Origin of the sequence: Fibrisoma limi BUZ 3, assembly GCF_000296815.2 — a bacterium.
Classification (GTDB): Bacteria; Bacteroidota; Bacteroidia; order Cytophagales; family Spirosomataceae; genus Fibrisoma; species Fibrisoma limi.
On record NZ_CAIT01000007.1, the window covers coordinates 287,401 to 402,743 of the forward strand.

Genomic DNA, 115,343 nt, shown 5'->3' on the forward strand with positions numbered 1-115,343 from the left:
CTCAGTGATGGGTTGCGACAAACGGCCGAATGGCAGGTATCGCACCAGTATGAAGAACGGGTGTTGCCCGCGTTTCAGACGCCGACCCTTAATCCGGTCATCTCGCCGATTATTGCCTGTTACAAGGACGCGCAGGCCATTCCGTTTATGTACGAACGGCTGGTCAAGACCTTCAACGAAATGAAGGTGCGGTACGAGATCATTTTTGTGAACGACAACTCACCCGACAATACGGACGAAGTGCTGGCGGAGATTTGCGCCAAAGATCCGAACGTGATTGCCGTTAAGCACTCGCGTAACTTCGGCTCGCAGTCGGCCTTCCTGAGCGGAATGGAAATCTCGACCGGCGACGCGGTGGTGCTGATGGACGGCGATTTGCAGGACCCACCCGAAGTCATTCCGCAGTTTTACGAGAAGTGGCAGCAGGGCTACGACGTAGTGTATGGGGTTCGGGTGCAGCGCGAAATGCCGACCCATGTTCACTTTTTCTATAAACAGTTCTACCGACTATTCCGTCGAACGGCGTACATCAACATACCGGTCGACGCTGGTGATTTTTCGATTATTGACCGGAAAGTAGTACGTGAACTGGTCAATCTGCCCGAAACCGAGCAGTTTCTGCGGGGGTTACGGGCCTGGGTAGGTTTCAGGCAAACGGGCGTCGACTACGTTCGGCCGGAGCGGATGTTCGGCGTCTCGACCAATAACTGGACAAAGAACATCTGGTGGGCTAAGAAAGCGATTTTCTCGTTCAGCTTCGCGCCGTTGGAGCTGATGACATACGCTGGCTTTGTTTTAACGGGCTTGTCAATGCTGGGTATTGTCTGGCAGATTGTGGCTCGGCTTTTGAACTTCGATCCGAATACGCCCTACGGCATTTCGACCGTTCTGGTTCTGATTATGTTCTTCGGCGGAATTAACCTGCTGGGTATCTCGTTCTTAGGCGAATACATCAGCAAGATATTTGAAGAAACGAAGAAACGGCCGAAGTTCATTCGAACAATGGTTCGCAAAGGACCCCAGGTGTATAAAACCGCTGCGGAGATTAACACGTTAGTAGAACAGCGTAGAAGCAAGTAATTTTGTGGGGCAGTAACGTACAGCGTCACCTTATCGAAAAGCAGCGTATGGCTCATGAATCACAGACATCGTTAAGTAAAGCTCAGCTCGATCTACTTGCTTTGTTTAATCGGGATGTAGCCGAACAGGATTGGCTTGAAATTAAAAGGCTAATCAGAAACTACTTTGCTCAAAAAGCAATGCTGGAAGCTGACCAACTCTGGGATCAACAAGGGTGGAGTGATCAAACTATGAACGATTGGTTGAATAGTCACAAGCGCACTCCATACCGTCAAAAGCCAGGGGAGTAGACATGAAAATAGTCTTGGATACTAACGTATTGCTGGTAGCTATTCCAAATCGCTCTATTTACAACCCAGTGTTCAGGGCTTTTCTTGATGAAAAGTTTACCCTTTGCATCACGACAGACATCCTTGACGAATATGCCGAAATTATAGGTGAACGTGCGAATAAAAATATTGCACAAAACACCCTGGAGGCTATTGAAAGTGCACCAAACGTAGAATTTGTTATAAGGTATTACAAGTGGAATCTAATTGAAGCAGATCACGATGATGACAAGTTTGTTGATTGTGCAATTGCCTGTAACGCTGATTACATTGTCACAAACGACGGACATTTTGATGTGCTGAAAAACGTCTCTTTTCCTAAGGTTATCACACTCACAATTCAGGAGTTTCTTGCCAAACTCCAGGCACCATGAGAATCGAAGGTCTGGTAACAATTAGTAACGGAATTGATCCACTCAACAAGCGGTCGTCACGGCCCTACAGTTATGCGCAAAGAATTTTCAGCCGGCATTGAACGCATTGCCGCTACCGACGATAAGGTCGTGTTCATCACCGGCGATCTGGGTTATAACGCCCTCGAAAACCTCGTCGAGCAGATGGGGCCGCGCTTCATCAACGCGGGCGTTGCCGAACAGAACATGGTAGGTGTTGCGGCCGGTATGGCTTACCGGGGCTACAAAGTATTCTGCTACAGCATTGCGCCTTTTGCGGTTTATCGCTGTCTGGAACAGTTCCGCAACGACGTTTGCCTGCACAACATGCCTGTCTTTCTGGTCGGCAACGGTGGCGGTTATGGTTACGGCATTATGGGCTCTACGCACCACGCCATCGAAGATCTGGCCTGCCTGAGTAGTTTACAAAACGTCAATACGTACATTCCCGCCTTTGCCGACGAAGTTGCCCCGATGCTGGACCAGATTATAGCTGAGCGTCGCCCGGCTTATCTGCGGCTTGGGGCAGGTGGCAAAACGCCCGACGACTCCCAAACCTACGGTACGTTCAAACACGTTGTTCGCAGCGCCGATTCACTCGGGACGGTAGTAGCCCTTGGTCCGGTGGTGGGCAACGTGCTCACGGCCCTGCAGGATGAGCAGCTAAGCGGTCAGTTTGATGTGTATACGGCTACAAATCTTCCGCTTGACTTACCTACGGAACTGGCTCACCGCTGGGCGCGAAAACCCCTGCTGGTGGTGGAAGAACACGTATCAATCGGCGGACTGGCGCAGCAGCTTTCGGTTAAGCTGCTGGCCGACGGAGCCGCGCCGAGTCACTTTGTAAGCCTGTCGGCGCAGGGATACCCGAATGGGCTCTACGGCGACCAGAAGTACCACCAGCAGCAGTCGGGTCTCGACCCAGCCAACATTGTTCGACAGCTTTCCAGTCTGCTCATCGCCGGATGATTCCACGCGATCCCACAAAACCATCTACTCCAACCCGTCCGGACTCCGTCCGGGCGGCTGTTCCGTCTGGTACTACCGGCTGGTCAGGACCGGTATGGGGGTGGTTGCTGGTTGCCTTACCGATTCTTTTCTTTTTCGGCCTCTGGAGTTATTACGCCGTGAACGTACCGAAGTGGGACGACCATGCACTCCGGGCGTTTCTGTATTACCTTAGTCAGGAAACAACCCTGACCGGAAAAATCTACCAGATATTCCGGCAGCACAACGAACACCGGATCGTCTATGACCGGATTGTTACCTACCTCGACTATCAACTATTCGGCAAGCTCAATTACCGGCACCTGATGATGATCGGCAACCTCAGCTTGTTGGGCCTGGCAGGTGTATTTGCGGCTGTGCTGCGAAGAAGCGGAAGAGCGGTATGGCTGTTAGCTCCGGTTGTCTTTTTCCTGTTCAACCTGTCGCAGTGGGAAAATATGTACTGGGGCATGGCCGCCCTGCAAAACTTTACGGTCGTATTCTGGGTGCTCTGGGCGATTTACCTGCTGACGTACACCGACCGCTGGCTGGTCGCCCTACCGCTGGCCATAATCGCTACCATCACGAGTGGTAATGGTCTGTTAGTCTGGCCAGTGGCCATAGTCCTGCTGCTGGTACAGCGTAAATTTCGCCCGGTGGCCATCTGGGCGATGGGGGCTTTTGTTGTAATCGGTCTGTATTTTCTGGGCTACGAAAAGCCGGCGGGTAATCCACCGGACCGCGGCTCGGTGACCGATCTGCTGAAGGGCTGGTTTGCCTTCAACGGGGCAGCGGCTGAAGTCTTTCCGCTGGGTTCAGGTTTCTTCAGCAGCCTGGTAGCGGGTGGACTGTTGACCATAGTTGCCCTGGTTGTCGTCGCAATCATCGTACGAAGGGCGTTGCCTTTGCTAACCAAATCATCAGCGTCCCAGACCACCCCGGCTACGTCATCGCCCTTGCGCTCGATCGATCTTTTTTTCCTTGGTGCCGCCGGATTCCTGATTGGCACCGGGGCTATTGTGGCCTGGTCGCGAGTTGGCTTTGGCATGGAGATGCTGATTACGAGCCGGTATAAGATGTATTCGCTAACGTTGCTGGCGTTAGTTTACACATACGGTGTTATTACGTTGGGCGGCCGGTTCAGGCAGCCATTGGGCCTTATTGGTCTGGTTGCCGGATTGGGGCTGGCCTGGCTGTCGTACGTTGCGTTTCTGGATGAGACGATCTGGTGGCGGCACTGGCTGCTTACTACGCAGCAGTTTAACGCGACCTACAGCACCAATAAACCCGTACCACAGCTTGATCCGGTTACAAAACAATACCAGGATACCGCACCCGCGTTTTACGACGATCATCTTTCAAGACTGTACAGTGAACCGGACCAGCAGAAGTTGTCTGTTACCGTGAAAGAGGAGGTCAGAGGAGTGCCCGTTTATATGGTTACGGAACCGACGCTGCCCGTATCAGACCTCCGCGACGGCCGCGCGTACGTTATGTTCCGGTCACCGCAGCGGGTGTATCTGTTTCCGGTGACGCAAAATCTGAATTCCGGACTGATGGCTCGGTTGCTACCGTCGCGCGTGTTTACAAACGGGTTTACAGCGACACTGTACCAGGGCGACCTGGCCGTCGGAACGTACCAGATACTGATTCTGACGATTGATGCTCAAGGCCAATGGGCGCTGCATCCGACCGATCAGACGGTACAATTGAAAACTAAGGCCGCCGACGGGTTCAAGAAAAACTGGTAACCGGCAGCCTGACTGAACAATGATTCGCATGTTGAAAGATACTACCCTACCCTCGACGGCCCGTCCTGTACTGAATCACCTCCAGCAACTGGATGGCATTCGGTTCCTGGCTGTGGGACTGGTGCTGCTCGATCACTGGATGGTAGGCCGCATTGAGGGCGTGGCACTTGGCGCGTTGGGCGTTACTATTTTCTTCGTACTGAGTGGGTTTCTGATTACCCGAATCCTGCTGTCGAGCAAAGACAAGCTTAGCGACCAGCCGGGCGGGGGGCTATCAAAATACCTGAAGACGTTCTACATCCGTCGGACAATCCGCATTTTCCCGGTCTATTACCTGACGTTGTTCGTACTGGCCCTTGTGAACGAGCCGCCCGTCCGCGAAAAATTTGCGTGGCTGGCCCTCTACGCGACTAATATTTACATCGCCATCAACCACACCTGGATGGGCACAGTCGATCACCTATGGTCACTGGCCGTTGAGGAGCAGGTCTATCTGTTTTTTCCCCTGCTGCTGTTTTTCGTACCGCGTCGGCACGTACCTATTACGGCCCTGCTGATGATCGTCGTTAGCGTCGGGCTACGGTATGCCCTCCACCGCGCCCGGTTGCCGTGGTTCATCGGCTATGTATCGATGCCTACCTGTCTGGATTCGTTCGGTCTTGGAGCCCTCATGGCTTTCGGCTGGCTCTACCGCCGGGAGTGGTTCATTCGAGTGTTTCAATCCACTGCCTGGGTATGGATAAGTCTGCTGGGGTTCGTGGCCGTTGTAGTTATGACCAATTACATGGCCGAGCGGTCGCCCTACGGCTACCACAACGTCTGGGCCGACGTATGGGAGCGGCTGGCAGCTTCGCTTTTCGGCTTTTTCCTAATCGGCAAAGCGGTGCTGGGTTATGGTGGACCAATGAAATGGCTGCTGGAAAACTCCGTGAGTCAGTACCTCGGCCGAATCAGTTATGGGCTGTACCTCTACCACAACTTTGTTTTTAATTTTTATCACACACAGCCCACTCATTTCACGGTACGGGCCTGGCGACGGATCACCGATGTGCTGCCGTTTCTGAACAGCGCCTACATATTCCAGTTCTCGTTTTTCCTGGCGCTTACCATTGCTCTCGCAACGGTGTCGTGGTACGTAATTGAGAAACCCATTAATAACCTGAAGGACCGATATTCGTACTAACGAAGCGACTACCGTAGACAAGTAATGAATTAGATGATGCATTCACCGCAGAAGATCAATCCCGGATGGAGCGTACCGCTAACTTTGGCTTCCCGCTAAATAATGTACAATCGCTTTACCATAATAGAGCTTAACAATTCCCTATATTTGCAGCGTTTATTAGTTAAGTACTAACAAACATAGCTGCTTTTATAACAGCTTTTCAGATCGACGATCCGGCACAATGCCCCTTCATTGGTCTGTTTCCCAACCGACAAAAACGCTGCATGAGCCTCCTGCTGTCAATTGTAATGCCGGCTTACAACGAAGAAGAAGTAATTGAACACGTTGTGAAGCAATGGACCGACCTGCTGACCCGTCAGTTTCCGACCGACAATACCCGCCTGATCGTGGTTAATGACGGCTCCCGCGACCGCACTGGCGAAATCCTGGACCAGATTAAAGAACGCTACCCTAAACTGGTGGTCGTTCACCAGCCTAACGGAGGACACGGCAATGCCGTCGTAAACGGCTATCGGCAGGCTGTTGCTCTTGATTCGGAATACGTATTTCAGACCGACAGCGACGATCAGTTTATCACCGACGACTTCCAGAAGCTCTGGGCCAAGCGGAATGAGTCGCCGTTTATTCTGGGCTATCGCGAAGAGCGGTACGATGCGCCCGCCCGCCTGGTGATTACGCGGATTCTGCGGTTAAGCATCGCGACCATTTACGGGACGTATATTAAAGACAGCAACATTCCGTTCCGGTTGATCCGGGGCAGTTTCCTGCGCCGTCTGCTGGCTCAGCTACCCGAGCCAACCCCCTTTGCACCGAATATTTTTTTGGCGGTTATGTCGAAGAAAGCCGGATATAGTACCTTCGATATACCCATTACGCACAAAGAGCGGCAGACCGGTACTGTGTCCATTCTGAAATGGAAGCTGCTGAAAGTGTGTATGCAAAGCTTCAAGGAATTAGCCCAGTTCCGCCTTGATTTGGGAAGTAAAGTAAAGGCTCTGAAAAAACCCGAGCCGGTAACCGTGTAAATAGTTTACGGTTTTCGGTCGATGGATTCCAGTCATTGCTTGTTGGCGAGACTGCAACCCGTAACCTCTAATCCGTACTCAGTAAACTCAACAATGAACTATAAGTACGTAATCATCGGCTCCGGCCCAACGGGTTTGGGGGCCGCCTATCGCCTGAAAGAGTTAGGCATCACCGATTTCATCGTTCTTGAAAAAGAGAACCGTATTGGTGGGCTTTCTAAAAGCTTCGTTGACGAAAAGGGGTTCACCTGGGACGTGGGCGGCCACGTTCAGTTTTCCCACTACAAATACTTCGACGACCTGATGGTCAAAGCGCTGGGCGAAGATGGCTGGCTCAGCCACCAGCGCGAATCGTGGGTATGGATTGAGGGGCGGTTTGTTCCCTACCCTTTCCAGAACAACATCAAGTACCTCAAGCCCGAAACGATGTGGAAATGCCTGGAAGGGATTATCCACAACTATAAATTCCCGACGAATACAAAGCCGGCGAACTTCCGCGAGTGGATTCTGGCTACGTTTGGGCCGGGCCTGGCTGAAACGTTCATGTTCCCCTACAACTACAAGGTATGGGCCTACCCCCCGGAAGATATGAACGCCGTATGGGTTGGTGAACGCGTGGCCGTAACGGACCTGCAGCGGGTTACGAAAAACATCATCTTCAACCAGGACGATTTTTCGTGGGGACCGAACAGCACGTTCAAGTTTCCCAAACACGGCGGTACGGGTGGTATCTGGGAAGCAGTCGGTAATCTGATCGGGCGCGACTACATCAAGCTGAACTGCACGGTTGAGAAGGTAGTCGGGGCGGATAAGAAAATCGTGCTGGCCAACGGCGAAACAATCCAGTACGAATACCTGATGAGTACCATGCCGCTTGACATTTTCACCCGCAAGGTGGAAGGGCTTGACCCGCAAACAGTCGAAACGGCGCAGGGACTCAAGCACTCATCGACCAACGTAGTCGGGATTGGCCTGAAAGGCAAACCGAAAGAGAGTCTGAAAACGATGTGCTGGATGTACTTCCCGGAATACAACAGCCCCTATTACCGCGTCACGGTATTCTCGAACTACAGCCCCAACAACGTACCGGATATCAACCAGTACTGGTCCCTGATGACCGAAACAAGTGAGTCGTCGGCCAAGCCAGTCGACCGCGAAACGCTGATTCAGGACACGATCCGGGCCCTGAAAGAAGACCAGCTGATCGAGTCGGAAGACGACGTAGTGTCGACCTGGCACATGGCCTTCGATTATGGCTACCCGACACCGTCGGTAGAGCGGGACGGTATTCTGAAAGCCGTTCTGCCCAAACTGGAGCCTTTCGGTATCTATTCGCGCGGTCGTTTTGGCGCCTGGAAGTACGAAGTAAGTAATCAGGATCACTCGCTGATGCAGGGCGTTGAATGGGCCAATCGTGTAGCGGCCAACGTTCCCGAACTAACACTCTTCTTCCCCGACACAGCCAACGCCATGTGGGGTAAATAAGCTTGTCCGTCTAAAAGTCGGTAAGTTAGTAAGAAGCCAACGCCTGTGTTACCTTTGCGTTAGGCTGCCGGGTGCACCAAGGCACCTGCTTACTACCTTACCGACTTATTGATTGTCTATGGATAAACGTATCTGGATTGGCGTTGGCCTTGTGGCGGTGCTCGGGTGGCTGGGCTATCGACTGGCCGACTCGTCCGGGCGTACGCTCAAGGCGCTCGTACCACCGGATGCGTTGCTGATCTTAGCCAGCGAACGCCTGCAGGATACGGTTTCCGAACAGGCTCTGCGAACGCAGGTTTCCCTACGACAGATCCCCGTGTTTGACGAAGCCTCCGTACGGCTCGAACGGTTCCTGTATGCAGCCGGCGATACGGCCTCCGTCCGTCGGTTTGTCACGGGCAAGAACATCCGGTATTCTCTCCATCCGGCTTCCAAAAACGCCCTTGATTATATTTTCTATATCCCGACGGAAGCCGACGACCAGACGTTTCTGAATCAACTGACCAATCCTAATCCCCGGCAATATCGCGTGCTGAGCCACACATTTGCCGGCGAACGGATCTATGACCTGCAATCGTTGACGAACGAATCGGTCGGCTCGTTTCTGCTGACGAAGGACTATCTGGTAGGTAGTACGTCCGGCGTACTGATTGAGAACGTAGCCAGGGGAATGCGCCAGTTGACAAAGCTCCCTTACACGGGAGAGGCCTTCGACGTGGATACTGACCAACTCGGCCGGTTATCCATTCGGCCCGACATCCTGCAATCGTTACTCGGCAAAGCGGGGTCCGTGGTGCGGGTGTTCTTACCCGAAGAACTGACGCTGCAGTTTCGGCCGGCTGCGTCGCGGTCGCATCTGATTGGCTACGCTTCCGACGAAATCGGGAATCGACGCGACGTAGCAAACCTGTTTGAGGGCCAAACTCCAATGCGCATTCAAAGCGTCGGCCTGATTCCGCAAACTACCGCGACGCTGTACCACATCGGCGTTAGTGATCCGGTCAGATTTGGCCGCAGTCTGAGTAATCTGCTGAGTTCGGCCTCCAGCGATTTTCTGCGCGATCGATTCAACCGCATCAAACCCGCCACGGAAGCGCTGTACCAATCCCTCGGTACGGATTTATTGCTTTGCCGGCTCGAATCTTCCAACAACGTATACCGGCAGCTTCTTATCCTGAAAGGGCGGGACGTGAAACAATTGTCCAACGCTTACCAGCAAGCTGCTTATCTGGCCGGTGCGTCGGCATCGCCCCCCCTTAAAACGTACTTGGGGCATAAAGTGCTGCTGCTGAACATTCCTGAACTACCTGCATCGCTGTTCAGCAGCCTGTTCACGGGTTTCCGGCAAAGCTGGATCACGCAACACGGGTCGTATCTGGTTGTAGCCAACAGTGAGGATGTCATGCAGGAATACCTGCAACAATTGACACGGGGAACCGTCTGGTCGGCGGATAAACGGCAGGTTGAACTGCTGGGACAAACACTACGTCCCGCCAACTTCACAGCTTTTGTCCGGTTGCAGCGTACGCAGACATCGCTGACCAGCACCTGGCCGGCGGCCTGGCAAAATCTTCTGGAGCCGGATGAACGCACGCCGGCCATCACAGATCTTGAAAATATTGCCTACCAGGCCAGTTACGGCAACGAAAAAATTCTTTCAACGCTGGTGCTGGGTCGCACTACCCGCCGGGCCAGCCAGGCTGTACTGAACCGGGTACTGTTGCAAAAACGCCGGGAACTGGACGCTCCGCTCACGTCGGGCCCGGTCACGATTGGTAGTTTAAGCGACGAGATGTTGCAGTACTACGCACCCATTGACGGGCAGTTGGTACAAGTTGTAGCCGATGAAACCTTTGTCAGCCCCGGCCTTGACGGTCCGATTCGCAGCAACACGCTGGCAGTCGATTTTCTGGATAACGGTCGGTTGCAATACCTGTTCATGACTGATCGGACACTGTACGTCACTGATCCGGGGCAGGCCCGGCCCGGTCTGGCCCGTAAACCCAACAAGCCGCTGGCTATTCGCTTACCGGATGGTCTGGATGTGTCTTACCTGGCCCGACCACGGGGCACTCAGCAACGTAATCTGGTGGCCCTGGCGGCTCACCAGGACGGTCACATCTACGCCCTCGACCGACGGAGCCGAACATTCGTGCGGTTGCTGACAGCCCCTCATAAAGGTCCCATTCAATTGCCCTTCCAGGTTATTACGGCCCCCACCGGTATGGAGGTGCTGGCGCTGCAAGCCGATGGAACGCTGAACCGCTGGCGGGAAAATGGTAGTCAACTTCCGCAGTATCCCGCCAGGCTGGGCAGTTCGGACGCCGAGTTTACGTTTGTTGGGCCTGCCCTGCTCCCACCTACCCGCTCCGAGATTCAGACCATCACGGAAGACGGTCAATTACTGCGACTCAACGCATCGGGACTGATTGCGGCCCGAAGCCAGTTATACCGTCCGTTACGAAGCGGATCGTTCCGGCTTTTTCCGGACGAAGCGCTGACCAACTGGCTCTTACTGCGCACGACTGACACTGAAGTGGCGGTACTGGACCAGCAGGGCAACGAACGCTTTCAGGTGCGGGCCCTGCAGTCGGGGCGCAATAACGTTCGCTACCATCGATTAGGAGCGGGCGTGGAATTGATCACCGTGAAATCCGGTAACTTTACAACCCTGTACGACCTGAATGGCCGCGCCATCGGCGATCGGCCTATTCCGTCCGATTTTCCGGTGACCCTGCAGTTCGACGAGCGTACCAATGAACTATACATATTAAGCGGAGTACAGAAAACAGTCGAATTATTCAGTATCCGGCTGCGGTGAGACAGTTTTCGATTTTTGAATACGTGCACCCGAGTCAGCATACCGGAGCGCCGGCCGCCAAAGACTGATAACCTTAGACCGAAAAGCTCAAAGCTACCCGCCCCATTTTATATGTCACGTTTTATCCGTTATACAATTATTCTGTTTGTCCTGGTGCTATGGCTGGGCGGTCTGTCATCCACGATTTCTCACTGGCTCTACGAAACCGGCGTTATCGTCGACGATTACCGATACGGCGATTTATATCGGCTTTCAAACCTTCCCCAGTTTAAGGACAAGCAGCCCGAATGCCCACCGTCAAACCGGTCCAGTGATACCGCCCGCACGCACCTGTATATCATTGGCGACAGCTTCTCGGAACCGCAGCGCGTAAACAAGCAGGATTTTCGGGTGAGTCATTTCCAGCGCGTTCAGTGGGACCACCTGCAAGCTGCCCAACTGAATCCAAACAAACGGAATGTGTTGCTGATCGAGTCCGTTGAACGGCATTTCCGGGAGCACTTTGCTCGGCCCGTTGCCGAACTGGTGGTACAGCAGGACACCACCCAGGCGGCTAAACCGAAACTATCGTGGCGTCGGCGCATTGGTGATGACATTCACCTCAGCGACATTGAGGAACGGCTCGAATCAGCTCTGTTCAGCCACGACTTGTTTTTCTGGTTCAAAGAGCTGAAAGCCTCCCTGACGTATCGATTGTTCGACCGGTCCTCGCCGGCGGTAAGCCTGTCTACTGATCATGAGCACGTCCTGCTCAACATGGATACTGACACGACCAAACGGCTTAATTCGTCATTTTCTACCTTAACGGACCTGGAGGTTGCCACCTTGGTCGACAGCGTTAATTCGGTAGCTGAGCGGTACAAGCGATTAGGCTTCGATGAAGTGTATATCTCCATTATTCCCAACAAAACGACCATTCTTGATCCAAACCGGGGGGAGTATAATCACCTGATCGAGCGGATTCAGCAACATCCCGCACTACGGGTTAGCGTAATTGATACGTACCGCGTATATAAGCAAACGCAACAACGGGTTTACCTGGTTGGCGACTCTCACTGGAACTGCACCGGCCGAGCGTTGTGGCTTAACCAGGTTCGCCAAAAGTTAGGCATTTAGCCCAGCTTTTATTGTAACCATAAATTCTATAAACAAAATATATTATACTAATAAGTTTAATTTTATTTAATAAGTTAAACTTATTCTTATTTTTATTAAATTATATTACTTTATCGTCATGAATACTTATGTTAGTTTAGGCCCACAATTCGATTGTGTTAACCCACTATATCTACGTATTCATGCATTTTTCATTTCGTCAACTGGCGTGGCTTGCGGTCGCGTCGGGTGTTCTGTATGGCTGTTCCCAGTCAGCCCTTCAGCTTTCGACTGATATTCAGCCTAAAAGCGAAGCTAACCTACGTACCGCCAGTACCGGTACCATTCTGAATGTACAGACCGGTAAAACCTACACTGATCTACAGACCGCCTTTAATGAATTGCCGGCCACTTTCACACAGAGTTATGAACTGCAACTCAGTGGTACGTTCATTACTAAATCCGTTACGCTTCGCAGCAAAAACATGGGCAGCTTTTCGCTGGCGCTACGGGGCGTTGACGGGCAGGCAGTGCTTGACGCCGGACAGTCCGAGTCTGCCGTAGTATTCAACGGTACCAGTCCGGCCAACATCCGGAATATCACCCTCGAAAATCTGGTTATCACGAATTATAGCCTGACATCCGGCAATACGGCCGGCGTCCGTTTTTTCACGATTAAGGGCCAGAATCTATTGAAAAACGTTCGGTTCACCGGGGGGTACGTAGCGATGCGCGCTACGGTCCAGTGCGAGGACATCACCCTCGAAGATGTTCAGATGGAAGGTATTCGCTATGGTGGTCCTCGCTTCGGACAGGCTCCTGATGACGTAGGGAACGTAGTACTCCGGCGGCTGAAAACATCGCTCGATCAGAGTCCGCAGAACCTCGCTGGCGTTGATAACGTCTGCCAGTTGAAAGGTTTCAAATCACTGTTGATTGAGGATTGTGAATTCGATGGGGCTACCAAAACCATTGTGGATTTGTACGAGATGTCGAACATCACGATCCGGCGCAATAAATTTATTCGTTCCGGCAGCAACAACCTCTACGGCATCGGCATCCAGTTGCTGCCAGCCAGCGGCAGTACCTGCCGGAACGTAGTGATTGAAAACAATCTGTTCGATAACCCCCTGGGAACCGCCATTTACCTGCGGGGTGCCGATGTGAAAATTAACAACAACACCTTCATCGAAGGGGGCACAACCCGGCCCCTTATCTCGCTGGAAGCCAGTTCGGGTAATATCGAACTGGTCAATAATATTTACCTGGGCAAGAGCAGCACTAATCCGATCATCAATTTGTATCAGGTCAATGCGCAGAGCTTTGTCAGCAATAATAACCTGTACTTCAAGCCCGCCGGTAACAACCGTAACTTGATTAAAGGCGCCAATAACGGCAAAGACCTGACCAGCACTACGCTGGCCCAGCTTCAAAGCAAAGGGCTCGACCGCGACGGTCTACAGGCCCAGCCGCTGTTTATCGGCAGCACCGACCCAGGCCGCCCGGCATATATGCTCACGGCCGGCTCACCCGGTCGGAATGCGGCAGACGCCACTCGTTGCCCAGCTATGGACCTGGCCAATCAGCCGATCACGGTAGCTCCCCCCGACATGGGCGCTTACGATTACGACTCATTCTAACGGAACAACGGGTTTGTCAATCAGGCAATGACCACTGCCTGATTGACAAACCCGTATATTATAGACTCGTTTACACCAACGTCTGTTCAGCACAGGGCGAACAGATCCGTTACGCCAATCATTCGCTTACTGATAAAGCCCTCGCCGTACTGAACGCCAATCATGTGGCCGTGATCTTCGGACCGGGCGCGTAAGAAATCGAAGAACACTTTGCTGGAAATGTAACTCTCCGGCTCGGTGCTTTCGGGATTATAAAACTGGCTTTTATAGGCCATAATAGCGGCCATTTTACCTTCCCAATAAGGCGTTATGTCAACCACAAAATCCGGCTGCAGGAATCGGTCCTGGATAAAATTATACACATAATTCGGGCGCCATGCATCTTGAGCCCGTCCATCCTTACCGACGGTTTTAATCTGCCGCAGCCCCGAATAAAAGCAGGCGTCGTTCACCAACTGAGCCGCCCGACCGTGGTCAGGATGGCGGTCATCGGGGGTATTCGTCAGGACAATGGTTGGCTGAAAATGCCGGATCACGGCAATGAGTGCCATCTGATGTTCCTCATCGTTGCGGAAGAAGCCGTCGCGGAACCCCATGTTTTCGCGGGCTACCAGCTTCATCAGCCGGCTTCCCTCGGCGGACTCCTGCAAACGAATCTCGGGCGTGCCCCGGGTACCAAGTTCTCCACGGGTCAGATCAACTCCGGCTACTGTTTTACCCTGAGCCACCAACGACAGTATCGTTCCGGAACAGGTCATTTCAATATCGTCGGGGTGGGCACCAATAGCCAGTACGTCAACTTTCATGCGTAAAAATAGTCTGAGTGTTTACGGGACAAACATACAACCGAAGTGATACTTGCCGTATCAAGAACCCAATCATCAACCCGTCCGTTACCGTGAAGCGTAAAAAAAATCTTAATGAAACCAAACCGGAGCTTCGTCGTCTGAACGTTTGTAGTTCGCCTTCATCTGTTGTTACATTTGGCGGCCCAATTTGACAAAGAAACCCACGTTCACTTATCAAACCCCGAATGTCTTACAAAGCCCTTGCCCTCCAGCTCACCTGTCGGTCTGTTAATCATTGTCAAACACGCGACGAAGCCGAAGCGCTGATGTTGTCCAGCCTGGATCGAATTGAGCAGCAAATTGCGGCTTCTATCAGCTACGTTGGCCGCGATACCCTCCTGGTCGTGGTTCCCGAACACTTTTTAACGGGCTTTCCGATTGATGAAAGCGTGGACGTCTGGCGCGAAAAAGCAGCCCTGGAAATGGATGGGCGCGTATACGAAGCCATCAGCGCCATGGTCCAGCGCCAGCAAATCTACTTTGCCGGAAACGCCTACGAAATCGATCCGTATTTCCCGGAGCTGTATTTCCAGACCAGTTTCATTATTGGTCCCAACGGCGATATGCTGTTGCGCTACCGTCGGCTCAATTCCATGTACAGCCCTACCCCGCATGATGTGTGGGAACTATACCTCGATGCGTACGGGTATGAGTCGCTTTTTCCCGTCGCCAGAACGAACATCGGTAATCTGGCCTGCATAGCCTCTGAAGACATTCTGTTCCCCGAACTTGCCCGCTGCCTGACCATCCGTGGAGCCGAGGTGCTGCTACATTCTACCTCAGAGACGGGTAGTCCGCTGCTGACTCAGAAAAACATAGCCAAACAGGCCCGGGCCATCGAGAATATGGCGTACGTAGTGTCGGCCAACACGGCTGGCGTTACCGGTATTACGCTCCCGGGAAACTCAGCCGATAGCGGCTCGAAGGTAATCGATCCCAAGGGCATGGTGCTGGCCGAGGCAGGTTACGGCGAGAGCCTGGTAGCCAATGCCGACATTGACCTCGCAGCTCTCCGCGAATTCCGCCAGCGTCCGGCTCCGGGTAACCTGATGGCCCGTCAACGGTTTGAGTTATACGCCGAAAGTTATACGAAGAACAGCGTTTATCCCCCCAGTACGTTGCTGAGCCAGCCCGCCGAGCGCCAGCATTTTGTCCGGACGCAGCAGGAGGTAATCAAAAAGCTGTACAGCTAACCTACGATCATGACGGCACCTGGCCTTCCGGGTGCCCATTTTCAACAATCAACCGCTTACGCCGGCGGGGCGGCAACCGGAACAGATTTCGACCGGCTTCTTCGGGAGTCTGGTCGCCAAGCAGAATACCCCACGGCTGCAGGCTTTCGACCCGGTCGAAGATGACCTTCAGGATGGCAATGGCCGGAATGGACAGAAACATGCCTGACACTCCCGCCAACGCCCCACCGATCAACACACCAACGATCGATACGAGGGCGTTGACCCGTACTTTCGAGGCAACCACCAGCGGGACCAGTACGTTGTTATCAATGAACTGCACCAGCAGGTAGATGCCCACAATCCCCACCGACATGGTCAGATCGGGCTGATTACCGAACGAAACCAGCACCGTCAGGGCCGTTGCAACCAATCCTCCTATGTACGGGATCAGGTTCAGGATTGCCCCGATCACGCCCAGCAGCACGGCGTACTGTACGCCGAGCAGTAATAGCCCTACGGAATTCAACACGGCAACCAGCACCGTTTCAATCAGCAAACCCACCATGTAGCTCTGCACTACGGCTTTGATCTCAAACAGCACTTCACGAACCCGCACCATGTGTTTGTCCGGGAAAAGCGTCACGACGAACAGCAGCAACATAGGCCGGTAATACATGAGCAGAAACACGTAGATGGGTAGCAGGGTCAGCGTTCCCAGCGGACCGGCCACTACGCCAATGGTATCCGTTGCCTGAAGATTGCCGAGGGTTTCGCTCTGTGCCTGTTTAAGGTATTTTTCCTGATCCCGGTAGCTCACGTTATACTCACTGCGGACCCACCGCCGGGCCTGATTATACACATTATTCAGGTTATCGCGGAGCTTGGGCAGGTCATCAGTGAAGTCCGAGAATTGCATCGAAAGCACCACCGTCAGGCCAGCCAGCAAAACAATGGCCAGCAGTAATGACAGACTGATAGCGATTACTTTGTGCATACCGAGCCGGGTGAGTCGCTGCTCGACCGGACGCAGCAACACCGCAATTAACCCTGCCATGGCGAGCGGCACCAGGATATCCTGACCCAGGTAAATGGCCGCTGCAATGATCGCCAGCGATAGCAGCGAGTGCGAAAACTTATGGTAGTGAGGACGAGAAATGTCGGGTAACATACGTTTATGTGAGTTGAGTGTACTGAACTGAGTATTCTCGTAAAACTACCAGAAAAGCCGTCGGGCGCTGTTCCTACTCAAAATCTATTATCTGACCATCATCGAACCGCACTTTCGAGCAATTGAATCGTTCCGGCATCAGCGTCGATCTCTGCGTCAACACCCACCGGCACGGTAAACTTGTCGGCCAGGTGCCCAATCATCGCTCCCGCATACGCCGGCACCGCCAGCGACCCAAACTGTTCAATCAGTACGTCTTCCAGGGTGAGCGAGCCGTAGCCGCCACTACCGGGTTCGCATTTGGTGCATTTCCCGAACACAAACCCAGCGATCTGATCCAGTATGCCCGCCAGCCGGAGTTGCGTCAGCATCCGATCCATGCGATACACGTCTTCGCCCACATCTTCCACAAACAGAATCTTGCCGGTCCAATCAGGCAGGTAGGAAGACCCGATCAGGTGGCTCAATACGGTCAGGTTGCCGCCGATGAGTCGTCCGCGGGCCTTTCCCGATTTCAGGGTCGTTACGCGGTCTTTCGTCTGACTCAGCGTGTCTTCTTTTTTAACGGGGTTACGGAACGTAACGGCTTCGCCCGCCATCAGCACACGTTTGAACCAGTCCACAGTATAGGCATTCCAGGTGGCTGCCCCTTCCGGACCATGCATGGTAATCAGTCCGGTTTTGGCGTTGATGCCCAGTAACAGGGCCGTGATGTCGCTGTAGCCGATCAGGATTTTTGGATTCCGGCGGATCAGGTCGTAGTTGAGCAGGGGCAGAAGCCGGGCGCAACCCCAGCCGCCGTGCATCGCCATGATCATACTGACCGACGTATCGGCGAACATGGCGTTGATGTCAGCCGCCCGGTCGGCGTCGCGTCCGGCGAGGTAGCCGTAGCGGTCGTAGAAATGCGGACTAAGCTTCGTTTTCAGGCCCAGCGCCTGCAAGGATTCGATGGTGATCTGCACCGATTCGCGGCTGTAGGCCGGTGCAGCCGGACACACCAGCCCAACGGTGTCGCCGGGCTTAAGCCGGGGTGGCTTCAGGACAACAGATTCAATACGGGTAAACGACAGGAACGGAGCCAGCGCAGCAGCTTGTAGAAACGATCGGCGGGAGGGCATATTTTTACGGTTACTTACAACGAAGTCAAGACAAGCAGGGTCAGTAGACTATACGTAATTGACCAGACAAGTTATGAAAAGGCTGTTTACCTATCCGTTCCTTCTACTTTTTCTTTTAGGCTGCCAGGGCGATCTGGATTTATTTAAGAAGCAACCTATATCGGAGTGCGTCGGCCAAAGTACGTATTACATTGCTAATCAGAGCGACTCCCCCCTGTCCGTTCGGTTCGTGACCACACGTCAACTGGGTAGCAAGACCGACTCGACGTACCGTGTTCAAAGCCGGGGAACGGTCAAGATTGCGGAAGACGCCATGTTTGGCTACATCCCCAAGCCGACCGATACGTTCTCATCGCTAACTCTGTCCGGTCAACGCAACGGTGGGCAGGCCGTGACCTACAGCCAGAATCCAGTGAGCAACACCGGCTGGATAAAGCAGAAAAAGAACGCTACCGATCCGGATTTTGGCTGCTACTCCGTTAGCTACACCCTGACGATTACGAATGAAGATCTGAAGTAGTCATGGCCGGATTTGCAGACGGCAGCACCCAGCCCGGCAAAACGGCCCCGTTTTCTTGATCGATCGGCACCAGCATGGAGCGGGGGAAAATCACGTCGGCGGCAATGCCTAACCCGGCTAGTGTCTCGCAACTAACGGTGGCGTAGGTCTGCTTAGCGATATCCGGTGTCTGGAAGCGGCTCAGACCACCCTTGAAGCGGAGGGTCATGTTGCCCAGGGGTTGGATAAAATCACCCAGCAGCACCAGTTGAAAGTCTTCTTTCAGGCCGCCGTCGCGGGAGAAGACTACGTTGTCGGCCCCGAAAAACAGTTCCCGCTCCTTGATGCTGGAATTGGGATCGGGGGAGGGAATCCGGAGCCGGACAAACACCGTCAGCAGCGCCCGGTCGTGCAGGAAGGTGGCTTTTAGGATGCCCAGTTCCAGCGAACCATTGCCATCGGCGAGTGATTTCTTCATGCCTACGGGCAAGACCGTCAGGTCTTGTACCTGCAAGCTTTCGACGTAGTTGTTGCGGCTGTCGAGAAAGCTGAACAAGCCGGCGGCCGTATCGCGTTCGGCCTGGGCGGCTGCGCTGACGGTGGCTCCGTAGGCCAGGGCTTCAGCCTGCAGGTAGGCGGTGCGGGCGGCCTGCCGGGCCTTGGTTTCGAGAATGCTGGTGAGCAGGGCCGGTGCCAGACTGGTCGGGCCGCTGCCCCAGGTGGGGCGCGCCGATGGGGTGGGCAACTCCTCACCCGCGGATGGCTTGGCCACGGCTACCGACAAGGCAACCACCCACAGCCAGAGGGTGCGGCACAGGGTAGAAAACGGGGTACAGATAGGGTTCATACAATAGTACAAGCAACAGGTAGGGTAGCCACCCAGTTTTGGGCGGTTGAATTGAGTCAGGAAATGGGCTATTAGGCGAGGTTCACAAGGAGAAATTGAGCTTTTAAGTTCTTAGATTGCTAACTCTGTTCACGAGAAGGGCGACTCACTGTTCTACCAAATTCCGGCTAGAATCGGGCCACCGATTAGTAGCCGAGGTAACAGATGTTTGACAACGGGTTAAGTACCATAAATAAGAATCATTTCACGATAAGATTAAAATAGGTGTAGCATTACTTACTCAGCGAGTGACTCAAGTATCCTGCAGAAGCAGATTAATTCTGGAAAAATTACCTTCAATCAGCCATTGCGGAATGTAAGACGACTCGAGGTTTTTTAACCGCAACCCTCGGTCATAACCAAAGGCGCAGGCAGCCGCGATAGGCAATGACAGATACCCCTGCCCCCACAAACTACGATCTTGTTCTTCCTGGTTTTCGTCAACCCAAACTTTGGTGTAGTACACCTTCCACTTCTCTAATGCCAGCCGGACGGCATCCTCAAACCCCAACTGGTTGTTTTCCCAAATCTGATAGTAGATGTTAATCACTGGTAGGGACACGTATTCGGCGTACTCTTTGCGGTCTTCGAAGATGATTCTCCACACCCACTCCTGATTGAAGCCCTCTTTGGTGACGTATCGGTTGTAGGTATCCCATTCGAACAATTCTTTGAGCGCATAAAACGCAGCCTGTGCTTCTTTAGGCGAATCGTTCCCCTTGGCAATGAGTTGGTAAAACGCCATTGTGGTCTCAACCAGTAGATCCTCCTGATTAGCCTGCTCGGTAAAGCTGACAGGAATCTGGGCATAGAAGTCTAGGCCCTCTCTATCCCGCAGGAGTAGAGCAATCTGAATGCCTTCAGTTACCTCTGAAGAACTAATGCGGTAATTATTAAACTTTCCTGTTACCTTAATCTGGCGATCAACCAACGTCAGAGTGACGGGTTTGCCATCGTTCATGGTATATCGAAACCAGGCTTGCCGGAGTTGATTCAGATAATATAAGAAGCTGTTGGTTTCTTCTTTGCCATTATATAGCCAAAACAGTCTAAAAAAATTGGATAATTGCTCAACAACACCTGATAGACTGTATTCAGGAAATTCATCTCTAAGACTCTTCAATTTATTAATTGACCAATCTAGGTGGGTATTTTTGTAGTAGGAGAACATCTCTTCCTTTTTCCCGGGAACTTTCAACCAAGAACTTGGTACATGACTTCCATTGTCTACTTTCATAGTTCTCTTCAGCGTTTCGGGATAACTTTAGTTGCTAACTGAGTTGGTTTTAAGTTTCCGGCAAGGTCAAAGTCTTGACGTAACACCTAGGAAGTTAATTTGCCTGAATCAAGAGCATCAATCAATTGTACTAAATCGAGTGTTGGTGGATATAACTTGACTTGCAAGTTAGCAACTATACTACGAATGTACTCTTCTGTACCCTGTTGTGGATATGTGCCATTAGCCCCTCTTCTTCCCTTAAGTGGACTGCTACCTCCTTTAGACTCGACAATATACCACTCCCCTGTGCTTGTCTTATAAACTCTGTCAAAGTCACCCACGCCACCCAAATCAAGAGTAGGTACCTTCGTGGCCCGAAGCTGAACTTCAAATAATTATCTGCGACACGTTCAGCAATCTGCTCGCTTTGGTCACGTATTTGTTTGGCAGTGGCTTTCATTTTGTCGTCAAAATCAGTGGTATTCTAGGATTTTAAGTACGCATAATCCTCGCGCGCCTACTTATGTATGTTCAACCAGTTTTTAATCGTTGCATCTTCAAGATTGACAGTAAGATTGGTCAATTTTAGCTTTGCGGGATAGGCGTTTCATAGGGTCGCGAAATTCTTCTGAGGCTTCTAACTTTTCAAATATTATTATATCAATTGTCAGAGTCTACATCAGGCGGATGGTCTGCCGACTGAATTTCAGAGGTCTCTGAAACATCCTGTTGGGCTTGCTCAACAGTGGTATCATCCGGTACGTTGGAAAACGATGCCATAATTTCGGAATGCACGCGTTCACCAAGTCTCCTAGCCGCTTCATCTAAAAGCTGCTGGTCTTCGGGGGACATCTGGTTATAATCATCCCGAGCTTCTTTCAAAATTCTCCTCATATAGCTGCCAAAATCCTCGTTCGGTTTTTGCTCGTAGTTCACGCTCATGGTTCATTCAGTTAGTTCAATAATATATAACTTTCCAACTGTATCGGTATCGGTTCGGAAGTCAGTCACTTTAAATTGTGAATTACTTTTGAAAAGCACTTCTGCCTCCTGAAATTTGTCAGCGGCTGACATTCTGTTTATATCAACACCCGTTCGCCCATTTATTCGAAATATAACACGTGTCTCACCCTCTTTTACCGCTCGATCAGCAAACTGCTGAGCAACTCTCAGGTCTACGCTGGTAGAAGTAAATGCCTTTTCAATGTTGAGGGTACCGCTTTTAAATGCATCTTCGTATTGTTTGATTACCTCTTCTGGTAGCGATGTACCACGAAATGTCGTACCAATACGCTTCGGCAGTTTATTAACAGCTTCATTTAGAACGGTTTGAAACGAACGTAGGTAATCAGTCATTATGGCGGGATTTCGAATAGCAGCATTCAGTTCTCTAAATGCTGGAGTCGTATAGTGATAAATCGCTGTTACGTGTTCAAAAGTCAGGTTTTTGAAATCAATTCGTTCATCACTTTTAACTCGCTTTAGATTGTCCCGAACCGTTTGGTTACCGAAAAATTGCAGGTAAGTTGCCCTTGTGCGGTAGCTACTGGTTGCTAATGCATCATACGCCCTAATGTCCAATATCTCTGTATCAAACTGTTGAACCAAATCAGGCTTGCTTTCAAAATCTTTTTTGAACTGATCGAATAGCCCCCCTCTATTCAAAGCTTTAAACTTCTTTTGTAGTCGCAGTAGCATTGCGACCAACTCATCTGAGCCGCCAGCTAGTAAAGCAGCAACCGTTACCCCGGCTTCAGTGACTCCCGTTGCCGCTTTACCTACCAGCGAGACTAGCCCCTTCCACATGGTGGCGATGGTCACTCCGTCACGCCCGGCCTGATAATAGGGCTTTACACTTGGGGAAGGTTGGGCATAAATAGCCGCATGTTCTTTAATGATGTTAGCCACCAGTGAAGGCCGAATACTTCTGATGCCATCCCAAATCTGTTTAGCTTTCGCTGGCTCAGCAGCAATGTCTAAAGCCAAGTTCACAAACTGTAGCCCATCGGTCAGTTCTTCCAATGTTTGATCCATACCACCTGCCAGCACGGCCGGTACATTTACCACCGATTTCTGAAAATCCGCGTTGGCCGGATTCCACATCGGTGCAGGCACTTTCGCCAGCTCGATCAGCTTGCCGCTCAGGTCTTTTAGTCCCACGATGAAGGCAAACAGGTTGGCATCTTTATACTGAAACTTTCCTTCCTGCGTACTGCTCAGTTCGCTGTTATAATCGGTATTGCTACCCTCGTCGGGGGAGTTCTCCTTGCTGCGCTGCCGCAGCAACTGGTTGGCTTTACGCTCAAAGGCATCGTTAACCATGCCAGCGCTTACCCCCTTGGCGGCCAAATCATCGTTGACGATCGGAGCCACTCGGAAATCCGTCTTTACCGATTGCCAGGCTTCCATCGAGCTATTCCAACAAGCCCGTACCAGCACATTTGCCGAACCCACCCGGGTGCTCAGCGCCGAACCGGTCAAGGTCTGGCTGCTGGTCGCCGTAACATGAACGTACCGGTCCGTTTTATCGCAGTTGTACAGGTATATGTCAGCCTGCTGTCCATTAGCCGCCAGCACGCCCTTGAGCCCTTCGCCGTAACGGGCCAGAAACTTATCGGTCTGGCCACAGTCACCCTTGCCCTCCCAAACCGACTCCTTTGGCCCATCAATCTCACCATCGGCCGTTAGTTTGGTCTTGAAAACCGTTACCCTGCAACCTCCCTGGGGGTTGATCTGGTCGTCGTGAACACTTCGGGTAAAGCGGCTGTAACGGGCGTTAGCTTATACAGACTATTATCCCCCTCAGCAATGTACCGCGTCGTAGCTAAACCACTTTTAATGGGATCACCGTAGTATTTTTTGGCAGCTACCTGGAAAGAGAAGATCCGGTCCGGGTTTCTGCTGAATACATCCTGATCGACAAGGCGGATGTCGAGTTTGGTGTTTACAGGTAAGAGCACTACCGATTTGGTACCCACCGCCAGAAAGGTCATGGATTTGAGTAGCAGGTTCTCAGCAGACACATAAGCATTCGGCTTCGGTTTGGGGCTCGTTGTGGTAGCATTGGTGTTGGCCGCCTGTTGCAGGCTATCGAGTTGGCTGGCCAATTGCTCAGCGGTAATTGAACAAGTACCCGCAGCTACCCGCGCCGAAAGCCGACCGCCGGAAGCGGTAGTTGAACAAGCCAGAAACGTTTCGGCATTCGCCTGATACGCCTGACACTTGGCCAGGAGTCTATCCTTCTCCGTTGGGCTAAGTTGAGTATTCGACGCAATAGCAGCACACAGTTCAGCATTAACCGTACGGATGGTATCTTTCTGGCCAACTGTTCCGGTATAGACTGCATATAAACCGATCAGGTGAGTAGCCTTATCCTGAATTTGTGCGATTGCCGCATCGATGTCCGTAATCCCGCCCCAACTCGGATCATAGGCTGATTGTATTTTACCCGACTGCCCCGTAAATTCATAACACTCATTGACACTGGCTCCGGTGAACTCGACGGCTATACGCTGCCCCTTCAGATACGGTATCTCTGTATAGCCGATACCGGTCCAGATACCGTTACCACCGCTCTGTACCTCGGTTACAATCACGTCGAAGTCACCGGTACGGATGGTGTCACCGGGTGCCAGGTTGCTCAGCCCTAGACTACCCTCATCGATGATGGGAGCAGCGGGACCGTTACCACACTGGTAGGTATGAGCTACCTGACGACAGGGTTTAGCGCGCAGGGTGGTGTAGGCCACAAGCGTATCGACCGACCCGTCGGACCGTCCCTTGGTCAGCGTTACTTTATATTCTCCAATACGTCCCGCCGTCAGCGTTGGCGTAGTGGTGGCACTGGTGCTTGCGGCCGGCGTTCCGGTGGGTTCTGTCCAAAGGTAGCTGTAGCCCGTCAGGTCTAACCCGTCGAGTTCTTCTACGGATAAATTCAGTGTGCCAAAGCCCCCATTCATCCGCGGCAACAAGTCCGTCTCCGTAGGGGTGCTGTCCACCGCTTTTATCCGGATCGTACGCTGTACCTGGTTGGTATCGGCCCCCAACGTCACGCTCGTCTGAGCGGTAGCCGTACAGCCACCGGGTGCCGTCAGCGTCACCGTGTACGTACCATTGTGCGCCGTTGTACTGCTGGGTATAACGGGGTTCTGCTGGTTACTGGTAAAGCCGTTGGGCCCGCTCCAGGCGTAGGAGGTGCCTCCCACCGAACTGGCTGTTGCAAAAAGCCTCAGGGTGTCACCCAGCGCTGTTTCCCCGTTGGGGCTGTTGCTGCTGGCGGTCACCGAAGGCGGGGGCGTTACCGTTACGATCGTCGGACTGACTTCGCCTTCGGCCAGCGGGTTGCTGCTCAACACCCGCACCCGGTAGCTCGTCGAGGGAACGGTTCCGGCCGGGATGGTGGCCAGAATCGGGCTGGCGGTACCGCTGCCTATCATGAACGGATTGACAAAATTTCCGGCTGGATCAGACAACTCAACCGTAAAGGTGTTGTTGCCGCCAAAGCTACCTGTCGTGGCGAAGGGCACTGTCAGCGTCCCCCCCTGGCAAACCGTTGCTGGTGTGATGGCCTGCGTTTGAAGGGATGGGCCGGCTACCGTAACGATCACCACGGTATAGGGCCGTCGTATTTCTACCAGATTAGCGGTGTCTCGTAGATCAAGCCTACGACCGCTGCGTCGCGGTTGGTAGCGAAGCCTCCTGAGTAGGCAGCACCCGCTCGAACGTCCAGCCTGCTACGGGCTCGTCGTCCTGACGAATGTACAGCGCTGCGCCAATGGCGGTTGCCTGCGGGAGTAAGGAGGTGTACACCGCTTTCTCGGGGAACCGATTGGCCAGCAACTGCATAAAAAGCTGGCTGCGGGCGAAGCCGCCATCTACGTAGATTGTCGGCGTGTTCTGGTCAATCAACTTGATTGAAATAGTCAGGAGTTCGACCAGATCGATCATCAGCCGCGTGTAGGCTTCCTCCGCCGATGCAAACGCCGATACGTCCCAGTCGCCGGGCGGCTGGTTGGGGAAAGGGCCGGTCCCGGCCATACAGGCGGGCTGGAGTCGGTTCTGGTCGGATTGCCGCAGCCGTTCGACCAGGTCGGCCCGGTACGGTACCTGCCGCGAAAAATCCGGCGTCAGGTTGAAGTGCTCCGCGATGCGGGCCACCTGGTAGTCATGCTCCCGACCCATAAACAACCGCGATGCCTTGATGAAGGCCCCGCCGACGGTCAGGTACGAGAGGCAGTCGCGGTGCAGTTGCTCGTCGGTCAGCGGCTGGGTATTGAACGGATTGAGCGTGATGCACCACGTACCCGTCGACAGTACCATAAACTCACCCTGGCAGCGGCTCAGGTACGCCATAATTACTGACGAACTATCGTGCAGCCCACCCCCAAGTGGTACACCATCTGCGTATTGTACAATCGGTTGCCCAACAATGGGTGCCAGCTTCGTATGGAGCCCTTCGCGCAGCACCCAATCGTGGTAGCGGTGCTGTTCAAAGTCCCACAGAGCCGTGTGGCAGCCAATGGACGTATAATCGCTGGTCGGTTGGCCGGTGATCAGAAAAGAAATGTACTGCGGCAGATGCAACGACCACCGAACCCGCGCCCACACCTCGGGGCGGACGTGTTTGAGCCAGTACAGATGCAGTCCCGAATTAAGCATTCCCATCGGGGGCGAAGCTGTTTGCCGCGCCAGCGTCATTGCTTCACCGTAGGTAGTATAGAAATGCTCGGTTAGTTCAGGAGGGAATGGCTTCAGGTACGAGTACACGGGGGCCACTGGCTGCCCTGTTTCGTCAATATGTACCAGGGTAGCCCCGTAAGCGGCTACATTGACCGCCCGCAACTGAACCGAATCGCTGCTTTGCTCAATCCGGCGACGGAGTTGTTGCCAGTGATCGCGTACCCAGCGGGTTAGCAGCGGCAGATCGTCGCAGGGAAAGCCGTCTTCGTCGGTCGTTTCAGGTAAGGTTTCGCTGATCTCCTCAACAACGCGGTACTGTTCGTCGAAGAGCAGCAATTTTTTGTTGGTGCGGCCAATGTCGAAAACGGCGGTCAGTTGCATAGAGGCTTCAGGGCTTGTTAAGGGCTTTAGGGTTTAGTAGGTCTGACCGAGTCTATCTGACCAAAATCATTACAAACCCGTAGCGACAGCCAGCTTGCCGCGGGTGTCGATGCGTTGCTGGCGAATGCTGAGGTGCCGGTACAGACCTATAGGGTCGAGAGCGCCCCCCTGCCGGCGAATGGCTTCGGCAACCAACGCCCGTACGTCCGTCATGAAGGCATCGCGCAGTACCTCCTCAGCCCGAACGGCATCGTTAGCCTCCTGGGCATCGAACAGCGCGTCCGTGTCCACCAGTAAGGCTTTGGCGTAGGCCGTCAGGATGTTCTGCACTGATTGCAGCAGGTCTTCAATCGGGTCTTTGAGGTTATGACTGGCGTCGATCATGTAGGCAACGGGCGGATTCCGGACCACTGCATCCTGAGCCGCCTGCACCAGTTCGCAGAAAATCAGGAACAGTTGGAACGGCTTGATACTACCCGTCGTCAGGTCGTCGTCGCCATACATGGAGCCGTTGAAGTGGAAGCCGCCGAGCCGACCAAAGTGCAGCAGCCGAGCCACAATCTGCTCAATGTTGGTATTCGGCAAATGATGCCCCAGATCGACAAGTACCTGCGCCCGGGCGCCACAGCCCTCCGACAACCGCAGCGACGTTCCCCAGTCCGGAATCAGCATGGAGTAAAAATGCGGTTCGTACGGCTTGTACTCGATCAACATCGTCCAGTCCGGCGGCAGGGCATTGTAGATAGTCTGGAGTGACTCAAGCGTCCGTTGGTACGCCCGGCGAAAATGGTGCTGCCCCGGAAAATCGGAGCCGTCGGATAGCCAAACCGTCAGGGTTTTGCACTCATCGCCCAGTTTCTGACCGTACTCAGCCACCTGAATGTTATGTTCGACAGCCTGTTGGCGCACGTCAGCGTCAGTGTGGCACAGCGACCCAAATTTGTACGATAGCGGCTGCCCCGACTGATCCTGGAACGTATTGGAATTAACCGAATCAATGATCAGGTCGTTGGCTTGCAGCAGTTGTCGGATAGCCGCGTAATCGTGGGGAATGTCCCAGGGAATGTGCAGGGAAATAGCCCCCGACGAACGGTTCAGGGCGTGAATAATGCCAACGTCCTCAATTTTTTCCTCCAGCGAACGCGGTTCACCACCGGCCGGAAAACGGCCGAATCGGGTTCCGCCCGTACCGAGCGCCCAACTTGGGATAGCCACCTGAAAAGCCGCCAGTTGCTGCAGCAGTGTTTCGACGTCGTGACCCGACCGGCTAAGCTGCTCGCCGAGGTATCCCCAACGAAAGTTATGGTCACCGACGAGGGTTTGGTTGTATTCGTTGATTTGATCGGAAAAGGTCATGGGTTCAGGAATTTTGGCATTATCGGACAAACGCTGCGGCCACGCCCCCATCAACGTTCAGGACGTTGCCGGTACTCTTGGCCAGCGAGCCATCCACAAACACGAGTACGGCTTTAGCGATGTCTTCAGGCAGAATTTCTTCGTTCAGAATCGTCCGCTTGGCGTAGTGGGCGGGCAGTTCGTCAACGGAGATACCATAGGCTTTAGCGCGGCCCTGTGCCCAGTCGCCCGCCCAGATTTTGCTGTTGCGCAGGACGGCATCCGGATTCACGACGTTGACGCGGATTTTTTCGCCACCCAGCTCGGCCGCCATCAGCCTGGACATGTGTAGTTGGGCCGCTTTAGCTGTCCCGTACCCAACGTTGTTCGGTCCGGCAAACAGCGCATTCTTCGACACAATATTGACAATGTCGCCACCGCGCTCCTGCTTCCGCAGCACCTCAACCGCCCGCTGCGACACCAGGAACTGGCCTTTCACCAGAATGTCCTGCAGGCGATCATAATCCTCAATGGTCGTTTCGGCCAGCGGCTTGGAGATCGAAATACCGGCGCAGTTCACAATGATATCGACCCCGCCAAAGGCCAGTATCGTTTCGTCCAGCGAACGGGCAATGGCGTTGGCATCGGTTACGTCCAGCTTGACCGAACGCACGTTATCCTTGCCGTACACCTTACCAAACTCCGTCTGGGTTTCGTCGAGCAGGTCGCGGTCGGCCAGCATCACACAGGCCCCGTTCTGAAGCAGCACTTCGGCAATAGCCCTGCCGATTCCACCCGTGCCCCCCGTCACGTAGGCGATCTTACCGCTCAGCGACTTCGGCTTCGGCATCCGTTGCAGTTTGGCCTCTTCGAGCAGCCAGTACTCAATGTCGAACGCTTCCTGCTCCGGCAGCGATACGTAGTCCGAAACGGCTTCGGCCCCCTTCATGACGTTGATCGCGTTCTGGTAGAACTCAGCCGCGATGCGGGCCGTCGACTTGTCTTTAGCGAACGAGAACATTCCCACGCCGGGCAACAGCACAATCACCGGGTTTGGGTCGCGCATGGCCGGGCTGTCCTCGTGTTTGCAACGCTCGTAATAAGCGGCATAATCGGCCCGGTACTGTTCAAACTGCTCGTCCAGGTACGTTTTCAGTTCCTCGGCCGACCGTCCGGCTACAACCTTTTCGTCCAGCACCAGCGGCCGGATTTTCGTGCGCAGGAAATGGTCGGGGCAGCTCGTTCCCATCGGGGCCAATTTCGACAGCTCATTGGAATTGACGAACTCCAGCACCGCCGGGCTATTGGTAAAATGACCGATCATGGGCCGGAACTGCGACGCCCGCCCGCGCAGGTACGGCAGCAGCGTAGTGGCCTGTTCCTGGGGATTGGTAGCCGACTCCATTCGAACACCACCGAACACCGGTCGCCGTTTGCCGTAGTTCTCGTCCAGATAGACGGCCGCCTTTTCAATGAATGTCAGGCTATTGAGGTACGATTCATAAGCCGTATCGCCCCAGGTAAAGAAGCCGTGGCCACCCAGCATGATGCCTTCGATGCCCGGATTGTTCTCAATGGCCTGCTCCAGTTTCAGACCAAGGTCAAAACCGGGCCGCTGCCAGGGTACCCACGCAAATTTTCCGTCAAAAATTTCTTCAGTCAGGCGCTCACCATCCTTGCTGGCGGCAATGGCGATGATCGCATCGGGATGCAGATGGTCGACGTGTTTATAGGGCACAAACGCGTGGAGGGGCGTATCGATTGACGGAGCCGCCGATGCCAGATCGTAGAGGCAATAGCCATACAACCCCACGATTTCATCTTCAAAAGCCAGACCTCGGTAGCGATTTTTCATCGCATGCAGGCGGTTCATATACAAACCTGCCAGTCCTTTGCGGGTCAGCGTCCCGATGTCGCCCCCGGACCCTTTGACCCACATCACGTCAACCGGCTCACCCGTTAACGGATCAATTTCCGAAGTTTTAACACTGGTGTTTCCACCCCCGTAGTTTGTGATCCGCAGATCACGGCCAAGCAGGTTTGAACGATAGATAAGCAGAGCTATCTCATCGTGAGCCATTGAAGCAGCCTGGGTTTCGTCCCACAGGTAACTGACATGTTGAAAAGAGGCCGGATCGGCACTTAGACGGTTGAGGGTTTGCATAAAGAGTTGTAAGTAGCTCGCCTACGTGGTTATTGGACAAAACTTGTTACGCTGACTGATATTCGTGTCCTGCGCTTACCTGACACCAGGTTAATTCGGCTTTATTAAGTACGTTTTTGAGTAGAGTTATTCTGCTATAATCTTGTAAATTACAAGGCCCAAACCTCAATCGGCTCCATGAACTTCAGTATCAACGAAAACTCGAGTACGCCAAAGTACCGACAGATCGTCGATTCAATTCTTCACGGCATTGAAATCGGTGCGCTGCATCGCGACGAACAGCTACCCTCTATTAATGAACTCAGCGAAGAGTATTATCTGGCCCGGGATACCGTCGAGAAGGCCTACAATGTTCTGAAAAAAGAAGGTGTAATTCAATCCGTTCGTGGAAAAGGTTATTTTATTCGCCGGGAGGGTCCGGGCCAGCTCCGGGTACTGCTGCTGATGAATAAACTCAGCGCTTATAAAAAGATCATCTACTACTCCCTGCTGAATACTTTCGGCGACAAGGCAATCATCGATCTGCGCCTGCATCATCACGATGCCGCCCGATTTGCCCAGCTCCTGCGCGAAAACCTCGGCCAGTATCACTACTACGTGGTTATGCCGCATTTCTACGACCAGACCGCCACCGATGCCGCCACGGCCCGGGAGGTAAACGTACTGAATCTGCTCGCCGAAATCCCATCCAACGAACTGGTACTGCTGGACAAAGACCTGCCCGACCTCAGGGGAAACCACATTGCCGTGTTTCAGCAGTTCAGTTCGGATCTGTATGCTGCGCTGGAGTCGGGTGCTGACCTGCTCGAAAAATACCGGAAACTGACATTAATCTTTCCCAAGGATGTGCAGTATCCCCGGGAATTGATTCAGGGATTTCAGAACTACGGGGTTCACTACCGGAAAGAGTTTACGATCCTGGGCACAACGCAGGGACATACCATCGAACCTGGTACGGCCTACATCGTGCTTGAAGATTCGGATCTGGCTCAACTGGTGCGGCAGGCCCGTTACCACAACCTGCAACTGGGCCGCGATGTCGGTATCCTGTCGTTCAACGAAACTCCTTTAAAAGAAGTCCTGGCCGATGGCATCACGGTTGTTTCGACCGATCATGAACAGATGGGCCAGACGGCCGCCCGCCTGATGCTGGAGCGCAAATCCGGGAAGGTCAAGAACCCGTTCCAGTTGATTCGGCGAGGATCGTTGTAACGCCGGGCCGTTTTGGCTCGTTGCTGATTTCGGCAAAACATTACCGCATGACAATGGGTTGTTGCATTGAACCATTTTGGGGACCAACTCAACGATACTATGAAAATTGCCGTAGAAAAAGACCAGGACAAACCGCTGCTTACGGACGGTCATCACACGGTCGAGATTACCCGCATCGACGAAGGAACGAGCGAATACAAAGGCATTCCGTTCTTTACCTGCCGCTTCGAAAACGAAGAGGGATACGTATCGCAGCGATTCTATCAATCGCCAGCCGGGATGCCTGCCATTGTTAACCTGTTTAAAACCGCAGGTATTGATGTGAAGGAGGGTGCCGAACTGGATACCAAACAATTGCTTCACAAAACCCTCGACATTGAGGTTGGGGAGCGCAGTTACAACGACCCCGAAACCGGGAACGAACGTACGCTCAAACAGGCTACTAATTTCCTGCTGAGCTAACCGGCAGCAACCTCGTACAACCTGAACCGCGCCCGGCTGACTTTTTCGGCCGGGCGCGGCTGTTTCAGATGCCGTGCAACCGTTTGATGCGGGAAACGGTCTATCTACTCAGGTCCGGCAGATTAACGTCTGCACTGACTGACGCCTGACCCCTTTAAAACCAATGCTTCGCCGGTCGATATGAACGCTTAACCTCCAAATAGCTTTATCGATCCAGCCCGAATAATCAATTTTAACTCACGCTCAGCAGGTTTGGTAGACACAGACCCTGCTTTCATCGCGTTGCTGTTGGCTTGGTAAACTTTGTTGACTACTTTACGGTTACAGTAGAGTTCGTTAACTGAATACAACCTATGACATGTATATACGTATTTGGACGGTTCTGATAACTACACTGCTTTGCTGGGCGTGTGTAGTACAGTCCGTCATGGCCCAATCGACGTTTGTCATCTCCGGACGCATTACGGATGCGGCCACTGGGGAAGGCATTCCATTTGCCAATGTCGCCATCAAGGGGCTTTCAAAAGGTACGGTTTCAGACGCCGAGGGCAAGTACGTTCTCCGCACGACACAGACCGGTGATTCATTGCTGGTTTCGAGTCTGGGCTACCAGAACCGGACGTATCGAATCTTACCCATCGAGTCACAAACGATTGACGTACAGCTCCCGGCAGCGGCCACCAAGCTGCAGGAAGTCAAAGTATATGCCAAGGGGGGCGATCCGGCCTATCGCGTCATCCGGGAGGTTGTTCGTCGGCGCGACCGCTTTGACCCGGCCAGACTCAGTGGGTACCAGTACGAAAACTACACCAAAATTGAAGCGTACGTCAACAATTTCAGCCGCAAACGGAAAAACGGCAAAGGACCCGGCCCGGTGGGTCGGCTGCTGGGTAAACTTCCGGCCGTGACCGACGAAAATGGCGATCCGGCCGTACCCGTATTCATTTCCGAAACCTTTTCTGAACTGTATGCCCGCAGTAATCCCGAGAAGTTCAAGGAACGGGTCCTGAAGTCGCAGGTGCGGGGAGTCGGCGTAACCGACGGCAGCCTGGTTGCCCAGTTGACGGGAGCGTCGTTTCAGCAGTACAACTTCTACCGCAATTACCTGAACGTACTTCGCAAAGACATCCCCTCGCCGGTGGGCGCTCAGTGGGAAACCGTGTACACCTTCCGGCTAAAAGACACCGTATCCATTGGCGACGCTATCTGCTACGAAGTGGAGTTTGAGCCAAAACGCGCCAGTGATCTTGCTTTTGCCGGATCGGTCTGGATCGACACTACCCAGTTCGCCCTGGCTCAGCTTGAGGTCAGTGTGGGCAAGCGGGCGAATATCAATTTTGTAGATGAGATTCGTATTGAGCAGGAATGGACGACACTAGCATCGGGAGCCCGATTGCCGACGCAGACACACGTTATGATCGATACCGACGAGCCAACGCCCCGCTCACCGGGGGGGCTGGTCCGGTTCTTCTCAGCCGCCCGCAACATTGTGGAAGGCCAGCCCCGCGAAGTGACGTTTTACGACCCATCTCTCGAACTGTCTGATGATTACAAGGTAAAAGACCCTTCGTTCTGGAGCAGCGCCCGACCGGATTCGCTGTCGCCGGAAGAGTGGCGGGCCATGCGGGTTGTCGATTCGGTCCGGAATGTTCCATTAGTGAAAGTAGCGGGCGATGCCATCCGGCTGGGCGTAATTGGCTACCAGTCGCTCGGCAAACTGAACGTCGATGTAGGTCCGCTGCTGTACACCTACGCCAACAACACCGTTGAAGGGCACCGTATTCGGCTGGGTTTGCGAACCAACACCGGTTTCAGTCGCAAATGGCTGCTCAGCGGCTATGTGGCCTACGGCACCACCGACAGGACCTGGAAATACAGTGGCACCATCGAATACATTCTCAACCGTAAGCCGTGGACCGTACTGGGCGTTCGTCGGAGCTACGACCTGGAGCGCGTCGGGGTGTCGGCCGATAACATCGGCGGCAACTCGTTCTTCTATGCGTATTCCCGCTTCGGAACCATCCGTCGGCCGTATTTTCAGGAGGATAACCTGGCCTACTTCCGGCGCGAGGTCGGGCGGGGTTTTACGCAAACATTTGCGCTCCGTAATCGAACGTTCGATCCGCTGTTTGCCTTTGCGTTCCGTCCGCAGGCCGGCGACGATGACCAGCGCATCCGAAATAGCTACCGAACCACCGAATTCATCTGGGAAACCCGCTTCGCCCCCGACGAGGTGATGCTTCAGAATGACAATGTACGTATCAGTGCCGGGGCAACCCGCAAACCAATTCTGACACTACGCTACACAGCCGGTTTACGCGATGTGCTGGGGGGCGATTTTGCGTACCACCGCGTTGCTATGACCATGAAGCATTCGTTCCGGATGGGTGTGCTGGGCCGGACGTATTATACAGTTGGTGCCGGTATCATTCCAGCGACTCTCCCCTACCCTTTGCTGTATACTCCGCTGGGTAACGAATCGCTGTTCTACGTTGGCAACGCCTTCAATCTGATGAATTACTTTGAATTTGTGGCTGACCGGTACGCGGAGTTGCAATTTGAGCACAACTTTAGTGGACTGCTGTTCAACCGGATTCCGCTGCTCCGACGACTGAAATGGCGCGAACTTATAACGGCCAAAGTGCTGACGGGGAGCGTATCGCAGGCTAACCTCAATACCATTCCTTCAACAGATGAACAAGGACACCCGGTTCAGGGATTCCGGGCACTGGGCAACACACCGTACGTAGAAGTGGGCTACGGCATCGACAACATCTTTAAAGTACTGCGAATTGATGCACTGCACCGGCTTACCTACCGCGACAATTCCAGCATTTCTGGGGTACCGGTAACGCCCTTCTCGATCAAGGTGTCAGGCTGGCTGAGCTTTTAAGCTGCTCTCTACGGACCTGTACGCCCTAAAACACACGGCCCGCGCTCCGTAAGACGAAGCGCGGGCCATGTGCAATTAAACAAACCGGTTTACACCCCAAACCAACGTACAAACCGCCCTATTTTGCTTTGTCCAGCACCTGTTCCACGGTCAGTTCCTGCAGCGATGGCGCGACCATATCGGCCAGGGTCAGTACACCGGGCGAACCAATGCCAACTACGAACATTCCGCCCCGCTTCCCGGCTTCTACCCCCGCAACGGCATCTTCGAACACAACACATTCGGCTGGATTTACCTCCAGTTCGTCAGCGCCTTTCAAAAACACCTCCGGATCAGGTTTGCCCCGCGTGATTTTATTGCCGTCGATAATCGCGTCAAAAACCTGTGCCATACCAATGCGTTCAATGATGAGGGGCGCATTCTTGCTGACCGAACCCAGCGCCGTCAGCAAACCGGCTTTCCGCACCTGCGCAAAGAACTGCGGTACACCCGGCAGGATGTCATCAGGCGTCATTCGGCTGACCAGTTCCAGATACCACTCATTCTTTTGAGCAGCCAGTTCGGCGCGGGTTTCATCCGGCAGTGTCAGGCCGCCATGTTCCAGAATAAGATTCAGCGACTCCATCCGGCTAACACCTTTCAGCCGCTCATTGAACTCCTCCGAGATGTCGAAACCCAGTTCGTTCGCCAGTCGTTTCCAGGCTTGATAGTGATATATAGCCGTATCTACAATAACGCCGTCGAGATCAAACAGGAAGGCTTTAATTACGCTCATGTCAGGTTGTTTGTTATTCGTAAACTGAGCGTAAAGGTAGGCAGATTTAGGCTGGTACTACCACTTCTTCGATCACAGCGAACCGCAAAAACCGGAACCCTACGATAATAAGCCAGACCAGCCACAGCGTACTGCCCAGCAAACCAGCCAGGTCCCAGACCGGGAAGCTGGGTATAACCGTTGCAAACAACTCTCCCTGCGCAAGCAGATAGATGCCCGATGCTACGTAGCCTAACCAGCTCACCCACTTGGGAACCACCCCCAGCTTAGCAAACGCCGACGCCATCATGACCGTCCAGGCAATGGTTAAAAGTTGACCCAGGTGTTCGCCCAGCACCACTCCGCCATACTGATGAATCGCCTGAAATACAACCACACTGGCCGCCCGAATGGCGGGATCGGTAGCATGGACGTAGTTATCGGCCAGCACCGGCACAACGAACGTCCAGCGTAGTAAGCCAATGATCTGCACCAGCCCCGACACCACGCCCAGCGTTGTAGCCCACCGGATGAACGGCAGCGAAGTGTCAAAGCGCTGTCCGATTAGTACGTAGGCCTGAAGCAGGGGTAGCCCCGTAATGGCAAAGGCCCACCAGACGGCGATCAGCAGCGGACCGCCTTCGTGAAACCGGGTCAGTACGACGCCCGGCGACTCCCGCAGAATGTCGGGATATTCAAATATCACGGTCAATGTTGTGTAAGGGATAAGTACCAGGATAGCACCGACAATAAGCAAGGTGCCAATCAGGCGATTTGAGGGCATTGCTGAGGTTTTCATGACTGTTTTTAGTTTCTGGTTTACGGTTCTTAGTTTTCGATATACGGTTTACGGTAGTGGTAGGCCATTGACTCGATCCTTATTCTGGCTTGTACCTACCAAAAACTGTATACCGAAAACCGCATACCGCACTACCAGGTGAATGAATAGCTGATACCCGGGGTCGGGTTGAGTTTTATGTCTTGTCCGGGGGCCGCCAGTACGGCCGCGCCGATGCGCAGATTCAGGCCTTTCCAGACCATCCAGCGAAAGCCTGCTTCGCCGATGACACCGTTCTTATTCTCGTAGTCGCGGTCGAGGCCACGTACGTAGGAGACCGATGCGTAGAACGAGGAGGGATTGGGCTTCCGGCCCACTGGAAGAAACCAGTACGTAAGGCCTGCCCGGATGAACGATGTTGTGACGCTCGCTCCTTCGGCGTTCTGGGAAACAATGGTTGGGTAGTAGCCACCGTGCACGGAAACGTGGTTCCGGCGGTATTCCAGGCCGATGGAGGGATTGCGAAAAGCATTGATGCTAACCTCGTTGCGCGGGAAGCGCTGGGCGAAGGTGGCGCCTGACAAGAGCAGCAGGCCAGCCAGGATTATCTTCTTCATATCGTCTTTTTGTTTGTGATTGACGATACAAAGGTGGCCGAGCCCTCGGCCAATTTACTGGACAAATGTCCAATTCGTCTGGTTAGCGAATGTGGCCGCGGATACGGCTCAGATGGCGGGGCGTTACGCCCAGAATAGACGCTAAGTATTGAAGCGGCACCTCCTGCAACAAATTGGGTTCTTCTTCGAGCAGTTTCTGATAGCGTTCTTCAGCAGTAAGAGTAAGCAGGTTGAATCGGCTGTCCTCAATGCAGACAATCTGCTCTTCCAGCACCCCAACGTAGAACGCTTCGAACGGCGGAGCATCACGGCGTAACTGGTCAAACCCGCGTTTGTGAATGGCCCAGACAACGCTGTCAGTAAGGGCACGGATGGTTTCGCGGGCGGGTCGCTGCCGCAGAAAGCTGCTCAGCGATACCAGAAAGTCACCGGGGCCGGCCGTGTAGCTGGTGATTTCATCGCCGTTACGATTGCAGAAATAGTGAAACAGTCCCTTTTCGACAAAGCCCAACTGCTGACTAATCTGCCCTTCCTGCAAAAAGAGGTCGCCTTTTTTCAGCTCGCGCCGATGAAACTGACGCCCAATAGCCTCCTGCTGATCGGTCGTGAAGCCATTCTCGCCTAAAAATGCGACTAGTTCATCCATATCTATCAGATCTGGTTAGCAATAAACTACGACCCTGGTTTCAGCTTATGTGCTGGTGAATATATCAATTTATCCGATTCATATCCTCCTTCACAGCCCTGTCACACCATGGCCATTTCCGACCGGGCTCGGGGAGTTGCTGATAAGCCCGACAATCAATACCAACGCATTGTATCTTTACGAATGTCTACAAACTAACTAAACAGACAATGCTGATCGTTGGAGATAGTCCATACTGGACCCTCCGTCTGCTCTCCAAACACCTCCAGGCATTGGGCCTGCAATCCGGCGACGCCGTTATGGTCCATGCGGCATTGCGTTCGGCAGGTCCAATGTTAGGCGGGCCAGATACCCTTATCGAAGCCTTGTTAGACGTTTTAGGCCCTGAGGGTACGCTTCTTTGCTACGTAAACTGGGAACAACAATACGAGGATGCCATCGATGAAACCGGACACGTACCTGAGGCCCTGAAAGCCGACATTCCCCCCTTTGACCCAGCCGCATCCAGAGCCAGCCGGGACCACGGCGCTTTTGCCGAGTTTGTCCGTACAACGCCCGGCGCTCACAGAAGCCGGAACCCAGGAGCCTCGGTGGCCGGGCCGCCTGGTTCACTGCCGATCACCCATTTGACTACGGATATGGCCCGGGCTCTCCTTTCGACAAGCTTGTTGCAGCAAACGGCAAAGTGTTGATGGTTGGCGCTCCGCTTGATACCATCAGTCTGCTTCACCATGCCGAGCATCTGGCACAGCTACCGAACAAACGGATTCGCCGAATGGAGGTACCGCTTCGGTTTGGTAACCATGTCGAGTGGCGTATGATCGAGGAGTTTGATACAGCCGATCCGGTAGTAGACGAATTGGCGGACGACTACTTCGGCACTATCGTTGAGGAGTTTCTGCTCACCGAAGGTGGCCAGCAGGGAATGATTGGGTCAGCGCCCTCAGTCCTGTTATCGGCTCCGGCTGTTGTGTCTTTTGCAGTAGGGTGGCTGGAGCAGCGCTACCGCTGAGCAATTGGCAGTCAGCATACTTACCCTCAATTCACTGAGCGTATCGCACACCAATACGTGCTGCGGCCTCTGTTTACCATTGCACGAATCATGTATTATTTTTGTATTTTTCGTGCTAGCTATGAAACGACTGCTCCTCCCCTTCAGTGCATTGGTCTTGCTGGCGCTTGGCTGGTCGCAACTCCGCCAGAACCCGACCGATACTAAACCTAACGACTACACGAACTGGTCTGAGTACCTCGGTGGTCCTGATCGCAGCCACTTTTCCGCCCTGACGCAGATCACGCCCGAGAACGTCGGCCAGCTCAAAGTGGCGTGGACATATGCTACGCCCGACAGTGGTCAGATTCAGACGAATCCGATCATTGTTGACGGCGTGCTGTATGGCGTTACGCCCACCGTACAAGCCTTTGCGCTCGATGCTGCTACGGGTAAGGAACTCTGGAAGTTTGGCGATCCGCTCAAAGTCTGGCACAGCACCAGCCGGGGCGTTTCGTACTGGCAATCGGGTGAGTACAAGCGACTTCTTTATACCGTCGGTCCAAAACTCTATGCCCTCGACATCCGCACGGGCAAACCGATTCCGAGCTTCGGGGACAACGGCAGCACCGACCTGCACGCGGGACTGGGTGAACAGGCGAAAGACAAGTTTGTCATCTCCAACACCCCCGGCACCGTTTTTGAAGATCTGATAATCATGCCCATGCGACTGTCGGAAGGTGCCGACGCAGCACCGGGCTACATACAAGCCTTTAACGTCCGCACCGGCAAACTGGCCTGGACGTTTCATACCATCCCGAAGCCCGGCGAATTTGGTTACGATACCTGGCCCAAACAAACGTACCAGAATACCGACGTGGGGGGCGCCAACAACTGGGCGGGTATGGCCATCGACCGGCAGCGGGGCATCGTTTACGTACCCACCGGCTCAGCCGCCTTTGACTTTTACGGTGGCAATCGCAAGGGACAGAACCTGTTTGCCAACTGCCTGCTGGCACTCGACGCCCGAACGGGCAAGCGTTTGTGGCACTTCCAGGCCGTTCACCACGATGTGTGGGACCGCGACTTTCCGGCCCCGCCCAACCTCCTGACCGTAACGCAGAAAGGCCCCGACGGCAAGCCCCGTCGCATCGATGCCGTCGCGCAGATCACCAAGTCGGGCCACGTGTTCGTCTTCGACCGGGTAACGGGAAAGCCCCTGTTCCCGATTAAGGAAACACCCATGCCCAAATCCGACATCCCGGGCGAGGAAACCTGGCCGACACAGCCGCTACCGCTCAAACCGGCTCCATTCACGCGGCAAAATCTGACCGAACGCGACCTGAATCCCTACTCAGACGACCGGGATTCGCTGCTGGCCCGGTTCAAACGGAGCCGGACCGGAACGTACCAGCCACTTAGTCGGCAGGGAACCATCATCTACCCCGGTCTCGACGGTGGTGGCGAATGGGGAGGAGCCGCCACCGACCCGGATGGAATCATGTACGTCAATGGCAACGAAGCCGCCTGGCTGATTTCGCTCAACGAAGCCCCGAAACAGGATCAGCTCGCTCACCTGAGCACCGGCGAACGGCTCTACACCCAGAACTGCGCCGGTTGCCACGGTACCGAGCGCAAAGGCAACACGGCCAGTGGGTATCCCTCACTGGTCAACATCGGTCAGCGACGCGACCGCCCCTACGTGACCCAACTCATCAGTAATGGCAAGGGCATGATGCCGGGCTTCACCCAGCTATCGGCCGACGACAAACGGGCGCTGGTCGGTTTTCTGTTTGGCGATGAAAAGCAGGAAGTAGCCGCATCGGACAGCAAAACGAGCAAGGCCCCCGTCGTGCCGTACAAAATTTCCGGTTACAATAAATTCCTGGACAGTAAAGGTATGTCGGCTATTGCCCCACCCTGGGGCACGCTGAATGCCATTGACCTCAACACCGGCGATTATGTCTGGAAAGTGCCCCTCGGCGAAGAACCCGAACTGGCGAAGAAAGGCATACGTAATACCGGCTCCGAAAACTACGGCGGTCCGGTTGTAACGGCGGGCGGGCTTGTCTTCATAGCGGCCACTAAAGACGAGAAGTTCCGGGCGTTCGACAGAAAAACCGGCAAGCTGCTTTGGGAAACTCAGCTTCCGGCGGCTGGTTTTGCCACACCGGCTACGTACCAGATCGGGGGCAAACAGTACGTCGTGATTGCCTGTGGAGGTGCCAAGCTCGGCGCAAAAAAAGGCAACCAATACGTAGCCTTCGCCTTGCCCTAACCAAAGACTGAGCGGAGTCAGGTGCTGAAACCGGCTCCGCTCTCTGTCATACATTCACTCCTCTTACCTGCCTGACAACAAACCCACTTCTTGGGTAGGTCGGCATGCGGGATAGTTTGAAACCCAAGTCCTGGGGTGGTACGTCGTACTGCATGTGCTTCGTCAGGTAATCCAGCGCAATCTTTACCGTTTCGATCGTTACCCACTCGCCCGCGCACCGGTGATTTTTATAGTAATCCCCTCCGCCCTGCGGGATAAAATTATAAGCGCTGCCGTCCCACTCTTTGAAGCGATCCGGCCAGAACTCCATTGGGCGCTTCCAGGCATCCGGGTCGCGGTTGGTGCCGTACACATCCATCAAGACCATGGCTCCTTTGGGAAAATGATACCCGCGCCAGTCGAAGGCCGACCGAACCTTTGCTCCTAAGAACGGGGCGAACGGATAATACCGCCGAACCTCGTGGGTAAACCGCTCCCGCTCTTTTTCATCGCCCGCTTGCAGTCGTTCCCGATACTCGGGGTGCTCGTGTAGGGCGAGAGCTGCAAAGACGATGTATGTTGAAATAGCCACAATGGGCCGCACAATATTGAGCAGTTCCACAGCGGCTATCTGTGCGTCCATGGGTGCCCCGTCGAAGTCGGGGTAAAACGCCATGGTATAGGCCGATGTGCCTTCAGGTGCCTGAATCCGGCCTTCCCGAATAGCAAGGATGATGCTTCGCATCCAGTCTTCGGTCTGGCTGCGCGCCCACCGCCCGCGCAGGTGTCTCGGTCCAACGGCCCCGAACGCATCCACCAGTTGCCAAAGCTGGTGCCCCCGTCGCTGGCTTTCGTTTTCGACCAGCGGTACACCCGCCCAGGCGCAGGCCACCCGGCACAGAAGTGCCTGTAGCTCATCAAACAGAACCACTTCGTCCTGCTTCTCCCACTTTTTGATGCAGGCTCGCCAATGATCGTGCAGCAGATCCGACAGGCGTTGACTATTCTCGGGCGTCATCACCGACATAAACATCTCTTTCCGGCGCCGGTGGGCCGCATCATCCAGCGTTTGAACGCCATTTTCGCCGAACAACGTCCGCTGTATTCGCTTGGGGATAGCCCCCCGTCGCGCAAACCGCTCGGGATCGTAAAAAATCTGGGCGGCCTCTGGTCCACTGATACAGACTACCTTTAGAAATGGAACACTGATTTCGAACAGATCCGACTGAAACCGACGGCAGCGGTTGTAGATGAAAGGGAAGCCTTCGCGTGCCAGCCCCAGCGCACTACTCAGCGCTCCCACGCTTGGAATGTTTCTCATAAAAGTTGATGGTTAAGCGGTAGACGTATACGCTGACACCTGGTTTGCCTGTTTTTCTCAACCCGGACAAACCAGATGCGTTTGAACCCCGAACTGTAAACTGAGAATCTGGCCCGACCTGTAGCAGAGATGTTTACGATTCTTCTGAGTGAAATGAGCGTTATCCCGTACGCAGTATGTCCGTGCAAATCGCTTCTTTTGCATACCCTTCCTCTATGATTTATGAAGCGCATTGCTCTGGCCCTACTGCTCTGTACCTCCGCTTTTGCTCAGTCGCCCGTCGCTACGTTCCGCCTGCACCCCGACAACCCGCACTACTTTATGTATCAGAACCGGCCAACGGTACTGGTCGGTTCGGGCGAACACTACGGCGCCGTCATCAACCTGGATTTTGATTACAAAACGTACCTCCGCACCCTAGCCGCCGACGGCCTGAACAACACAAGGCTTTTTACGGGCGCCTACATCGAAAAACTGGGCGACTTCGGTATCCAGAAAAACACATTGGCCCCCGAAGCCGGACGCCTGATTTTACCCTGGGCACGGAGCAATGAACCTGGTTATGCGCTGGGAGGCAATAAATTTGACCTGGCTAAATGGGATGAAGCCTATTTTGCCCGATTGCGCGACTTCATGACCGAGGCCCAGCGGCAGGGGGTTATTGTGGAAGTAAATCTGTTCTCGTCCTACTACGGCACGGGTTGGCCCTATAGCGCCTTAAACCGCGCGAACAACATCAACAACACAAGTGACGTACTGCCCAACCATATCAATACGCCCGTAAACGAAAACCTCCTGGAGTATCAGGAACGCTACGTCCGGAAGATCGTCCGTGAGCTAAACGGCTTTGATAATCTCTATTTCGAAATCCAGAATGAACCGTGGGCCGACCTGAAGGACACCGTAATGACCCGCAATGAATACCACACCACCGAGAAGGGAAAAACCGACTGGCGCGCCACTCTCGAAGTGGTGTCGGAACCCGCCCTGGACTGGCAACGGCGCGTAGCCGGATGGATCGTAGCCGAGGAAAAGCAGTTACCTAAAAAGCACCTGATTTCGCAGAATATCAGCAACTTCCGCTACCCCATTGTCAGCCCCAACCCCAACGTATCCATCTTTACTTTTCACTACGCTCTGCCCGAAGCCGTTACTGACAACTACGCCCTGAATAAGCCCATCGGTTTCAATGAAACGGGGTTTGCTGGCCGCTCGGATATTACGTATCGTCGGCAGGCGTGGCGGTTTCTGATGGCGGGGGGAGCTTTATTCAACCACCTGGATTACTCGTTTTCGGTAGGTTCTGAAAACGGGCAGGACACTACGTACCAGGCTCCGGGCGGGGGTAGTCCGGCGCTGCGGAAACAGTTGGGCGGATTGAAACATTATTTCGACGGCCTGCCAATCAGTAGTCTCAAACCGACGGCTCTGGTGGCTTCGCCGGGAGCGCTGGCCTGGGCTTTAACCAACAACACAACTCACTGGATCGTCTACGCGGAGCCGGTCACCCGTGGAACGTATGTCCTGACTATAAACCTGCCCCAGGGAAAATACCGGGCCGAATGGACTAACGTAGCAACGGGTCAACCGATCCACACGGAGAACATTATACATACCGGCGCCAGTAGGCAGCTCACCAGTCCTGTTCGCCAGGCAGACGTTGTCGTGAAACTCATAAAACAATAAAACCCGGCCATTTCGGGCCGGGCATCGCTCCAGTTAGGTTACGGTGAATCAATTTAAGCAATCACACAATCGTCAACTTCATAGCCAATCAGGTCATCTTTAACATTCGTCCCGCGAAGTAGCGACAGCAGCAAATGAGCCACTACGCTGGCTAACGCGATAGCACCGACAAAAGCAAGGTAAGCAAACGCCACATGGCTAACTGCCCCGCGTTGCCAGGGCTGACCGAGTACCCCTTGCAGGACCGAATAAACCACGCCAACAAAAACTAAAAGAACGGTTAGGTTACGTAAGGTATTCAGAGAGGGTTTCATAAGATGACTTGTTTGGGTGCGTTGACGATACAAACTTCACCCCGCCGGATTAATTTGAGATTTAGGCCTTATTAAAAGAGAGTTAAACCTGTTCGGCCTCAAGAAGCACCTTATTTAGCTGCCGTCAGCAAAGGCAGCATCTGATCCGCAACGAACTGATTTCCTGTGTCATTCAGATGAACCCGGTCCGTCGTTAAAATGCCCTGATCTTTATTGGTCGGGTTGTTTTTGAGATTATACTCAAGGAACGCTTTTCGCAGATCGCAAAGGGGAAGATTCTGCCGGGTAGCCAGGTCACGGATTAGCTGGCTATACGCGTTCAGATCACCATCCTGCGCGTTGGTAAAGTCGGTCTTTTCGCCAATGACGGCTGGGGTGCACAGGATGATGCGGGTGTTGGCAGCCCTCAGCTTTTTGATGATCGCTTCGTAAAACTTCACAAACTTGTCAGGGTCGGTGCCGGTACCGTGGCTGCTTTTGTGCCAGACGTCATTCACCCCAATGTAGACCAGAACTACATCGGGTTTTTGTGCCAGCACGTCGTCTTCCAGGCGTAGGTACAGATCGTAGACTTTGTTACCACCGATACCAGCCCCGACCAGTTCGTATTGATCGGCAGGAAGCCGTTGTTTCAGACGATCAATATAACCACCGGGTTTGATACCGGCTTGGGTGATCGAGTCCCCGAAAAAAACAATCCGAATGGGTTTGGCACCTGTCATGGCGAGTAAAGCAGCGGCAACAAATACGCTGAGGAGCAGGAATACGCGGTTCATGATTAGAAATAAGTCAAGGGTTGTTTCAGGTTCAACTTTGTTCCCACACGTCAAACTTGACACATTAAACAAATAAACTCAGCGCCAGCACCCCGAGCAGCCCAACAATCGACACAATGCTTTCCATCAGCGTCCAGGTGCGGAGCGTATCGTTGATGCTCAGGTTGAAATACTCTTTGAACAGCCAGAATCCGGCATCGTTGATGTGCGACAGCATCAGGCTACCCGACCCGATGGCCAGCACCATAAGCTCGGGATTGACGGTCTGGGCCTGAATCAGAGGCATGATGATACCGACGGTCGTCAGCCCAGCGATGGTAGCAGAACCCACACAAACCCGAATAACGGCGGCCATGCCCCACCCCAGCAGCAACGGCGACATCTGGACGCCAAGCAGCAACTCTCCGATGTATTTGCTGGTACCGGAATCGTTGAATACCTGTTTCAGGGCCCCAGCCCCGGCAATAACCAGTAGAATCGGCGCGGCCGCCTTGATGGCTTCTTCCAGGTCTTTGGTCACGGCTTTCATGGTTTGCCCGCGCCGGATACCTAGTGCATACACGGCCACCAGCACCGACAACAGCATACCAATATACGGCTCAGCCATCAGCGTAACGAGACCTTGTGCAGTCGTTCCAGGCGCAAAGTACGTCTTGAGTGGACCAAACACCGTCAGCAGCACCACGGGCAGGAGCGCCACAAAGAAGCTGATACCCGTACCTGGCAGATCGGTAGTCGGTACGTCCCGGATGTTGAACAGTTCACGGTCCGGCTTCGGATTGAATCGGCCGAGGGTTTTCCCAAAAATAGGGCCGGCAATGATGATAGCCGGTGTAGCTACCAGAATTCCGTAGGTCAGTGTCCGGCCGATGTCGGCGTTTAGTTGCCCGGCAATGGCTGCGGGCGACGGGTGCGGGGGCAGATACCCGTGCGCTACCGACAAGGCCGACAGCATCGGTACCGCCACCGTGAGCATTGGTAGCCCCGATGAAGCCGCGATGGTAAAAATCAGAGGTACAACGATGATGAAACCGGCGTTGTAGAACAGCGGAATACCGATAATGAAGCCGGCCAGCGCCAATCCCCAACGGATGTTTTTCACACCAAACCATCCGATCAATACGTTCGTAATACGTCGGGCGGCCCCGCTTTCGGCTACGATACGGCCCAGCATGGCCCCAAAGCCGATAATCAGGACAAGGTCGCCTAAGGTGCTCCCGATGCCGGTCTGAATGGATTTACCAATCGTGGGCACATCCATACCGGAGGCCAGTCCGATGGCAAGTGCCACCAGAATGAAGGAAATAAATGTGTCTAACTTAACAACCGCAATCAGAACAATCAGGCCGAGGATTCCCAGGGCGGTAAGCAGAATGGGCATACGTAGCGTTCGGGTGGGTGAACATTAGGACAAAAAGCCGCTCAGGCGCGCAATCTCCTCATGCAGCGGCCGGGTAACATCAAAAGGAATTACGTGCAGGTGGGTCGATTCATCATACCCGAACACATCGAGCGGCCGGCTGAAGGTGTCATTAGCCGGGTAAATCAGGAAGAGCTGATCGGCTTCGTACTTCTTGCCATACGCATACAGTTGGTATAAATCAGCCTGTTCGATACCATAGTTACCGACCCGATCGGCCCCGTCGATGCGTTTCCATTTAGTATCCAGCACCAACGTCCGCCCGGGTTGCCGAATCAGAATATCGGGTTGCAGCCTGAATCTGGGCGAGCCGATGTGTTCATCGACCAGATGCGCCGACGACTCCTGCACCAGAACCTGTCCCGGGCTATAGTACTGGCGCAACCCGTGCGCTACGTAGTCTTCAAACACGCGCTGCATCGGAAACAGCAGCGAGAAATTACCCGTACGCCCTGTTTTCAGACCAAACGCCTGGCTTTGCAGCAGCGCTTCGGCCCATTGTAAAGCGGGTTTATACCGGGCAAACTGCCGATGCGACGTACTACGGGCGGTTGTTATGGCACGAATCTGTCGCAGATCATCGGCTATAGATTCCGATGTGGGTACATCGTCGAGCGCCCACAGCAACTGTTGTTGCCGTCGCTGGTTATCCATGCCTGTACCATGACGCTGAAGAAAAAGCAGCGTTGTTTTAAGTACCCGATTTGGAGCATGATCGACCGTCAGGGTATCGTATAGAACAGCCAGCCGTTCTGCATGGTGGGCATTGTCGCGCAGGTGCCGCGCTACCTGAAATTTGCCTTTCCAGAAGCGTTCGTTACCCTCCACCGGTACGTAGGCACGCTGCACACCCTGGCTGACCAATTGACTCAATGCCTCCAGAAATGCGTTGCTGAATACGTCCCATAACGGTAAGGACGTTGCGCCTGTATGGGCCACAAAAGTCCGAAACGGGCTATGCCGCAGATGACGGAGCATATTGAGCAGGGCCGTTCGGGCAACGGCAGGCTGATCAGCAACCTTGGGCAGGATGTCAACCTGCGTTCCGTTGGGCAGTTCGAGCAGCCCTACGTAGTTTTTCACTCGGATGGCTTCGCGGCCCTTCTGCACAAAAAACGTCAGTATAGCATCCACATCGGCGGTCTGGGTGGCTACCTGTTTCAATTGCTGAAACGTTTCGTCCAGTACGTACGCTTCCGACAGCGAACCGACCGTGTCCGGGAAGTCACGGGCGTTGCGGATGAGCGCAAATTCACTAACGGCGATTGAACGTTGCATACGGATCTCATTAAATCATTAGTGAACAGTTTCTGGATCAAACCTCAATATAACTTCTTCCACCAGTTCGGCTGTTGGCTGTTGACCATCGAGCCAATGGATGGTTAGTCCGTCGCGCTCCATCTTCCGGAAGAATGTCATCTGCCGCCGGGCAAACTGGTGGATCGCCGTTTCGAGCCGGGTTACCATCGTGTTGTACTCCAGCTCTCCTTGCAGATACTGCGTAATAAATTTATACTCCAGGCCGTAGAAAATCAGTTTTTCCGCCGGAACACCCTGTCGTAGCAGCCGTTCTACCTCCTCTACCATCCCGCTTTGCAGCCGAGCATGCAGCCGGTCCGTGATCCGTTGCCGACGCAGTTCTGCGGGTATGTCAATTCCAAACACGACAGCGGGCGGGGGCGTTTTGGCCTGCGTCAGGGGTGTATCCGGGTGCTCACTAAGATACCGATTGATCTCAATGGCGCGGATTAGTCGCTTGCGGGTCGAGGTGTCGGCCAGGGCCGAATAGGCTGAGGGCATTTGTCGAAATAGCTGCTGTAGTTCGTCATCCGTGCGGGTTTCCAGGTCCGCCCGAAACGCATCGTCGCGAGGAATGGCCGTGAACGCGTGGCTGCTTAGCACGGCATCGAGGTAAAGCCCCGTTCCCCCACAAACGATCGGCAGTCGACTCCGCTGTTGTATATCAGCTGCCGCCCGGGCAAAATCCTGCTGAAACTGGTACACATTATAGCTATCACCCGCGTCGATGATGTTGATCAGGTGATACGGCACCGGTTTTTCATCCACTACGTAGTCGGCCAGGTCCTTGCCCGTACCGATGTCCATACTGCGGTACACCTGCCGCGAGTCGGCGCTGATGATTTCGCCGTTTAACCGGTGAGCAACGTGAACCGCCAGGCGGGTTTTGCCGCTGGCCGTAGGACCCAGAATGATGAGAAGCTTAGCTCTAGACACGGAGAAACGAAGTGAGACGCTGTTACGCTGATCGTCTCTGTGGTTCATAAACGTTGACAAATTTAATACTGCCCGCATTGTAAACCGCTACGTAACCCATGTCAGGCAGTTGGCTTTCGATCAGGCCGTCGGGTAGGCGATGTGGATAGTGCCTAATCCATTCGCCGGGTTTGACCCAGAATTGTTGCGGTTCGGTCAGGATTTGCCGCTCAAATCCCAGCCGTTCGTAACTTCGGCCATCCGACCAGTCACGATCAGCGTAGGTCATCACGTCGTTAGGCTGGTGGTCACTGACGAAGGCTTTCAGCAATTTATCCAACCCGCCAACTACGGTGCAGTTGAGCCGATTAGCAAAGCGAATCAATTCCACCGAGCGATACGTATTCGCAAACGTCCGGGCGGCTGCAAACGTAGCAACAGCAACCAGCAATTCGGTAGTGCCAGCCGGTACGTTTCTCTCCCGAAAATCATCCGACAGCACTCGAAAATAACGCGCGGGCAGGAACAACCCGTATTTATAGCGACCGGCCAAAGGCACCTGCAGGTGATTTTGGGTCAGAAACTGAACCGCTGTTGGTTGATCAATCCGCCGAACCTGTGTCAGGCGGGCCGGAATACGCTCCGATTCGCCGACCAGAGCCCGCAGCCGCGATTGTACAACATCAGGCCGCTGCCGCCAAACATCCTCCCACAGATGAATGACTAGCCAGCCTTCTGCTGCTAATTGCGTTGAAAGTTGTTGAAAGAAGAACCGTGGGTTATGATCCCGGAGGAAACGGACGTAATCCGGAAGGGCAATCTGGTGAACGAGCGTTTGTGTACCGTCGAGTCGGTACAGGGGAAAGGGCGTATTGATTACGGGTGATGAAAACGGCTCAGCAGGAACGGGAATCAAACGGCGAACAGCGTTTTAACGTCAACCATGATGCCGGGCAGCACCGCCGACTCGATTTTACCTTCGTCGACAGTAGCCGCACTGAGCAAGGTATAGTGACCATTGTCGAGCCGATACACTTCAATCAGTTCTTCAAGCGGATCAACGAGCCAATATTCCTGAACGCCATGCTGCTCGTACAGAAGCTTTTTGGTTACGCGGTCCCGATAGCCGGACGTTGGCGATATAATCTCAACCATCAACGCCGGTACGCCTTCGATACCATTATTTGTAATTATGGGCGCATTAACAGTCGGTACGAATAATATGTCCGGCTGAACGCTGTTGTGGCCGTCCAAAAATACATCGATAGGAGCATGAAACATTTCCCCAATCTTCTTCTGAGTCACATACAACTCCAGAACAAATTCAATTCGGCGCGAAACACGCTGGTGCAGCGGGGAGGGGGACAATTTTTTCACTAGTTCTCCATCAATGAGTTCATACCACGACGTATCGTTGTCATCGAACTCCAGCTCCCGAAACTCCGCTACCGTTAATTTTTGAACAGCTACGACCGACTCCATACCTTACGAGGTTGACGTTTTCTTAAAAGTAACACTTTTTAGCTAATCCGACTCCAGTTGCTTTCGGTCTGCTTAATGCTGTCCAGGTGGTTCCGGATGGGCGCGTGTTGCGGCAGCACAAGATTCGGGTCCTCTTCCAGAATTCGCTGCGCCGACTCACGGGCTGCCGTCAGAATCGGTCCGTCTTTGGCCAGATCGGCAATCATCAGGTCCATGATTCCGCTCTGCTGCGTACCAGTCAGGTCGCCGGGACCGCGAAGCTGCAAATCCACGTCCGCAATTTCGAAGCCGTTGTTGGTACGTACCATCGTTTCGAGCCGGGTTCGCGTATCACTGCTCAGTTTGTAGCCGGTCATCAGAATACAGTACGACTGCTCCGCTCCCCGGCCAACGCGCCCGCGGAGCTGGTGCAACTGCGCCAACCCAAACCGCTCAGCGCTTTCGATCACCATCACGCTGGCATTCGGTACGTTTACGCCCACCTCGATCACCGTCGTAGCCACCATGATCTGCGTTTCGCCTTTCAGGAACCGCTTCATCTCGTCGTCTTTCTCGTAGGCCAGCATCCGGCCGTGCAGGATACCGACCTCGTATGTAGGTCGCGGAAAGGCCCGCTGAATGCTTTCATAGCCATCCATGAGGTCTTTATAGTCCAGCTTTTCTGATTCTTCGATCAGCGGATACACGACGTACACCTGCCGACCTAACTCAATCTGCTGGCGCATGAAACCGAACACTTCGGAGCGGTGCTTATCGTATTTATGAACGGTTTTGATCGGCTTCCGCCCTTTGGGCAACTCATCAATCACCGATACATCCAGATTGCCGTAGAGCGTCATGGCCAGCGTGCGCGGAATGGGCGTAGCCGTCATGACCAGAATATGGGGCGGCACGGTCGGGTTTTTTGCCCACATTTTGGCCCGCTGTGCAACGCCGAAGCGATGCTGCTCATCGATAATGCACAGGCCCAGGTTTTTGAACTGGACTACATCTTCGAGCAGGGCGTGCGTCCCGACGATAATGTGCATCTGGCCGCTTTGCAATTCTTCATGCAGCACCCGACGGCGTTTCTGATTCGTGGAGCCGGTCAGGATACCGAGGTTCAGGCCCAGCGCATCCGCAAACGGTTTCAGGCCATTGTAGTGCTGATCGGCCAGGATTTCGGTCGGAGCCATCAGGCAGGCCTGCGCGCCGTTGCCGATAGCCATCAGCATCGAGATGAACGCGACGATGGTTTTGCCGCTGCCTACGTCGCCCTGCAGCAGCCGATTCATCTGTTTTCCACTGCAAAAATCAACGTAAATTTCCCGAAGAACCCGCTGTTGCGCGCCGGTCAGTTCAAACGGCAGCAATTCTTTATAGAAGTGCGTCATCAGGGTCGTATTCCGGAAAAGCTGGCCCGGATACTCCTCCTTCTGCATCAGCTTGTTCATAATCAGCCGCAGTTGATTATAGAACAGTTCCTCAAATTTCAGCCGCCGTTCAGCCTGCCGGAGCCACGCCTGGTTCTGGGGCAGGTGGATGTTCCAGAGGGCTTCCCGCTTGCCGATGAGCCGGTATTGCTGAACAAGCGATTCGGGCAGGGTTTCACGGATATGATTCCACGAGAGTTCCAGCAGAATGCGCATGATCTTACCGATCATTTTGCTGTCGAGGTGCCGACGGCGGAGCTTTTCCGTCAGGTTGTAAACCGGAAAGAAACCCTGCTCAATCTCGGCATCGGGCGTTACGTTCTGAAGCTCAGGGTGAACAATGCTGAATTGACCATTGAACGACTGCGGTTTTCCGTACGCTACGTACTCGCCTTCCCGCCGGAGAAATTTTTCAATGGCGTTGATGCCCTGAAACCAGACGAGATGCATCGTGCCGGTACCATCGGTAAACGTAGCCACCAACCGGCGCTTGGGTCCTTCACCCTCAAAATACCAGTCGCGGAGCCGGCCACGTACCTGCGCCGAGGGCATCGACTCCATCAATTCGCTGATGGTGTAGAAACGCGTGCGATCGTCGTACCGAAAAGGATAGTACTGAATCAGGTCCCCGTACGTAAACAGATTCAGTTCCTTGTTAAGCAGTTCGGTCCGCTGAGGCCCTAAGCCTTTTAAATACGAAAGCGGGGTATTAAAGAAGGTGGTTCGTTCGGTCATGGGCGACCCGGGCATCGGCCCGTTTGACACCTACGTTCGGGCGCGAATAGGTCAAATATACAGAAAAACTCAGTTTGTTCTACCCAAAGAGCCGCCCTAATGGCTTTTCAGGCCTAAACTCGGCTGTTACTCCTCTTCGGCGCGGCCAAATCCAAACGCCAGTCCGCCGTATACATCCAGTCCGCGCGGACGAATACCGTTTCGTTCGTTACCGATCAGGCCCAGCAGGTTATCAGTTCCCAGAAACGCAGGGCCAACACGGACCGATAGTCCGGCCGTTAAGCCCCGATTCAGGTACACAACCGGCACCGCAATACCAACGGCATACACATCGAAACGGGGCGTTACGGCCACCAACGAGGGCTGGTGAACACCCATAGCTGCTTCGGCGCGCAGGTCCTGCAAATACGTAACGGCGATCCCCAATCCATCGGGCGACTGGTAATCGGCGGTCAGGTTCAGCGATGTAGGCAATCCGGCCCGGAACCGGTTCTGATCCGGACTACGGCCTGTATTGAGCCGTTGCTGAATAGTTTCCAGAATCTGACTTCGGTTCTGAATGTTGTTAAAATCATCGGTCCGGAATCGAACGCCCTGCAGCTCTCCTTCAGCATCGCCGTAGGTATACTGCGTACCATTGTAGCGAACACTACCGATGTCCGTCACGGCCGCGCCCATGCGCCAGGTTGGGCTATCGGGATCGGCCTGCGACACGTAGTTCAGACCGATATCCAGCCCAACGCCACGACCCGGCGACGGGCTGAAAAGCGTACGCGGGCTTAGGTTACGGTTCCGCTGAATGCTGGTATAGGCCAGCGTAGCATCCAGGCGGTTCACCTCCAGAGCTACACCATTAGGCGCCGTCTGATCGGCTACTAACTGATAGTTCAGCCCACGGTTGATAAAATGCTGGGCGTTGTAACCGAGCAATACCTTTGCCGTTGCGCCCAGAAAAAGCCGTTCGCCGTCATTCTCCCAGATCGTTCCGGCATACGTCAGGCCCAATTCGCTATACGTATTGGTATTGGCCCCGAACTGATTATCATTTGCCGGGATACCATACAAAGCGCCATCGCTCAACCCGACCCTGACGGCCGACAACAACGCTTCCGATGCGCCAACTACCTGAGCCGCGGCTCTCAGCCGGGTGGTTATGCCCAACCCACCCCGGTTACCAACTTTCATCAGCACCGATGGCCCCCGCACTTCCCCCCAGACAGTCCCATTTTTGGGTTTACCGTCCAGAATTTCATCCGTGTAGTCCACTGCGAATTCCAGCGTTCCATCGGGTCGTTTATACTGGCTCGGTACGCTGCCACTCAGCAGACGGACCAGCGAAAATGGAGCCTGGTAGCGAACGTAGTTGTTGTTGGCGTGGGCATTGCCCGAAAGTACATTTAGATAGAGTCGGTAGGGTGAGTCTGCCGCGAACGCGGGATTCAGGTACAGCCGATTGGTTCCCCCGTTCGGGCTGGTTGCTATGCCTAATAAGTTCTGGCCCATGCAGGCCGTACTCACTGACCAGCATAATCCTACCAGCAGTGTATGTTTCATGAATGTGCAGGTTGTCTGGAAAAGCGTCCCGCCAAATAAACGTCAATCTGCTGTTCTCGTTTGCGAGCAGATACCAGATCTGAGTAAGCGGGCGAAGTATGTAAACGAAATAACAACAAATAGGGAATAACAAAGGCTCTATCCTATTCCTCCGCTATTCCCTATTCGTTTACTAACGTTCAATCTCATCAGACGCCTTCAGCCTCGACCTGCTTTACGTCCGGCACCAGGCGGGTCAGCAAATTTTCGATACCTGCCTTTAGTGTAAGCGTTGAAGAAGGGCAACCGCTACAGGAGCCTTGCAGGAGCACTTTCACCGTACCGGTGGGCTCGTCGAATGAATGGAAATTAATAGCTCCTCCGTCGGATTCAACGGCCGGCCGAACGTACTGATCCAGCACCGCTTTAATTTTCTGTACCGTTTCAGAATCTACTTCCACCCGGGTTGTGTTGGCGTCCATAGTCCGCTGTGCAAACACCGGTTTCTTTTCTTCGAAGTACTGCTTCAGAAAAAACTTCACCTCAAACAAGACGTCGTCCCAGTCAGTGGCGTCGTCTTTAGTGACGGTGATGAAATTTCCGGCGATAAACACCCGGCGTACAAACTCGAACCCGAATAGCGCAACGGCCAGCGGTGAGGCTTTCCCATCCAGCAGGGCATCGCCCGGTTCGGCGTAGTCAAATGAAAGACCGGCGGGGACCAGTTCAAAATTGACGACGAACTTCATTGAGTTCGGATTGGGGCTACCTTCCGTGAAAATAGATATGGGTCGACTCAGCAAAGAATCCATAGTACAACAATTTTCAGTATTGCGGGTATTCCGCAACCGTTCCCCCGGTTAACAGTACCGACGTTTTTTTAGTTTTCGACGTGAAGCAAAAACGCCCGACACAAGTGCCGGGCGTTTTTATAAAACTTCGTTGATATAGGGCCAGATTAACCGACCCATCAGCGTATTACTTACTCAGCCGGAGCTGCTTCGGCGGCTGGAGCCGTTGCTACCGGGGCCACTTCAATCGCCGACGGACCTGCCGGAACGATGTGTACGTACGAGCGACGGTCGCGACCCTGGCGGAACTCAACCGTACCGTCTACCAGTGCGAACAGCGTGTGGTCTTTACCCAGACCTACGTTACGGCCAGGGTGATGCTTTGTGCCGCGCTGGCGGATGATGATGTTGCCGGCAATGGCTTTCTGGCCGCCGAAGAGCTTCACGCCCAAACGCTTGCTGATCGAGTCACGGCCGTTTTTGGAACTACCTACACCTTTCTTGTGTGCCATTTTCTTAAGGGAGTTTGTAGTTTGTGGTTTATAGTCGGATGGCGTTGCAACCTTAACTTACGAACCGCAAACCTCTACACATTAAACAGTGATATCTTCAATTAACACCTTCGTCAGGTACTGACGGTGACCGTTTTTCTTTTTGTAGCCTTTGCGACGCTTCTTTTTGAAGACAATCACTTTTTCACCTTTGAGGTGTTCGACGATTTTGGCTGAAACCGTCGCGCCATCGACTGTCGGAGCGCCTACGCTGATGCTCCCGTCGTTATCGACCAGCAGGACTTTTACCTGGTCGGAGGCAAGTGCAGCGTCCGCGTCGCCTGCTAACCGGTGGGTATAGACGGTACGGCCCTTCTCGACTTTAAATTGCTGCCCTGCGATCTCTACGATTGCGTACATGACTTATGTATAATTTTGGAAATGAGGGTGCAAAGATAGTTAAAAGCCCGACATTATCAAAGCATAACACCGGGTAAAATAGTTAAAACTCTGGATACCCTCTGCAATGACTGTAGCTGAGTATCAGACGTCTAAAACGGCAATCTAACCGACGTCTGGAGCAGATTCGTGGCGCATTTAGCGATAATCTTCCCATCGGCGGCCGTGATGGTGGCTTCGCAGTGGATGATATTTTTGCCGGCTCGCACAATCTGAGCCGTTGCTGTCAATACGTCGTTCAGCCGGGCCGCACTCAGAAAATCAACGTTCAGGTTAACGGACGTATAGGCGTATTCGCGACCCAGAGCGTAGACCGTCATACCGACCAGTTCGTCCATGATGGCCGCGGCTGCACCCCCGTGCAACACGCCAGTCGGATTGGTCATCTCTTCCCGAACAGCATACGTAGCGACCATCCGATTAGGCTCGACAGACTGCAAAGTGCCGTGCAGCCAACGACCAAACGGGGAGGGACTGTGTTGCGTCGATTGCCCGATGAGTGAGCGGAAGAAGTCCAGGCGCGGATTCGATGAGGTAGATTCCATAGCCGCCAAAAATAGTATTTAACTAAGCTAAACGCTCTCCACATGCTATTATTTATGGACTTTCTTGCGAGGTTTTCGGCAGTTGTACTACTTTTGGGCGATTTTTAACTCGCCTACTACGTATACTGAATGAATTATACGCTAACGCAGATACCCGAACGCACCGTCAAGCCCCGCCAATACGGATTAACCATGGCCATGGATAAAGGCCTGAGCCTTCGGGAAGCTGAAGACTTCATGTCGACATCGGCGGCTTACGTTGATATTGTAAAACTGGGTTGGGCAACGTCGTTCGTGACTCCGAATCTGGCCGACAAAATTCGCATCTACAAGGAAGCAGGCGTTCCCGTTTATTTTGGCGGTACCCTCTTCGAAGCTTTCGTTATCCGTAATCAATTCGACGATTACCGGAAACTGCTGGACAAGTATGATCTTCAATACGCTGAGGTTTCGGATGGCTCCATCGACATGAAGCAGGAAGACAAACTATCGTACATTCAGCAACTGGCTACGCAGGTGACGGTGTTGTCGGAGGTCGGGTCGAAAGATGAGGCTAAGATTATCCCGCCTTACAAATGGATTCAGCTCATGAAGGCCGAACTGGAAGCCGGGGCCTGGAAGGTAATCGGCGAAGCCCGTGAGGGGGGAACCGTCGGCCTGTTCCGGTCAAGTGGCGAAGTGCGTCAGGGTCTGGTGGAGGAAATTTTGACGCAGGTGCCGTTCGAAAGTATTATTTGGGAGGCTCCGCAGAAAGAACAACAGGTCTGGTTCGTTAAACTATTAGGAGCGAATGTGAACCTGGGTAATATTGCTCCGCACGAGTCAATTCCGCTGGAAACCATCCGGCTTGGTCTGCGTGGGGATACGTTCATGCACTTTCTGAATGGTAATGGTAAACACTAATCTTTCCGAAGCGTGAAGCCCTGAGTCCGGCGCCATGATTCGCAACAAAACACGATGGAACTAATCAAATCGCTTCTGGATTTTCTGCTGCACCTCGATCGCTACCTCGACGCGTGGGCCAATAACTACGGGATATTACTGTACGCGATCCTTTTCCTGATCGTCTTTACCGAAACCGGGCTGATTGTTATGCCGCTGCTACCGGGTGATTCGCTGCTGTTTGCAGCCGGAGCACTGGCCGCCCGCGACACCAATGAACTACGGGTGGAGGTCATCATCCCGCTGCTGATCGTCGCGGCTTTGTCGGGCGACAACGTCAATTACATTGTCGGGAAGTTTCTGGGGAATCAGATCAAGATGCGCGAACGAATCTTGTTCTTTAAACGAGAATACATCTCCGAAACCGAAAAGTTTTATGGCAAATACGGCGGCCGTACGGTGATTATTGCCCGCTTTATTCCCATTGTCCGGACCATCGCGCCTTTCGTGGCCGGGGCCGGCAGCATGAACTACGGCACCTACATTAAGTTCTGCATCATGGGTGCGGTGCTGTGGGTAACGAGCATTACGCTGCTGGGTTACTTCTTCGGGAACTTCCCGATTGTTCAGAAAAATTTCGAACTGGTCGTATTCGGTATCATTGGCCTGTCGGTCATGCCGATTCTGGTCGAAGTACTGAAAAAACGGCTGCGCCGGACCCCTGCGTAGCGTACGGTTTCGCCTTAGTAGCATCTCTTGCCCCGCTATTTTCTGAATGGCGGGGTTTTCTTTATCCGCGCAAATCTGTGTAATTCGCGGCCATGAAGCGTTACGGACTCATTGGTTATCCCCTCACTCACTCGTTCTCCCAGCGGTATTTCGCCGAAAAATTTACCCGCGAAGGTATCACTGACTGCCGCTACGATCTGTTCGAACTCCCCGATATTACCGCGCTACCCGACCTGCTGCAAACGCCCGGTCTACGCGGACTGAACGTCACTATTCCTCACAAACAGGCGGTGCTGCCGTACCTTGATCGCTTGGATGCATCTGCCGAAAAAGTAGGTGCAGTGAATGTAATCCGGCTCGAACCAGATGGCTCACGAACCGGCTTTAATTCGGATTATTACGGTTTCCGGCAGTCGCTCGAAGACTGGTTACAGGCGCTTGGCCGAACCACCATTGGCATCCAGGCGCTGGTTCTGGGCACCGGTGGCGCATCAAAAGCCGTTACGGCCGCGCTGACGGATTTACAGGTACCGTTCGTGATGGTGTCCCGTACCAAAACAGATACGACGATTGCTTACAACAACGTGCCCGACCTGATCGAGACCCACCAACTGCTCATCAACTGCTCGCCGGTAGGTACGTATCCACACACCGACGAAGCCCCGGCTCTCCCCTACCACCAACTCACCGACCGGCATTTGCTATACGATCTGGTGTACAATCCCGCCGAAACCCGGTTCATGCACTACGGGCGTGAGCGCGGTGCCGATGCGCTCAACGGCTTGCGAATGCTGGAACTTCAGGCCGAAAAAGCCTGGGCCATCTGGCAGCGTGAGTAGAGACCGGCTGATAATCTACTTTGCTCCGTACATACAACCCAAACTACCCTTATGGCGCTAACCGTTTTTGCCGTGATCATCGCCCGGCCGGGTGCCGAAGCTGACCTGCGCAACGGCCTGTACAACCTGGTTCCAAAAGTACGCGAAGAAGACGCGTGTATTCTCTACGAACTGTACGAGAGCCCCGAACACCCCGAGCGGTTCATCATGTACGAAATCTGGACCGACGAAGCCGGACTTCAGGCTCACAACCAGATGCCGCACATGCAGGAATTTGCCGAAGCAGCCCGGCAGTGGCTGGCAGCCCCCGTTGAACTGATTAAACAGGAAACGTAGCGGTTTCAGTGGCACTCAATCGAATTCCTGCGGTTATCTGCCAGGGGTTTCGTAAACTTGTCGACCGGTTTTCGCCCTGCGGCCGGTTGCTTTTTTATGACTTCCTCCTCCGATTTTGTCTTCACGAATGCCACCGTTTTCACCGGTTTTGACTTTATTTCAAACGCCTTTGTCCGCGTCGCCAACGGCCGGATTCAGGAAGTCTCTGCCAGCCCACTTTCCGCGCAGGAACCTGTTGACATTCAAGGCGATTACCTGGTACCGGGCATGGTCGATCTGCAACTATATGGCGGTTCGCACCAGCTTCTGAATGAACAACCCACCCCCGATACGGTCCGGCACATTTACGAAACCCACCTCCGCAACGGCACGACTACGTTGCTGCCCACGATCAATTCCACGTCGCTGGAAATCATGCAGCAGGCTACATCGGCGGTGCAGGTAGTGCGCCAGGAAAATCCCTTTGGCGTACCCGGTATCCATATCGAAGGACCGTATTTCAACCCAATTAAACGCGGTGCTCACAGCTCCGTTTACGTCCGGACGCCTGCTGAAGGTGAACTCGAAGCCCTGTTCAGTACCAACGCCGATGCCATCCGTATCCTGACGCTGGCTCCCGAAGTATTGACAACGGAAGAACTGGCCATGATCCAGCGGCTCAAACACCCGAACACGCTGCTTTCGCTGGGACATTCCAACGCTACGTATCAGCAGGCCATCACGGCGCTGAACAACGACATTCCCCTCGCTACGCATCTCTACAACGCCATGCGGGGCTATGAAAGTCGCGAACCGGGCGTCGTCGGGGCTGTGTTTGACCACCCCACCGTCCGGGCCAGCATCATCGCCGACGGTTACCACTGCGATCCGGCTACCATCCGCATTGCCCACCGGCTGCTCGGCGACCGACTGTTCCTGATTTCGGATGCGCTGTTTGCCAAAGTGCCGGGCATAGATGGCCCCCGGACTGAGTTTTCGCTGGGCGAATTTGTGGTGCATTACGAAACGGACCCCAACGGACCGGGCCGCTACGTCAATTTCGAAGGAAAACTGGCCGGCTCCGCCATTACGCTCCTCGACTGCGTACGGGTGTGCGTCGAACGCGTCGGCCTATCGCTGACCGATGCCCTGCGAAAAGCGTCAACCATCCCGGCCGACATCATCAGCCTGGGTGATACGTTGGGCCGGATTCAGCCGGGCTACGTGGCCAATCTGGTCCGGGTGGACCGGTCGCTGCGCGCTAAAGGCGTCTGGACCGAAGGCATGCTACGGATGGCACACGAGTAATGTATCGTCGCCTATCTGTTCCTGGCTTACCAGCCTGCCCTGAATTGCGGGGGCTTTGATACCAGCGCCGAGCAGCTTGGGGCATCGGAACACCCGCATTTCGTCCCAAAGACCCGCGTCAATGAACGATTGCAGCAATGTGCTACCTCCTTCGACCAGCACGGACTGAATCCGGCGTTCATAGAGGTCGGCCAGCAGTTGCGGCAGGAACGGCTTGTCTGGGCTAAGCTGAATGTAGCTGGTCTGCCCGACCGTTTCGGTCTTAATGAAATTATAGCCCAGTGTCGGCTGCGTATTGTCAAACAGATTCAGGTCAGCAGCCAGGGCGAGCTGCTTGTCAATCACGATGCGCGTCGGATTGCGCCCTGGCACAAGTCGTACGTTCAGCCGGGGATTATCCGTCCGGGCCGTGTTGGTACCCACCATGATGGCATCTTCGTCAGCCCGCCAGCGGTGAACAAGTCGCTGGCTCAACGGCCCACTGATCTGCACAGGTTGCCCGCCCTCACCGGCAATGTACCCATCGGCGGTTTCAGCCCATTTCAAGATGATGTACGGCCGTTGTTTTTCTATGAACGTAAAGAAACGGGCGTTCAGTAACCGGCCCTGTTCGGCCAGTAGCCCCGTTTCGACCTCAATCCCAGCCGCCCTGAGTTTAGAAAACCCCTGCCCGGCTACTAAGGGGTTAGGATCATCGTTGCAGCAGATCACCCGCTTCACGCGCTTCTCAATCAGCAAATCAGCGCAGGGTGGCTGCTTGCCGTAGTGCGAACAGGGCTCCAGCGTCACGTAGAGCGTGCTTTCGGGCAACAGGATTTCCCCCTCCTGGCTGAGCGACCGGATCGCATTTCGTTCGGCATGGGCGTCGCCGTATCGCTGGTGCCATCCCTCACCGATGATCCGGCCTTCGTGTTCGATCACACAGCCAACCATCGGATTTGGACTGACCGAACCACGCCCTAATGTGGCCAGTTCAAGGGCGCGGAGCATGAAGCGTTCGTTCATAGGCGAGAAAATCTCCATCTAAGGTTTTGCTTATTAATTTTTGGGAAATACACGGTGTCCAAAACTGGTCCTGGTAAACCGTAAACCGAAAACTTCTTTAGTTTTACACAAAATTAGTACTACCTGACTGAATCGAATGGCGACGGCCAAACCACTATATCAACAGCTCACACAACAAATAAAGGGGTATCCGCCTGAAGAAGCGCGGGAGATGGCCTTTATGTTACTGGATCATTACTTCGGCCTGCGCAAGACCGACGTACTGACTGATAAGCCCTTACCACCCAACCGGACGGAGCCAGACTGGTCGCAGATTGTGAGTCGGCTGAACCAGCAGGAACCCATTCAGCACGTTATCGGCACAACGATCTTCTGCGGGCTGGAATTTGAGGTTTCGCCGGATGTGCTGATTCCACGACCCGAGACCGAGGATCTGGTCCGGCTGATTATGCACGACTTTGCCGAACGTACCGACTTGGTAAAGATTCTGGACATTGGCACCGGCAGCGGCTGTATTGCCGTCACGCTGGCCCGGTTCATTCCACAGGCCGATGTGATGGGCTGGGACGTGTCCGACAAAGCCCTAGCTATGGCCCGGCGCAATGCCGATCAGCTCAATGCCGACGTTACGTTCGAAAAACAGGACATCCTGAACGTAACAGACACCGAACTGCGCAAGTTTGACTGCGTGGTGAGTAATCCGCCCTACGTCACCCGTTCCGAAGCGGCCGCTATGGACCGCAACGTGCTGGACTATGAACCCGGCCTGGCTTTGTTCGTCGATGATAGCGACCCACTCGTATTCTACAAGGCCGTTGCTGATTTTTGTACCCGTCACCTGACGAAAGACGGTGCCTGTTACGTTGAAATCAACGAGCGTTTTGGCGAAGCAACCCGTCAGGTTTTTGAAGAACGCGGCTTCCGGCAGATTCAGGTGTACAAGGACATCCACGGGAAAGATCGCAGCGTTCGGGCAACGTTTTAGGTTTTCGGTTAATTTGTTTGTAGTTAGTGGTTCGTCGTTGACAGGCGTGTCTTACTCGCTGTGTTAACCAACAACAAACTACGCACTACAAACTACATACTACAACCAATGCAAGCCACGACATTTACATACCATACAAAAATTCGCGAGGTGTTCAGCGAGATGAGCCAGGTCGTGGTGGGGCAGGAACGCCTGCTCAACCGCCTGCTGATCGGCCTGTTTACCGGTGGCCATATTCTGCTGGAAGGGGTTCCCGGCCTGGCCAAAACCCTGACCATTAACACCTTGGCCAAGGTTTTGAACCTTGATTTTCAGCGCATTCAGTTCACACCGGACCTGCTGCCCGCCGACCTGATCGGTACGATGATTTTCAACCAGAAAACCGCTGAGTTTGAAGTAAAGCAGGGGCCAATATTTGCCAATCTGATCCTGGCCGATGAGGTAAACCGGTCGCCGGCGAAAGTGCAGGCTGCCCTGCTGGAAGCCATGCAGGAAAAACAGGTGACCATCGGCGAAGAAACGTTTGTACTCGACCGTCCGTTTCTGGTGCTGGCCACGCAGAACCCCGTCGAGCAGGAAGGTACGTATCCGCTGCCCGAAGCTCAGGTCGACCGGTTCATGATGAAAGTGTTCGTTGATTACCTGAGCAAGGAAGATGAACTGGAGGTGATGCGCCGGATGTCGAACATGAACTTCGACTACGAAGTGCGGCCGGTGCTCGACAAAGAGGATCTGGTTGCCATCCGCGATGAAATCAATGCAATCAACATTTCCGAAACGCTCGAACGCTACATCATCGAACTGGTGTTCGCGACACGCCGACCCATGGAGTACAACCTCCGCGACGAAGCCCGCTACATTCAGTTCGGCGTATCGCCCCGGGCCAGTATTAACCTCAATCTGGCCGCTAAAGCCCTCGCTTACTTCGACCGGCGCGATTACGTATTACCGGAGGACATCAAAGAAGTAGCCCCCGACGTATTCAACCACCGCATCATGCTCAACTACGAAGCGGAAGCCGATGGCGTTTCGACCTTGCAGGTGATTGATTCCATTCTGCGTAAGGTAGCGATCGGTAGCTGAACCGGACGGCCCGATGGTTCTGTTTAGTAGGTATACCTATGAAACAGAACCGCTTATTTCTGCTGATTGCCGTACTGCTGGGGGTAGGCTTGTGGACCTACGGAACGTTTTTTGCCCTCCCTCGCCCACCCCACCGTCGACCAGTCGGCGCTACATCACCCGGAAACCGACGGGTTGAAAAAACAGATGCGGAATGGCGCGGGTTATTGACCTGGGCGCAGTACCGCGTTATGCGGGACAGGGGGACGGAATGGCCCAACAGCAGCCCGCTCACGAACGAACACCGGCAAGGTACGTACGTCTGCGCAGGCTGTCGCAACCCACTATTTGCGTCTCACACCAAATTTGAATCGGGTACAGGGTGGCCAAGCTTCTACGCGCCCATCGTTCCGAATGCGATCTACACCGAGCCCGACGGAAACCGGACCGAAGTGCGCTGTTCCGTTTGCGACGCCCATTTAGGCCACGTATTTGAAGACGGTCCTGAACCCACCGGCCTGCGGTATTGCATGAACGGGGTAGCGTTGGCCTTCGTGCCGACGCGTTAGTACGGTCCTCATTGATAGACGTGCTCGTAATACTCCTCAGCCATCCGATTAGCCCCAAAAAAGGCGTTGACATCGTTCATACTGCGTAGCACAAGCGCCTGCCAGTCCGCCGGGCGCTCATAGTACATTGGTAAGATTTCGTTTTCCAGGAAGGTAAAAAGATGATCGCGGTCATGGGCATCGCGGGCGTAGTAGGGTAGCTCGGGGTCGGCCGTGGGCACCAGGAAACAGTTTTCGCCGGGTTTGGCAAACTCCCGTATCCAGCCGTCGTTCGTTGAGATGTTTACAGCACCATTCATTGCGGCCGTCATCCCGCTGGTACCCGATGCTTCGCGGGTTACGATGGGCGTGTTGAGCCAGCCGTCGGCTCCGTCTTTCAGCAGTTTCGACAGGCCTAGTTCATAGCCGGTCAGTACGGCCATGTTCGGAAAAAGGTGACTCAGGAAATACAGACGGTTAAAAATTTCAATGGCCCCCGCATCCATCGGGTAGGGTTTGCCCGCCCAGATGACCTGAATGGGGTATTTCGTCTGGTTGAGCAATCGCGCAAACCGGTCGGCATCTTCGGTCAATAAGTCCGGTCGTTTGTACGCAGCAAACCGACGCGCCCAGACCAGCGTCAGTACGTTGGGATCAAACAGCTTACCTACCTGGTCGGCCACTACCCGGAACAGGGTGGCTTTCAGTTCTTTTTTGCGCTGGGCAATAGCCTCAACATCCCCAGCGAGTCGGGCGGCTTCGATGGCGGGGTCAGTCCAGTATTGCTGGTTCTGGGCGTTGGTAACGTGGATGATTGGACAAATCCCTTCGTAACGGCCCCACATCTGCCGGGCGACATCGCCGTGGAGTTTGGAAACCCCGTTGGCTATTCGGCTCAGGCGCAGCGCCACCAGCGAGTGGTTAAACACATCGTCGTGGATACCGCTGATCTCCCGCACCGTCGGCAGAGGAACCTCCCCAAAAAAGCCCATGTCGTTCAGCAAGTTAATGTCGTGCTTTTCGTTGCCGGCTTCTTCGGGCGTATGGGTCGTGAAAACCAGTTTCTCCCGCAGCTTCTCCACACTATCGACTTGCTGAAAAAGTTGAAAAGCGGCCGGTAAAGCGTGGGCTTCGTTGAAGTGATATACCTCCGGCGCGAAGCCGAGCGCATCGACCAGTTTCGCGCCCCCCAGTCCCAGCAGCATACACTGAGCGATTTTCAGCCGCACATCGTTGTCGTAAAGCCGGTACGAAATCAATCGGCTGGCCTGATCGTTGCCGTCAATATCGGTCGTCAGGAAGAACAACGGTACGGTCTGGAACGTATCAGGTTTCAGATAATAGGCCCGCACCCGCACCGGTCGCCGAAACACGTCAATCGTAAATTCGATTCCGGTGTTCTGCAGGAACGAGTAAATCTTCTCCCGAAACTGCACATCCATCGTGTTATCAGTCCTGCGAATTTGGTCGTAGTAGCCATATTTCCACAGTACACTGACGCCGATCAGGTTCTGCCCCAGTTCATAGGCACTTTTCATGTGCGAACCGGCCAGAAAGCCCAAACCACCCGAGTAGGTTTTGAGCGCCTGATCGACAGCGACTTCCATCGAAAAATAAACGACTGGTTTTGAAAAACGGGGATTGATCGAATACGGCACCTGAAACGGTAAAGCGAACGACGTGCTCATTTGAGAAGGGGCTAGAAATCTGACGAACGAATTAATCTCTGTTCACTCAAGTTTACTTAAATACCTAACAAACAAAAAGCCGGGAGCAGAATCTTCCGGCTTTTTAGCTATCAAATTAGGTAAACTGATTTACTGACTCATTTTACTAATTTCCATTGTTCATCCCAACATTCCTGCAACTATTAAAAAAGCGAAATGACTTCGTGACCAAGGTCGCTCAGTTGCTGGTAGCCACCAGGTTCGACAACGTAGTAGCGTTTATCGGGACCGTAGGTGATGCACAAACCCGTTGGTCGATCCTCCAGCAGGGAACTTATAAAGCGCAGGGCACTCATTAGGCTGTCGAAACAGGAATACTTGTCTGAAATGGCATGTGCTCGTTCCATCTGCTTTTCTACTGTGGTTTTGTAGAGTAAATATGAAAAGCAGATGTTAAAGCGGACTTAAAGGCACCTTAAAGGTCAGTTAAATAAATGATGCAAACTTATGCAGTATAGATTATTGAGCTGGGGATGTAGTGACAGGTTCAGAACCTGTCACTACATCCCCAGCTCAATAATCTATTTACTTAATTTCTCCCACCATATCACCTGGAACAACCCACTGATCAAACTCGTCGGGGGTCAGGTAGCCGAGCTGAACGGCCGTTTCTTTGAGCGTTGAGCCGTTTTTATGGGCCGTCTGCGCAATCTCGGCAGCTTTGTAGTAACCGATCTTGGTGTTCAGCGCCGTAACCAGCATGAGCGAGTTGTTCACGTGCTTCGTAATGTTCTCCTCAATCGGGCGGATACCTTCAGCGCATTTGTCGTTGAACGATACGCAGACGTCGCCGATCAACCGGGCTGAGTGCAGGAAGTTGTAAATCATCACCGGCTTGAATACGTTCAGTTCAAAGTGACCGGTCATGCCGCCGATGTTGATCGCTACGTCGTTGCCCATCACCTGCGCAGCCACCATTGTCATGGCTTCGCACTGCGTCGGGTTCACCTTACCCGGCATGATGCTGCTGCCGGGCTCGTTGTCGGGGATAAATAATTCGCCAATGCCCGCCCGCGGACCACTCGACAGCATCCGGATATCGTTACCAATCTTCATCAGGCTGGCGGCTACGGTTTTCAGGGCACCGTGCGCTTCAACGATCGCATCGTGAGCGGCCAGGGCTTCAAACTTGTTTTCGGCGGTAACGAACGGCAATCCCGTCAGGTCGGCGATGTGTTTGGCTACGTTCTCGGCGTAGTTGGGGGGCGTATTGATACCCGTACCCACGGCCGTACCGCCTAAAGCCAATTCCGACAGGTGCGCCAGGGTATTGTTGATGGCCCGCAGTCCGTGATCGAGCTGCGAGACGTAGCCTGAGAACTCCTGCCCTACGGTCAGGGGAGTGGCATCCATGAAGTGCGTCCGGCCGATCTTCACGACGTGCATAAACTCCTGCGACTTGGCCGCCAGCGTATCGCGCAATTTCGTGATGCCCGGAATTGTTACCTCCACCAGAATCTTGTAGGCCGCGATGTGCATGGCCGTTGGGAACGTATCGTTCGACGACTGCGATTTGTTGACGTCGTCGTTGGGGTGCAGAAACTTCTTTTCATCGGTAAGCTGACCGCCTTGCAGTACGTGTCCACGGTAGGCCACAACCTCGTTCACGTTCATGTTCGACTGCGTACCTGATCCAGTTTGCCAAACCACCAGCGGAAACTGATCGTCGAGTTTACCCTCCAGAATTTCGTCGCAGGCCCGGCCAATGAGGTCGGCTTTGTCCTGCGGCAGCACGCCCGCGTCGAGGTTAGTCAGTGCGGCTGCTTTTTTGAGGTACGCGAACGCCCGGATGATCTCGCGGGGCATTTTATTGATGTCCTGGGCAATCTTAAAGTTTTCGATGGAACGCTGGGTCTGGGCACCCCAGTACACATTGGCCGGTACCTGTACCTGGCCCATCGTGTCTTTCTCGATTCTATACTCCATGAATTGACTAAATGAGTTATGGACTAATTGACTTGAGGGCAAAGGTATTAACAGCGCCGTATTTTGACTACACGATTGAATGATTACCTTTGACAAGTCGTTATCAAATGACAGAAATAAAACTATCAGTTGATTATGCAGGTCTCTATTCGTAAAATAATCGAAGGTTTAGGCGGTGATCGGTTTATCAACAGGCCAGTTCGCCATGAATTTGACCTTATTGAAGTGGCTAAGGAAGGATTACCCATGGAATCCGTTGCTTACCTCCAAACTAATTTCGGTTTTACGAACAAAGAAATGAGCCATATTCTGGCAATATCTGAGAGTACTTACCAACGCCGTATACGTGCTAAATCGAGGCTCACGCAGGACGAGACGGAGAAGGCTATCTCCTTGTCGGAATTATATGCTAAAGGCATTGAGGTGTTCCGAAATCAAGCCGACTTTGATACGTGGCTTCAGACAAAAATTCCTGCTATGGGTAATCAACGCCCGGTTGATATGCTTACCTCAATGATTGGCCGCCAATACGTCATGGATGAGTTGAATCGCATTCTTCACGGTATATTCTCCTGATGTCAGGGGGACATTCTCCTCAAAAAACGGAGATAGTAGAACGGGATGCTGAGTACCATTAGCTTTAGGGCATGATTCTTTATCGAATTGCTGATGACCGCTACGCTTCCGACCTGAACGGAACGGGTGGCTTATTTGCTCCGGGGCGCTGGCACCGACGTGGGACACCAATTGTTTATTTAACCGAGCATATATCATTGGCCAAGCTGGAAGTACTGGCTCACTCACCAGCCTTACCCACAGGAAGGGTGTTGGTAGCAGTTAGTCTACCAGACAATTCATCCATAATGATTAAGGAGTCAGGAACTTTACCCGACGGCTGGCAAAGCTGGCCTTATCTGGACGAATTAGCCGATATAGCCGAGCGATGGATTCGTGAGGGCAGATATTGGATTATGCGGGTACCTTCCGCCCAATCGCCTTCTGAACATAATTACCTGCTCAATCCGATACATCCGGAACACAAAAATCTTCAACTCATCACTATTGAGCCTCACCCTTTCGATCCGCGCTTAAAATAGGAGGGGTATCCTTTCAACGTTCAGTCAACGCTGATCAACTGTCGCTGAACCAACTACTCGCTTAGATTTTATCCATCATGCCGCTTTTGAAGCCCTTCTGCTTATACCAACGGCAGGGTTACCCGAAACTCGTGTCCATCATCTTCGATGGTGGGCGTAGGCTGCCCCAGCATCTGGTACTTGGTGAGAATGTTGCTCAGCCCTACCCCGTTGCTCAGTGCCCGGCTCGGTTTACGCTGTAAATTATTACTCACCACCAGGCGCTGCTGTTCATCGGTCGACAGGGCGATCGTCAACGGTTGACTGGGCAGGATGATATTGTGTTTGACAGCGTTCTCAATCAGTAGTTGCAGGGTGAGCGGGGGGAGTTGGCGCGACTCCAAACCGGGCTGTATGTGCGTTACGAGCGAAATGGCTTCGCCATGCCGCGTTTTCAGCAGATGATAGTACGAATTAGCAAAGTCCAGCTCACTGGACAAAGGAACCAGTGGAGCCTCGTTGCTACGTAGCAGATATCGATAAACCGAGCTGAGTTCTTCGCTGAAGGTCTCCGCTTTTCGGGGGTCCTCACTAATCAGGGCAGTGAGCGAATTGAGGCTGTTGAACAGAAAATGCGGATTGACCTGCTGGCGAAGCGCATCCAGTTGCCCCTGCATCTGCGCCTTGGTCAGGGTTTCAATCTGTTGCTGAGCGACTTGCCAGTTGTCGTAGCTATCCACCGTTTCGTAGACAATCATGACGATGGCCACCGATACCATCACGAACAGCACACTAAAAAGCAGTCGAACCGGATCAGCCGTGAAGCCCGGCAACTGAATTTGAACAAAGACGTTGAAAAGCACCAGGGCATGCAGGCTGGCGTTGGCCGCCGATGCCATAAACCGCAGCAAGGCCCGCATCACGTACTGCCGGGGATGAGGGTGCTGCGCATTGATCTTCAGCCCCATGTAGTTGCCGATCATCCAGACGGAAAACGTAAACCCGGCCGTTATTACTGTTGCCCCTCCGAACGTTACCCAGTTTGTCCAGTAATTATTGCCGATAATAATCCAGCTTAACATACAACTGTTAATCGGGATGAAGATCAGTTGCAGTACTCGATCATATTTTGAATAAACGGGCAATTTCATAGACTGGTGCGAGCAGACGTTCGGCCGTAAAAATAGAGAGGAGCGTCTCTGCGTCAAACGATTAAGTAACAAGCCCGTAAAAAGCCGTGATGAATTGTAAGAAGTTGTCCCTGAATACGCTACGTGCTTACCTGATCTTTCCAAAACCAAAAAGGCCGGAAATGTGTATCTCCGGCCTTTTTGATTGTCAGGAACGAACCTTACTTTTTAGCGATCCGGTACAGCCTTCCTTGGTCAGTCACGGCGTACAGCGCTCCGTCGTTGCCCTGCGTTACGTCCCGGAAGCGCTGGTACTGATCGGCCAGCAGCCGTTCTTCGCCTACCACTTTGTTTTTTTCAATCACCAGCCGTGCGATGTGCATCCCGCTCAGTGTCCCAACAAAGAGGTTGTTTTTCCATTCGGGAATAGCATTGCCGCTGTAGAATGTCATGCCACTGGGCGACACCGAGGGGTCCCAGTAATAGACCGGTTGCTCCAGCCCTTCTTTCTGCTGAATAGCTTCCCCTACTTTCTTACCGCTGTATTCAATTCCGTAGGTGATGGTAGGCCAGCCATAGTTTTTGCCCGGTTCAACGCGGTTGATTTCATCCCCTCCTCGCGGGCCAAATTCGCCTTCCCACAAATCGCCCGTTACGGGGTGAAAAGCCAGGCTCTGGACGTTCCGGTGTCCGTAGGAATACAGTTCAGGACGGGCTTCGGTTTGCCCGACAAACGGATTTCCGGAAGCTGGCTTACCGTCTTTTGTTATCCGAATCACCTTCCCTAAACCCGAATTGGTCGATTGCGCCTGCGGCCGGGTTACCAGGTCCGAACGTTCGCCAGTGCTGATAATCAGATTGCCGGCTTTATCGATCAGGATACGTCCGCCGTAGTGCAGCGTTCCTTTATAGGCAGGCGTAGCGCGGTAGATGACCGTAGCGCCCTCGATTTTCTTTTCGTCGGCCGACAGTTTGCCTTTAGCTACCGCCGTCAGGTTGCCGTCGGGAAGCGGCTCGGAAAATACCCAGTACACCATTCGGTTGGAGGCAAAATCGGGATCTACCCGTACGCCCAGCAATCCGCCCTGACCAGCCGCATTAACTTTCGGCAGGCCCGTAATCGGTTCGCTAACCTGACCAGCCGACGTAACGATCCGCATTGTTCCCTCTTTTTCGGTAACCAGCAGCCGTCCATCCGGCAGGCTCGTAATACCCCACGGACTTTTGAGGGCTTCCGTCAGTACCTTCCCCTCGTAAGGTGTTGATGTTTTTACACCGGCAACCCGGGTTTGGCCCGAAAAGGCAGGAGTGTAGTTCGAATTGGGGTCCTTGGTTTCGACCGGCGGAAGGCTACCACTGGCCTGCGCCACTGATTTAGAGTTGTCTGCTACGTTCTGTCCACAGGCGCCTACTGCCAGCGAGAGGCCTACCATGAACAGCAGTACGCTGCTCGTCGTGTGTAATTTGTCGTGTTGCATGATAAGTTTACCAAAGTTCTGTAGTAACGTAAATTCAGGGATGCAGCGTTCGCAGTCGGAACTGTCTTTTGCTGGCCCGTTGGTTGAGTTCACCGGTTGGACTACCCAGGAATGCGGAACAAATTTAGTTGAATCCAGCAATCGGTTTCAATCTGAGCGCCGGATGCCAGAACGCATTTTCTACAAATGTGATAAATCGCCTTGGCAGTCGTATCGGATTTCCCTGTTTTGATGCTCAGTCGTTCACCGATTAATAAAAGCTGCTTCATTGGCAGCAACTTCCGTTTCGAGGTTTTTGAGCTTGGTTTGGCTTGGCAGTATGGGGATTTTCACTGCAAGTTTCATTGATCAGCCCTGCCCATGGAACGATCAGTCTTTTGCAGATACAAACTCACAGTAACCCTCCTACGTATGACCTTTGCCGAACAACTCGATCGCGAACGCCGGCGTTATTTTGTCCGCAGCAACGGTGGTATAGCCTTGCCTGCCGCCGGAACACTTTATTGGTTAGCCCTGAGTATAGCTGGGTTCTGGCTCAAACCAGGTCAGTGGATGCTACTGGCTTTTACTACCAGCGGCCTGATATTTCCGTTGGGCCTGGCGCTGCAAAAACCGCTGCGAGCTAACATACTCATCAAATCGCCCCTGTCGGGCCTGATCGGGCCGGCATTAACGACAATGATGCTGAGCTGGCCGGTTACCATAGCGGCCTCTGGTGTCGATAAAGCCCTGGTTCCATTGACCCTGGCTGTGGGCATGAGCCTACACTGGCCAATTATTGGCTGGCTATTCGGTAGCCGCGTTTGTATCATTCACGCCATTAGTCGGGCCGCACTGACAACGGGGATATGGTACCTATTTCCGAGCGACCGGTTTACCCTCATACCGCTGGCTGTTGGCTTACTATATGGACTTACCGTATGGGGTATCAGGTATGAGGTAAGAAAAGCTGAGCAAAACCTGGAATCGATTGAGGTTGGGCATGAAGTATCTTTATGAAAAACGGTGCTTTACTACCGTGCTCATTAGCCCATTAACTCAATCTATGAAGCGTACGTGGTCGGCACTTATTGGTATACCCATTTGGGTGTTTGTAGTCAACCTACTGAACATGCGTTGGTACAATAACGACTGGCTTACGTATGTCTGGACATCATTCCTGATCATTCTCTACATTTTTCTCTTCTGGCGAGTCGGGTTGTGGTGGGTCAGGCAAGTGCAGACCTGGCTACCAACGCTTCAGCAAACACGCCAACGGGTCCTGCTTACATTTGGGGGGTATCTGCTCGGTGTACTGAGTATTCAGGCGGCTTTTCTTTTTCTGATCAGCCATTGGAAGCTGCTGGCCGTTTCTAACATGCCTTCCCTGTACGTTTGGCAGGCCCTTATTGGCGCAATGGCCGTGGTCATAACGGGCAGCATCTACGAATTTTCTTATTATTTCGGACTATACACGAAAGCGGTCGATGAAGTCAAAGCGGCTAACAAAGCCTTGTATAACAGCGAACTGAATGCATTAAAACAGCAGGTGAACCCACACTTCCTGTTCAACAGCCTCAACATTCTTGATTCACTCATTGACGATGATCCTCAGCAGGCACGTGTATTTCTTGACGACCTAAGTAGTGTGTATCGGTACCTGCTACGCTTCAATGAACAGAACTTAACGGACTTAACTGATGAGTTGGGTTTTATTCAATCGTACTACCAGTTGCTAAAGACCCGCCACGGCAGTGGACTGACCATGGTTGTTGCTGTTGATGAGCACTTGGGTCACTACCAGATTCCCCCGCTAACGCTGCAACTCCTGGTCGAGAACGCCGTCAAACACAACATCGTGCTGCCCGACCAGCCACTAACCATAGAAATCAAAGCTGACGGGGAAGCTCAGCTTTCGGTAAGCAATACGCTGCAAAAGAAACCAACGCGGGTATTGAGCAATGGCGTCGGGCTAAGCAACATCATGGCCAAGTACCAGATGCTGGGCCAGCCTGCGCCTACCGTCCAGGAAACCGACAGAGTGTTTGTGGTTAAACTCCCACTGATTACCAAGGCCAATTAACCAGTCAACATACAGTACAGCATCCTGCCAATGCCGCTTCATCGGCAGTTTATTCCGCTTCAACGCTTTCAGCGTTGTTTGCACGTAGCATTAAGGACATTTTCACTGCATCATTTATCGTCCTTAATTCATGGAACAGTCAGCCTTTACACTACCGCCAACGGCCCTCAGCCACATGGTTCAGGCGTTCTGGCAGGTTGAACGCAGCCAGGAGGCTCCTGTAGCCGAAACGATCGTACCAATAGGGGTCGTTGAGGTTATTTTCATTCTTAACGATGCCCCCATCCATTCGCAGGTAGGTGGAACCTCGTGCCGGCTCCCTCGCTGCTTCATAAATGGCTACAATACGCAACCCATTGCTCAACAAATTCCAACTCAGCAGGCTTTCTTTGGCGTAGTGCTTCACTCAACTGCCGTCAAACGCTTGTTCAACATCACCGCGCCAGATTTTACTGACGCCTGCACCGATATGACGCTGGTTGATCCGGCAATTAACGCCCTCTGGCACAAGATCGCTGAACAGCCAACGTTTGCCGGCCGGGTTCGGATTGTGTCCGACATACTGACAAAACGAGTGACGCGCATCGACGCTCGGGAACAGGCGTTCAATCGGTTTATCCATGAGCATGCAAACAGCACCCTGTCCGTGCCGCAGGTCGCCGACATGCTGTGCTACTCCCCACGGCAATTGTCCCGCAAGCTCCTGGCGCTGACAGGTCTGAATACCGAACAGACGTTACTTTACAAAAAGTATCTGAATGCCCTTGAACTGGTTCATCATTCGTCGTTGTCGCTGACACAGATCGCCCACACCTGCCAGTTCACCGACCAGGCGCATTTCACGAAAACCTTTAAATCATACACGGGTATTACGCCGGGCGAGTACCGCAGCCGAAAAAGTCCACTTGTGGGGCATCTGTTTGAGAATGTCCGTTAAATACAAGTTCGGCCGAGTGCGCTATCGGACCTTTGCAGCACAACAAATGCTAACAAACGGTCATGACAACAACGCACACCTCAACCCGCCCGCGATTTAGGGCCGCGCTTTTTCCTTTCTCTTTAGTTGCCTGCTTCGGGCTATTGTTTACTTCCTGCAAGAAAGAAGTAGATGTGGTTACTCCTAAACCGCCCGTCGAGGTACCAACCAATCCACAGACACCAGTTGGAGCTGTTACGCCCGTAGCCACCCCTGAGGGAACGGCCATCACGGCTACGATTGGCCCAGCCGGTGGCACCCTCGAATCGGCTGATAAACGCCTTCGAGTGACGATCCCGGCCGGGGCGTTGAGCAGCAACCAAACCATCTCAGTACAGCCGCTTACCCAGAACCACTGCCCACTGGGTACGGGAAAGTCTTTCCGGCTGACGCCCCACGGACTGACTTTTTCCAAACCTGCCACCATCAGCTTTCACTACGACGACAAGGACGTGAACGGCTCGGCTCCTCAACTGCTACGGGTAGCTTTTCAGAACGATAAGGGAAGCTGGCAGTCGCCGGCCACCAGGGGTATTGACACCACCGCCCGCCTGGTGACGGTGCAGACGACCCACTTCAGCGACTGGGGGCTGTTCCACAGAATGGAGGTTAGCCCCGACCATGCCTTCGTCAGTCCGGGCGAAGAGGTTAAACTCAAGGTGTTGGAAGTACCAATTAATCCCTATGAGAAGGAGGATGACCAACTCGTGCCGATACCATATTATGTACCGAGCAAATACATTGAGCGATGGGTGCTGTATGGTGATGGTGTTCTGGTCCACAGGCTGAACGAAGGGACTTATTTTGCTCCAAAGCAGATTCCAGCCGACAACCCCGAAACGATAACCGTATTTCTCAACCAGTCGACCACCATTGACGGGCAGGTGTTCAAAGACCTGCGGCTGGTGTCGAACATCTTCGTTGCACCGGAAGGCATTTCCTTTCAGGTGAGCAAGGATGACTGGAAAACTTTTCCAGGTGGTGCCAATGTAGGTTCCGGGAACAACCTGATAGCGGGAAAGATTGGCGAAGAGCACGTACAGGTTATCTGGACGGGTACACCGACCGGTACGTACTCCTGGACAGCCGGACCCAGCGTATCGTTTCTTTACGTCAACGGCTTGTTTCATCGCTCACACATGTACTTTAAGGAAGTGAGTGGCGGGAGCCTGCGGGTGAATAACGACCACCCGGACTGGGTAGTCGGCACCTTTACATTGACCAGAGCCGGCTGGTATGACGTAGCGCCTGTCCCGCCCGCTCACGGTACTTCGTCGATAAAAGGAGTCTTCCGTGTCAAGCGGTTGTAAGGCGCATTATTTACAAGTTTTCCAATCAACCATAAACAACAAATCACGTACAATCATGAATTATTCATTGCCGCATACCATCGAGAGTCACCTCGGCGAAATTCTGACATTCAAAAGCATCCGCCACGAGCCGGACGGAGACGTACTGATCGCTCATAGCTTTACTCAGCCCGGCAGCGGTCCACCAATGCATACCCACTGGCTTCAGGACGAAGGCTTCACCGTGCTGGAAGGCCGAATCGGCTACCAGATGGCCGGGCAGCCGGCGCAGTACGCCGGTCCGGGCGAGTCGGTGGTGTTCAAGCGGGGCGTTTCGCACCGCTTCTGGAACGCCGGTTCGGAGGTGTTGCACTGCGAGGGGTGGTTAAAACCCGCCAACCACTTTGTGTTCTTCCTGAGCAGCGTTTACGCGGCCCAGAACAAATCCGGCAAAGCTCAGCCTGAACTCTTCGACGCGGCCTACCTATTGACCCGCTATGCGAGCGAATACAAAATGGACAACATCCCCCCGTTTGTCACAAAAGTGGTTATGCCCGTCGTGTATCGGTTGGGCAAACTGCTCAATAAATATGAGCACTTCAAAAACGCACCTGAGCCGATACAGCAGGTGCCAGTGTTGATGAACAATATGGATACAGTAGGCTGATTGACTTACACATAGGTACATAAGGAACGTAGGGTCAGCCGGAATGTATCAGCTACGTGTTGTTTTACAAAAGCCGCTTCATAGGCGGCTTTTGCCGTTTCAGCTGGTTTGCTAATCGAGAAAAAGGTCGGTTGAAGCAACTTCGAGTCGTTAAACACAACACGTACTCATGAACTCGAAAACTTTCCTCTACCTCGCTCTTTCCCTGTTGACATTGGGAGCGATGAGCTGCAAAAAGGGCATTGACCCCGTAGCTCCTGACCAGACAGAAGAACCTATCCAGGGTGTGGTGCGACCAGCAGGCACATCACTGGGTACCGTTACAAAAAAACAGATTGGCCCCGACGGTGGTAGTCTCAAATCGGCGGACGGTACACTCACAATCACCGTACCCGCCGGGGCTTTAACAGCCCTGACCGAAGTAGGCATTGAACCCATCACCGGCACCTGCCCCGGGGGCATTGGCCACGGCTGGCGACTTACTCCACATGGCGTAATTTTTTCGAAACCGGTGCAGTTGACGATTGACTACACGGCCGTAAAGGATAGTGTATTACTTCCGCAGGCGCTGGGGCTGGCTTATCAGGACAGCAAGGGTATATGGCAATTTATCGGTGCTACAGCCGTCAACGCGTCAGCTCATACCGTGACTGCCCAAACGAATCATTTCAGCGACTGGCAGGCAATTTCGTGGCTGACGCTAAATCCGATTGCCGATCAGTTGCACGAAAAACAGCAGGTGATCATTGAAGCAGAGAGATACGTATATGTTCCCACCAGCAGCGACGATGTTTTTGTACCGATAGGAGCTAATTACGAAAATGGTTACCCAGTCGGCGAAGCACATATGCTGCCCCGCAAGTATATCAAAGACTGGTCGCTGATCGGACCGGGATCGTTGCAGGAATCGTTCACATTCCCCGAAGCCGTTTATACCGCTCCAGATCAAATTCAGAAGACGCAAACAGCAACGGTAGCTTTGGAACTGAAAGGTTTTAAAAACAAGGCCATTCTGTTATCGAATCTGACGCTGCTGGGCAATGAGCCTACCATCGAATACCTGCAAGTGGCCGAACGAGACGGACCAAAGACCAAAGAAAGTGAACTGATCATCTACGGAGCCAATTTCGGGACAGCGGATAAAACCAAATCGACCGTAAGGATCAACGGCGCACTGGTCGATGCAGAGGATATCAGCGTATGGGCTGATAACATCATTATCTGCTCCATTCCTTTGATTGGCCCCAAATCGTCGGGACCGGTCGTGGTATCGGCGAGTGGGCGGGCCAGCCAACCCCATATTTTAAACGAGTGGAACGTGGAAATGTATTGGGAGCGTAAGCAGGGCAGACTGAACGATGATATTGTCGAAAAAGCGACGGTACACCTCCGCATCCGGGGCGATGCCACAACTCCACCCACAAACCTGCAACCGTTCCTAAAGCAAAACTACGTTAATACGCTTTCGTACGTGAATTGGGAGGCAGGTGGAATGGGTGCCTCGTCGTATAACAATAGTGAAGGCTGCGCTTCGGAGAAAGTGACCTGGGAAAAAAGCGCAGGAAAAATTAACCTGACGCCACAAGGGAAGGTTACCGACGACCTTTATTTTTCCGATAAACTGCACCACTTACCGGGCAAAGGATTCGAAGTACAGCTTCAGTTTCATGCCAACGACGCCATACCATCGCATCATGTCATCACGCCCTGTAAGGGAAACCCTATCGTTACTAAGTATCCTCATGCGCTAAACTTTCCGACGAGCTTCCTGAATGATCGTTTCCCGCTGCTTTTCAACGGCACAACACTGAAAGGGGGCAGTTCGCGAACGCTGAAAATGGTGCCTGATTCACGCTTAAACTGGGATGTGAATGACTTCTTCAATTACACGCATGAAGTGAAGGTAGTCTGGAAGGATACACCTGCCCGATATTAAGATTGAGCAGGTAATCCATACCTGCGACAAAAGCCGCTTCATAGGCGGCTTTTGCCGTTTCAGCCCAACCGGCCTTGAACACGCCCCGGTGGCAGACCAACTTTGAGTCGTAAACAACAATCCTCGTTTAAACCAATGAAAACTATACTACTCGCATTGCTGTCCGTAGCAGTTCTCACCACAAGCTGCAAGAAAGGCACCGACGTGATTCCCGGCGGGCACGTTGACACAAAAGCCGTTGGCAAATGGATGTACGGCTCCTTTGCCATGGGCGATTTCTGGTCGTACGATGGTGCGTATCAGGGCAAGCCGTTTGAGCTTGCGGTCGTTTTCGACTTTAAGGAGAACGGTACGTACGAAAAGTATTTTGTAGCCTCCACCCGCGATTACATCGGTTGCCGAACCGAATCGTTCAGTTACGAAAAGGGAAGCGTCGACTTTAACGAAACCGACGGGTCATTTACTACCCCACCCGCAGAAGGTAAGTACCGGGGCTTCTATTCCTGTATTCCCAGCAAGAACATAAACCGCAAGATGGAACGCTCGGAGCTGAAATCGCAGACGTACTACTACGAACTAAAAACAGGCAGTAACCGCCAGCCTAATCTGGTTGTGCGCTTCAATCCGGGCGATGTGAACACGAGTACGTTCCTGCCGACGTCGTGGTGATGAACGGCCTGCTGTCATCGCGATCGTATCAGGTTTAGTCGGTCCGACAATCTTTAGCCATTCGTAGACTATGCTTTGCTGATCAAATCAGTATAAAGCCACTTCATGAGTGGCTTTTGCTGTTTCAACCGGCTCATTGTTGCTTGGAGTGAGGCAGTTAACCAATTTCAAGCTTACACTTTGTGTCGATCTGTTTTCGCTGATGCAGGCATCGGGATTTGGGGCCTGCATCAGGTGTGGCAAGTCATCGCATTGGCAACCGCAATCCTTTTCCTTTCTGCTCAATCAAACCACATATTATGGCACATCCCAATCAAATTCTGCACAACGCATCGACCGGACAAACGATTCGCTTCGTCCGGACAGGGTGCGAAACGAACGGGCAACTGCTCGAAATGGAAGCAACGTTCCGGGCGCATAGTGTCGAACCAGTTGCCCACTACCACCCGCACCAAACCGAAGCGTTTACCATACTCTCCGGCGAGTTGACCGTAGTGATGGATGGGAAAATGCAGACGCTCAAACCCGGCATCACCCTGCATATTCCGAAGAACACAGTGCACTCGATGTGGAACGACTCCGACGCCGAAACGGTGGTGAACTGGCAGGTCCGCCCGGCACTCGACACCGCCGAGTTTTTTGAGACCGTAACGGGACTGGTCAACGATGGCAAAGTGACGCCCAAAGGCATGCCACCGCTGCTGCAAACCGCCCTGATGGCTCAACGTTTTGCCAACGTATTCCGCCTGGCAAAGCCGCCCCACTTTATACAAAAACTAGTTTTCGGCCTGCTGACGCCCGTTGCCTATGCCGTCGGCTATCGCCCGACGTATCAGAAATACGTAGATATTTCCGTTGAGCCGAACAAGCCGACAGCGTCCCGGGTGGCTAGCAACTAATTAGCGCTTTGTTATCGATGAAAACCAACTACCAATCGCCGGGCGGTGTCGATGCCCTGAGCAAAGCGCTGCTCACGCGCTGGAACACCGTCATTCAAACCGTTTATGACGGACTGAAACCGTATCAGTCCCGATTTTTTAAACTCAATCCGGCCGAGTTGAGTCAACCTGATGCAACGGCCATCACCTGGTTCGCAGACCCGGCAACCCCGGCATCCTGCAAAGACATCGACATTGCCCGCCAACTTGCCGACTGGGGCGTTCGCGGGCGGCAGGCCCTGCACGATGAGTACTGTGAATACCACATCGTGTACCGAACCGACCAGCAGGGCAACCTGCGGCCAAAGCGCGTACACGTTACGACCGAACTGCGGGTGTACTGGACCATGCTGGCCATGGCTAATCCGACCAGGCTCCGTAACGTAGCCGCAGAGATACTGGGGTTCGTTCCCTCCTGGCAGGATCTGTACGGTGTCGCCGACCCGTTCAAACTAAGCGAAACGGCCCGCGAAATTGCGTTCTCAACCCAGAACGCCGGTCATGGCGGACGGGCTGATCTGCAAAAGAAAGGCGTACCGGCTCAGCCCGTCGGCAAGCTGAATACGGATAATCTGCTGTTTATGACCAGTCCCGTCAACGGTCTCGACGACCTGTTGTTCATTTTCATGTTCGGGGCGCATCCCTACGCCACCCGCAATGGAGACCAGCTCGAACGGGCAACCAAGGAGCAGATTTTTCGGTACCATCAAACCGAGGAGTTTGCGTGTCGGCATGCTGACCCGGCAGCTTCGATGAGTGCCTATAATGCGGTGTTCGAAGGGCGAACGGTAGCGTTTGCCGACCCGGTAGGGCTGTATATGCACACTTTTGCCGACAACGTATTCAGCTATAAGGGTAAAGACATTCCCGACACGTGGGTTCGGTTCAGCCGGGGTCGGCAGCGGCTGGAGTTCGGCCCTGGCGACGACGAGCCCATTTTTCTGGATGATTTGACGGTAGCGCTGGGGGGCGACGAGTACCCGGTTACGGGAGGTTTTCAGGTAGTTCAGCAATTGGAGATCGGCCCGACTATCCTTTTTGGTGCTCCCATTCCGATACTGGACACCGACTATATCATTCTGAATATCAGCGTCGATCCCATCCGCTGCAATGAGTCCCGCACCTGCGAACAGGTCGATGCGCTGCACAAAGCCTACCTGAATAGCCAGGTTCCGGCTATCGAGAAAGTAAGTCCGCGGATTGTAAAACCGGTTGTCGCATGATCACGGGGGTTCAGGAAGGTATTTTCTGGCAGGAGAAGACCACGCCCGGTGCTCACTTCGGCATCCTGTTTTTACGGCTGAATGACGACCTTGACGCGGCTTCGGCCTACGAGGGGTTACGTAGTCTCTGGATGATGTACCAGAACCTGAAACAGGGCCGTACCGCCGATTTACCCGGCATACAATTGCCTGATTCGCACCTGACCGTCACCATCGGCTACGGGCGTAATCTGTTCGGGCGGGTCGCGGGTGTACGCCAGGCCGTACCGCAGGGACTGAAGCTGTACGGAAACCTCAAAAGCCCGGCTCCCACAGGCGGGGGCGAGATTCTGAAAGGCGCGGGTTTGTCGTACTCATCCAAAACACTCAAGAACCCGGCGACCGAAGACATTGTGGTGCAGTTTACGGCCGCTACTGCCCTTGGTGTAAATCAGGCCATTGTCGAAACCTGGAAATTCCTGACGTTTACGAGGCCTTTCGCGGCTTTCGGCAAGTTTTATACGGGCTTTCAGCGCGAAGACCGCCGAAGCTGGCTTGGCTTCCACGACGGCATTTCTAACCTCCGCAGTGGCAAAGAACGACAGAACGCCATCGAAATTAAACCGGGTATTGCGGCCGATAGCTGGGTAGAGCGGGGAACGTACCTGGTGTTCATGCGGATTGAGGTTGATTTGCGAGTCTGGCACCGGCTTGGTCTGGCTGATCAGGAGTTGCTGGTAGGCCGTACCAAACTGTCGGGGTGTCCGGTGGTTGGGATCGACCCGGCGACGCAGGCGCTACGCGTACCAACGGGTTGCCCTGTGGTGGATACCAAGCAAATCACCGATCCGACTCCTGCGGGCAGTAATTTTCCGTTTTTCGAGACGCCCGTTATCGCCGATCCGGTTGTACTGCTCAGCCACGTGCAGCGGGCCAACCACCACATTGCCCCCACCAGCGACCGTAACTCGCTCCGTATTTTTCGACAGGGCTATGAATTTCTCGAATCAACCAACGAATCGCCGGGCTTCAGCGCTGGGCTAAACTTTGTCAGCTTCCAGGATACCCCCGAACGGGTAACCCGTATGCTGACGTCGCCGTCGTGGCTGGGTGGCGTAAACTTCGGCAGCAATGATACCCACCCGACGAATCGGGATACCCCTTTGCTCAGTGTACTGGCCGGTGGCGTTTACGTAGTACCACCCGCCAATGATCAGGACCTGCTGCCCGGTTACGATCTGTTCGTGGTAGGGTAACAAGTTACCCATTCATCGACTCGACCAAAGGCCCAACAGGATGTTTGTAGAGCCGGTTCAACCCGGCTTCAGGTTACCGGGAGTAACCAGGTAGCAAAACGTGATTAGAACCATCTGGTATCAGGCCGGTTATTGTGAGATAGTTAGCCAATTCACGCACATTTAATGAAACCCTTGGTGCCATTTTACATCCGGTATGCATGCGCGCTGGTTCTGCTTACCCTGCTGACACAATGTCGACACGTAGAGCCCCAGCCGCCAAAAGCCGAAGGATTTGACCAGCCATTGACACCCGCCAAATCATACGTAGCCGGCTCTGTTATTTTTCCGCTTCGGTTACTGGAAGATAAAATCAACCGGGAACTGGATACCGTACTGGTAGGGCGTGGCATTCCGGGCACGCTGTTTCCGTTTCGGGTGGCGCGGTCGGGGCGGGTTCAGATTCGATACGCAAATCAGCAGGTACGACTGTCGACGCCCCTGCAACTGTGGATATCGAAACCTTTCAGCTCCGACACAACTCCTCCCGATAAACCCTTCTGTTCGTTGCAAATCAACTTTCAGAGCCCATTGAACGTAACACCGGAGTGGCGATTGGCCAGTGAGGTCCGATTCACAGACTACGACTGGGTTATTAAGCCACAGATCCGCCTGCTGGGTAAGGAAATATCCCTGGCCAACCTGGTAAAGAAGCTACTCCAGACGTTTCAGCCAGGTATCGAAGCCGCCATTGATGGAGCCATCTATCAGGAACTGCGGCTCGATCAGATTGTGGCCCCTATCTGGAAAGACATCCAGCAGCCGTTGCAGATCAGTCAGCAGTACGGGTTGTGGCTTCTGCCCAAACCTTTGGCGGTTGAAGCCAGTCCGATCACTGGCGACAAGACAAAGATCGTCGCTCATATGCGCATCACCTTTGACACAAAAACAGCTCTTCAACTCAATAAACCCTCCTACTCGCCCAGTACCCTGCCAAAGCTACAGAAGCAGGAGCAGTTACCGCAAACTGCCGTTTTACGGTTGATGAGTTCCGTTCCTTATGACGATATAAATCAGGTGCTGCAACGTACGATCGCCCACGAACCACCCAAACTGGCTTTGGGGACTCTTACTGTAAAGCACGTATCTGTGTACGGAGGGCAGCGGTCACTCATCGTCAAAACTGAACTCGATGGGCTGGTGGATGGTACGGTATACCTGCGGGGTCGCCCAGTGTTCGATACGCTAACCAATACGCTGACGGTACAGCACCTCGATTTCGACACCGATACGGAAGCCGTGCTGCCCGCCCCCCTCCGGTCGCTGATTCACAAAGGCCTGATAAACGTACTTGACGGCATGCTGACCATTCGGCTGGCCGACGACATTCGGCAGTTTCCCGACAAAATCAGCAAGGCGTTTGCTTCCGGTGGCACCGGCAAAAAAGCGCAGTTGTTGATACAGACCTTTCGGTTTGTACCTCAGCAACTGGCGGTTCGGCCCGACGGCGTTCAAACGCTGATTCGGGTGGAATCAAAGGTGGCCGTGCAGATGAAAAAGTTATAGGTACGGCCAGACAGCGCCTGGCCACTATGATTTTATCGTTTTTTAGGCTGGCGCTGAAGCGGCTTCCAGAACCGGGTGCAGTCGTCGTACACCTCCCGTTTGAGGCCGTAGCCATTCTTTTGCCAGAAATTTCGCAGTACCCGTTCGCTTTCCTGGTTGGCGGTTGCTTCGGTGAGCGATCCCGAGAACTGCCCTCGAATCCAGATCGCGCCTTTGTTACGGGCAAACTCCTCAACCGCTTTCAACAGCTTCGTACCCAGCCCCTGCTGCCGGTTCGCCTTATCCGGAATCGTGACGGTGTTGAGGAAAAAATACGGCTGTCCATTGTACCACACGGCATACCGTCTGAATTCGCCGGTTGCATAACCAATAGGAAGGTTGTGGTCATCCAGCATGACAAGCCGATACGTCGGATGGCTCGAAGGAGTCGGATCGTGTTCGATTTGAAAAGTCATTGCCTGAAGTAGTTTTATAGCACAAATAAAATACAAATCTCTCTCTTATGCCATAGTTATATCATTTTCTATATTTCTCTTGTCTTATTACAGCCATTAATTGCGTTAGAAATAGTTGATCTCGCAGCGCTCAAAGGTTGGCTTGGTAACTTTGGTAAGTCGCGGCTCCCTTCGAAACCCTGGAAACATAACCTACGCTGAGGGGTTAACCCTTTATTATGGAAAATTCCGTTCGAAAATCAGTACGTAGGGTCATCCGGAACTGGTGGTTGTTGCTGCTTACGGGTCTGCTGCTGCTGGCGCTCGGCATCTGGATCATAGCATCGCCCGAAGACTCATATCGTTCGCTTACGATTCTGTTCAGCGTTAGTCTGACCATTACCGGCCTGACCGAAGTCGCAGCCGCCATTTCGCACCGCCAATCCATCGACGGCTGGGGCTGGACACTGGCCGGTGGGTTAATTGACCTGGCACTGGGGCTCTATTTCCTCGCCAACCTTGACGTAACGATGACTGTTCTGCCCATCTTAATGGGCATCTGGTTACTGTTTCGGGGGGTGCTGGCCATCGGGACATCGATGAACTTACGGGCCTACGGGGCACCCAACTGGGGACTAAGCCTGGCACTGGGTATTGGCATCATTGTTTTTGCCTTCCTGATAGTCAATAACCCGCAGTTCGGTGCGCTGAACATCGTCGTCTGGACAGGTCTCTCGTTCATTCTGGCCGGCATTTTCCGAATCATCCTGTCATTACGCCTGCTGAGACTGAAAGAGCGCCTGGATGAGTAAGCAGTGCAGGTATTTACGGTGTCTTTATGCTGCGACTGCTACGAATCATTATCTTGTTGTTGATCAGTACGGCCTCCGCCTGGAGCCAAACCGATACGTTACCCTCTCTCCGGATGCTGCTGAACCGGGGCAATACAGTCGATAGTGTTGTGGCGCGGCCCGACTCGATCTACTGGCGGCATACGTTGGAAGCCGGTATCAACCTGAACCAGGGGTCGTTCAGCAATAACTGGACAGGAGGTGGCGTCAATTCGATTGCGCTGGGTCTACTCGTCAATGGAAAACTGTCCTATCGGCGCAACCGATTCAACTGGGGCATCCGGACGCAGTTACAGTACGGTATCGTCAAAAATGCCCAGCAGGCCCTGCGCAAAAACACCGACCGGCTGTTTTTCGACGGCAAAGCCGGTTACCGCATCAGTACCCGCTGGCAGTGGTTTGGGTCGCTGACGTTGCTCTCGCAGTTTGCGCCCGGTTTCAACTACGTTACGTTGCCATCGGGGATTGAAGCGGCCAACCAGATCTCCAACTTCTTCGCCCCGGCCTACCTGACCGAATCTTTCGGTCTTACCTATGAGCCCAGCGACGGCTTCGACCTCCGGCTGGGTGTGCTTACCCTCCGGCAGACGTTCGTTACCGACACAACGGTTCGGCAGTACATACCAGAAAACTATGGTGTGCCGCCCGATCAGACGTCGCGTACCGAAATAGCGTTTCAGTTTGTGGCTAACTACGACCAGGATTTTGCGCAGAACCTGAAAGTTCGGTACCAGTTCTTCGCCGACTACCGCAACCTGGCGGCACCGGACCACCGTGTTGATCTGACCCTGACGGGCAAGATCAATAAGCTCTTCAACGCCAACCTGAGCGGGGTACTGCTTTACGACCAGGACCAGGACACCCGGATTCAATACAGCCAGGCGCTGGCCGTGGGGCTGCTGCTGACGTTATAACACTTGTAGCAAGCTGACAGTTAAGTTACCCTTCTCCTACTGCCAGCTCCCCGTTTCTTCCTATTTACCCATCTTCTGAAGCATCATCTTTGCCCAGAAATTCTCCGGATCGACTTTGAGCGCCTGTTCGAAGGCCAGTTTGGCTTCATCCTGTTTCTTCAGGCCGTAGTAGGCGTCACCAATGCATTCGTATACCCAGGCCTGATTCGGGAATGCAGTTTCGGCGATACGTGCCAGTTCCAGCGCCTGTTCGTGGCGTTTCAACTCGTTCAGCCCGTTGAACAGGTCAATGTAATCGCCGGGGGCAGGTTTATACTGGTACCCGGCTTTCAGAATATACTTGAAGCGATCCCGCACATCGGCAAAGCCCTTCCGGTCGATCTCGTCGATAACCGAGCGAACAAATTCACGGGTAGGCATCTGCGTTTTACCGGTGTACGCGATGTCGAGCATTTTCCGGGTTACTTCCTTCGGGTTCAGGTGCTGATTAATCAGAACAATGGCTACGTATTCATCGTCCGGCACCATTCGGAAATCGGCCGACCATCCCCCTATACCCCCATCGTGCGAAACCTGTTTACGGCCATGTTCCTCGGTAATGACAAACCCGTAGCCATAGTAGCTGTTTTTCTTCGGCTGCACATATGGCGTCCACATCGTCTGGCGAGTCTGGACCGGAACAGCTTTTAAAAACCACCGGCTGAATCGCCAGAGATCCGCTACGTTCGTCATGGCTCCCCCGTCCGGAAATGCCGGATCATTTCCGGATTTTACTGAAATGAACGACGTATTGGTGAATAATTCATAGGGCGTCGCTTCGTTAGGTGCCACGAACCCCTTGGGCTGCAGGTACGTACTGGTCATTCCCGCCGGGTGGAAAATGCGCTCCTGCAGCAGCGTTTCGTAGGATTGACCGGTCACTTTCTCCGCAATTTTTCCGAGCAGGATATAACCCGAGTTAGAATACCTGAATTCCTTACCCAATGTATCCCGCACCGATACCCGCGCCACCACCAGCGGCATAATGTCGTCGCTGGATTTGGCGTTGCGTCGTAGCTGGTCATAATCCGGATGCACCATGTAGTTGCCGGTATAACCAGTATGCGTCAGCAGATGATGCACCAGAATGCGGTCGCCGTTGGGCACGTTCCACGTTGGCAAATACGAACTGACGGTTTTCTGCAAGTCAACTTTGCCTTCATTGACCAATTGCAGGATCAGGGTAGCCGTGAAAATCTTGCCTACCGACGCGATGCTGAAGTTGGTCGATGGTTGAATGGCTACGTTCTTTTCGCGGTCGGCCAGCCCTAGCCCCCTCTGATACAGAATCTTGTCGCCCTTAGCCAGCAGCACGGTGCCGCTAAAGAATCGCTGGTGGACGTAGCTGTCCATCAATGAATCCAGCTTTTGCGTGAGCAGATCCTGACCGAAGCCGGTTTGGACCAGGGCCAACAGAAGCCCGATTGGTACTAGTTTACGCGTGTTCATCGTGTAGTTGTTGTGTTGATTCTGAGGAATGTATGGAACAATTTAAAAAGATAATTTCGAGCCAGCATTTGAGTTGCTCAACGACAGCTTCGTCCAGTCCGGAGAGCGCCTGCATGCGGTTCTGCGCAATCGCGGGCGCTACGTCGGCGATTAGTTGACAACCCGATTCGGTCAGCTTCATGTCCAGTTTACGCCGGTCGGCCAGGCTGGTCGTTCGATCCAATAACCCTTTTTTTACGAGCAGTTCAATGATTCGGGCAATCGATGCCTGATCCTTGAACACCTGTTCGGCAATGTCCATCTGCCCTACATCAGGCATGTCGCGGATTACATTCAGCACCAGCCACTGATCAATGGTAATGTCGATACCCCGCCGGTCAATGCCGGCCTGGGCAAACTGCCGATAGCGCTTTATCGCCTTTTCCAGTGTGTAGAAGATGACTTCGTTCAGCATGAGAGCTCAAAATAAATATGATATATCATAATATGCAATGTCATATAAATTGTTTTGAGTGAACGGTAATACCCGAAGCCCGGTTACTTTTCTCAGTCAGGCTTTGTTCCTGTTGTAACGTTATTATTATTCAATCGTAGCGTAGATTCATAAAGTCAAGCACGTTTGATTTGCCGGTATTTCAATTAAGAAAAGTTTAAAACCAGAAATCAATCCCAGACTCTAGTTTTAGTTTTAAGCCATGATTGTACGTACCCATAACCAGCCGGTCCCGACATACACATTAGAGCAAGACCCTGTACTAGGCGGTACATTATTCAGTATGGCCCGGTTTGAAGGGACGCTGACGCACCAGTCGGACCTTCTGACACCGCATCGAAAGAACTACTACCTGCTTGTTTTTGTACAGCGTGGAAATGGTCGTCATTGGGTGGATATGACGCCCTACGTAACTAAAGCAAACACAGTCTATTTCTTCGGGCCGAACCAGCTAGTTGTAAAAGAAGACCCTAAACCGTTCTGGAGCACTGGTATTGCTTTCACGACCGAATTTCTGGCCTTGCAGGAAAATGTCGCCTTATCCAAACTGCCGTTAATTCAGAATCCGCAAAACGGTCATGAACTGTTGCTCACGGAGGCCGATGTGGCTTTTGTAAACGATACGCTGGAAAAACTCTACGCTGAGTATCAACAGCACGGCGAGTGGCAACAACGTATGCTGGCCGCGTATCTGACGGTCCTGATCACCTACCTGAGTCGGTTGTATACGGAGCAGTTCAAAAGCGATGAACCGTCGGCCGACAAACTGTTGGTAAAAAAATACCAGGCTAAAATCGACGAATGTTTCCGCGACCTGCACGAAGTTGGTGAGTACGCTTCGTTGCTTAATTTGTCGGCCGGGCATTTGAGCGAGGTAGTGAAAGCGCAAAGCGGCAAACCAGCCATCACCCACATCCACGAGCGACTGGTACTGGAAGCCCGACGCCTGCTCTTTCATACCCAACATTCGGCCAAGGAGATCGCTTTTGACCTGGGTTTTTCGGACCCTTCCTACTTTACCCGCTTCTTTAAACGCGAAACCGGCGTAACACCAGCCGACTACCGGACTACCATCCGTGAAATGTACCATTAATACCGATGGATGTGTTCCGGTCGGGCGCAACGGGCGCAGTAGCTTTGTGTTGTCAAACAAAAAGGAAAATGAAGACAACACTCATCACGGGAGCCAACAAAAGCATCGGCTTCGAAACAGCCAGACAGTTGCTACAGAAGGGGTACTACGTTTATCTGGGCAGCCGCGATCTGCAAAAAGGTCAGCAGGCGGTCGATCAACTGAAATCGGAAGGATTTACCAACGTTGAACCCATAACGATTGACGTTGATAATCCAGACTCCATAAAATCCGCCCGGGAAACGATTGGTCAGAAAACCAACGTACTGGACGTACTAATCAATAATGCGGGTATCAGTGGCGGGTTCCCTCAAACAGCGGTCAGTGCTGATATTACAATGTTCCGGCAAGTGCTCGAAACCAACTTTTTCGGAGCAATTGAAACGACGCAGGCCTTTATGGACCTGCTGAACCAGTCAACAGAGCCAAGGATCGTTAACGTTACGTCCGGCCTCGGATCACTCACGCTGCACAGTGACCCTTCCTGGAAATATTATGATGTAAAAGGTGCCTGTTATACATCATCTAAAGCAGCCCTGAATGCCTATACAATTGTGTTGGCCTACGAACTGCGCGATACTCCGTTTAAGGTAAATGCGGTTGATCCTGGCTACACTGCCACCGATTTCAATCACCACAGTGGTCCGGGAACCGTGCCCGATGCGGCTGCCCGTCTGGTAAAAGCCGCCATGTTAGGTCCGGATGGTCCAACGGGCCAGTTTTTCAGCGATGACAACGCCCCGGAAACGGGGATAAGTCCCTGGTAAGAACCGGATTTCCGGCTTGTTGATCATCAAAAGATCACCTTTTTGTGCTTACCTGTCTTACTTAATAGCTGGTCTCTTGCTGTTAAATGAAGTGGTCGGCCGCGTCACGCGGCCGACCACTTCATTTATTATCCTGATCTAATTCGTAGAAAACGTCTAAAACATCGGCAAGATTCGGATGCTGATCATGAAGAATAATAGAAATCAACGCAATTCGCTCACCGTCTGGAATAGCCCTGTCAAATTTTGCCATATGTGGTCGAATGTCAGTATAAAACCAGGACGTAAATTTTCGAGCACGCGCGGTATGTCTACCATCAGAACAATCACATACAAAAACAATGACCTGCTCCTTGGAATGAAAAAAATCGTAGAAAATGGTATGAATTGTAGTTGCCGTTAGCGGACCCGCAGGTAAACGGCCAGTAATTGGCTTGTCTACTACCGAAATAATCATCTCGAAAGCCTGAATAACTAATTCAGGACGAGACTCGAACAAGTAACCTGACGGCACGAATTTGATTTCGTACACAACCTCGTGTTCTGTTACAAAAAAGTACGAGTTCTGTCTGCCACCGACAAAGCTGAACTCGTACCTATCGGCTGATGCGTCGTTGGGCATTTCGCTGCTTTAAATCATCAATAATAGCCCGCACCTCCGGGTTACTACGATAATTCTCTTTTGAGGCTTTTTGCTCCTGCTCTTTTACCTCCAATAATTTGCGCACAATTGCCATACCACGTAATGGCTTATTCACTGCATCCATACCTTTACTTGGTTTTGTCTCCTGTTATCAGTATTTACTATAACACAGATTGTAAGACCAATAGTTTGGCATCCGTCTCATGGACAGGTGCCCGTCCCTGAACTCAACCGACCTACTCCCACTCGATCGTAGCAGGTGGTTTCGATGAAATATCGTACACGACGCGGTTAACGCCCTTGACCTTGTTGATGATCTCGTTGGAGATGTCGGCCAGGAACTCATACGGCAGGTGCGCCCAGTCGGCGGTCATACCGTCGACGCTCGTAACGGCGCGTAGTGCCACGACCCGCTCGTAGGTCCGCTCATCACCCATGACGCCCACCGACTGAATCGGCAGCAGGATAGCACCGGCCTGCCAGACCTTATCATATAATCCCTCGCGCTTCAGTCCGTTAATGAACAACGCGTCCACTTCCTGCAGAATCTGTACTTTCTCAGCCGTGATGTCGCCCAGAATCCGGATGGCTAAGCCCGGCCCGGGGAACGGATGGCGACCCAGAATCGTGTCGGGTAAGCCTAGTGTCTTACCAACCGCCCGCACCTCGTCTTTGAAGAGCGTATTCAGCGGCTCCACAACCTTCAACTTCATGAAATCGGGCAGCCCGCCTACGTTGTGGTGAGATTTAATGGTAGCCGACGGGCCTTTTACCGAAACGGATTCAATAACATCGGGGTAGATAGTACCCTGCCCCAGCCACGATACGTCCTCGATCAGATGGGCTTCCTGATCGAATACGTCGATGAATGTTTTGCCGATGGCTTTCCGCTTTGCTTCCGGATCGGTCAGGCCGGTCAGAGCACCGTAGAACTGTTGTTTGGAATCGACCCCTTTTACGTTCAGCCCGAGTTCTTTGTAGCTTTCCAGAACGTCTTCAAACTCGTCTTTGCGCAGAACGCCGTTATCGACAAAAATGCAGTAGAGATTCGCGCCGATAGCCCGGTGGATGAGCGTGGCCGCAACCGACGAATCGACGCCCCCCGACAGGCCCATCACGACCTTATCATCACCCAGTTTTTCTTTTAACTGCGCAACAGTCGATTCAACAAACGAATCGGCGGTCCAGCTCTGGGAGCAGCCGCAGATGTCGACCACAAAGTTCCTGAGCAGTACTTTCCCCTGTAGTGAATGCGTCACCTCAGGGTGAAACTGAATGCCGTACGTCTGTTCGCCTTCAATCTGAAAAGCAGCAACGCGTACCGTATCCGTTGACGCAATGACGTTGAAATTATCGGGAACGGTCATGATTGTGTCCGCGTGCGACATCCAGACCTGCGAGTGCTGATCGATGCCGTGCAACAGCGGATTCTGATCATTGACGGTACCCAGTTTTACCCGTCCGTATTCACGAATCGACGAGGGTTTTACTTCACCCCCACTCGACTGTGCCATAAGCTGAGCCCCGTAGCAGAGGCCGAGCACCGGTGCCTGGTGGCGTAGCGCGTTCAGGTCGACTGTTGGCGCATCGGCATCCCGCACAGAAGACGGACTTCCGGAGAGAATAATGCCCTTAACAGCTGAGGTAATTTCGGGGAGGTGATTATACGGATGAATCTCGCAGTAAACGTTCAGTTCGCGGACCCGGCGAGCGATCAATTGGGTATACTGCGAACCAAAATCTAGAATCAGAATTTGTTCGGTGGCCATGATAGGTATCCAAAATGCAAAGTTAGGGCATTTTTCGATACGTGGCTCAACAATCTCAACGACCCACCACCAATCGGCAGCGCAGAACCGCCTGCCGATGCTCCACCGCCAGCAGATACGCCCCGGTCGGTAAATCCTTCACCGACGCCAACACGAGCGGTTCCCCGCCCGTAACCCGCTCGGAACGACGCCAGACAACCCGGCCGGTCGCGTCGGTCAGCGTAAGCCGGACAGGAGCGCCCGCCCAGCCGACCGGTACTTCGATCCGCACCTCGTCGCTGGCGGGATTGGGATACACCCGCGCTACTCCTTCGTGTTCGTCCAGCCCCAGCACCAGCCGCAGCGAAGCCGTTACCACGGGCGAATAGTCGGCTTCGGCTCGTCGGCTTAGTGCCCGCACCCGGTACTGGTAAAGCGCGTCGAGCCGCAAACTTTCGGTAGCCTGACCGGGCGAACGCCGGGGGTCATCATACGTCAGCACGGAACCCGACAGCGTAGCAATTGGCCGGAACTGGTCCGTACTGTCGGCACGCTCGACCAGCCACTGCTCCACCTCATCGACGGGCTGGTTCCAGCTCAGCCGGACGTAGCTGGTATCAACGGCCACCGCCTGCAAATCGGTCGCAACCGGCAACGGAGCCGCAATCGGTACCCGGAAGAACGTCAGCGCCCGCATACCCCGGCGGTTCTGGATAAACGGCCCTGCAAAGTAGCCAAGCTGCCCGTCCTGGTAGTACGAGGGCAGGTACGTCAGGGTTTGGGCGTACATCGGCTTCTTCAGTTTCAGAATGATACGGTTGCCCTGCTCCGTCGCGGACTGAATAAAATTAGCTTCTCCACCCGGATAATCGGTATACATGAACAAGGGCAAAGCCAGTTGTGACCGGTTCCCGTTGGCCGGGTTCACCAGCGTCGTATCGGCCTGCCACCGCATCATCTGCCCCGGATTAAATTCCAGCACCAGTTCATCGCGGGCGGGCGTGCGAAAGAAAATACGCTGGATGTCCGGCGATTCTATATTGCTCGTATCCGTGGAGCCGTAAAAGTCGCGGGCTACCAGGCGAAACAGCTCCCGCCCGAACTGTCGGTACCCCTCATTGCCGAAATGGACCCCGTTGTAGGCCGCCAGTCCGACCGTAGCAATGGGCTGGTTGTCGGGAAAAATCTGTTTGGACCGACGCTGAAAATCCCGCAGTTCTCCAGCCCCCAGCACCGGATCAGTCAGTAGGTTTAACTGCGAATGATACACTTTCTGGAGGTTTGGATAATCCAGCTTCCAGTGTTTATAAAGTTGTGGAAACCACTGCATATACGCCCCCGGATTGCCCTGCGCTTCGGCCTCGCCCTGCCGCCAGATCATGGCCCGCACCCGGTCGGCCACCCCCGCTTTTCGTACCCGGTACAACAGCCGCCCGTAAAGCGTAGTCAAGTCAGCAGGCCGGCCTTCCGTCCGCATGGTGTGTTCCCCGATGGTAGTCGAAGGAGCGGCCCCATTAATAACGGCCGTTGGAATACCGTGCTGCTCTTTTATTAACCGTTGGAGTTCAACACCCCACAGGCTGTTTAGCCCTTCGTTGGTATTGATCAGGCACCAGGCCGTATCGGCCGGATTGTAGGGCGTGCCGGGGCGGTTTACGCCGAACGAACGGCAGAACTCATTGCGGTACGGATTCGGATCGGACCCGCCCACCGCGTTTGACTGCCCCATGATCAGAAATACGTCCCCACAAACAATACTGTCCCGAACAGCCACCCGTATGGAATCCCCCACCGACGACAGTCCATTGACCGCCGGATTGACCGGGGCGCGATGCGCGAAGAGTTGAAAGCTATACTCAGCCAGTTCGGCTTTGATAACCGGCTTAAAACCAAACCGCCCCGTATTGGACTCAACGGGGACGCGTTCGTAGCGATACCGCTGCTGGTTCCGCAGCACGACCAGCGAAACGGCCGTAATGGTTGCGGACGATGCGCGGCCGGTGATGCTGACCGAACACTGGCTATTCTGGTCGCGCGGATACAACTGCAACGGAGCCGGCCATTGGTCGAGCGTGACCTGAGCCTGACTCGGCAGGGACCGGCAAAGAATCGCTAACAGCGTCAGAATGAAGAGTCGCACGTAGGTATGGTCAACAAAACAGGCAAACATAGCCACATGTCCGGTATAGCGGTGGCATTCGGTGATTTTATTCAACCTGAATCGACGAAACGGTCTGTTGAACAGAATTGTTGGCTTTTATTAGCCGACAAGGCCGATTCTGTCCGCTACCGACGGCTTACGGATACAGCAGGTATTTCTTACGGATTGTTTTGTAGGCATCCAGAGCCGGTTGCCAGCTTTTTCGAATGTCGGCTTCCGATACGCCTGCCTTGAGCTGAAGCCGGAGCTGGTCGCTCCCGTACAGCTTATCGATAAAATTAGTCCCGAGTATGAATTTGTCCTTATCAGGCGCTTTGTTGTAGAAATCAATAACGTATTTCAGCGTAAACCCCAGCTTCCGGGCGTCGACTTTTGTCAGATCCAGGCCGTAGCAGACCTGCCCTTCATTGGGCGGGTTCATGGCCCCCGGCTTATCGACAGGCGTAAACTGAAACGTACCGTTTTTCGGATTGGGCGACCCGATCACCTGAAACTGTTTGTCCGTACCGCGCCCCACACTGACGACCGTTCCCTCGAACAGACAAAGTGACGGATAGAGCAGAATAGCCTGCCGGTTCGGCAAGTTAGGCGACGGCGCCACGGGCAGCTCGTAAGCCGTCTGGTGCGTGTAGCCTTTCACCGGGATTACCGTCAGCGGGCAGTTTTTACCCCCACCCAGCCAGTTTTCTCCGTTGATCATCCGGGCCAGTTCGCCGACCGTCAGCCCGTGGACAATGGGAATGGGATGCATCCCGACAAAGGATTTGAACTTTGGATCAAGAACCGGTCCATCGACGTAGTGGCCGTTCGGATTCGGCCGGTCGAGAATGATCAGCGGTTTGTTCACCCCGGCGCAGGCCTCCATTACGTAGTGAAGGGTACTGATGTAAGTATAAAAGCGAGCCCCCACATCCTGAATGTCAAACAGAATCACATCAAGCGAATCGAGCTGCTGGGGGGTCGGTTTGAGGTTTTTCCCGTACAGTGAAATGATCGAAATGCCGGTCCGGGGGTCGCGGCCATCGGCAATCTTATCGCCGGCGCTGGCTTGTCCGCGGAAACCATGTTCGGGAGCAAATATCGTCTTGATGGTAATCCCGAGGGCTTTCAGGCTATCGACCAGATGACGACGACCGATGATTGAGGTTTGATTGACCACCATTCCGACGCGTTTACCCCGTATCGACGGCAGATAAAGATTCGTTTGTTCGGCTCCGGTTTGAAGGGCAGATTTTGATTGAGCAACGGCGAGTTGACTTAGCAGGCAGAGCGTGATAATGAAGTGTTTCATAAAGTGCATTTCGCAATCAGATTGGGAATTCGTCAGTTGACAGGCAGCCGAATACGAAAGGTGGTTCCGGTGGAGCCGGTGGATTCCAGCGACAACGTACCTCTATGCCCTTTGGTAATGATATCGTAACTTAACGATAGCCCCAGTCCTGTCCCCTGTCCAGTTGGTTTGGTAGTAAAAAAAGGCTGAAATATCTTTTCTCTAATGCCTTCGGGCACACCAAATCCATTATCCCGTACATCAATAACCACGGTATTGCCCGATCGAGAGGTACTGACAGACACAGTTGGGGTATAACCTGCCGGCTCTTTGGCGGCCCGTTCCCGAACGGCGTGGAACGCGTTGTTGAACAGATTGAGCAACACCCGGCCGATGTCCTGCGGCACGACAGTGACCGTTCCCAGGCTGTCATCATACTGGGTTACGAGCTGTGCATTGAAGTGCTCCGGCGGACCGGTCGAACCGTGCTTATCCTGGGCTCGTATTCCGTGGTAGGCCAGCCGCAGAAATTCGTCGACGAGGGCGTTCAGATCGACCGGTTCCGATTGCCCAGCGCTGGTTCGGGTGTGGTCGAGCATACTGCGAACAATCCCCGCGGCCCGGCTCCCGTGCTGGCTGATTTTGGTCAGATTCTGCTCCAGGTCCGTCAGCAGTTCAGCTTCGAGCTCACTGTCCCGTTGCGTTCCTTTTTCGGCTTCCTCTTTCAGCTCCGCCACCAGTTCGACCGATACGTCGGCGAAGTTGTTGACGAAGTTCAGCGGATTCTGGATTTCGTGGGCGATACCGGCCGTCAGCTCCCCCAGCGACGCCATTTTTTCGCGCTGAATCAGTTGTTCTTGCGTGTCGTGTAATTCGGCCAGAGATTGCGTCAGCTTGGCGGTCCGTTCGGCTACCTGCCGTTCAAGTTTTTCGTTCTGTTCCTTCAGAATCGATTCTTTTTCGGCCGAAAGCTGCTCGATCTCAGCCAGCCGCTCTTCCAGCTTCTGGTTTGTCTGCGCGTGGTCGCGGGCCAGCAGAATGGCAAATCCAACAGGCAACGCCATAAAAAACAGAAGATTTATTACGTTGCTTATGTAAGGGCTGTACTGGGGTAAGCTACTGGACAACCAATAGCTTATCAGCGCCCCAACCAGAAGTATGGCCAGCATGATCAGGATAGTCGACAACAGCAATTGGGCATTGGCCCGACGACTGCGCACTGCCAGCCGACTAACGCGTATACCTTCCAGAATCATCAGGATCAACAGCAGGCTGTTAAGCAGGTTGAGTCCAAGCTCCGGCCCCAGGTAGTCAACACAAATGCGTGATACGACCAACGCCGTAGTCAGACTCCAGAACCACCAGCCAAACGGCTGCTTCAGATAAGCGTAATAAGAGGCCAGCAACAACGAAATGAAGAACATCACGACCATACCGGCGCAAAACGACACCCAGTCGGCGAGTTCCGTATTACTTTCCACCGCCAGTACGTCCGTCAGCGTAAGGCTATACGTCCCAAGCAGCATAGCCACGGCAAAAATCAGATTCGTCCGTTGCCGTCGGTACGCGTAGTAGAGAAAGTGAATGACACTCAGCAGCAAAAAGACGCCGACGACGATGTAGTTGGCGATTGTACTGACGTAAAGATGGCTCGCAATCTCTTCGATCAGTCCGCTGGTGGGTACCAGTCGGGCCAAAAAGATCGGCCCCGTTAAGTAAAACCGTTTGGGTACGTACCAGGGTGGTCTATGCTGCGACAGACGGACGGCCAGTACGTGTTTTCCCGCCGAGAGCGATGGCAGCAAATAGCGCTCCCAGGTTTTGGGCGTGTACGCCTGTTGCTGGTCGTAACTGGCCCCTACCGTTCCCAGCCGCCGGAACAACGTACCATCCAGATAAATTTCCGAGGCACCTACCTGATTCAGATGTAGCGAAAGCGTCTGCTGCGCCACGGCCGAATCCAGTGCAAACGTCAGCCGAAACCAACCCAGTGGCGACTTTTCAAACGCGGGAACACTGGTAATGCTTTGAAACGGTTTGCTGGAATCCCAGCGACTGTCGTCAAAATCGGGCTTTGCCCAGGCCGGATTATCACCGGAGTGCCACCGCCAGCCCGTACGAATGAGTAATCCAGTAGCGGGTAAACTATCAATCCGGGCGATTTGCTGAGCCTGCCCGTTCTCAGGCAACGATACCAGTCCAATCAGCAACAGCACCAGATACAGCCGGATTCTCATTCGGATAACGTAGTTTTTACCAGCTAAAATAAACAGGTGTTGTGGCAAATCATATCGGACTCCGATGTTCCCCAGCCTCCTGGTTATGAAATACTCTCTTTTCGTTCGGTAGCGATCCGTAGCAACAACAAAAAGATCAGCCTTTTTAGGCGGGTGCCCTCGTTTCTGCGTTACTTCTGTGTTGTATCCGTTAGATTTGCCCAACGCTAATCAACAGTTTCCTTGAACGTTCCTGTTTTTCTGGCTCGCCGGGTTCGTCATGCGCCCGAGGGTAGTTTTTCCTCTACCGTTACCCGCGTCGGTATCATCAGCATTGCCGTTGGGCTGGCGGTCCTGATTGCGGCTTTCGGTATTTTGTATGGTTACAAGCAAACCATTCAGCAGAAGATTTTCGTCTTCGGGGCTCACATTCAGATCTCGAAGTTCACGAATAATTTATCCTTTGAAGAAACTCCGCTGTCGACCAATACGGCACTGTTCCGAACCGGCAATCAGATTCCGGGAGTTCGGCACATCCAGGGCGTGGCGCTGAAAGCCGGCATCCTGAAGACCAGCGATGAGCTATCGGGCGTTGTGCTGAAGGGCGTCGGACAGGATTACGACTGGAACCTGCTGCGCGAATCGCTGGTGGCGGGCAACGTGCCCAACTTCCGCACCGATACAGCCGCCCGCGAAACCGGCTATTCAACCCAACTGCTCATCAGCCAGTACATGGCCAATCAACTGCGGGCTAAAGTTGGGCAGAGCATTCCGATGTATTTTCTGGGCAATCCGCCCCGCGCCCGGAAGATGACCATTGTGGGCATTTATGAAACGGGACTGGAAGAGGTAGACAAAACGATTGCGCTCGGCGACATCCGGCTGATTCAGCGCCTGAACCGCTGGAGTGCCGATTCGGTCGGTAGCTACGAGATTTTCGTAAATGATTTCAGCCAGTTGGACCCGACGGCGGCCAACGTATTCAATGCGCTGTCGCCGGATATGCGCCTGACCCGTGTCACGGACCAGTACCGCCCGCTGTTCGACTGGATGGTGCTGCTCGACCGCAATACGGCCATCCTGCTGACGCTGATTGCCTTTGTCGCGAGCTTCAACATGGTATCCGTGCTGCTGGTGCTGATGATGGAACGCATTCCCATGATTGGTATGCTGAAGGCCCTCGGCAGCGTCAATGCGCTCATCCGGCGCATGTTTCTTTACATCGGATTGAGCATGGTAGGCTGGGGGCTGCTGCTGGGCAACCTGATGGGTCTGGGGCTGTGCTGGTTGCAGTGGCAGTTCCGACTGGTACCCCTCGACCCGAAAAATTACTTTGTCACGTTTGTTCCCATCGCCTGGAACTGGCCAACTATTCTGCTGCTCAACCTCGGTGCGGTGTTGCTGATTGCGTTGGTTCTCTGGATTCCTACCCTGATCATCAACCGCATTCAGCCGGTCAAGGCGTTGACGTTTAAAAAGTAGGTTGAGGTTAGTGGTTTGTAGTTGCGGTTCCCCGCCGGGACTGATGCGTCAGCACTACTGCGTCAACACTACTGCGTCAACAAACTACAAACCACTAACCTCAAACTCTAATTCACCGGCGTCACCGTGTATCCTTTCTGCCGAAGCAGGTTAATGACCCCTTTTTCGTTACCCAGGTGCCCGGCACCAAAGGCAAACAAGGTTGGTTTGTCACGGGCCGCTTTTTCGATTACCGGAATCCAGTTCTGATTCCGCCGGTTCAGCAGATCATCTTCAAACTCAGCCATACCGCCCCCAAACTGGCTGGTTTTGATGGATTCCATGAGTTTGGCTACGTCCTGAGCCTTGTAAGCCGCCAGAAATTCGGTGAACTCCTGCGAGGCTTCGTCGGGTTTTCGGGCCATGTCGACCAGCGCCTTGAGCTGAGTTTCCATCGGCATTTTCTCGATAGCCGCCATCTGAGCCTCCAGGGTTTCCAGCCCGAGGACCTCCTTCTTATCCTTGGCGGCCATCTGCGCAAACGTCAGGTCGTAGGATTGGGGCTGGCACTTGAGCAGAGTCATGTACATGAGCGACATCAGGCCAAACGGTTTCAGCGTTCCGACCTGCGTCAGGTTCATGTTCATGCGTTGTTTCAGGTAATTGTCCAGTACCGTATAATCGTCTGGTTTCAGCAAATCCTTAATGGTTTTGCCGTCGCTTAGCGTCATCATTTTCTGCATCTTCCCCATCAGCGCCGGATCGTCGAGGTCCAGTTCCAGATAAACCTGCTGCGTATTGGCATACGCCTTCTGCATAGCGTCGGTTATTTTGAGATCAGTCGGACAAACCAGATGGAACGTACCATACAAATACGAGGGTTTGGTCAGTCCCGGTCCGGTTACTTCATACAGCAAGGCTTTGTCCTGGGCCTGCACCGCCGGGGTCAACGATCCGGCGAGGAGTAAGGCGGTAGCTATTAGCTTTTTCATGATAAGGCGTGTTTCGTCCTGGTTACGGCATTAAAACTACAGGAGACCCTCGCCCTCCCGCAAAAAAATGGGGACAACCACTGAAACTATGGGACGAAAGCCAGCCTGAATGGGATGAAAGCCCTTTCGGTTTTGCTTCGTAACTTTGGTACGACGTAGTCTACTTCATCAACAGGAAAATATTGACTCAATACCGATGACTATTCAGGAAACCAAACCGTATCAACCCGTTCATAAAATCCGCCTTGTTACGGCCGCTTCGCTGTTCGACGGCCATGATGCGGCCATTAACCTCATGCGCCGGATCATGCAATCGTCCGGGGCGGAGGTGATCCATCTGGGCCATAATCGATCGGTGGCCGAAATCGTCGACTGCGCCATTCAGGAAGACGTACAGGGAATTGCCGTGACCAGCTACCAGGGCGGGCACGTCGAGTTTTTCAAATACATGTACGATCTGCTCCGCGAACGGGGAGCCGGCCATATCAAGGTTTTTGGCGGGGGTGGTGGCACCATCCTGCCAACCGAAATTGACGAACTGCACGCCCACGGTATCACGCGCATCTACTCGCCCGACGACGGCCGGTCGATGGGTCTGCAAGGCATGATCAACGACCTGCTGCGGAAGTGCGACTTTCCGACGAAACTGTGGGACATGAACGGTCAGCTAAAAAAACTGCCCGAAACAAAAGACGTAAACCTGATTGCCCGGCTGATCACAACCGCCGAGAACGATCCGGAAACATTCCGAAAAAACTCCCTTTCCTCCTTTTCTCCCTCCCCTGTCCTGGGCATTACCGGTACGGGGGGCGCGGGGAAATCGTCGCTGGTGGATGAACTGGTACTGCGGTTTTTGCGGACGTATCCCGACAAGACGCTGGCCATCATCTCCGTTGATCCGTCGAAACGCAAAACGGGTGGCGCCCTGCTCGGCGACCGCATTCGCATGAATGCCATCAATAATAGTCGGGTGTATATGCGATCGCTGGCTACCCGTCAGTCGAACCTGGCGCTGAGCAAACACGTACAGGACGCCATTGATGTGTGCAAAGCCGCCCATTTTGACCTGATCATTGTCGAAACCTCGGGTATTGGGCAATCAGACACCGAAATTACGGAACACTCCGACGTGAGCCTGTACGTGATGACGGCCGAATACGGTGCGGCTACGCAGTTGGAAAAAATCGATATGCTCGACTTCGCCGACGTAATCGCTATCAACAAGTTCGACAAGCGAGGGTCGCTGGATGCCCTGCGCGACGTTCGGAAGCAATACCGCCGGAACCACAATTTGTGGGATACGCCCGACGAAAACCTGCCGATTGTCGGTACCATTGCGGCCCAGTTTAATGATGCCGGGATGAACACGCTGTTTGCCCTGCTCATCCAACGCTTAGCGCGTAAGGCTGACAGCGAAGGGCTTGGGGCCGGGGGCGAAGGAGATTCCCAAGCCCCAGGCCCCAAGCCCCAAGCCCTTCGCTCTAGCCCCCAGGCCATTATCCCCGCTGATCGAATCCGGTACCTGGCCGAGATCGTGGAAGAAAGCCGCCGGTACGATGAGTTTGTCCACGAACAGACGGCCCTCGCCCGGCAGTTGTATCAGATTGACGGCACATTGCAGGTATTAACCTCTGCGGATAACCAGACCTCCCCGCTGAGTGCTGAGTTGCAGCAACTTTACACCGAACTCGAATCCCGCCTGCACCCCGACTGCCGGGCGTTGCTGAAAGCGTGGCCCGAGATGCAAAAACGCTACACGGCCGACTTTTACGAATACAAAGTGCGTGACAAAGTGATCCGGCTACCGCTGTACACCGAAACGTTGTCGCACCTAAAGGTTCCAAAAGTGAGCCTACCGAAATACAATGATTGGGGCGACATTCTGCGGTGGCTGCTGACGGAAAACGTACCGGGTGAGTTTCCCTACGCAGCTGGTGTGTTCCCGCTCAAGCGCGAAGGCGAAGACCCAACCCGGATGTTTGCCGGTGAAGGCGGACCTGAACGGACCAACCGACGATTCCACTACGTCTCGAAGAACATGCCCGCCAAGCGGCTGTCGACGGCTTTTGATTCGGTGACCCTCTACGGCGAAGATCCCGACTACCGGCCCGATATTTACGGGAAAGTTGGCAACTCCGGCGTCAGTATCTGTACCCTTGATGATGCCAAGAAGCTGTATTCCGGCTTCAACCTCTGCGATCCGGCCACGTCCGTATCCATGACCATCAACGGTCCCGCGCCGATGCTGCTTGGCTTCTTCCTGAACGCAGCCATCGACCAGCAGTGCGAGCTTTGGTTAAGGGCAGAGGGCTTGGGGCCGGGGGTAAACGATGCGTTGTCCAACCTTAGCCCCTCGCCCCAGGCCCCACGCTATCAGGGCCCACTGCCCGACGGCAACGATGGGCTTGGCCTGATGCTGCTCGGTACGACCGGCGACAAGGTGCTGCCCCGGGACGTGTACGAGAAAATCAAAGCCGATACATTACGCAAGGTGCGCGGTACGGTGCAGGCTGACATTTTAAAAGAGGATCAGGCGCAGAACACCTGTATTTTCTCGACGGAGTTTGCCCTGAAAATGATGGGGGACATTCAGGAATATTTTACCCAGAACCGGGTGCAGAATTTCTATTCGGTATCAATCTCCGGTTACCACATTGCCGAAGCGGGCGCTAATCCCATTTCGCAACTGGCCTTTACGCTGGCCAACGGCTTTACGTTCGTGGAGTATTACCTCAGCCGCGGCCTGAATGTCGATGATTTTGCGCCCAACCTGTCGTTCTTTTTCTCGAACGGCATGGACCCGGAGTACACGGTGCTGGGGCGGGTAGCCCGCCGAATCTGGGCCAAGGCGATGAAACACAAGTACCGCGCCAACGACCGATCGCAGAAGCTGAAGTACCACATCCAGACGTCGGGCCGGAGCCTGCACGCCCAGGAGATTGCTTTCAACGACATCCGCACTACGCTTCAGGCGTTGCTGGCCATCTACGACAATTGCAACTCGCTGCATACCAACGCCTACGACGAAGCGATCACTACCCCAACGGAAGAATCGGTACGCCGGGCCATGGCCATTCAGCTCATCATCAACCGCGAGTTTGGCCTGACCAAAAATGAGAACCCGCTTCAGGGCGCGTTCATCGTAGACGAATTAACTGATCTGGTCGAAGAAGCCGTGTACCAGGAGTTTCTGGCCATTAACGAGCGCGGTGGTGTTCTGGGGGCGATGGAGCGGATGTACCAGCGGAGCAAGATTCAGGAAGAGTCGATGTACTACGAGACGCTGAAGCACAACGGCCAGTTACCCATCATCGGCGTCAATACGTTCCTCGATCCGAAAGGTTCGCCGACAGTCATTCCGGCGGAGGTCATTCGCTCGACCGACGCTGAGAAACGCTACGCCGTCGTGTCGTGCCGGGCATTCCAGGAACGACACCGTACGGAGGCCGAGGTGGCCCTGCAACACTTACAGAAGACTGCCCTGGCCAACGGCAACCTGTTCGAAAGCCTGATGGAAGCGACCAAGGTCTGTTCGCTGGGGCAATTGTCGCGGGCCTTGTACGCCGTAGGCGGGCAGTATCGGCGGAATATGTAAATGGCTGTACCTTTGCTACATGAGCACCAATATTCAGGAATCACAGCAATTACTGGCCCGTATGTCCCGCGCCGAACAAGCTCAGCTACTAGTTACAATGCAACAAATTGGCTCAGCGGGACAGGGCATTCCTAACGATCAGGTATTGGTGGAGTCAACAACACGTAACCGCTGTTTGTTAACGTTCAATCGGAACGGCTTTATCCGTTTACAGAATCAGAATAACCAACATTCCGGTATTATCGTTTGTACGTTTGATACGGACTACGCTGGATTAGCTCAGCGGATTCATCAAACCTGATAGCACACACTGATTTAGCCTGGCAGTTGCTTCGTGTGCAACGCCCTAATTGATTCGCATGAAACATGAGTTCGGCCCCGACTTTGTCTGGGGAACCGCTTCAGCCGCTTATCAGATCGAAGGTGCCGTCGACGTTGATGGGCGCGGCCCTTCCATCTGGGATACCTTCTGCCGCCAGAAAGGAAAAATTAAAACCGGCGAAACCGGCGATGTCGCCTGCGATTTCTACAACCGCTATGAAGCCGACCTCCTCCTGAACAAAGAACTCGGCTTTAATGCGTTCCGGTTTTCCCTGTCGTGGTCACGGATTCTGCCCAACGGGGCCGGCCCCCAGCAGGGCGGCTTTATCAATGAAGCCGGACTGGCTTTCTACGACCGGGTGATCGACAAATGCTTATCGCTTGGCATGACCCCCTGGATAACCCTCTACCACTGGGATTTACCCCAGGCGCTCGAAGCTAAAGGCGGCTGGACCAACCGGCAGGTGGTTAGCTGGTTTACCGAGTTTGTCGATATCTGCACCAAAGCGTTCGGCCACAAGGTCAAGCACTGGATTGTCCTGAATGAACCGCTGGTGTACACAGCCCTCGGGTATTTTGCGGGCTGGCACGCCCCCGGACGGCGGGGTTTCTGGAACTTCCTGCCCGCGGTGCATCATACCGCCCTGGCCCAGGCTGAAGGAGGACGTATGGTTCGGCAGAATGTTCCTGACGCACAGGTCGGCACTACGTTCTCTTGCTCACCGATTGATTCGTTTACTACGTCGGCCCGCGACCAGGCGGCTGCTATGCGTGTCGATGCGTTGATGAACCGGCTATTTGTTGAACCGGCTCTTGGGCTGGGGTACCCCATGGAGACCCTGCCGTTTCTGGAGAAGATCAAGAAATACACACAATCCGGCGACCGCGAAAAGCTGGCATTTGACTTCGATTTCATTGGGTTGCAGCATTACTTCCGGGCCGTAGTCGAAGGATCGTTTTTTGCGCCCTACATCTGGGCCGCCGAAGTAACGCCCAACCGCCGACAGGTTCCCCTGATCACCGAGATGGGCTGGGAAGTTTATCCCGAGAGCATGTACCGGATCATCAAGCAGTTTGCCCAGTACGACGGCGTTAAAAAGATCATCATTTCCGAAAGTGGCGCGGCTTTCTACGACTCAGTTTATAACGGCGAAGTGTACGATGCCCAGCGGATCAGGTACCATGAGGATTATCTCGCCAACGTACTCCGGGCTAAACAGGAAGGAGCGCCCGTAGAGGGCTATTTCGTCTGGACGTTTCTGGACAATTTCGAGTGGGCCGAAGGCTTCCGTCCCCGGTTCGGACTGGTGTACGTCAACTACCGCAACCAGCAACGCATCGTCAAGGCGTCCGGTCGCTGGTTTCAGAAAATGCTGACGGAAAAAGCTGCTCTAGTATAAGACGGTTACCTGTCCGCGGAACGTTCCGGCATCACCCGCTCTGATTACATACGGATAGAGCCCGGGGGGAACAATTTCTCCCCGGTGAAAGCCATCCCAGGGGGTTTTGTAGCCGTTTGACCAAAAGATGACGTGCCCCCAGCGGTCAAAGACGCTTACTTCCAGTTGCGGAAACCGGTCCAGGTTACGTATCTCCCAGACATCGTTTACGCCGTCGGCATTGGGACTGAACGCCGTAGGAATGTGCAGGGGCGTAACCACCTCAACCCGTATGCTGGCGAATGCCTGACAACCCACTCCATCAGAGGCCGTAACCTCGTACGTAGTCGTTGAATCCGGACTGGCGATGGGCGACAGTACGTCGGTTCGGCTCAGCCCGGTTGGCGGTGTCCATTGGTACGTCAATACATCGACGGAACTTACCAGCGGCAGGGCTATGCTGTCGTATCGATCGATCCGCACTACGGGTGCCAGATGTAGCTCAATCTGGCGACTTACCGGCACGATGCGGGTTTGCCGGGCCTCACAGCCACGGTCGCTGACAACCGTGTACGTCACCGGGTGAATACCAACGCCCGCCCGATTGGGGTGAAAAACCGCTCCGTCCACTCCCACCCCACTGAAGACCCCGCCCGTGGGTTCGGCCTGCAAACGAACAGGGCCGGCAGCCACATCACATACCGGCGGGACTGAATCGAACCGAACCGCCGGAAGGGGCCAGAACGTCAGCGTTCCGGGATTTGACAACGTACTGCACCCATACCGGTTGGTCACGTTCACCTGATACGTTCCCCCTGCCTGTACGAATACGGCGGCACTTGTCAGGCCGGGCTGTAACTGACCATCCCTGAACCATTGCCATGTCTGTCCGGCCGTGCTGTCGGCAAGGCGCAGATAGGCCGTATCGCCCTCGCAGTAATCGTTTTTATCAACCAACAACGTCGCCGTTGGCTTCGGGTTGAACCGCACCGTCAGGGTATCTTTCCCGATACAGCCAGAACCGGCCGTTCGGACAAAAACCGCATACTGCCCGCTCTCCCGAACCGTCAGTTGCCGGGTGGAGGTATTTGCCAGCGGCTGACCGTCCCGTTTCCACTCGTATTGGGCAGTGGGTGTCGGCGTCACCTGCAACGTAACGGTCCGCCCCTCGCACTGCACCGGATCAGCATCCGGAACCAGATCAATCTTTGGCGACTCCCCAGTCTGTACCCGTATGATTGCCGAGGTTGCATCACTGACACACTCCCGCGTATTACTACGAACCACCCTGTATTCGCCCGGATTCTGGATAACCAGAAACGGCTTCGTGGCCCCGCTGATCAACTGATTATTCCGCAGCCACTGGTAACTCCACCCGGAGCCCGGCTCGGTACGTAAGGTATCCGACTGCCCGTCGCAAAGCTGGACAGTGGTTGTGGGCTGTCCTCGGTTTGTCACGACCGGCACCGGTACGGCTGGACGTCGGCAGTCGACCACTGGCAGCAGGAAATCCCGTCGGGTCAGGCCAATGCGTCGGCCGTTACGGTACTCTTCGCACTGCACTGTAAACAGATACATACCGAGGGCCGTTGGTGTCACACTTACCTCGCCTGTCGTGGGATTGATGGTGAGAGTTGGTCTGCCGGGCATCAGGTTTGTCAGCGAGTAACCGGGTGCCCAATCAACGGGTATGAGCGGGTCGCCTGCGGGTCGGATGCGGTAATGTTTGGCCGGAGTCACAAACGAGTAACGGAGTCTGTCTCCATCCGCATCGACTGCGCCAAACGACGCCTTATAGGGCTTACCGACGCAGGCAAAATCACTGACCGGGCTTCTAAATACCGGCGATGAGTTGTTGAAGAGCGCTCCATTCTGACTTAGTGGCGGAAACTCCAGATAAAGTACGTCTAACAACCCGATTGAATTGGCAAGGTTCGTAATGGTATACACACGGGCTCCCCAGCCTATGATGATGTAATAGCCCTCCGGATCAGTGTAGCGACTGACATCAAAGCGGTGGGTATCGTAGTACCGGAACATAGCAAGCCCCTTCTTCCAGGCATCACTACAGGTTGGATTGCTGTACGGCAAAACGATACGTTCACGCTGAGGTATGGGAATGACCTCCATCAATTTATTAGACCGTTTGCTGTACACTTCGAGTTTAGCATCCGCTTTAGCCTGGTCCGGGCTCATTCCATCGCGGGTAAAGAACACAACCGTTAACCGGTACAAACCGGGTTGCTGCCCGACCGCCGTCATGCTCAGGTCCCCTCCATACATATGCGTAGCCTGTACGACTGGGGAATACAACAAAGCCCCAAGCGCAATGAAGACTTTCAACCAGAATGACCTCATAACCTGTGCGTGTGTAACAAGTACCTGGCTAACTAATACCCACTTCCAATAAATTATTTACTTATCTGTTGTTTTTATATATTTTTCAAACGTTAAACCTCTCTGTACTTACCTATTTACAAATATAGGCCAACAAACAGCTATAGGATACCCGTTTGCTCAGGATGGTTGCCGGACGTCGTAAAAAAATATTTGGGAACATCTGGACGGACACGAAGTTGCTTACGTATAGATCAATTCGCAGACAACTATGCAGTATCCCGAATTTTTGCACGCAGCCAAAGAGAGATTGGGTGTCCAAACCGAACAGGAGGTGCTGAACGTCGCCCGGGCGTTTCTGCACACGCTGACTGAGCACATGGCCGGTAATGCGGCCGACAACCTGGGTGCCCAGTTACCAGCTCCCCTGCTGGATATTATTCGTGAGGTAGATCCCGAGGAGCGCAATCAGGGCGAGCGTTTTAAACTTACTGAGTTTTATGAGCGGGTGGCCGACAAAGCCGACGTTGACGATGAAACCGGCAAGCGTTATACCCATCAGTTTATGGAGTTGCTGGGCCAGATGGTCACGGCGGGCGAAATCAACAAACTGATGCTGACGCTCTCCGATGACTACGCCCCCCTGTTCGATAATGTGGAGGGAGTCGACAACGCTCCGCAACGAGGTTAACGAACACGCAGCCCGTCTCGAACACGTAACATCTTTTGCCGCAGAGTACCCGGATTTACGCAGACCAACCTGATTAATCTGCGCAGATCCGGGTACTCTGCGGCATTAGTTTAAACTACAATCAATCACTACTTCACCTCCTCAACAGGTGGTGGCGGTTATTCGCTGTAAGTGTTATGATACTGCTGATTATTCAATTTGAGCCATAGACGTTTGACCGACTTCAATGCACGTACTACGTGCGTATAAATCATCAAGGATTTATTAAGGAATCTTTACGAATAAACTAAGCCAGTTCATTTCGCAAAAATAGTAGGCGTTAACTTTATGGGAAGTACCTAACCATCTGTTAACTAGCTATCTATGCGTTTCTTCATCTACTTACTTGGTTTACTGTCAATTGCCCCGGCCGTGTTGCGTGCGCAGGTGACAACCGCGTCAGTTTACGGCACTGTTACCGACCAAAGCGGGCAGGGGCTTCCCGGTGCTACCGTGCTGGCCATACACCAGCCCACAGGAGCCCAATACGGTGTTACCACCCGCCCGGAAGGCCAGTTTACACTGGCTAACATGCGCGTGGGCGGGCCGTATAAAATTACCATTACGTACGTTGGTTACAAGACCGAAACCATCGACAACATCTTTTTGAGCCTTGGCCAGAAATTACCGCTCACCCCGCGTCTGGTCAGCGAATCGCAGACGCTGTCCGAGATAGCGATCCGGGCCGATGCCAACGACGTACTGAACAACAACCGCACGGGAGCACAAACCAACATCGGTGCCGAACAGATCCGGACGTTACCGACCATCAAACGGTCAATCTTCGACTACACCCGCCTGACACCCATGTCGGGTGGCGACGGTTCGTTCGGCGGGCGGAATTTTCGATTCAACAACTTCTCGCTGAACGGCGCTATATTCAACAACCCCTTCGGCCTGGACGCAGCCACACCGGGCGGCCAGGCGGATGCGCAGCCGGTCTCCCTCGACGCCATCGATCAGATTCAGGTAGCCTTATCCCCCTACGACGTAACGCAATCCGGTTTCACGGGCGCAGCCATCAACGCCGTCACCAAGTCCGGTACAAACCAGTTTCACGGCACCGCCTTCGGCTTCTACCGCAACCAGGATCTGACGGGCAAGCGCGTGAAAGGCACCGACATCATCGTTCCGGAATCCAATCAGACGCAGTACGGATTCAGTCTCGGAGGGCCGATTGTCAAGAACAAGCTGTTTTTCTTCGTAAACGCTGAGTTTGACCGCCGGTCAGATCTGGGCACCGACGGCTGGGTGGCGGCCCGGCCGGGACTGACGGGTGCCAACGTATCGCGCGTGACGGCCGCCGATCTGGAACTGGTGTCCAGTACGTTGCGGACGTTGTACAACTACGACACGGGCCCTTACGAAAATTTTACGCATAAAACCCGCAACAGCAAAGGCATTGCCAAGCTGGACTGGAACATTAACCAGAATCATAAACTGTCGATCATCTACAACTTCCTGGATGCCTTCAAGGACAAACCCGCCAACCCTTCGGCGCTCGGTCGGCGCGGCCCGGACTTCCTGACGCTGCAGTTCTACAGTTCCGGCTACCGGATCATCAACAAACTGAACGGGGGTATCATCGAATTGAACTCCAACTTCAACGGGAAATTTTCGAACAAATTACAGGCGGGTTTTACGGCCTTCCGCGACAGCCGCGATCCGTTCTCGGCTCCCTTCCCGGTCGTAAACATCAACCGCGAGGGCGTACGGTACATTGTGGCCGGCCACGAACCATTCTCGATCAACAACCGGCTCGATCAGGACGTACTTCAGTTTACGGATAACTTCAGCATTTACGCCAACAAGCACACGATTACGCTCGGTACCAGCTTCGAAAAATTCAGTTTCGACAACTCGTTCAACCTCGGTGCCTACGACGGTACGTTCGGCCCGGGTTATGCCTCGGTGCAGGAATTCGTGACGACCGCCAACAGTGCCGCGTTCAAAACATCGGTAGACAACGCCCGGGCTACCTTCGCCCGTGGACAGTGGGCACTGGCCGAAACCAACGTAGGCCAATGGGGAATTTATGCCCAGGATGAATTTGCCGTAACGCCCAAACTGAACCTGACCTACGGCGTAAAAGTGGACATTCCACTCTATTTTGACACACAGCAAAAAATTCAGGAGAATATCGACCGGAACCAGGCCAACTACCAGCCCGACAACCAGTATTACGATGAGAACGGCCAACCGGTTAAGCTGAACTCACTGACCCTGCCGAAACAGACGCCCCTGTTCTCTCCCCGCATTGGCTTTAACTACGACATCACCGGGAGCGGAACCCGCAAACTGCGTGGCGGAACGGGGGTGTTCACGGGTCGTTTTCCGTTCGTATGGATTGGCAACCAGGTAGCTAACCCCAGTTTCTTCTTCTACTGCACTACCGCGCCCGACTTTCAGTTCCCTCAGGTATGGAAGAGCAGTTTAGGCTACGACCACAAGTTTAAAAACGGCTGGATTGCTTCCGTCGACGTAATGTACAACAAAGACATCAACGCGATGATTGTGCGCAACTATGGCCTCAAAACCCCAACCGGACGGCTCCAGGACCCCAGCGCACGGCCCATCTACCTCCCCTCCGACCGGGCGGTCAATGCGTTTGGTGGTCAGACTGACGCGTATGTGTTCACCAATACAGACCTCGGTTATTCGTTTAACACGAGCCTTCAGGTACAGCGGACATGGGCCAGTGGCTTCTACGTAAGTGCAGCCTATAACTTCCTGGCGGCCCAGGAAGCCTCCTCCCTCAGCGCCGAAATCTCGTCAGATGCCTACGCTCGCAATCCGGCCTATGGCAATATTAACACGGCCGTGCTGGGACAGGCATCCTACGGCAATCGCCAACGGATCGTAGCGTCGGCCTCGAAGCGCTTCACCTACGGCGGGCGCTGGGCAACTACGGTGTCGGCCCTAACCGAATACACCGAGGGCAGCCGGTTCAGCTTCACCTACGCCGGCGATATCAACAACGACGGGGCCTTCGACAACGACCTGCTGTTTATCCCCACGGATGCCCAACTGAACAGCATGAAATTTTCCGGCAACGATGCCGCGCAGTCGGCGCAACGGGCGGGCTTCCGGGCGTACATCGAGCAGGATGCCTACCTGAGCCGCCACCGCGGCCAGGTAGCCGAAAAATTTGCGTCGTTCACGCCTTGGTTTTCGACGCTGGATGTCCGGGTGTTGCAGGAATACAGCCTGCCCAACAAACACACCATTCAGTTGAGTCTGGACGTGCTCAACTTCGGCAACCTGCTCAACAGCAACTGGGGTGTTCGCCAGTTTGCGTCCTACACGGGTCTGGTCCAGCCGCTGGGCGTGTCAGTCGACAGCCAGGGCGTACCGACCTACAGCTTTGACACGAGTCAGAAATCTACATTTTTTAACGACTCTCAGTTGAACTCCCGCTGGCGGATGCAGTTAGGCTTACGGTACTCATTCTGATACGTTACGCAGTATAACCGGGTTTTATGTTTGTAGATTACAGACGTAGCTTACGTTGTGCTTTTAATCTAATTTACAAGCATAAAACCCATTTTTCTACCAATTTTGCAATATTGGTAACATTATAATTGTTTTGATCCAGGTACGTTAAATGATGATTCGGGTCACAAATCGAACAAGTGGTATGATCTACTCGTTAGTAGACAGGCAAAACTGATCAGAAGTACTATAGCTTAAAACAACGAGATTCGAAGTACCTTTGACAGGTAAGAACTGACTTACATATAGTTAACCTGCCGTTTTAATAGAACAAAATGAATACAATAGCCGAACGGGGTCGTATTTACGAACGGGCCGATAACAAAGGCTGGAAGAAGTGGGGCCCTTATCTCTCGGAGCGTGCCTGGGGAACGGTTCGTGAAGATTACAGTCCGTACGGGGACGCCTGGAACTACGTGAACCACGACATGGCTCGTTCGCGGGCCTACCGCTGGGGCGAAGAGGGCATCGGCGGGATTTCCGATAACAAAGGGCATATCTGCTTCGCGCTGGCGTTCTGGAATCATAAAGACAACATCATCAAAGAGCGTCTTTTTGGTCTGGCAGGCCCCGAAGGGAACCACGGCGAAGATGTGAAGGAACTGTACTACTACCTGGACAGCACGCCGACGCATTCGTACATGAAAATGCTGTATAAATACCCGCAGCAGGAATACCCCTACAACCGTCTGGTTATTGAAACCATGCGCCGGTCGCGGCAGGACCCTGAATTTGAGTTGCTGGATACGGGTATTTTCGACCGGGACGAGTACTTCGACATTTTCATTGAATACGCCAAGGCCGATCAGAACGACTGGCTCGTGAAGGTGACGGCCCATAACCGTTCGGACGTAGAAGCTCCGCTGACACTCCTGCCGACGATCTGGTTCCGGAACACCTGGTCCTGGGGGTATGAGCAGTACAGCGCCCGACCCATGCTGAACGGCATTGCCAATACGCAGATTGAGATCAACCATAAGCAACTGGGAAAGTACAAGCTCTACTGCGAAAACGCCGATGCGCTGCTGTTCTGCGAGAACGAAACCAATACCGAGCGCCTGTACGGCCGTCCGAACCAGTCGCCCTACCCCAAAGACGGCATCAACAACTACATTGTCTCCGGTCGTAAAGGATTTGTCAACCCGAACCAGATCGGTACCAAGGCCTCAGCGCAGTATGTACGAAACGTACCGCCCGGCGAGAGCGTAACGATTCGGCTGCGGTTCAGCGATCACACGCAGCTAACGCTTCCGTTTGTTGATTTCGACGAGATATTTGACAAACGCCTTGTTGAAGCCGATGCGTTTTATGCCGACCTTCAGAAGAACGTAAAGAACGCCGAGCTACGTACCATCCAGCGGCAGGCCTACGCCGGTATGCTCTGGAACAAGCAGTTTTATTACTACAACGTCAATGAGTGGCTCAAGGGCGACCCGAAGATGCCGGTACCGTTCCAGGGCCGCGTCTACGCTCGCAACGAAGGATGGCGGCACATGTACACGGCCAACATCCTCTCTATGCCCGACAAATGGGAATACCCGTGGTTTGCGGCCTGGGACCTCGCCTTTCATACGCTGACGCTGGCCCGGCTGGACCCCCATTTCGCCAAACGCCAGTTGGCCGTTATTCTGCGGGAGTACTACATGCACCCTAATGGTCAGATTCCGGCCTATGAGTGGAACTTCTCCGACGTGAACCCACCGGTGCACGCTTGGGCTACGTGGCAAGTCTACGAGATTGACCGGGAGATGAATGGTGTCGGCGATGTTGGCTTTCTGGAACGCGCATTTCATAAGCTGCTGCTGAACTTTACGTGGTGGGTAAACCGCAAGGACGTAGCCGGCAATAACATCTTCGGCGGTGGTTTCCTAGGCCTCGATAACATCGGGGTATTTGACCGCAGTCAGCCCCTGCCGATGGGCGGGCGAATTGAGCAGGCGGATGGTACGGGCTGGATGGCCATGTACACGCTGAACATGCTCCGGATTGCCTGCGAAATCTCGCTGACCCGGCCGGTGTATCAGGACATGGCCAGCAAGTTTTTCGAGCACTTCCTGCACATCGCGGCCGCCATGAACAACCTCGGCAAGCAGGGCATCAGCCTCTGGGACGAGATCGATCAGTTTTATTACGACGTACTACACACCCCGGACAACAACGCCCGGCTGCTCAAAATCCGGTCGATGGTGGGGCTGATTCCGCTGTTTGCCGTCGAGATTCTGGACGAAGACCTGCTGTCGAAGCTACCCGATTTCAAACGGCGCGTGGAGTGGGTATTGACCAACCGGCCTGATCTGGCATCGCTGATCTCGCGCTGGCATGAGCCGGGCAAGGGCGAAACGCACCTGCTGTCGCTGCTGCGCGGTCACCGCATGAAGATGATCCTCAAACGGATGTTCGATGAGCGCGAATTCCTGTCCGACTTCGGCATCCGGGCGCTGTCGAAGTACCATGAAAAGACACCGTATCAGTTTGAACTGAACGGCGAAATCTTCCAGGTGCGCTACGTAGCGGCCGAATCGGAAATGAGCATGTTTGGGGGTAACTCCAACTGGCGAGGTCCCATCTGGTTCCCGGTGAACTTCCTGCTCATCGACTCGCTGCTGAAGTTTTACCAGTACTACGGCGACGACTTCGAGATTGAATACCCAACACATTCGGGTCAGGTGATGAGCATTAAGGAAGCTACGATTCTGGTAGTTGAGCGACTAATCAACATCTTCCGGCGCGATGCCAAAGGGCAGATACCGGCCTACGGTACGGTCCAGAAAATGCAGGACGACCCGCACTTCCAGGATTTGTATCTATTCCACGAATATTTCCACGGCGACAATGGCAGCGGTCTCGGCGCAAACCACCAGACTGGCTGGACGGGCCTGGTTGCCGACCTGATCGAGTACTGGTATAAATATCAGTCGGTCGGGGCAGCGGTAGCAGTGAAGTAAGACCTTTACAAACAAACCAAAGCGGGGGTGGCGAAGATACCATCCCCGCTTTTTACGTTATGACTATTACTGATTGTTTCGACCGGCGTTTTTACTTTCACCATCTTGCTGCCCGGCTACTGAAGCGGTGAATATGGTCCCGTGCGAATAGCCTGTTCGTTTTGGCACTCGATCCAGCCCCTTTTCGACCGCTCACCCAACGAGGAAAGCGGTAGTTTTCGCTCAATTTCGTCGCCTACGTGTATGCGCCCGGTGCCGTCCAATCAACTACATAATTTCTTCACAAACTCTATCCGCCAATTCTCGTTTATATCAGGATACCCATTGGGTTATTTACTCCAATGGGCGACCAATTAACCTCCTGTTTTT

The 115,343-nt window shown here is 53.6% G+C and carries 97 protein-coding genes and 1 pseudogene (1 of these 98 running past the window's edge); 52 read left to right on the forward strand and 46 right to left on the reverse strand.

Features of this window, described 5'->3' with window-relative positions; all coding sequences use genetic code 11:
* From BN8_RS17440 to BN8_RS17490, 11 genes are all read left to right on the forward strand, one after another.
* Nucleotides 1-1,080 carry the 3' portion of an NAD-dependent epimerase/dehydratase family protein gene (locus BN8_RS17440; protein WP_009283235.1) on the forward strand. Its footprint begins 921 nt before the window's first position, so only the last 1,080 of its 2,001 coding nucleotides appear in the window; the start codon falls outside the window, past its left edge; it ends in the stop codon at nucleotides 1,078-1,080.
* 47 nt (nucleotides 1,081-1,127) lie between these two features.
* Complete coding sequence (locus tag BN8_RS33375; protein WP_040006290.1) at nucleotides 1,128-1,370, forward strand: DUF8507 family protein; 243 nt, start codon at nucleotides 1,128-1,130, stop codon at nucleotides 1,368-1,370.
* A gap of 2 nt (nucleotides 1,371-1,372) precedes the next feature.
* Nucleotides 1,373-1,783, forward strand: a complete 411-nt coding sequence (locus BN8_RS17450) for a putative toxin-antitoxin system toxin component, PIN family (protein ID WP_009283236.1) — start codon at nucleotides 1,373-1,375, stop codon at nucleotides 1,781-1,783.
* A gap of 72 nt (nucleotides 1,784-1,855) precedes the next feature.
* Nucleotides 1,856-2,770 (forward strand): transketolase family protein, encoded by a 915-nt coding sequence (locus tag BN8_RS17455; protein WP_009283237.1) that lies wholly within the window; start codon nucleotides 1,856-1,858, stop codon nucleotides 2,768-2,770.
* Entirely contained in the window at nucleotides 2,767-4,539 is a 1,773-nt protein-coding gene (locus BN8_RS17460) for a hypothetical protein (RefSeq protein WP_009283238.1), read from the forward strand. Before BN8_RS17455 ends, BN8_RS17460 begins: the two co-directional genes overlap by 4 nt.
* Before the next feature lie 19 nt (nucleotides 4,540-4,558).
* A complete protein-coding gene (locus BN8_RS17465) occupies nucleotides 4,559-5,722 on the forward strand; it encodes an acyltransferase family protein (RefSeq protein WP_009283239.1) in 1,164 nt (387 codons plus the stop codon).
* 266 nt (nucleotides 5,723-5,988) lie between these two features.
* Nucleotides 5,989-6,750, forward strand: a complete 762-nt coding sequence (locus BN8_RS17470; protein ID WP_009283240.1) for a glycosyltransferase family 2 protein — start codon at nucleotides 5,989-5,991, stop codon at nucleotides 6,748-6,750.
* A 93-nt stretch (nucleotides 6,751-6,843) separates the two neighbouring features.
* Nucleotides 6,844-8,235 (forward strand): protoporphyrinogen/coproporphyrinogen oxidase, encoded by a 1,392-nt coding sequence (locus tag BN8_RS17475; protein ID WP_040006208.1) that lies wholly within the window; start codon nucleotides 6,844-6,846, stop codon nucleotides 8,233-8,235.
* A gap of 118 nt (nucleotides 8,236-8,353) precedes the next feature.
* Entirely contained in the window at nucleotides 8,354-11,056 is a 2,703-nt protein-coding gene (locus tag BN8_RS17480) for a YjiK family protein (RefSeq protein WP_009283242.1), read from the forward strand.
* A gap of 111 nt (nucleotides 11,057-11,167) precedes the next feature.
* The gene (locus BN8_RS17485; protein WP_009283243.1) at nucleotides 11,168-12,172 is read left to right on the forward strand and encodes a hypothetical protein; all 1,005 of its coding nucleotides are present in this window, start codon (nucleotides 11,168-11,170) and stop codon (nucleotides 12,170-12,172) included.
* A 182-nt stretch (nucleotides 12,173-12,354) separates the two neighbouring features.
* Nucleotides 12,355-13,791 (forward strand): right-handed parallel beta-helix repeat-containing protein, encoded by a 1,437-nt coding sequence (locus BN8_RS17490; protein WP_009283244.1) that lies wholly within the window; start codon nucleotides 12,355-12,357, stop codon nucleotides 13,789-13,791.
* Between the two features lie 86 nt (nucleotides 13,792-13,877).
* On the opposite strand, the gene bshB1 is transcribed toward BN8_RS17490, so the two are convergent.
* A complete protein-coding gene (gene bshB1 / locus BN8_RS17495; RefSeq protein ID WP_009283245.1) occupies nucleotides 13,878-14,597 on the reverse strand; it encodes a bacillithiol biosynthesis deacetylase BshB1 in 720 nt (239 codons plus the stop codon).
* A 227-nt stretch (nucleotides 14,598-14,824) separates the two neighbouring features.
* Between bshB1 and BN8_RS17500 the strand changes: the two genes are divergently transcribed.
* Nucleotides 14,825-15,832 (forward strand): nitrilase-related carbon-nitrogen hydrolase, encoded by a 1,008-nt coding sequence (locus BN8_RS17500; RefSeq protein ID WP_009283246.1) that lies wholly within the window; start codon nucleotides 14,825-14,827, stop codon nucleotides 15,830-15,832.
* Nucleotides 15,833-15,839: 7 nt separating this feature from the next.
* Here the strand turns inward: BN8_RS17500 and BN8_RS17505 are convergent, their stop codons facing one another.
* Both BN8_RS17505 and BN8_RS17510 read right to left on the reverse strand, forming a co-directional pair.
* Complete coding sequence (locus tag BN8_RS17505; RefSeq protein WP_009283247.1) at nucleotides 15,840-16,982, reverse strand: AI-2E family transporter; 1,143 nt, start codon at nucleotides 16,980-16,982, stop codon at nucleotides 15,840-15,842.
* 98 nt (nucleotides 16,983-17,080) lie between these two features.
* The gene (locus tag BN8_RS17510) at nucleotides 17,081-18,103 is read right to left on the reverse strand and encodes a S66 peptidase family protein (RefSeq protein WP_009283248.1); all 1,023 of its coding nucleotides are present in this window, start codon (nucleotides 18,101-18,103) and stop codon (nucleotides 17,081-17,083) included.
* 73 nt (nucleotides 18,104-18,176) lie between these two features.
* Between BN8_RS17510 and BN8_RS17515 the strand changes: the two genes are divergently transcribed.
* Nucleotides 18,177-18,623, forward strand: coding sequence for a hypothetical protein (locus BN8_RS17515; RefSeq protein WP_009283249.1), 447 nt, complete (start codon nucleotides 18,177-18,179; stop codon nucleotides 18,621-18,623).
* Here the strand turns inward: BN8_RS17515 and BN8_RS17520 are convergent.
* The 4 genes from BN8_RS17520 to BN8_RS17540 form a co-directional block, all read right to left on the reverse strand.
* Nucleotides 18,601-19,449, reverse strand: a complete 849-nt coding sequence (locus tag BN8_RS17520) for a hypothetical protein (RefSeq protein WP_009283250.1) — start codon at nucleotides 19,447-19,449, stop codon at nucleotides 18,601-18,603. The genes BN8_RS17515 and BN8_RS17520 overlap by 23 nt on opposite strands.
* A 292-nt stretch (nucleotides 19,450-19,741) precedes the next feature.
* Nucleotides 19,742-20,449, reverse strand: a complete 708-nt coding sequence (locus tag BN8_RS17525; RefSeq protein WP_192579072.1) for an Imm49 family immunity protein — start codon at nucleotides 20,447-20,449, stop codon at nucleotides 19,742-19,744.
* Nucleotides 20,450-21,367: 918 nt separating this feature from the next.
* Complete coding sequence (locus tag BN8_RS17535) at nucleotides 21,368-21,649, reverse strand: hypothetical protein (RefSeq protein ID WP_040006211.1); 282 nt, start codon at nucleotides 21,647-21,649, stop codon at nucleotides 21,368-21,370.
* 3 nt (nucleotides 21,650-21,652) lie between these two features.
* Nucleotides 21,653-23,116, reverse strand: coding sequence for an ADP-ribosyltransferase domain-containing protein (locus BN8_RS17540; RefSeq protein ID WP_144051762.1), 1,464 nt, complete (start codon nucleotides 23,114-23,116; stop codon nucleotides 21,653-21,655).
* On the opposite strand from BN8_RS17540, the gene BN8_RS32935 reads away from it, so the two are divergent.
* Nucleotides 23,102-23,395 (forward strand): hypothetical protein, encoded by a 294-nt coding sequence (locus BN8_RS32935; RefSeq protein ID WP_144051763.1) that lies wholly within the window; start codon nucleotides 23,102-23,104, stop codon nucleotides 23,393-23,395. The two genes, BN8_RS17540 and BN8_RS32935, sit on opposite strands and share 15 nt — an antisense overlap.
* 17 nt (nucleotides 23,396-23,412) lie before the next feature.
* On the opposite strand, the gene BN8_RS17545 is transcribed toward BN8_RS32935, so the two are convergent.
* The 4 genes from BN8_RS17545 to BN8_RS17560 form a co-directional block, all read right to left on the reverse strand.
* Entirely contained in the window at nucleotides 23,413-25,317 is a 1,905-nt protein-coding gene (locus tag BN8_RS17545; protein WP_040006212.1) for an immunoglobulin domain-containing protein, read from the reverse strand.
* A gap of 52 nt (nucleotides 25,318-25,369) precedes the next feature.
* Nucleotides 25,370-26,767, reverse strand: a complete 1,398-nt coding sequence (locus tag BN8_RS17550) for an FGGY-family carbohydrate kinase (protein WP_009283254.1) — start codon at nucleotides 26,765-26,767, stop codon at nucleotides 25,370-25,372.
* Between the two features lie 69 nt (nucleotides 26,768-26,836).
* Complete coding sequence (locus BN8_RS17555; protein ID WP_040006294.1) at nucleotides 26,837-28,123, reverse strand: sugar isomerase; 1,287 nt, start codon at nucleotides 28,121-28,123, stop codon at nucleotides 26,837-26,839.
* A 19-nt stretch (nucleotides 28,124-28,142) separates the two neighbouring features.
* Entirely contained in the window at nucleotides 28,143-30,266 is a 2,124-nt protein-coding gene (locus BN8_RS17560; RefSeq protein WP_009283256.1) for a bifunctional rhamnulose-1-phosphate aldolase/short-chain dehydrogenase, read from the reverse strand.
* Nucleotides 30,267-30,443: 177 nt separating this feature from the next.
* On the opposite strand from BN8_RS17560, the gene BN8_RS17565 reads away from it, so the two are divergent.
* From BN8_RS17565 to BN8_RS17575, 3 genes are all read left to right on the forward strand, one after another.
* Nucleotides 30,444-31,478 carry a GntR family transcriptional regulator gene (locus BN8_RS17565; protein ID WP_009283257.1) on the forward strand — a complete coding sequence of 345 codons (1,035 nt, stop codon included), beginning with the start codon at nucleotides 30,444-30,446 and terminating at the stop codon, nucleotides 31,476-31,478.
* Between the two features lie 99 nt (nucleotides 31,479-31,577).
* Nucleotides 31,578-31,940, forward strand: a complete 363-nt coding sequence (locus tag BN8_RS17570; RefSeq protein WP_009283258.1) for a hypothetical protein — start codon at nucleotides 31,578-31,580, stop codon at nucleotides 31,938-31,940.
* Nucleotides 31,941-32,367: 427 nt separating this feature from the next.
* Nucleotides 32,368-34,833: a DUF5686 and carboxypeptidase-like regulatory domain-containing protein gene (locus BN8_RS17575; RefSeq protein ID WP_229368098.1), complete on the forward strand. Its 2,466-nt coding sequence runs from the start codon at nucleotides 32,368-32,370 to the stop codon at nucleotides 34,831-34,833.
* Nucleotides 34,834-34,951: 118 nt separating this feature from the next.
* On the opposite strand, the gene pgmB is transcribed toward BN8_RS17575, so the two are convergent.
* The 4 genes from pgmB to BN8_RS17595 all read right to left on the reverse strand — a co-directional run bounded on the left by pgmB (nucleotide 34,952) and on the right by BN8_RS17595 (nucleotide 37,628).
* Nucleotides 34,952-35,608 (reverse strand): beta-phosphoglucomutase, encoded by a 657-nt coding sequence (gene pgmB / locus BN8_RS17580; protein WP_009283260.1) that lies wholly within the window; start codon nucleotides 35,606-35,608, stop codon nucleotides 34,952-34,954.
* Between the two features lie 46 nt (nucleotides 35,609-35,654).
* Nucleotides 35,655-36,386 (reverse strand): DUF4386 domain-containing protein, encoded by a 732-nt coding sequence (locus BN8_RS17585; protein ID WP_009283261.1) that lies wholly within the window; start codon nucleotides 36,384-36,386, stop codon nucleotides 35,655-35,657.
* A 131-nt stretch (nucleotides 36,387-36,517) separates the two neighbouring features.
* A complete protein-coding gene (locus BN8_RS17590; protein ID WP_009283262.1) occupies nucleotides 36,518-36,982 on the reverse strand; it encodes a hypothetical protein in 465 nt (154 codons plus the stop codon).
* An 82-nt stretch (nucleotides 36,983-37,064) separates the two neighbouring features.
* The gene (locus tag BN8_RS17595) at nucleotides 37,065-37,628 is read right to left on the reverse strand and encodes a Crp/Fnr family transcriptional regulator (RefSeq protein ID WP_009283263.1); all 564 of its coding nucleotides are present in this window, start codon (nucleotides 37,626-37,628) and stop codon (nucleotides 37,065-37,067) included.
* Between the two features lie 332 nt (nucleotides 37,629-37,960).
* On the opposite strand from BN8_RS17595, the pseudogene aac(3) reads away from it, so the two are divergent.
* Both aac(3) and BN8_RS17605 read left to right on the forward strand, forming a co-directional pair.
* Nucleotides 37,961-38,640: pseudogene (gene aac(3) / locus BN8_RS17600) on the forward strand (aminoglycoside 3-N-acetyltransferase).
* A gap of 121 nt (nucleotides 38,641-38,761) precedes the next feature.
* Nucleotides 38,762-40,897 (forward strand): outer membrane protein assembly factor BamB family protein, encoded by a 2,136-nt coding sequence (locus BN8_RS17605; RefSeq protein WP_009283266.1) that lies wholly within the window; start codon nucleotides 38,762-38,764, stop codon nucleotides 40,895-40,897.
* Nucleotides 40,898-40,943: 46 nt separating this feature from the next.
* On the opposite strand, the gene cypC is transcribed toward BN8_RS17605, so the two are convergent.
* Nucleotides 40,944-42,197, reverse strand: coding sequence for a CYP152 family fatty-acid peroxygenase CypC (gene cypC, locus BN8_RS17610; RefSeq protein ID WP_009283267.1), 1,254 nt, complete (start codon nucleotides 42,195-42,197; stop codon nucleotides 40,944-40,946).
* Nucleotides 42,198-42,419: 222 nt separating this feature from the next.
* Here cypC and BN8_RS17615 point away from each other — a divergent pair, with 222 nt between their 5' ends.
* Entirely contained in the window at nucleotides 42,420-43,883 is a 1,464-nt protein-coding gene (locus BN8_RS17615; protein WP_009283268.1) for a hypothetical protein, read from the forward strand.
* Nucleotides 43,884-43,936: 53 nt separating this feature from the next.
* Here the strand turns inward: BN8_RS17615 and BN8_RS17620 are convergent, their stop codons facing one another.
* The 13 genes from BN8_RS17620 to BN8_RS17680 all read right to left on the reverse strand — a co-directional run bounded on the left by BN8_RS17620 (nucleotide 43,937) and on the right by BN8_RS17680 (nucleotide 56,055).
* On the reverse strand, nucleotides 43,937-44,197 hold the full coding sequence (locus BN8_RS17620; RefSeq protein ID WP_040006213.1) for a hypothetical protein: 261 nt from the start codon (nucleotides 44,195-44,197) through the stop codon (nucleotides 43,937-43,939).
* Between the two features lie 110 nt (nucleotides 44,198-44,307).
* On the reverse strand, nucleotides 44,308-44,973 hold the full coding sequence (locus tag BN8_RS17625; protein WP_009283269.1) for an SGNH/GDSL hydrolase family protein: 666 nt from the start codon (nucleotides 44,971-44,973) through the stop codon (nucleotides 44,308-44,310).
* Between the two features lie 64 nt (nucleotides 44,974-45,037).
* Nucleotides 45,038-46,354 carry a gluconate:H+ symporter gene (locus tag BN8_RS17630; RefSeq protein ID WP_009283270.1) on the reverse strand — a complete coding sequence of 439 codons (1,317 nt, stop codon included), beginning with the start codon at nucleotides 46,352-46,354 and terminating at the stop codon, nucleotides 45,038-45,040.
* A 24-nt stretch (nucleotides 46,355-46,378) separates the two neighbouring features.
* The gene (locus BN8_RS17635; protein WP_009283271.1) at nucleotides 46,379-47,671 is read right to left on the reverse strand and encodes an McrC family protein; all 1,293 of its coding nucleotides are present in this window, start codon (nucleotides 47,669-47,671) and stop codon (nucleotides 46,379-46,381) included.
* Between the two features lie 18 nt (nucleotides 47,672-47,689).
* Nucleotides 47,690-48,628, reverse strand: coding sequence for a tRNA (adenosine(37)-N6)-dimethylallyltransferase MiaA (gene miaA, locus BN8_RS17640; RefSeq protein WP_040006214.1), 939 nt, complete (start codon nucleotides 48,626-48,628; stop codon nucleotides 47,690-47,692).
* Between the two features lie 22 nt (nucleotides 48,629-48,650).
* A complete protein-coding gene (locus tag BN8_RS17645) occupies nucleotides 48,651-49,523 on the reverse strand; it encodes a hypothetical protein (protein WP_051041095.1) in 873 nt (290 codons plus the stop codon).
* Nucleotides 49,520-50,089, reverse strand: a complete 570-nt coding sequence (locus BN8_RS17650; RefSeq protein WP_009283273.1) for a Uma2 family endonuclease — start codon at nucleotides 50,087-50,089, stop codon at nucleotides 49,520-49,522. Before BN8_RS17650 ends, BN8_RS17645 begins: the two co-directional genes overlap by 4 nt.
* A gap of 38 nt (nucleotides 50,090-50,127) precedes the next feature.
* Entirely contained in the window at nucleotides 50,128-52,236 is a 2,109-nt protein-coding gene (gene recG / locus BN8_RS17655) for an ATP-dependent DNA helicase RecG (protein ID WP_040006215.1), read from the reverse strand.
* 126 nt (nucleotides 52,237-52,362) lie between these two features.
* On the reverse strand, nucleotides 52,363-53,790 hold the full coding sequence (locus tag BN8_RS17660; RefSeq protein WP_040006216.1) for a DUF5723 family protein: 1,428 nt from the start codon (nucleotides 53,788-53,790) through the stop codon (nucleotides 52,363-52,365).
* A 188-nt stretch (nucleotides 53,791-53,978) separates the two neighbouring features.
* Nucleotides 53,979-54,581 carry a NifU family protein gene (locus tag BN8_RS17665; RefSeq protein WP_009283276.1) on the reverse strand — a complete coding sequence of 201 codons (603 nt, stop codon included), beginning with the start codon at nucleotides 54,579-54,581 and terminating at the stop codon, nucleotides 53,979-53,981.
* 170 nt (nucleotides 54,582-54,751) lie between these two features.
* Nucleotides 54,752-55,072 (reverse strand): 50S ribosomal protein L27, encoded by a 321-nt coding sequence (rpmA, locus tag BN8_RS17670; protein ID WP_009283277.1) that lies wholly within the window; start codon nucleotides 55,070-55,072, stop codon nucleotides 54,752-54,754.
* A gap of 81 nt (nucleotides 55,073-55,153) precedes the next feature.
* Nucleotides 55,154-55,471 carry a 50S ribosomal protein L21 gene (gene rplU, locus BN8_RS17675; protein ID WP_009283278.1) on the reverse strand — a complete coding sequence of 106 codons (318 nt, stop codon included), beginning with the start codon at nucleotides 55,469-55,471 and terminating at the stop codon, nucleotides 55,154-55,156.
* Between the two features lie 131 nt (nucleotides 55,472-55,602).
* Nucleotides 55,603-56,055 carry a PaaI family thioesterase gene (locus BN8_RS17680; RefSeq protein WP_009283279.1) on the reverse strand — a complete coding sequence of 151 codons (453 nt, stop codon included), beginning with the start codon at nucleotides 56,053-56,055 and terminating at the stop codon, nucleotides 55,603-55,605.
* A gap of 129 nt (nucleotides 56,056-56,184) precedes the next feature.
* Between BN8_RS17680 and BN8_RS17685 the strand changes: the two genes are divergently transcribed.
* The 5 genes from BN8_RS17685 to nagA all read left to right on the forward strand — a co-directional run bounded on the left by BN8_RS17685 (nucleotide 56,185) and on the right by nagA (nucleotide 60,128).
* Nucleotides 56,185-56,958 carry a phosphosulfolactate synthase gene (locus BN8_RS17685; protein ID WP_009283280.1) on the forward strand — a complete coding sequence of 258 codons (774 nt, stop codon included), beginning with the start codon at nucleotides 56,185-56,187 and terminating at the stop codon, nucleotides 56,956-56,958.
* 54 nt (nucleotides 56,959-57,012) lie between these two features.
* On the forward strand, nucleotides 57,013-57,666 hold the full coding sequence (locus BN8_RS17690) for a DedA family protein (protein WP_009283281.1): 654 nt from the start codon (nucleotides 57,013-57,015) through the stop codon (nucleotides 57,664-57,666).
* Between the two features lie 92 nt (nucleotides 57,667-57,758).
* Nucleotides 57,759-58,505 carry a shikimate dehydrogenase family protein gene (locus tag BN8_RS17695; protein WP_009283282.1) on the forward strand — a complete coding sequence of 249 codons (747 nt, stop codon included), beginning with the start codon at nucleotides 57,759-57,761 and terminating at the stop codon, nucleotides 58,503-58,505.
* Nucleotides 58,506-58,556: 51 nt separating this feature from the next.
* The gene (locus BN8_RS17700; protein WP_009283283.1) at nucleotides 58,557-58,841 is read left to right on the forward strand and encodes a putative quinol monooxygenase; all 285 of its coding nucleotides are present in this window, start codon (nucleotides 58,557-58,559) and stop codon (nucleotides 58,839-58,841) included.
* A 96-nt stretch (nucleotides 58,842-58,937) separates the two neighbouring features.
* Entirely contained in the window at nucleotides 58,938-60,128 is a 1,191-nt protein-coding gene (nagA, locus tag BN8_RS17705; RefSeq protein WP_009283284.1) for an N-acetylglucosamine-6-phosphate deacetylase, read from the forward strand.
* Here nagA and ribD read toward each other — a convergent pair.
* Nucleotides 60,108-61,133: a bifunctional diaminohydroxyphosphoribosylaminopyrimidine deaminase/5-amino-6-(5-phosphoribosylamino)uracil reductase RibD gene (ribD, locus tag BN8_RS17710; protein WP_009283285.1), complete on the reverse strand. Its 1,026-nt coding sequence runs from the start codon at nucleotides 61,131-61,133 to the stop codon at nucleotides 60,108-60,110. The genes nagA and ribD overlap by 21 nt on opposite strands.
* Before the next feature lie 136 nt (nucleotides 61,134-61,269).
* Between ribD and prmC the strand changes: the two genes are divergently transcribed.
* The 3 genes from prmC (at nucleotide 61,270) to msrB (ending at nucleotide 63,749) form a co-directional block, all read left to right on the forward strand.
* Nucleotides 61,270-62,118, forward strand: a complete 849-nt coding sequence (gene prmC, locus BN8_RS17715) for a peptide chain release factor N(5)-glutamine methyltransferase (protein WP_009283286.1) — start codon at nucleotides 61,270-61,272, stop codon at nucleotides 62,116-62,118.
* Between the two features lie 108 nt (nucleotides 62,119-62,226).
* Nucleotides 62,227-63,201: an AAA family ATPase gene (locus BN8_RS17720; RefSeq protein ID WP_009283287.1), complete on the forward strand. Its 975-nt coding sequence runs from the start codon at nucleotides 62,227-62,229 to the stop codon at nucleotides 63,199-63,201.
* Nucleotides 63,202-63,239: 38 nt separating this feature from the next.
* Nucleotides 63,240-63,749: a peptide-methionine (R)-S-oxide reductase MsrB gene (gene msrB / locus BN8_RS17725; protein WP_009283288.1), complete on the forward strand. Its 510-nt coding sequence runs from the start codon at nucleotides 63,240-63,242 to the stop codon at nucleotides 63,747-63,749.
* An 8-nt stretch (nucleotides 63,750-63,757) separates the two neighbouring features.
* Here msrB and glgP read toward each other — a convergent pair whose 3' ends face one another.
* The 3 genes from glgP to fumC form a co-directional block, all read right to left on the reverse strand.
* On the reverse strand, nucleotides 63,758-65,416 hold the full coding sequence (gene glgP, locus BN8_RS17730; protein ID WP_009283290.1) for an alpha-glucan family phosphorylase: 1,659 nt from the start codon (nucleotides 65,414-65,416) through the stop codon (nucleotides 63,758-63,760).
* 182 nt (nucleotides 65,417-65,598) lie between these two features.
* Nucleotides 65,599-65,802 (reverse strand): hypothetical protein, encoded by a 204-nt coding sequence (locus tag BN8_RS32940; protein ID WP_009283292.1) that lies wholly within the window; start codon nucleotides 65,800-65,802, stop codon nucleotides 65,599-65,601.
* Nucleotides 65,803-65,980: 178 nt separating this feature from the next.
* The gene (gene fumC / locus BN8_RS17735) at nucleotides 65,981-67,381 is read right to left on the reverse strand and encodes a class II fumarate hydratase (RefSeq protein WP_009283293.1); all 1,401 of its coding nucleotides are present in this window, start codon (nucleotides 67,379-67,381) and stop codon (nucleotides 65,981-65,983) included.
* A 135-nt stretch (nucleotides 67,382-67,516) separates the two neighbouring features.
* Here fumC and BN8_RS17740 point away from each other — a divergent pair, with 135 nt between their 5' ends.
* Nucleotides 67,517-67,957 carry an Xre family toxin-antitoxin system antitoxin gene (locus tag BN8_RS17740; RefSeq protein ID WP_040006217.1) on the forward strand — a complete coding sequence of 147 codons (441 nt, stop codon included), beginning with the start codon at nucleotides 67,517-67,519 and terminating at the stop codon, nucleotides 67,955-67,957.
* 71 nt (nucleotides 67,958-68,028) lie between these two features.
* Nucleotides 68,029-68,478 (forward strand): RES family NAD+ phosphorylase, encoded by a 450-nt coding sequence (locus tag BN8_RS32560; protein WP_009283295.1) that lies wholly within the window; start codon nucleotides 68,029-68,031, stop codon nucleotides 68,476-68,478.
* Nucleotides 68,479-68,579: 101 nt separating this feature from the next.
* Here BN8_RS32560 and BN8_RS17745 read toward each other — a convergent pair whose 3' ends face one another.
* On the reverse strand, nucleotides 68,580-69,608 hold the full coding sequence (locus tag BN8_RS17745; RefSeq protein WP_009283296.1) for a sensor histidine kinase: 1,029 nt from the start codon (nucleotides 69,606-69,608) through the stop codon (nucleotides 68,580-68,582).
* Between the two features lie 200 nt (nucleotides 69,609-69,808).
* Nucleotides 69,809-71,065 carry a PQQ-dependent sugar dehydrogenase gene (locus BN8_RS17750; RefSeq protein WP_040006297.1) on the reverse strand — a complete coding sequence of 419 codons (1,257 nt, stop codon included), beginning with the start codon at nucleotides 71,063-71,065 and terminating at the stop codon, nucleotides 69,809-69,811.
* 411 nt (nucleotides 71,066-71,476) lie between these two features.
* On the opposite strand from BN8_RS17750, the gene BN8_RS17755 reads away from it, so the two are divergent.
* The 11 genes from BN8_RS17755 to BN8_RS17805 all read left to right on the forward strand — a co-directional run bounded on the left by BN8_RS17755 (nucleotide 71,477) and on the right by BN8_RS17805 (nucleotide 83,605).
* On the forward strand, nucleotides 71,477-72,064 hold the full coding sequence (locus BN8_RS17755; RefSeq protein WP_144051765.1) for a DUF7010 family protein: 588 nt from the start codon (nucleotides 71,477-71,479) through the stop codon (nucleotides 72,062-72,064).
* Nucleotides 72,065-72,176: 112 nt separating this feature from the next.
* Nucleotides 72,177-73,127, forward strand: coding sequence for a sensor histidine kinase (locus tag BN8_RS17760; RefSeq protein ID WP_229368100.1), 951 nt, complete (start codon nucleotides 72,177-72,179; stop codon nucleotides 73,125-73,127).
* A gap of 130 nt (nucleotides 73,128-73,257) precedes the next feature.
* Nucleotides 73,258-74,064: a helix-turn-helix domain-containing protein gene (locus BN8_RS17765; RefSeq protein ID WP_009283300.1), complete on the forward strand. Its 807-nt coding sequence runs from the start codon at nucleotides 73,258-73,260 to the stop codon at nucleotides 74,062-74,064.
* Nucleotides 74,065-74,126: 62 nt separating this feature from the next.
* On the forward strand, nucleotides 74,127-75,413 hold the full coding sequence (locus BN8_RS17770; protein WP_009283301.1) for a hypothetical protein: 1,287 nt from the start codon (nucleotides 74,127-74,129) through the stop codon (nucleotides 75,411-75,413).
* Nucleotides 75,414-75,468: 55 nt separating this feature from the next.
* Nucleotides 75,469-76,059, forward strand: coding sequence for a cupin domain-containing protein (locus BN8_RS17775; RefSeq protein ID WP_009283302.1), 591 nt, complete (start codon nucleotides 75,469-75,471; stop codon nucleotides 76,057-76,059).
* A 169-nt stretch (nucleotides 76,060-76,228) separates the two neighbouring features.
* Nucleotides 76,229-77,995 (forward strand): IPT/TIG domain-containing protein, encoded by a 1,767-nt coding sequence (locus BN8_RS17780; RefSeq protein WP_009283304.1) that lies wholly within the window; start codon nucleotides 76,229-76,231, stop codon nucleotides 77,993-77,995.
* Between the two features lie 135 nt (nucleotides 77,996-78,130).
* Nucleotides 78,131-78,664 (forward strand): hypothetical protein, encoded by a 534-nt coding sequence (locus BN8_RS17785; RefSeq protein ID WP_009283305.1) that lies wholly within the window; start codon nucleotides 78,131-78,133, stop codon nucleotides 78,662-78,664.
* A gap of 299 nt (nucleotides 78,665-78,963) precedes the next feature.
* A complete protein-coding gene (locus BN8_RS31905; protein WP_009283306.1) occupies nucleotides 78,964-79,563 on the forward strand; it encodes a cupin domain-containing protein in 600 nt (199 codons plus the stop codon).
* A 17-nt stretch (nucleotides 79,564-79,580) separates the two neighbouring features.
* Entirely contained in the window at nucleotides 79,581-80,825 is a 1,245-nt protein-coding gene (locus tag BN8_RS17795; protein WP_009283307.1) for a DUF8225 domain-containing protein, read from the forward strand.
* Nucleotides 80,822-82,060 (forward strand): Dyp-type peroxidase, encoded by a 1,239-nt coding sequence (locus BN8_RS17800; RefSeq protein WP_009283308.1) that lies wholly within the window; start codon nucleotides 80,822-80,824, stop codon nucleotides 82,058-82,060. The genes BN8_RS17795 and BN8_RS17800 overlap by 4 nt, the downstream gene beginning before the upstream one ends.
* Nucleotides 82,061-82,225: 165 nt before the next feature.
* A complete protein-coding gene (locus BN8_RS17805) occupies nucleotides 82,226-83,605 on the forward strand; it encodes a DUF4403 family protein (protein WP_009283309.1) in 1,380 nt (459 codons plus the stop codon).
* Between the two features lie 32 nt (nucleotides 83,606-83,637).
* Here BN8_RS17805 and BN8_RS17810 read toward each other — a convergent pair whose 3' ends face one another.
* Nucleotides 83,638-84,060 carry a GNAT family N-acetyltransferase gene (locus BN8_RS17810; protein ID WP_009283310.1) on the reverse strand — a complete coding sequence of 141 codons (423 nt, stop codon included), beginning with the start codon at nucleotides 84,058-84,060 and terminating at the stop codon, nucleotides 83,638-83,640.
* Nucleotides 84,061-84,278: 218 nt separating this feature from the next.
* On the opposite strand from BN8_RS17810, the gene BN8_RS17815 reads away from it, so the two are divergent.
* Both BN8_RS17815 and BN8_RS17820 read left to right on the forward strand, forming a co-directional pair.
* Complete coding sequence (locus BN8_RS17815) at nucleotides 84,279-84,851, forward strand: HdeD family acid-resistance protein (RefSeq protein ID WP_009283311.1); 573 nt, start codon at nucleotides 84,279-84,281, stop codon at nucleotides 84,849-84,851.
* A 26-nt stretch (nucleotides 84,852-84,877) separates the two neighbouring features.
* Entirely contained in the window at nucleotides 84,878-85,804 is a 927-nt protein-coding gene (locus BN8_RS17820) for a DUF3078 domain-containing protein (RefSeq protein ID WP_009283312.1), read from the forward strand.
* Between the two features lie 60 nt (nucleotides 85,805-85,864).
* Here the strand turns inward: BN8_RS17820 and BN8_RS17825 are convergent, their stop codons facing one another.
* Both BN8_RS17825 and BN8_RS17830 read right to left on the reverse strand, forming a co-directional pair.
* Nucleotides 85,865-87,292 (reverse strand): serine hydrolase domain-containing protein, encoded by a 1,428-nt coding sequence (locus BN8_RS17825; RefSeq protein ID WP_009283313.1) that lies wholly within the window; start codon nucleotides 87,290-87,292, stop codon nucleotides 85,865-85,867.
* Nucleotides 87,279-87,746, reverse strand: coding sequence for a MarR family winged helix-turn-helix transcriptional regulator (locus BN8_RS17830; protein WP_009283314.1), 468 nt, complete (start codon nucleotides 87,744-87,746; stop codon nucleotides 87,279-87,281). Before BN8_RS17830 ends, BN8_RS17825 begins: the two co-directional genes overlap by 14 nt.
* A 241-nt stretch (nucleotides 87,747-87,987) precedes the next feature.
* On the opposite strand from BN8_RS17830, the gene BN8_RS17835 reads away from it, so the two are divergent.
* Together BN8_RS17835 and BN8_RS17840 are read left to right on the forward strand one after the other, a co-directional pair.
* Nucleotides 87,988-88,878 (forward strand): AraC family transcriptional regulator, encoded by an 891-nt coding sequence (locus tag BN8_RS17835; protein WP_009283315.1) that lies wholly within the window; start codon nucleotides 87,988-87,990, stop codon nucleotides 88,876-88,878.
* Nucleotides 88,879-88,946: 68 nt separating this feature from the next.
* On the forward strand, nucleotides 88,947-89,684 hold the full coding sequence (locus BN8_RS17840; RefSeq protein WP_040006221.1) for an SDR family oxidoreductase: 738 nt from the start codon (nucleotides 88,947-88,949) through the stop codon (nucleotides 89,682-89,684).
* A 121-nt stretch (nucleotides 89,685-89,805) separates the two neighbouring features.
* On the opposite strand, the gene BN8_RS17845 is transcribed toward BN8_RS17840, so the two are convergent.
* The 6 genes from BN8_RS17845 to BN8_RS17865 form a co-directional block, all read right to left on the reverse strand.
* Nucleotides 89,806-90,306 (reverse strand): DUF6169 family protein, encoded by a 501-nt coding sequence (locus BN8_RS17845; RefSeq protein ID WP_051041096.1) that lies wholly within the window; start codon nucleotides 90,304-90,306, stop codon nucleotides 89,806-89,808.
* Nucleotides 90,281-90,451, reverse strand: a complete 171-nt coding sequence (locus tag BN8_RS33380) for a hypothetical protein (protein WP_009283317.1) — start codon at nucleotides 90,449-90,451, stop codon at nucleotides 90,281-90,283. Before BN8_RS33380 ends, BN8_RS17845 begins: the two co-directional genes overlap by 26 nt.
* A gap of 112 nt (nucleotides 90,452-90,563) precedes the next feature.
* On the reverse strand, nucleotides 90,564-92,096 hold the full coding sequence (gene guaA, locus BN8_RS17850) for a glutamine-hydrolyzing GMP synthase (RefSeq protein WP_009283318.1): 1,533 nt from the start codon (nucleotides 92,094-92,096) through the stop codon (nucleotides 90,564-90,566).
* Nucleotides 92,097-92,151: 55 nt separating this feature from the next.
* Nucleotides 92,152-94,245 carry a sialate O-acetylesterase gene (locus BN8_RS17855; protein WP_009283319.1) on the reverse strand — a complete coding sequence of 698 codons (2,094 nt, stop codon included), beginning with the start codon at nucleotides 94,243-94,245 and terminating at the stop codon, nucleotides 92,152-92,154.
* Between the two features lie 127 nt (nucleotides 94,246-94,372).
* Nucleotides 94,373-95,536 (reverse strand): exo-beta-N-acetylmuramidase NamZ family protein, encoded by a 1,164-nt coding sequence (locus BN8_RS17860; RefSeq protein ID WP_009283320.1) that lies wholly within the window; start codon nucleotides 95,534-95,536, stop codon nucleotides 94,373-94,375.
* Nucleotides 95,537-95,559: 23 nt separating this feature from the next.
* Entirely contained in the window at nucleotides 95,560-97,743 is a 2,184-nt protein-coding gene (locus BN8_RS17865) for an ATP-binding protein (RefSeq protein ID WP_009283321.1), read from the reverse strand.
* Nucleotides 97,744-97,965: 222 nt separating this feature from the next.
* Here BN8_RS17865 and BN8_RS17870 point away from each other — a divergent pair, with 222 nt between their 5' ends.
* Entirely contained in the window at nucleotides 97,966-99,204 is a 1,239-nt protein-coding gene (locus BN8_RS17870) for an ABC transporter permease (RefSeq protein ID WP_009283322.1), read from the forward strand.
* Nucleotides 99,205-99,311: 107 nt separating this feature from the next.
* Here BN8_RS17870 and BN8_RS17875 read toward each other — a convergent pair whose 3' ends face one another.
* Nucleotides 99,312-100,175, reverse strand: a complete 864-nt coding sequence (locus BN8_RS17875) for a TraB/GumN family protein (RefSeq protein ID WP_009283323.1) — start codon at nucleotides 100,173-100,175, stop codon at nucleotides 99,312-99,314.
* Between the two features lie 196 nt (nucleotides 100,176-100,371).
* On the opposite strand from BN8_RS17875, the gene BN8_RS17880 reads away from it, so the two are divergent.
* The 3 genes from BN8_RS17880 to BN8_RS17890 are packed head-to-tail and all read left to right on the forward strand — an operon-like array spanning nucleotide 100,372 to nucleotide 105,491.
* Nucleotides 100,372-103,770, forward strand: a complete 3,399-nt coding sequence (locus BN8_RS17880) for a methylmalonyl-CoA mutase family protein (RefSeq protein ID WP_009283324.1) — start codon at nucleotides 100,372-100,374, stop codon at nucleotides 103,768-103,770.
* 19 nt (nucleotides 103,771-103,789) lie between these two features.
* Entirely contained in the window at nucleotides 103,790-104,071 is a 282-nt protein-coding gene (locus tag BN8_RS17885; protein ID WP_051041097.1) for a DUF5615 family PIN-like protein, read from the forward strand.
* Nucleotides 104,072-104,129: 58 nt separating this feature from the next.
* Nucleotides 104,130-105,491 carry a GH1 family beta-glucosidase gene (locus tag BN8_RS17890; RefSeq protein ID WP_009283326.1) on the forward strand — a complete coding sequence of 454 codons (1,362 nt, stop codon included), beginning with the start codon at nucleotides 104,130-104,132 and terminating at the stop codon, nucleotides 105,489-105,491.
* Here the strand turns inward: BN8_RS17890 and BN8_RS17895 are convergent.
* On the reverse strand, nucleotides 105,483-107,828 hold the full coding sequence (locus tag BN8_RS17895; protein WP_009283327.1) for a T9SS type B sorting domain-containing protein: 2,346 nt from the start codon (nucleotides 107,826-107,828) through the stop codon (nucleotides 105,483-105,485). The two genes, BN8_RS17890 and BN8_RS17895, sit on opposite strands and share 9 nt — an antisense overlap.
* A gap of 250 nt (nucleotides 107,829-108,078) precedes the next feature.
* Between BN8_RS17895 and BN8_RS17900 the strand changes: the two genes are divergently transcribed.
* From BN8_RS17900 to BN8_RS17910, 3 genes are all read left to right on the forward strand, one after another.
* Nucleotides 108,079-108,498 (forward strand): DUF2267 domain-containing protein, encoded by a 420-nt coding sequence (locus BN8_RS17900; protein WP_009283328.1) that lies wholly within the window; start codon nucleotides 108,079-108,081, stop codon nucleotides 108,496-108,498.
* 363 nt (nucleotides 108,499-108,861) lie between these two features.
* Entirely contained in the window at nucleotides 108,862-111,990 is a 3,129-nt protein-coding gene (locus BN8_RS17905) for a TonB-dependent receptor (protein ID WP_009283329.1), read from the forward strand.
* A 314-nt stretch (nucleotides 111,991-112,304) separates the two neighbouring features.
* Nucleotides 112,305-114,974, forward strand: coding sequence for an MGH1-like glycoside hydrolase domain-containing protein (locus BN8_RS17910; protein ID WP_009283330.1), 2,670 nt, complete (start codon nucleotides 112,305-112,307; stop codon nucleotides 114,972-114,974).
* Nucleotides 114,975-115,343 lie beyond the last annotated feature (369 nt).

Bases quoted from the DNA above. Each gene is read 5' to 3' on its own strand.
- BN8_RS33375 (WP_040006290.1), top strand. From the start codon at position 1,128: ATGGCTCATGAATCACAGACATCGTTAAGTAAAGCTCAGCTCGATCTA.
- BN8_RS17450 (WP_009283236.1), top strand. From the start codon at position 1,373: ATGAAAATAGTCTTGGATACTAACGTATTGCTGGTAGCTATTCCAAAT.
- BN8_RS17455 (WP_009283237.1), top strand. From the start codon at position 1,856: ATGCGCAAAGAATTTTCAGCCGGCATTGAACGCATTGCCGCTACCGAC.
- BN8_RS17460 (WP_009283238.1), top strand. From the start codon at position 2,767: ATGATTCCACGCGATCCCACAAAACCATCTACTCCAACCCGTCCGGAC.
- BN8_RS17465 (WP_009283239.1), top strand. From the start codon at position 4,559: ATGATTCGCATGTTGAAAGATACTACCCTACCCTCGACGGCCCGTCCT.
- BN8_RS17470 (WP_009283240.1), top strand. From the start codon at position 5,989: ATGAGCCTCCTGCTGTCAATTGTAATGCCGGCTTACAACGAAGAAGAA.
- BN8_RS17475 (WP_040006208.1), top strand. From the start codon at position 6,844: ATGAACTATAAGTACGTAATCATCGGCTCCGGCCCAACGGGTTTGGGG.
- BN8_RS17480 (WP_009283242.1), top strand. From the start codon at position 8,354: ATGGATAAACGTATCTGGATTGGCGTTGGCCTTGTGGCGGTGCTCGGG.
- BN8_RS17485 (WP_009283243.1), top strand. From the start codon at position 11,168: ATGTCACGTTTTATCCGTTATACAATTATTCTGTTTGTCCTGGTGCTA.
- BN8_RS17490 (WP_009283244.1), top strand. From the start codon at position 12,355: ATGCATTTTTCATTTCGTCAACTGGCGTGGCTTGCGGTCGCGTCGGGT.
- bshB1 (WP_009283245.1), bottom strand. From the start codon at position 14,597: ATGAAAGTTGACGTACTGGCTATTGGTGCCCACCCCGACGATATTGAA.
- BN8_RS17500 (WP_009283246.1), top strand. From the start codon at position 14,825: ATGTCTTACAAAGCCCTTGCCCTCCAGCTCACCTGTCGGTCTGTTAAT.
- BN8_RS17505 (WP_009283247.1), bottom strand. From the start codon at position 16,982: ATGTTACCCGACATTTCTCGTCCTCACTACCATAAGTTTTCGCACTCG.
- BN8_RS17510 (WP_009283248.1), bottom strand. From the start codon at position 18,103: ATGCCCTCCCGCCGATCGTTTCTACAAGCTGCTGCGCTGGCTCCGTTC.
- BN8_RS17515 (WP_009283249.1), top strand. From the start codon at position 18,177: ATGAAAAGGCTGTTTACCTATCCGTTCCTTCTACTTTTTCTTTTAGGC.
- BN8_RS17520 (WP_009283250.1), bottom strand. From the start codon at position 19,449: ATGAACCCTATCTGTACCCCGTTTTCTACCCTGTGCCGCACCCTCTGG.
- BN8_RS17525 (WP_192579072.1), bottom strand. From the start codon at position 20,449: ATGAACGATGGCAAACCCGTCACTCTGACGTTGGTTGATCGCCAGATT.
- BN8_RS17535 (WP_040006211.1), bottom strand. From the start codon at position 21,649: ATGAGCGTGAACTACGAGCAAAAACCGAACGAGGATTTTGGCAGCTAT.
- BN8_RS17540 (WP_144051762.1), bottom strand. From the start codon at position 23,116: ATGGAAGCCTGGCAATCGGTAAAGACGGATTTCCGAGTGGCTCCGATC.
- BN8_RS17550 (WP_009283254.1), bottom strand. From the start codon at position 26,767: ATGCAACTGACCGCCGTTTTCGACATTGGCCGCACCAACAAAAAATTG.
- BN8_RS17555 (WP_040006294.1), bottom strand. From the start codon at position 28,123: ATGACCTTTTCCGATCAAATCAACGAATACAACCAAACCCTCGTCGGT.
- BN8_RS17560 (WP_009283256.1), bottom strand. From the start codon at position 30,266: ATGCAAACCCTCAACCGTCTAAGTGCCGATCCGGCCTCTTTTCAACAT.
- BN8_RS17565 (WP_009283257.1), top strand. From the start codon at position 30,444: ATGAACTTCAGTATCAACGAAAACTCGAGTACGCCAAAGTACCGACAG.
- BN8_RS17570 (WP_009283258.1), top strand. From the start codon at position 31,578: ATGAAAATTGCCGTAGAAAAAGACCAGGACAAACCGCTGCTTACGGAC.
- BN8_RS17575 (WP_229368098.1), top strand. From the start codon at position 32,368: ATGGCCCAATCGACGTTTGTCATCTCCGGACGCATTACGGATGCGGCC.
- pgmB (WP_009283260.1), bottom strand. From the start codon at position 35,608: ATGAGCGTAATTAAAGCCTTCCTGTTTGATCTCGACGGCGTTATTGTA.
- BN8_RS17585 (WP_009283261.1), bottom strand. From the start codon at position 36,386: ATGAAAACCTCAGCAATGCCCTCAAATCGCCTGATTGGCACCTTGCTT.
- BN8_RS17590 (WP_009283262.1), bottom strand. From the start codon at position 36,982: ATGAAGAAGATAATCCTGGCTGGCCTGCTGCTCTTGTCAGGCGCCACC.
- BN8_RS17595 (WP_009283263.1), bottom strand. From the start codon at position 37,628: ATGGATGAACTAGTCGCATTTTTAGGCGAGAATGGCTTCACGACCGAT.
- BN8_RS17605 (WP_009283266.1), top strand. From the start codon at position 38,762: ATGAAACGACTGCTCCTCCCCTTCAGTGCATTGGTCTTGCTGGCGCTT.
- cypC (WP_009283267.1), bottom strand. From the start codon at position 42,197: ATGAGAAACATTCCAAGCGTGGGAGCGCTGAGTAGTGCGCTGGGGCTG.
- BN8_RS17615 (WP_009283268.1), top strand. From the start codon at position 42,420: ATGAAGCGCATTGCTCTGGCCCTACTGCTCTGTACCTCCGCTTTTGCT.
- BN8_RS17620 (WP_040006213.1), bottom strand. From the start codon at position 44,197: ATGAAACCCTCTCTGAATACCTTACGTAACCTAACCGTTCTTTTAGTT.
- BN8_RS17625 (WP_009283269.1), bottom strand. From the start codon at position 44,973: ATGAACCGCGTATTCCTGCTCCTCAGCGTATTTGTTGCCGCTGCTTTA.
- BN8_RS17630 (WP_009283270.1), bottom strand. From the start codon at position 46,354: ATGCCCATTCTGCTTACCGCCCTGGGAATCCTCGGCCTGATTGTTCTG.
- BN8_RS17635 (WP_009283271.1), bottom strand. From the start codon at position 47,671: ATGCAACGTTCAATCGCCGTTAGTGAATTTGCGCTCATCCGCAACGCC.
- BN8_RS17650 (WP_009283273.1), bottom strand. From the start codon at position 50,089: ATGGAGTCGGTCGTAGCTGTTCAAAAATTAACGGTAGCGGAGTTTCGG.
- recG (WP_040006215.1), bottom strand. From the start codon at position 52,236: ATGACCGAACGAACCACCTTCTTTAATACCCCGCTTTCGTATTTAAAA.
- BN8_RS17660 (WP_040006216.1), bottom strand. From the start codon at position 53,790: ATGAAACATACACTGCTGGTAGGATTATGCTGGTCAGTGAGTACGGCC.
- BN8_RS17665 (WP_009283276.1), bottom strand. From the start codon at position 54,581: ATGGATTCTTTGCTGAGTCGACCCATATCTATTTTCACGGAAGGTAGC.
- rpmA (WP_009283277.1), bottom strand. From the start codon at position 55,072: ATGGCACACAAGAAAGGTGTAGGTAGTTCCAAAAACGGCCGTGACTCG.
- rplU (WP_009283278.1), bottom strand. From the start codon at position 55,471: ATGTACGCAATCGTAGAGATCGCAGGGCAGCAATTTAAAGTCGAGAAG.
- BN8_RS17680 (WP_009283279.1), bottom strand. From the start codon at position 56,055: ATGGAATCTACCTCATCGAATCCGCGCCTGGACTTCTTCCGCTCACTC.
- BN8_RS17685 (WP_009283280.1), top strand. From the start codon at position 56,185: ATGAATTATACGCTAACGCAGATACCCGAACGCACCGTCAAGCCCCGC.
- BN8_RS17690 (WP_009283281.1), top strand. From the start codon at position 57,013: ATGGAACTAATCAAATCGCTTCTGGATTTTCTGCTGCACCTCGATCGC.
- BN8_RS17695 (WP_009283282.1), top strand. From the start codon at position 57,759: ATGAAGCGTTACGGACTCATTGGTTATCCCCTCACTCACTCGTTCTCC.
- BN8_RS17700 (WP_009283283.1), top strand. From the start codon at position 58,557: ATGGCGCTAACCGTTTTTGCCGTGATCATCGCCCGGCCGGGTGCCGAA.
- nagA (WP_009283284.1), top strand. From the start codon at position 58,938: ATGACTTCCTCCTCCGATTTTGTCTTCACGAATGCCACCGTTTTCACC.
- ribD (WP_009283285.1), bottom strand. From the start codon at position 61,133: ATGAACGAACGCTTCATGCTCCGCGCCCTTGAACTGGCCACATTAGGG.
- prmC (WP_009283286.1), top strand. From the start codon at position 61,270: ATGGCGACGGCCAAACCACTATATCAACAGCTCACACAACAAATAAAG.
- BN8_RS17720 (WP_009283287.1), top strand. From the start codon at position 62,227: ATGCAAGCCACGACATTTACATACCATACAAAAATTCGCGAGGTGTTC.
- msrB (WP_009283288.1), top strand. From the start codon at position 63,240: ATGAAACAGAACCGCTTATTTCTGCTGATTGCCGTACTGCTGGGGGTA.
- glgP (WP_009283290.1), bottom strand. From the start codon at position 65,416: ATGAGCACGTCGTTCGCTTTACCGTTTCAGGTGCCGTATTCGATCAAT.
- BN8_RS32940 (WP_009283292.1), bottom strand. From the start codon at position 65,802: ATGGAACGAGCACATGCCATTTCAGACAAGTATTCCTGTTTCGACAGC.
- fumC (WP_009283293.1), bottom strand. From the start codon at position 67,381: ATGGAGTATAGAATCGAGAAAGACACGATGGGCCAGGTACAGGTACCG.
- BN8_RS17740 (WP_040006217.1), top strand. From the start codon at position 67,517: ATGCAGGTCTCTATTCGTAAAATAATCGAAGGTTTAGGCGGTGATCGG.
- BN8_RS32560 (WP_009283295.1), top strand. From the start codon at position 68,029: ATGATTCTTTATCGAATTGCTGATGACCGCTACGCTTCCGACCTGAAC.
- BN8_RS17745 (WP_009283296.1), bottom strand. From the start codon at position 69,608: ATGAAATTGCCCGTTTATTCAAAATATGATCGAGTACTGCAACTGATC.
- BN8_RS17750 (WP_040006297.1), bottom strand. From the start codon at position 71,065: ATGCAACACGACAAATTACACACGACGAGCAGCGTACTGCTGTTCATG.
- BN8_RS17755 (WP_144051765.1), top strand. From the start codon at position 71,477: ATGACCTTTGCCGAACAACTCGATCGCGAACGCCGGCGTTATTTTGTC.
- BN8_RS17760 (WP_229368100.1), top strand. From the start codon at position 72,177: ATGCGTTGGTACAATAACGACTGGCTTACGTATGTCTGGACATCATTC.
- BN8_RS17765 (WP_009283300.1), top strand. From the start codon at position 73,258: ATGGAACAGTCAGCCTTTACACTACCGCCAACGGCCCTCAGCCACATG.
- BN8_RS17770 (WP_009283301.1), top strand. From the start codon at position 74,127: ATGACAACAACGCACACCTCAACCCGCCCGCGATTTAGGGCCGCGCTT.
- BN8_RS17775 (WP_009283302.1), top strand. From the start codon at position 75,469: ATGAATTATTCATTGCCGCATACCATCGAGAGTCACCTCGGCGAAATT.
- BN8_RS17780 (WP_009283304.1), top strand. From the start codon at position 76,229: ATGAACTCGAAAACTTTCCTCTACCTCGCTCTTTCCCTGTTGACATTG.
- BN8_RS17785 (WP_009283305.1), top strand. From the start codon at position 78,131: ATGAAAACTATACTACTCGCATTGCTGTCCGTAGCAGTTCTCACCACA.
- BN8_RS31905 (WP_009283306.1), top strand. From the start codon at position 78,964: ATGGCACATCCCAATCAAATTCTGCACAACGCATCGACCGGACAAACG.
- BN8_RS17795 (WP_009283307.1), top strand. From the start codon at position 79,581: ATGAAAACCAACTACCAATCGCCGGGCGGTGTCGATGCCCTGAGCAAA.
- BN8_RS17800 (WP_009283308.1), top strand. From the start codon at position 80,822: ATGATCACGGGGGTTCAGGAAGGTATTTTCTGGCAGGAGAAGACCACG.
- BN8_RS17805 (WP_009283309.1), top strand. From the start codon at position 82,226: ATGAAACCCTTGGTGCCATTTTACATCCGGTATGCATGCGCGCTGGTT.
- BN8_RS17810 (WP_009283310.1), bottom strand. From the start codon at position 84,060: ATGACTTTTCAAATCGAACACGATCCGACTCCTTCGAGCCATCCGACG.
- BN8_RS17815 (WP_009283311.1), top strand. From the start codon at position 84,279: ATGGAAAATTCCGTTCGAAAATCAGTACGTAGGGTCATCCGGAACTGG.
- BN8_RS17820 (WP_009283312.1), top strand. From the start codon at position 84,878: ATGCTGCGACTGCTACGAATCATTATCTTGTTGTTGATCAGTACGGCC.
- BN8_RS17825 (WP_009283313.1), bottom strand. From the start codon at position 87,292: ATGAACACGCGTAAACTAGTACCAATCGGGCTTCTGTTGGCCCTGGTC.
- BN8_RS17830 (WP_009283314.1), bottom strand. From the start codon at position 87,746: ATGCTGAACGAAGTCATCTTCTACACACTGGAAAAGGCGATAAAGCGC.
- BN8_RS17835 (WP_009283315.1), top strand. From the start codon at position 87,988: ATGATTGTACGTACCCATAACCAGCCGGTCCCGACATACACATTAGAG.
- BN8_RS17840 (WP_040006221.1), top strand. From the start codon at position 88,947: ATGAAGACAACACTCATCACGGGAGCCAACAAAAGCATCGGCTTCGAA.
- BN8_RS17845 (WP_051041096.1), bottom strand. From the start codon at position 90,306: ATGCCCAACGACGCATCAGCCGATAGGTACGAGTTCAGCTTTGTCGGT.
- BN8_RS33380 (WP_009283317.1), bottom strand. From the start codon at position 90,451: ATGGATGCAGTGAATAAGCCATTACGTGGTATGGCAATTGTGCGCAAA.
- guaA (WP_009283318.1), bottom strand. From the start codon at position 92,096: ATGGCCACCGAACAAATTCTGATTCTAGATTTTGGTTCGCAGTATACC.
- BN8_RS17855 (WP_009283319.1), bottom strand. From the start codon at position 94,245: ATGTTTGCCTGTTTTGTTGACCATACCTACGTGCGACTCTTCATTCTG.
- BN8_RS17860 (WP_009283320.1), bottom strand. From the start codon at position 95,536: ATGCACTTTATGAAACACTTCATTATCACGCTCTGCCTGCTAAGTCAA.
- BN8_RS17865 (WP_009283321.1), bottom strand. From the start codon at position 97,743: ATGAGAATCCGGCTGTATCTGGTGCTGTTGCTGATTGGACTGGTATCG.
- BN8_RS17875 (WP_009283323.1), bottom strand. From the start codon at position 100,175: ATGAAAAAGCTAATAGCTACCGCCTTACTCCTCGCCGGATCGTTGACC.
- BN8_RS17880 (WP_009283324.1), top strand. From the start codon at position 100,372: ATGACTATTCAGGAAACCAAACCGTATCAACCCGTTCATAAAATCCGC.
- BN8_RS17885 (WP_051041097.1), top strand. From the start codon at position 103,790: ATGAGCACCAATATTCAGGAATCACAGCAATTACTGGCCCGTATGTCC.
- BN8_RS17890 (WP_009283326.1), top strand. From the start codon at position 104,130: ATGAAACATGAGTTCGGCCCCGACTTTGTCTGGGGAACCGCTTCAGCC.
- BN8_RS17895 (WP_009283327.1), bottom strand. From the start codon at position 107,828: ATGAGGTCATTCTGGTTGAAAGTCTTCATTGCGCTTGGGGCTTTGTTG.
- BN8_RS17900 (WP_009283328.1), top strand. From the start codon at position 108,079: ATGCAGTATCCCGAATTTTTGCACGCAGCCAAAGAGAGATTGGGTGTC.
- BN8_RS17905 (WP_009283329.1), top strand. From the start codon at position 108,862: ATGCGTTTCTTCATCTACTTACTTGGTTTACTGTCAATTGCCCCGGCC.
- BN8_RS17910 (WP_009283330.1), top strand. From the start codon at position 112,305: ATGAATACAATAGCCGAACGGGGTCGTATTTACGAACGGGCCGATAAC.